Here is a 115343-nt window from a genome sequence, read left to right as displayed (position 1 = left end):
GTTTCGACAAATTCAAGCAAAAGCCTCATGCACTCTTCATAGGATGAAGTTGTAGAAAAAAGATAGGTGGTATTTGTATAGTTCGTATATGCATTAGAAGAAGCTCCAAGTTCGGCATATTTATCAAAGACATTTCCATAAGGCATCTCGAACATTTTATGTTCAAGGAAATGCGCTATTCCTTCAGGCACTTTTAAACTCTCTCCCGTCCTCGGAACTACGAATTCATTGTCTATTGAACCGTATTTTGTAGAATAAACGGCATATACTTTATTGAAATTCTTCTTAGGAATAACGTAAGCTTTAAGTCCGTTGTCAAATTCCCTAGACAGAAGGTTCTCTCCTATATAATTCATAACTCTCACCCCGACTACTTTTTGTTTAGAAAATATATGGTATCTAGCTTTACCTTTTGAGCCACCTTCACCACATCTTCTTTCGTGACATTCCGGATTTTTTCAATGATTTCCTGTATCGACTCTTCCACGCTGTTTATGATGCCATCCAGGTAAAGGCTTATAATCATGGCCGGGCTATCCTCTGCCTCTTTATAAGAGTTAATGATGGACTTCTTAGAGCTTTCAAACTCATAATCGGAAATACGCCCTTCTTTTATATCATTCAATTGCTCTTTTATTATTTCTATAGTCTTTTCGAGCTTGTCAAAATCAATGCCGCAGCTTGCCAACATTAAGCCCTTGCTTTTTTCCAGACGCGAAAAAGCATAATAAGCCAGACTTTCCTTCTCCCTTACATTTTGAAACAGCTTAGAATGCGGGCCTCCGCCGAAGATGCTGTTAAATACCACCAAAGCGTAAAAATCTTCATCGCCGTACCGCGTGCCGGTTCTAAAACCTAAGGAAAGCTTGCCCTGATTCACCTCTTGCTTTTCTTCCACAAATTTTTCCCTTTCAACTTCTTTTACTACAACGGTACTAGCAATTTTCTCTTCCTGGCGCTCGTTTGAAAAAAGGCTGTTTAACTTCTCATAAATTTGCTCTTCATTCACCTCTCCCAGAACGAAGATATCCATCGGCCTGCTTTTTATGACCATTTTATAAAAATCGTAAAGGTCTTCGCTTTTTATTTCCGGCAAATCCGAAACACTGCCGTACTTGTACACGCTGAAGGGCTCCCCCTTGCACATTTCTTGAAAGCATCTTTCTATGGCGTAGTTAAATTTGTCATTAAATAAAGCCTCAATGTTCCGCTTTAAGACATCTTTCTCCTGTTCCACGAAATCCTTTTTAAAGGCGGTTCCTTCGGTCAGCGGATTTAAGATAACATCCTTAAAGAGTGCAAGACCTTCATCTAAAATTTTATCCTCAGAAGCGGTGTACTTGGGATTTGCCATTTCAATGAAAAATTGAATTATTTGCCTTTCACCTTTTTTTATTATATCAGCTCCGAAATCGGCACCGTAAAGTTCTTCAAGGCAAACGCTGATATGCCTTGAACTTGGAAATTTATGGCTGCCTCGTTTCAATACAAAAGGTAACAGAGCGGTTCTCGTGGCCGTGCTCTTATCCAAATTCTGGTGTATAAAAGCACAAACTGTTATGGTTTTAAATTTGTCGATAGAATGGATATAAAGATTTATTCCATTGTCTAAAGTTTTGCGTTTAAAGAGTCTGTCCAAACTCCCTACCTCCTCCAGTAAAATAAACTTACTTCCTTTTATTTCTCTTTTTATTAAAAAAATCCTCTTACGCATTACAATTCAGGACCTACTTTTAGTTTATGCCATATATTGATATGAATTAGTTGATTGAAAAAAAGGTTTGAAAAAAATCTAGGTTTATAGTATAATAATTGTCGTCGGGACGTAGCGCAGTTTGGTAGCGCGTTCGGTTCGGGTCCGAAAGGTCGTGGGTTCAAGTCCCGCCGTCCCGACCATTTTCATTTTGCGCAATAACTACAGAAAAAAAGGTAAGCAACAAAACCAGGTTGCTTACCTTTTTTGTCTTTATCGCTTATGTTTATTCAAACAGCTACTTCGATAGTATAGAACTGGCAGCCGATTTTATGGCATTCAAAGTCATACCCATAAACCCTCTGTATCTAGTAAAGATATCCTCCAGGGCATCAACCACCTGGTCAATATCCTCTTTCGTCACAATAAGCGGCGGCTCCAACCTTATAACATTGGGATTATTAAGGGTGTATGCAGTGATTATCCTGTGCTTATTGAGCAGCTCTCCAGCCACCAGTGCTCCCGTGAATTCTTCATACAGCTTATTTATAACTCCGCCCGTTATCCTGTTTATGAATCCCTTTACCGGAGGCTCGAACTCGATACCTATCATAAGCCCCCTTCCGCGAACTTCCTTTATTATGCCAAACTTTTCCTTAAGGCCTTTCAATCTGTTTAGGAAATAGTCTCCCAGTTCTGCAGCTCTTTCGGCCAGTCTTTTTTCTTTTATGGCATTGATGGAGGCTATACCCGCAGCACACGCTAAAGTGTTTCCGCCAAAAGTCGATGTATGCAGAAGACATCTTTCCATCCCGGAATAAGCTCTTTCCCAAACTTCATCGGTGGCGATGAATGCTCCAATAGGCATCACTCCGCCCCCTAACGATTTTGCAACGCACATTATATCCGGTGCCACATCTTCTTGTTCGCACGCAAACATGCTTCCCGTCCTGCCTAAACCTGTTTGTATTTCATCGACTACCAGCAAGGCTCCATATTTTGTACAAAGGTCTCTTGCCCCTTTTAAATATCCCTTCGGAGGCACAATAATCCCTGCTTCCCCTTGTATCGGCTCCACTATGAACGCGGCCACGTTACCTCCTTTTAATTTTGCTTCAAGCGCATCCAAATCTCCGAACGGTATGGTCTCAAATTCCGGCACCAGGGGCAAGAAGGGGCCCTTGTATTTATCCCGTCCGGTAGCCGATAACGCACCAAAAGTCTTTCCGTGAAAAGCGCCATCGCAAGAAATTATCTTTTGACATCGCGTAGCCGCCCTTGCCGTTTTTAAAGCACCTTCTACGGCCTCGGCTCCGCTGTTGCAAAAAAAGCTGTGTTTTAGATTTCCGGGTGTTACTTTTGAAAGATTGTGGGCCAAGGCTGCCGCATACGGATTTATAGTCGCCTGTAGTAAATTGGGCTTTTGGCTCACCTTTTTTATAGCCTCCAACACTTCAGGTGGATTATGTCCCAAATTCAGCGCTCCGTAAGCCCCTAAAAAATCGAGGTATTTCTGACCTTCGGCGTCCCAAACATAACAACCCTCCGCCTTCACGTAAATCCTATCAAAATTTAAAAGCCCCATCATCATCGCAAGTCCGGGATTTACGTACTCGGAGTAAATTTTCTTTATATCAGCCCGGCTCAAGTTTTCCACATCATCGATGGTTAAAAGCGCCATATAAAATCACACCTCACAAAGTAATTCTTAGAGTCAATTATATAAAACCTGAAAAAATAAGTCAAAAAATAAAAATGCTGCAAAAGCAGCATTTAAAAGAACACCTATTCAGCTTTAACGGATGCTCTGTGATAAGCCAAAATGAGCTTATCAAGCCGCAAGCTCAAAGCGTAGACTTCGCTAGCTAAAAGGTTTTTTTTCTCCAGCTTTTCGTTAAGCTCCCTTTTTAGCCTTACAATCTCCTGGTTGAGTTTAGTCAATGCAGCTGCCATGATAATTTCCCCTCTGTATCGATTTACTAGGCCATTTTATCATAGTTCAACGGCATTATCAACGACCGTATTTTCTGATTATATCCGCATTTTTTTCATCAGTTATATTTTACTTCCATTTTTTATCTCTTCTTACATGTATCACCATATTTTGCGATTTAGTATTATTGAAATTGCTGGAATATTGTCGCTTTTTGCAATTTATCAGCATAGCAATCTGTTTTTTTCACTTTGCATTCCAGCCTTTACAGCAAGGTAAAGCGCGTACTCGATTCTTTTTTTCTGCAAACTGCAGGATATTTTATTGGGTAAATTTAAATCCCCGTTCATCTCATAATTGTTGGCGCTGCAGCCACCGCTGCAGAAAAACTTGGCCCAGCACGATACGCAATCAGGTTTTGCAAGGACGTGGGTATCCTTTAGCTTTTTTATAACATCCTCATCAAGAGTTTTTTCAAAAACGTCCCCTAGAACAAACTCCCTCTTGCCTATGAACTGGTGACACGGGTATATCTCTCCGTCCGGAGTAACTGCGAGGTATTCCCTGCCGGCACCGCACGCCGAAAGCCTCTTTTGCAGGCATGGACCTTTATAAATGTCTATATTGAAGTGATAAAATCTAAACGGATTTTCCCCCGTCGTCTTTCTTTTGACGTATTCTCTTGCAATTTCATCGTACTGTCGGTAAACGGTTTCCAAATCTCCTTCATCGATCAGAAAATCCCCTTCTTTTCCAACAACCGGCTCGACGGAAATCTCCTCAAAACCGAGGTCTGCAATATGAATGACATCTTTTGCGAAGTCCAGGTTGTACTTTGTGAATGTACCCCTGACGTAGTAATCCTTGCCGTCCCTTTTTCTCAAGGCCACCAGTTTTTTTATATTCGAAACAACCCTGTCGTAGCTTCCCGAGCCGTCGGCCCGCACCCGCATCCTGTCGTTTACCATCTTTCTCCCGTCCAAACTCATCACTATATTGTCCATGTTTTTATGCAAATAATCCATTATTTCATCGTCGAGCAAAAGACAATTGGTGGTAACCGTAAAATGGAATTTTTTGTTATATTTGTCTTCCAAACTTCTCGCGTAGGAAACCACATATTTTATGGTATCAAAAGCCATCAAAGGTTCTCCGCCAAAAAAATCCACCTCCAAATTTTTTAGTCCCCCCGAACGTTGTAAAAGGAAGTCTATAGCATTTTTTGCCACCTCTTCGCTCATCACCTGCCGCGCACCATCGTAATGTCCTTTCGATGCAAAACAATACCTGCACCTCAAATTGCAATCGTGAGCCACGTTGAGGCAAAGAGCTTTTACGTATTTTTTTTCGTTTAAAAGTTCTACGGCCGGATCAAGGTTCGCTCCGGAAAAAAGGAGGCCCTGAGCTTTTAACATGTCCAGTTCTTCTATGGCCTCTTCGATTTCCGATTCCGCATATTTCTCCCTTAATTTAGCGATGACATCCTCCGGGGAAAGTTCTTCGTAAAATTTAAGTACATCGTATACCAGGTCGTCTACTTCGAACACGGAACCGCTGTTTACGTCGAGCACCATTTTCGTTCCCCATATCTCGAACGCATGGACCATTGGCCTTACCAACACTATACCTCTCCCTTCAGAAATTTATTTTATGACGACTTGACAAAGGGAAAAAACCGTTGTATATAATCTCTTGTGAACTCGTGTAAATGTTGCTATACAGGAGGTGCTACCAATGCCACTTTACGAATACAGGTGTGAAAGGTGCGGCGATTTTGAACTGGAACAGGCTATAACTGAATCCCCATTAGAAAAATGCCCGACCTGCGGAAATCCGGTTAAGCGTCTGATTAGCCGAAACGTGGGTCTGGTTTTTAAAGGATCGGGCTTCCATATAACCGATTACGTCCGAAAGGGTTCTGGTGAAACTTCATCGGAAAGCAAGTCTTCCGGTGAATCTTCGGAAAAAAAGCTGAGTAAAACTTAAAAACTCAAGGCTCAACGCCTTGAGTTTTTAAGTTTTATTAGAGGACGAGTAGGTCTGTAAGCCGAGTTCTGTCGAGGATGGTCATCTATCTTGGGTGACAGTTGCCTGACACCTCTAGCGACCACACCCGGGAGCGCGGCGGGCCACCGCATATGCTCCCCTATTTGGTCTTGCTCCAGGTGGGGTTTACATAGCCGGCCAGTCGCCTGACCGCTGGTGAGCTCTTACCTCACCTTTCCACCCTTACCCGGTAAAAGCTTTTACCGGGCGGTATATTTCTGTTGCACTTTCCTTGAGGTCGCCCTCACTGGGTGTTACCCAGCACCCTGCCCTGTGGAGCTCGGACTTTCCTCGGGCACAAACCCGCGACCATCCGACCTACTCATCACCTTTTTGCCGGAAGGACATTATAACATGACTTCGTTTAAATGTCAATAACCTCTTCCTCGCCGAGGGCCATGTCAATGCCTTCGTTGGCGAGCTCGTCAGCCCTTTTATTGTATTCTCTCCTCACGTGATTTATGCTGAAACTCCTGAACTCTTTCATCAACTGGGTCACCTGGGAATAAAGGCGCTTTATCCCTTCATTTTTAATCTGGTACTGTCCGTTTATTTGCTTTACCATGAGCTCGCTGTCGGAAAATACTTCGACTTCTTCGCAGCCCATCTCGAGCGCCTCTTTCAGGGCAGTTATAAGAGCCGTGTACTCAGCTATGTTGTTCGTTGTTTGCCCGATGTAGTCGCTCATTTCTTTAACCACGTTACCGTTTTCATCCAACATCACTATGCCAATCCCTGCATCTCCAGGATTTCCCCGGGAAGCTCCGTCTACGTATACTTTTAACCTCTCCATAATACCTCCTGTTATTTAATTACTTATATTTATATGTATTTTACCGCAAATCTCACGATATACTATGCACCTATGGGCACTCACCCCCTGAAAGCATTGACATAAGATTATTGGCGGTTCTTTTTTTATTTTATCAATTTCGGTTATATTTTTCAATCTCTAGGGATTGTATTGTTTTTATATTTTTCTGATTTGAAGATGATTTCCAGCTTTTTATTATTTAAACTATTTTTATTGGGTCGCCTTCATCATAAACCTCTACAGAAACGTCACTTTCCAGCTCCGCCAGTTCCTTCTTTAAATACTCGACCAGGAAATTTAATATTATCTTTTCCGTAGAGTAATGCCCAGCATCTATCAAGGCTATACCGGAAGCTTTCGCTTCCTCAGCTTCGTGGTACTTTATATCTCCCGTTATGTAAGCATCGGCCCCCGCAAAAACTGCTTTCGATATAAGACTTCCTCCTGCTCCGCCGCATAAGGCAATTTTAGAAACCTTCCTATCGGACTCCCCTACCACCCGCAAATACTTTACTTCTAGCTTTTGTTTGACAATACGGCAGAGTTCCCCTAAGGTCACGGGAGTTTTTAGGTAGCCTATTCGGCCTAATCCAAAAGCGCATCCTTCATTTTCCACAGGATAAATATCGTAAGCAACTTCTTCGTACGGGTGGACTTTCAACATTGCATTTAATATTTTTTTGACCCGGGATGCGGGAGCAATGGTCTCGACCCTGACTTCTTCCACTCTTTCCAACTCGCCTTGCCGCCCCAAAAAAGGATTCGAACCCTCTAGAGGCTTGAAAGTCCCAATACCCGAAATATTGAAACTGCAATGGCTGTAATTCCCTATATGTCCGGCACCAGCATCACCCATAGAATCCCTTACCACTTCCTCGTATCCTTTAGGAACGTATACCACAATCTTTTTTAACGGTTCCTCGAAGGTCTTTTCCAGCACCTCTACCTTTTCAAGTCCTAATTTTTGCGCCAAAAGGTCGTTAATCCCTCCTTTTGCCACATCCAGATTCGTATGGGCAGAATAAATCGCTATATCATGCTTTATTGCCTCTATAATCATTTTCCCTACTGGTAAATCCTGCCTTACGGAATTCAAAGGTTTGAAAATGAAAGGATGGTGTGAAATAATCAGGTCCACGCCGCTTGAGGCGGCGTATTCTACCACCCCGGGCGTAACTGTAAGTACAACGAGTATCTTTTTTACTTTCGCCGAGCTTGCTCCCACCATCAAACCTACGTTGTCCCATTCTAAAGAAAGCTTTTTGGGAGCGAACTTTTCTATCAAATTAATCACAGTCTGAATGCTGATCATTCTTCCAACACCCCTTTTAACAATTCCATCTCCCTAAGCATGGATTTTCTTGCCTTTTTGGCATGCTCGCTGTTTTGACCTTCCAGTTCCCTCAATTTAATAAAAAGTCGATTGAGGCGCGCTTCGATATATTCAAGTACTTCCGGAGTTCGCTTTTGTTTCAATACGGGACCCAGTATTACATCCTCTTCGCTGAAAAAGCAGGAAGTCCCCTTTTTTACCACAATTATTTCGAAGTACCTTCCCTTGTTGCATACCACGCGTTCTTCCGTTATTTCAAAACAATTCTCAAAAAGGACCTTCCTCAATCTGTGCGCATTTTTCATGGGCTGAAGTATAATTGCGCAAAGAGAATTCACGATGTCGGGAGATTTCTCCAATATGCTCCATATAGTTTCACCCCCTAATCCGGCTATAATTGCTACGTCAACCTCTCCTGGCTTTAAAGGTTCAAAGCCATCCCCCAGCCGGACATCTATAAAATCGGAAAGACCTGCCTTCTTAACATTTTCTCTGGCCCTCATCCAAGGCCCGTATCTTGCCTCGACCGCAATAACCCTTTGAGCAATACCGTTTTTGACCAGATATACGGGCAAAAGCGCATGGTCGGTTCCAACATCCGAAACACAACTGCCCCGGGGCACCAATCCGGCTATTTCCAGCAATCTCTCGCTCAACTTCATTTTTTTCACCTTTAAGAGCAAATAGTAGAAAAAAGCGGGATTACCCCGCTTTTACTCAAGGAAGTCCTTTAATTTTTTGCTTCTGCTCGGATGGCGCAGCTTTCTCAAAGCTTTGGCTTCAATCTGCCGTATCCTCTCGCGAGTAACGCCGAAAACCTGCCCCACTTCTTCGAGGGTTCTGGGCTTTCCATCGTCGAGTCCGAACCTCAGCCGCAGTACCTTTTCTTCCCGCGGAGTCAAGGTTTCCAGGACATCTTCCAATTGTTCTCGTAACAGCCTGTAAGCCGCGGCATCAGCCGGTGCCTGGGCTTCTTCGTCGGGGATAAAGTCACCAAGATGGCTGTCTTCCTCTTCTCCTATAGGCGTTTCGAGGGACACGGGCTCCTGGGCTATCTTCATTATCTCCCTCACCTTTTCGACAGGCATTTCCATTTCTTCGGCAATTTCCTCCGGCGTCGGGTCCCTACCGAGTTCCTGCAGGAGCTGGCGCGATACCCTTATCAGCTTATTAATCGTCTCCACCATGTGAACCGGAATTCTAATTGTTCTTGCCTGATCTGCAATGGCTCGGGTTATGGCTTGTCTGATCCACCAAGTCGCATACGTGCTGAATTTATATCCTTTGCGGTAGTCGAACTTTTCCACGGCTTTTATTAGGCCCAGGTTTCCTTCCTGAATGAGGTCCAAAAAAAGCATGCCCCTTCCGACGTATCTTTTTGCAATGCTGACAACAAGCCTTAGGTTTGCTTCTGCAAGACGCCTCTTGGCTTCCTTGTCGCCCTTTTCTATGCGTTTTGCCAGCTCAATCTCTTCTTCCGGCGTGAGGAGCGGTATTTTGCCGATTTCCTTTAAATACATCCTGACAGGGTCATCTAGAGCCACACCTTCGGGAACAGACAGGTCCAGCTCTTCCGGGGGAATATCTTCAAGCAAAGATTCCGGTATATCATCGTTATCGTTTATAATCTCGATTCCCATTTCCTCGAAGGATTCATATATCTTATCTATTTGATCGGCATCTAGGTCTTCAAAATCTGCCAAGGTGTCCATTATTTCCTTGTAAGTCAACGTCCCCGTCTTTTTACCTTTTTCAATGAGTTCCTTTACAGCTTTCATCTTGTCGACCTTTTTACTCTGCTTCGCCTTCTTTTCTTTTTGTTGTTCTCTATCATGTTCATTTGCCTGATCCTTTTCCTCTTCGACCTTAACCTTTTCGGTTTCCTTTTCCGTTGCCATCATATTCCCCCCTTCCCAGTAAGGTATGACTTAAGTTGTTCTATTTCGTGCTTTAATTTGTGATAGGTTGAAAGAAGGTTAAGAGCTTTTTTTATTTCTCCCACCTTCTCCGCCCGTTGGATTTCACTCCTTATCTTCTTTATCGCTAATTTTAAGTAATTTTCCTTTACCCGGCTTATTAACTCGTCTACCATCTCTCCATCCTGCTTTTCGTTCGCCATTAGTATGTTGGCCAGTTCTGCCGCAGCGTCAGGATCATCTTTCAACTTCACGGCCACATCTTTAGGCGTTACAGATTCGTTTTTCTGAGCCATTTCGAACACCACGGCGGCAATTTTTCTGTGCCTCACATCTATGAAATTGTAAGCCGACAATCTCTCCATAACCTTCTCCCTTACTTCATCATCCTCTATCATCATTTTTAAAAGATTTCTTTCTACTCTGTAAAAACCCGAGATAAATTTTATTTTTGTCAATTCTTTATTATTATCCCTTAATTGGCTGTTTTTATACTTTGAGCCAATGTTTGGCATAATCGATTGGGTCCTTGTTTTATTAACTTCCTCATAAAGTACACTCTTAGGGATATTTAACTCTCCGGAAATCTTTTGAACATAAAGCTCCCTTTCCACACCGTCTTCTATTTCCGCCAAAATTAATACGGCCCTCTTTATAAATTTTAGTTTTCCTTCCTGAGATTTTAAGTCAAGGCCCTTTTTTGCCGAATTGAGCCTGTAATCAATAAAATTCTGCGCTGACTTGACCAACTCTTCGAAAGCCTCTTTCCCTCTTGCTTTTATGAACTCGTCGGGATCCTTGCCTTCGGGTAGGTCTATCACTTTTACCCGCAATCCCTCTTTCACGAGAACTCCGACACCCCTCAGCGTTGCAGCCTGGCCCGCTGCATCGGAGTCGTAAGCAATAGCGACCTCATCGGTATATCGTTTCAAAGTTTTTGCCTGCTGTTCTGTGAGCGACGTTCCAAGGGACGCCACCGCCTGCGTAAATCCATGCTGGTGCAGCATTATGCAGTCCATATATCCCTCTACCAAAATGATAGGCGATTGTCCTCTATTTATCATGGGTAATCCGTAAAGATGTTCTCTCTTGTTAAAAGCAGGTGTCTCAGGCGAATTAAGGTATTTCGGTTCCCCTTTATCCAAGATTCGCCCCCCGAAACCCACTACACTTCCCGTTATATCTTTAATAGGGAAAATAATCCTGTCTCTAAATCTATCGTAAAAGCCCCTCCCGGAACTTTTCGGAATTACCAATCCGGCTTTTAAAAGCGCGTCCTCTCCTATTCCCTTCGAGCGCATGAAATTTATAAGCCCATCCCATGCCGGTAAAGCATAACCCAAATTGAACCTTTCTACAGTCTCCGCAAGAATCCCTCGACTTGACAGGTAATGCCTTGCCCTTTCCGCTTCCGTTGTCTTCAGGAGGTTGTAATGGTAGTATTCGGCAGCCATTTTGTTTATCTCTAAAATTTCCCTCTTTAATTTGAAGGCTTTCGATACCTTTCCTAAAATTTCCTCTTCTGGCAGCTTTATTCCCACCCTTTCTGACAGCCACCTCAAAGCCTCCGGAAAGGTCCAATTTTCTTTTTTCATCAGAAATGTAAAAACATTACCTCCCACTCCACATCCAAAACAGTAAAAAAGCTGTTTCTTTGGACTTACATTAAACGAAGGCGTCTTTTCTGAATGAAAAGGGCACAGCCCCACGTAATTTTCGCCGCGTTTTTTAAGTGAAACATAATTCGATACTATTTCGACAATATCTGCCCTATCTTGAACTTCTTTTATAATTTCTTCGGGATAGAGGCCCATCGTGCCCACCTGCCTAATTCAAAAAAAATCTCCCCCTGTCTTTTTTAAAACAGCGCAATCCGGGGTGGAACCTATTAAAAAGCCGTTTTATAGAAAAAATAATAGGAGCTTGACTTTTTGCATAAAGATTATTCTACATCAATAGGAGATATTCCTTCTTTTCAACCAAAATTAATTTTTCCTATTTATTTGCTCGCATTTATGGGCCAGGATGATGGCACAAAAATCTCCCTGAACTTATGAACGGCGAAACTGTCGGTCATACCCGCAATGTAATCGCAAACTCCTCGTTCAATCCCCTCTTTTTTACCAATTGCGACGAACTCTTCCGGCATTGATTCGACATTTTTTGAGAAGTACTCGAAAAGCAACTCCAGCATTTTTTGAGCCTTTATTTCCTGGGATTTGGCACTGGACCCTACATATACCCTTTCAAAAAGAAAGCTCCTCAATTCCACTGTCGCCTCGTAAACTTCCTTGCTCATTTTGATAAAAGGTTTCTCATAACTTTCTTTAATTATATCCTTTATCATCGTATCTATGCGCAAGGCATGACTCTTCCCGAGAATATCTATCGGCTCTCTGGGCAAGTCGGTTTCTCTGAGTATCCCCGCCCTTATCGCATCATCAATATCGTGATTTATATAGGCTATCCAATCGGCTATTTTTACCACCTGTCCTTCCAGCGTCGCAGGATTTCCCCGGCTGTTGTGATTTCTTATGCCGTCCCTCACCTCCCAGGTCAGATTCAGTCCGCTTCCGCGCTCAAGAACATCAACCACCCTCAGACTCTGTTCTTCGTGCCTGAAGCCGTCTTTCATTAGCCTGTTTAACACGTATTCCCCCGAATGCCCGAAAGGGGTATGGCCCAGGTCATGCCCCAAAGCAATTGCCTCGGTCAAATCTTCGTTCAATCGCAGTGCCCTCGATATAGTTCTGGCTATCTGGGCAACCTCCAGAGTATGGGTTAATCTGGTTCTATAATGATCTCCTTCTGGGGATATGAAAACCTGGGTCTTGTGTTTCATTCGCCTGAAAGCCTTGGAATGGAGAATCCTGTCCCTATCCCTCTGGAACTCGGTTCTGACGCTGCATTTTTCCTCCGGTACCAGTCTCCCCCTGCTTTTGCTGCTCAGCGTTGCGTAAGGAGAAAGCGTTTTAATTTCCTGTTCTTCGGTTATCTCTCTTATATTCATAAAGACACCTCCGTTCTAATTCAAAAATAAACCTTTTCACACACTATTTTATAAAAAAAAAAGGAGCTATAAAGCCCCTCATAAGAGTTTCATTTTTTCTTGAGCACCGCGTGAGCCGCCGCCAGCCTTGCTATCGGAACCCTATAAGGTGAACAGCTCACATAATCCAAACCTATCTCGTGACAGAATTCTATGGAATTAGGCTCCCCTCCGTGTTCTCCGCATATTCCCACCGCAAGGTTTTCCTTTACTTTTCTCCCCAGCTCCACTGCTGTCTTCATAAGGGTTCCAACCCCTTTCCGGTCAAGGACGATAAAGGGGTCTTCCTGCAGGATTTTCTGGTTTATATACTGAGGAAGGAATTTGGCTTCCGCATCGTCTCGGCTGAAACCGTAAGTTGTTTGAGTCAGGTCGTTGGTTCCGAAGGAGAAAAAGTCGGCGTATTCGGCTATTTCATCGGCGGTAATGCAAGCCCTCGGTATTTCTATCATGGTCCCTATACTGTACTCTACCTTTACTCCCTCTTCGTCCATTACTTTAGAAGCTACGTTTTCCACAAGCTCTCTCAACTGCTTTAATTCATTGGCATTGCTAACCAACGGTATTTCAACTTCGGGTATAACCCTGACGCCTTTTTTGGCCAGATTGCACGCCGCCTGGAAAATCGCCCGAACCTGCATTTCGTAAATTTCCGGATATAAAATCCCCAGCCGGCAACCCCTCAAGCCCAGCATGGGATTGAATTCCCTGAGCGCTTTTACCTTTTTCAACATTTCCTGCTTTTCCTTAAGGCCATCCATATCGCCCTTAGCCTTCAACTGTGCAATTTCATCGACAAGTTCTTCGGCATCCGGCAAAAACTCATGAAGTGGCGGATCCAAAAGCCTTATCGTCACCGGCAAATCGTGCATAGCTTCGAGGATGCCTTCAAAATCCTGCCGCTGGAAAACGAGAAGTTTTTCTAATGCTCTTTCCCTTTCTTCTCTAGTCGTTGCCATAATCATTTGCTGAACAATGGGCAGGCGATCCTGTCCCATAAACATATGCTCGGTTCTGCAAAGGCCGATGCCTTCAGCACCGAAATCCCGTGCGAGCTTTGCATCTTGCGGCGTATCGGCATTAGCCCTAACGGAAAGCCTTCTTATTTCATCGGCCCACTTCAAGAGTTCTCTGAATTCTTCCGAAAGCACGGGGTCAATCATGGGGACCTCTCCGAGCATAACCTTGCCCGTAGAACCGTCTATAGAAATTATATCACCCTTCCGTACAACCAGCTCGCCCACCCTGAATTCCTCGTTTTTGTAATCTATCGAAAGCGCCTCGCAACCGCATACGCACGGCTTACCCATGCCGCGCGCAACCACCGCCGCATGGCTGGTCATGCCTCCGCGGCTTGTCAACACTCCCTGAGCCATGACTATACCGTGGATGTCGTCGGGAGTGGTCTCCGTTCTGACCAGAATCACCTTGTGGCCCTGCTGTCCTAAAGTTTCGGCTTCGTCGGGAGAAAAGACAACCTGACCTGACGCTGCTCCCGGAGAGGCGGGCAGCCCTTTTGCTATCACTTCCACTTTAGCGTTGGGATCTATCCGCCTGTGTAAAAGCGAAGTCACATGCTCGGGCGATACCCTGAGTACGGCTTCTTCTTTGGAAATGAGCCCCTCTTTTACCATGTCCACGGCAATTTTTACCGCCGCCTCTGCCGTTCTCTTGCCGCTGCGGGTTTGAAGAAGGTAGAGTTTGCCTTTTTCCACGGTGAACTCAATATCCTGCATATCCCTGTAGTGCCTTTCGAGGAGGCTGCAAACATCTTCCAACTGCCTGTAAACATCGGGCATGATGCTTCTTAGTTCTTTTATATTTTTAGGCGTCCTAATCCCCGCCACCACATCTTCTCCTTGTGCGTTCAGCAAAAACTCCCCGTAAATTTCTCTTTCCCCGGTGGAAGGATTTCTGGTAAAAGCCACGCCGGTCCCCGAATCTTCACCCATGTTTCCGAAAACCATTGCCTGGACGTTAACTGCAGTACCTAGGTCGTCCGGTATTTTGTTTATTTTCCTGTAAACAATGGCCCGCTGGTTGTTCCAGGAACGAAACACCGCTTCAACGGCCATCACGAGCTGCTCTTTCGGGTCCTGGGGAAATTGGCGGCCTGTATGTTTTACTACCAAATTCTTGTATGATTCCAAGACCTCTTGCCAGTCTTCGGCCGTAAGGTCGGTATCGCAATTGACTCCCTTCTTATTCTTGACAAAACTTATAATTCCCTCGAATCGTTCATGTTCTACATTAAGAACCACATCGGCGAACATCTGTATGAATCTCCGATAACAGTCGTAGGCAAAGCGCCTGTCACCGGTTGAACGGGCGAGTCCCTCCACTGTGGCATCGTTCAGTCCCAGATTGAGTATGGTATCCATCATACCCGGCATCGAAACCGGCGCCCCCGACCTGACCGAAACCAAAAGGGGATTGTCGGGACTTCCGAACTTCTTGCCGGTCGTTTCTTCCAGGCTCTCAAGAGCCTCAAAAACCTGCCCGATGACCTCTCCGGGAATTTTTCCTCCTTCCTGGTAGTATCTCGCACATGCCTCAGTCGTAACGGTAAAACCCGGCGGTACAGGCAGGCCGATGTGCATCATTTCAGCAAGATTGGCTCCCTTCCCACCCAGCAGATTTTTCATAGAAGCCCTGCCTTCATTGAATTTATATACATACTTGGTCATCGGTTTTCCCCTCTCCTTATTATCTCGAGTATTCTAGCCGCCACTTCTTCCACCGCCTTGTTGGAAACATCTATCCTGTGGCAGCCTATTTTTTTCATTATTTCGTCGGCATGCTCTAATTCTTCCAATATCCTCTCCATACTCGCATAGGTGGCATCGCTGCTTAACCCCAGAGCTTTCAGCCTTTCCTGCCGGATCTTGTAGAGTATTTCGGGTTGTATGGTAAGACCCACGACGTTTTTGGGGTCGAGCTGAAACAATTCTTCGGGAGGAGATACTTCCGGAACGAGCGGGAGATTGGCTACTTTAAGCCTTTTGTGGGCGAGGTACATGGAAAGCGGCGTCTTTGAAGTCCTGGAAACTCCGATGAGCACCACATCGGCTTTCGCAAGCCCCCTCGGGTCCTTCCCATCGTCGTACTTTACCGCAAATTCTATCGCTTCTATCTTCTCGAAATAGTCCTCGTCTACCCTTCTTACCAGACCCGGTTCTAGCTTCGGCTTGATATTGGTTATCCTGGAAACTATATCTATCATCGGCCCCATTATGTCCAAAATCGGTATGTTGTTGGCTTCGGCAAGCTCCAACAATTTTTTTCTAATTTCCGGTAGCACCATAGTGCATACTATTGCGCTATTTTTATATTTTTTTGCTTCCTCCACTACTTCCACCACATCTTCTTCCTCGGTTACATAAGGGTACCTTCTGATTTCCACATGACCGGAATTGAATTGCACGGTGGCGGCTTTTGCTACTAATTCCGCCGTTTCTCCAATAGAATCAGATACGGCAAAAATAACTGGTCCTTCCACCTTAACTATTTTGAATCCCCCCTTTTTATTATTATTATTCTTTGCCTAGCTCTACGAAAAGCTTAGCAATGGTCGTCTTTGTGATTTTTCCTACGACTTCGTACTTTTGCTTTCCGTCTACTTCCATTGGCCTTATCACCGGCAGAGCATCCACCTGATGTTCGACGATTTTTCTCGCTGCATCATAGGCGCTTTCATCCAACGTCACAGTAACCAAATTCGGCATCCTCGTCATTACCACGCTCACGGGTACCTGCTTTATGTCTGCATTCCCAATGGCTATCTTCAAAAGGTCTTTCCGCGAGACAACGCCGCAGAGGCTTCCATCTTCTTGCACTACAAAAAGGGTCCCCACGTCCTCCAAAAAAAGTGTTACTATTGCATCATATACCGAAGTCTCTTCTCTTATTACAACCGGTACGGCTTTTATCTCGCTGACCTTTATACTTCTTATTTTTTGCGAAATAATTCCCTTCGGATTCTTGCCTGCATAAAAATACCCCACTCTTGGCCTTGCCTCAAGTATTCCGGCCATCGTAAGTATTGAAAGGTCTGGCCTCAACGCTGCCCTTGTAATATTGAGCTTTGCTGCGATTTCCTCGCTTGTAATAGGCTCGTGTTTTTTTACGATATCAACTATTAACATTTGTCTTGGTGTTAATTCTATTTGTCCTCCCTCCCTTCCAAGACACATCAAAAAGTATCTCATATTAGGTAATGTCAATAATATAGTATATCACATTTGACTTAAAAAGTATATATTATTTTATTTATTAAAAGGGCTTAAGAGTAGGGGAGTCACAACCGCCTCTATAAACGCGGCTATCAAAAGAATGGGAATTAAGATGCCAAAAGCTAGAATACTTTCTTTTAAATTTTTCTTTAATATTCTGAGTCTGATTTCTCCCTTTGAAAACAAAAGCTCCGCCCCGGTCTTTAATCCGAAAGCGGCACCCGTCAAAATAGCAGGGAGTTCCAAAATCCCGTGGGGCAGCATTCCGGCTAGGAAAAAATAAAGCGACTGGCCGTTATAAAAGTTCAAAGCTAGTACTACTCCTACTACAAATCCATTGAAAATCAAAGCAAAAAATGGGACTATCCCAAAAGCAATTCCTCCAAAAATCATGACAAAAAGCGCTCTTGCGTTATTTTGGAAAATATACCGTGCTATAGAAAGCTTGCTTTCCTTCTCCATCTTAGCGCTAATCTCAAGAAGATTTCCTAGTAACTTATTCAAGTTCCCCAAAATAAACGCCGGATTTTGCCAGAATGTCATCCATCCCAAAAAACATCCCACTAAAAAAACTAGCAATGCTAAAACGCCATAAACAGCCCTTTCTCTAAACGAATCCAAAACGGCTTTCAAAATATATCCACCTCTATTTTTAAAATTGTTTTCACAACATAGATATCTCCTCCAAAAAGCACAATGTTCTAGGCTTTCTCTCTAACTGGTGCAAAACGAAATCTAAAATTGCCTCTTTTAATTCATTTTTTATGTCTTCACTCAATTTCAGTTCTATCAACTCCTCAAATCTTTTTTTTAATATTTGTCTCATCACCGACAGGGCTTCTTTGGATATTTTAATTGCCTTGTTGTCCTTACTTTTGCACTTTTCGCAGAGGGTTCCACCTAATATCGAGCTGAACCAAACCTTCTCCAATCCCTTTCCACCGCAATTCACACAACAAAATATCTGAGGTTTAAACCCCTGTAGAGCCATCAACTTCAGCTCAAAGGTTCTTGCCATAATCTTCAGGTCTTCCCATACCTCAAGCAAAAACAGCGTCTTTAGAAAAAACCTAAAAACTTCTTCACTTTTTTCGCACTCCCGCGTGGAGATTCGAAGAAGCTCCGCGAAATAAGCTCCGTACGCCATCCTGTCCAAATCTTCCCTTATTTTAAAAAAGGATTCCTTAAGCTCACACTGGCTTACGGAATCCAAATTTTTCCCTTCAACCAGAAGAAACTTGCTATAGGAAAAAAGTTGCGTGCCGGCCATCAGGGGACTTCTGGGTTGCCGAACCCCTCTTGCCACCGCATGTATCTTACCCCTTTCCGGAGAAAAAAGGGTCAATATCCTGTCAGCTTCTCTAAAATCTCTATAGCCAACCACGATGGCTTCTGTTGTATATACACCCATTCTCGCTACCTCTCCTTTAGTTAAGGTCCAATTTTGTTTTCGCCTGGATAGGCATTATTTGAATCCAGGTATTCCCCGGATTTAACCTTAATTCTACGCCGTTTTCTGTGGTGTACTTAGTCTTTGCAAAGCGGGAATTTTTTTCCCAATTTATATAGGTACAATTTCCATCGCTTATGTAATATCCTTTACCAGAACCCATCGTTTTTATCGCAAGTCTGCCTTCCGAATCAAATACGCGGGTATCCATAAATTGTATAATTACATTTCTAACAGCAATGGGTTCGTTAGTTTTCCGGTCGACATGAGGTTTATCGTTTATGTACCTTATATACGCCTGTTTTTTTTCATCGTATACGTACTTCACCTTGTAATTTCTGGAATAATCAAGCTCAAATTCCTTGAGAGAGCCGGGAGTGCTATTTTCTTCGCCTATAAAATCCCACCCGTTCAGTTTAACTGTTCTGAGGTATCCGCGCTTTTGGGCGGTCTTCATAATATTATGGGAGCTGGTATATGCGTTGTGCGGGGGTCTGCGGGTTTTGTCCCTCCAGAAGGTAACATTGTCGTATATACCATCTATATTATCAATTTTGTCGTACTTTTTCAGGTCGGAATAAGCTTGGGGACTTCCCCCGTAATGGACGTAAATAGCCTCATATTCCATAGCAAAATCTATAAAATAAGGGCGCGCACTCCTGACCGGCCCTATCTCCTCGGCGTTACTTCCAAAGTAAACAGCGAGAAATCTGGTAATGCCGCCTTCTGTTAATATTTCGTATACTACATCGGCTTTATCTAAGCCTGATTGAGGTCTTGCATTTTTTTCGTTTTCTACCATAACCGCGAAGGGCCTTATGTATTCTTCCCCCATAACCATCGGAAGGCCCGTTAACGGATTTTTTAAAATAGGCTCTGTCACTACCGGCCGGGTTATTTGCTCTTCTTTTCTTTTATCTTTTTCTTCCTCCACAGTGGTCCTTATGCAACCTGGAAGCAAAAGAATAAAAAAAAACAATATCAAGGCTATAATTTTCCTATTCATGTTTAAATGCCCCCATCTTTGTATCAGTATTGGCTAACGCCCGAAAATCAGACTTTGAATCCCTATAAGTAGATCATAAAGCTTATCAGAAAATACCATATAACCTACTACAAGTGCATTTAAAGCCGCAATCAGCACCGCTCCAGCTGCCACATTTTTCGCTATTCTAGCCATGGGGTGGAACCTATCCGTTATCATGTCGACGGCAGTCTCCACAGCCGTGTTTATCATCTCCGCAATTATGACCAGAGTTGCAGCAAAAGCCACAGCAACTATTTCTATTTTCTCGAGGTTGAGATACTTGCTCAAAACCATTACTAGTAAAGCTGCCAAAAAGTGGATTCTCATGTTTCTCTGGGTTTTAAGGGAATAAATAACCCCCGAAATGGCATATATGAAACTCTCGAAAAGGGTCCTGCTCTTTTTCATAGTCCGGACTCCTCACGGGAAAGCCCTAAAGCTCTAAGAATTCTTTCCTCCTTTTCCCTCATTACTTTCCTTTGTTCATCATTTTCATGGTCATAACCTAAGAGGTGCAATGTACCATGTACAAGCAGGTAAACAACCTCTCTTTTAAAAGAGTGGCCATAAATATTTGCCTGTTCTTCTGCCTTTTCGAGAGAAACCACGATATCGCCTAGCAAATGTTCTATTTCCTCGTATCCACCAATAAAACTTTCATCGCCAAGGGAAAAGGACAATACGTCTGTCGGTTCATCTTTCCCCCTGTAAATCTTATTTAATTGGCGAATGTAAGCATTGTCGACCAAAGCTACGCTAACTTCCGCTTTGGGATCTGCCTTTTCCAAATCCAGCGTTAGCTCAACTGCTTTTTTTATCAATTCCTGTAATTCTTGATCAACTTTTATTTTATCCTGCATGTCGTTTATGGTTACTTGGTCCAAATTCAACCCTTCCTTTCTAGTTCTTGCAATTTTTCTGGATACTCTATCCTAGTATGGAAAATCCCAGTTAGAACTCTGGAAAAAGCTGCGGCAATTTTATCGAGGTCCTTCAACGTCAGGTTGCTTTCGTCCAACTGACCATCGGCTAGTTTCTCTTTAATTATCTGCCTTATAAGTCCATCTATTTTCCCAGGGGTCGGTTTCGTCATGGAACGCACTGCAGCTTCAGCCGAGTCTGCCAACATTACGATGGCAACTTCTTTTGTTTGCGGCTTGGGACCATCGTAGCGAAAGCTTCTCTCCTCTATTTTTTTTTCTTCGTGACTTTCCATGGCTTTTTTATAAAAATAAGTTAATAGCGAAGTACCGTGGTGTTGAGCTATAAAATTCTGAATGACCGGCGGCAATTTATGCTGCCGCGCTATTTCAAGGCCATCTTTAACGTGAGAAGTGATTATGAGCGCGCTCAGCGTCGGATTCAATTTGTCGTGAGGATTGTCTGAAGTTAGCTGATTTTCTATGAAAAAATAAGGTCTTTTTAACTTGCCAATATCGTGATAACTTGCTCCAACCCGCGCCAATAGGGCATCGCCCCCAACAGCTTCTGCAGCAGCCTCTGCGAGGTTCCCAACTATAATGGAATGGTGATAGGTCCCTGGAGCTTCAAGCAGCAGACGGCGAAGAAGAGGTTGGTTGGGGTTGGAAAGTTCCAGAAGCCTTACAGACGTTGTTATGCCAAAAGAATTTTCCAGAAAAGGAAGTAAACCTATGGTTAAGATTGAAGACAAAAACCCGTTCGCTATTCCCCAAAAACTTTGCCTCGCTATGTCCAGGAGCGCATTATTGTTCAGAAATCCAAATCCGAATATTATGAGAAAATTAACAAATCCTACCAATCCACCGGCTTTGGTCAAATCGCCCCGCTGCAATACCTTCCTTGTAAAATACGTCCCTATAAGACCTCCCACCAAGGCGACTAAGGCGCTTGAAAAGTCATTCCCTAGAATCACACCAACGGCAACCGACATCACGAAACTTGCCGTCACTGCTATATGTGGATTAATAAGTATGGATATCAACATACTCCCTGCGGATATTGGCACCAGAAAATTAGATATTGTCTTGAAAACTGTTGATATGAAAAGGGTCGTTACCACAATTATAGCTAGCAATCCTAGGTACGGCAAGTTGTCGAACACATCTTTATGATAAAAGTATATCTCAACGGCCATGATAAACTCAAGAATTAATACAAGTATGGCGACTCCAAAGGCCATTTTAAAGTATGAGGAATTGTCCTGAGAAAGAAGCCCTAATTCTTTCAAAAGTTCTAGCTGGTCTTGCGTTACCGGTTTTCCTTTTTCTACAAGTACCTGTCCTTTCGTAATTTTCACCGGCACAACAGCTTCCATAGCCGCTTTCTGTTCCCGCTCCGTTGCTTCTTCGTCAAAAATCATGTTGGGCTTTATTACAGAAAAAGCAACGTCTTCCCCAGTGCTCTTTACAGGTTCGGAAAGGCTTGTTTTTTTGAATTCTTCTATTATCAGCGCTTTTGCCCTGTCAATGGATTCTTCCTTAATCCCGTCATTCATTACAGTCTCAATAACCGCTTTTGTAACGGTCTCTAGCTCCCTAAGTTCAGAATCGCTTAAATTTAGCATTACCGAATAGGTTTCATCGGAAAAACTGTTAGGTATAACCGACTTTAGTGTCTTTATCTTGTTTGATTCGTCAATTTCTTTGGCCCTTACATCTCTTACCCTAGCAAATATCTCCGCAACTTTCTCTTTTACTTCCTTCGTCACATTTTGGTCTAACGTGTACTTTTTCGGCACAGAGTTGGCTGCAGCCACTTGAAGCTTTCGAGTCGCAATAGTGTCAATGGCATCCTTGTGTGCTACTATATCTTCCTGAACTATGTCGCCCACTTTCAGGTCGTATTTTTTCGGGAACGTATTTACAAGCATTAGAACAACCATTGCCAAAAAAAATGCGACTCCCACCATCGATCTTTGGAAGGCGCAGTTAGAAAGCAATTTATTATTCTGTTTTATCGTCCTTATTCTAGACCAGCCGCGTCTCAAATCAACCGACACAGAACCAGCCCCTCATTGAGTTTTTCGACTTTCTTCATACCTTTCGTAAGCCTTAATTATCTTCTGTACCACTTCGTGTCGCACCACATCTTTGTCGGTAAGGTAAATGAATTCTATCCCTTCAATGCCCTTTAGTACAAGCTGAACTTCTTCCAGGCCCGAATATACTCCCTTCGGAAGATCAACCTGGGTTACATCGCCCGTAATCACCGCCTTAGAGCCGAAACCAAGGCGAGTAAGGAACATTTTCATCTGCTCGGATGTAGTATTTTGTGCCTCGTCCAAAATTATAAAAGAGTCGTCCAATGTCCTCCCTCTCATGTATGCCAAGGGTGCTACTTCTATGATTCCCTTTTCCATATACCGCTGGAAAGTTTCCACCCCAAGAATGTCGTAAAGGGCATCGTAAAGCGGCCGTAAATAAGGATTCACTTTTTCTTGGAGGTCTCCCGGCAGAAATCCCAATTTCTCACCAGCTTCTACCGCTGGCCGCGTAAGAATTATGCGGCTAACTTCTCTTTCCTTCAAAGCTGTAACCGCTAGCGCCATGGCTAGATAAGTCTTACCTGTACCTGCCGGACCGATACAAAATACTATATCGTTTCTCTTCACTGCCATGACGTACAGTTTTTGACCAATAGTTTTAGGCTTTATCGGTTTTCCCCTGTGATTTAAACATATTACATCATCGAAAAGATCGGTAATCTTTTCCTCCTGCCCTTCCTTCACAAGTCTTGAAAAGTATCTGATGTCGGACGAGGTCAAAGAATTTCCTCCCTTTAAAACTTTAATCAACTGTAATAAAAGTTTCTCCACTGACCCAACATTTTCTTTTTCGCCCAATATAAGAATTTCTCCATTTCTCTGTATTATTCGCACATCAAATTCTTTTTCAATGAATTTAATATTTTCATCCCTACTTCCGAAAAGCTCAGCAACAGCCTTTATATTATCCACGTAAACCTTGGCCTCGGCCAGATTTTTACCCAATAAACCATCCTCCTTTATTTATTCGATCTTTTTTTCAATTCCAATGTCCTCGATAACTTCCAGGATCAATGTCCCGACAACCACCTGTTTTTCCATATCAAGAGTGAATTCCACTTTTTTTTGAACTATCTGAACTTCCCCAGAAAGTATTTTAAGCTTTTCTGTTAATCTCCTATTAGCCTCCTGAGACGCCCCCTCCACTCCAAGAAACTGCTTTTCCTCCTTTACTTCTCTGTAAAGGATAAGATTTAAGCTCACACTGTCGAACATCGAAAAAATTATGCTTCTCGAATCCAACTCTTCCTCTTCGTAACTTGAAAAGTTCACCTTTCCCAGTTGAATATACAGTTCTTTATTACCAAACCTTATTTTATATGCTCTTTTCACTCTACCAGTGTATTTTTTTACAGTTTCTACTAAAGGCACTTCCACCGATTCCGTGTACCACACCCTGGCTTTCACAATGCCCTTTGCCCTCACAAGTAGCTTCTTTTCCCCACTTTCCTCTCTTGCTAGGGATACTCTGCCAGATATGAGTACATCTCCTTTGCTTACAGTATCTCCCGGCTTTACCACAGCCTCTCCTCTCAAAGGGAGCACTTCCTCGATTATACCGTCCTTTGCAGCTACGATGTGGCAAGGATCATCTTCTTTCAAATCGGGTGGCATTTTTCTTTCTACCACTTCCACTATTACCCTGCTACCTTTTATTTCTATCTCCGCCCAAGAAATGTTCTTATAGTTAAGGAGTATTTTATCAAGAAAATATTGTTTGTCAAGGTCATGTTTAAATATACCGGGCTTCAGCCCCCACTGTTCTAAATCCTTCAAAATCGAATTTTTCAGCTCTTCACTTTGAGTATTTACCTCCACCTTCCATACTATAGAGGAAAGCAGGTAAATTGCAGCAATAAAAAATACTACCCCAAGCAATAATACTTTTCGCCTTCTTAACCTGCTTAAAGCAAAATATAGTCCCCTTTTTTGCATTATATAAATCCTGCACTTAGTTTTTCGCGCAAAAAAATGGAGTTTAAAAAACCCGCGGACGCTGACCTTCGCCAAAAGTGTATTTTCTTCAATACGCCTTATGTCCCAAAGATAAACGCCACTGAAGGCTGCTTGATTTATCAGCCTTTCCGCGTACTGCCCTACTATTTTTATAATAACATATCCCCGCAAACAATTCCATAATTTTATGAAAAGCACCTTTTACCCCCCGAGGTCATTCATCAAACTCTATATCTTTAACTCTTCCCTCTATAAAAATTTCATCCGCCAACACATATTTTATAAAGAGCTCTTCTCCTTTTATTACAAGAAGCCCAATGGAAGTATTTACTGTAACTTTTTCTGGACCGTATTCGACAATTCCTTTGTGACTTTCTATCAATACACCAACCTTTCCGGTAACCGTAACCCTAGGAAGGTCAAGAACTACATCCTTTGGAAGGTCGAGGGCTTCTATAAACTTTGACTTCAGTTCTTCCCTTTGACTCCTTTTCATAATGCATCCTTCTCAACAATAATTTCTTTTTAAAAATTTATTCCTAAAAGATACGTTTAATTACAAATCGAAGCCCGCACAAAAAACAAATAACCCGGCTTTTGCCGGGCTATTGGCTTTGAAGTAGCTTCTTTGCTATGGCATTTACTGTCTTGCCGTCTGCCCTCCCTTTTACCTGCGGAAGAACCGCTCTCATGACCATCCCTAAATCCTTCAAATCTTTGGCTCCAATCTCAGATATAGTCTTTTTAATTATTTCTTCTAACTCTCCCTCGGTAAGCTGCAGGGGGAGGTATTCTTGTAAAATCTCTATCTCTCTTTGCAGCTCAACGGCCTTATCGCCGCGCCCTAATCGTTCATATTCCTCTTTGGCATCTTTTCGCTTTTTCACTTCTCTTGAAATGACCTCGATTACCTCATCATCGTTCAATTCGTGCATGACAGCTTTTTCCTCGTTTATTATGGCAGCCTTTGCCATCCTAATAACTGACAGCCGTTCTTTTTTGCCTTCTTTCAAGGCTTTCTTTAAATCTTCATTCAGTTTTGCCTTAATAGACAATGGAATTAACCTCCTTGAAACCTTACCGATGCTTTCTCTTGCGCGCCGCTTCAGACTTTTTCTTTCTCCTTACGCTGGGCTTTTCGTAATGCTCTCTTTTTCTCAATTCAGAGAGAACACCGGCCTTTTGGCACATTCGCTTGAACCTTTTTATGGCGTTGTCTATAGATTCGTTTTCCCCAACGCGTATTTCTGGCATCCTTTACTCCCTCCCCCCACAGAAGAAATTATTTGAATTTGTGTTTTCGGCAGTATTAGCCTGGAGGCCAGGTCATAAACCTACCGCCCAGCAAGTGGAAATGAAGGTGATGTACCGTTTGCCCTCCATCGTCTCCCGTGTTTACTACCAACCTGAAACCTTTTTTATCTATGTTATTCTCCCTAGCGAGACTTTGCGCTACCTTTACTATCTTCTTTACTAAGTCGCCGTTATTTTCATCCACTTCCATTATAGAACTCAGGTGGTTTTTGGGAATAATAAGGAGATGGATGGGCGCTTGAGGATTTATATCCTTGAAAGCTATTACATCCTCGTCCTCGTAAACCACCGAAGCTGGTATCTCCTTTTTTGCTATTTTGCAGAAAACACACTCCACCGTCCCACCTCCTTTTTCGGCTTTATATAAAGTTTAATGGAATTATTCCACATTCGACCTTAATTTTCCTTCTCCAACTCAATTTTTTTTAATATTTCCTAGGGCAAATTCGTCCCTATTTTCTATTAACTCAACTTCAAGAATCTTGTTCCTCAATTCTTCTTCGGAACGCACCCCTACTTTAATATAATTGCCAGTGTGGCCGAAGTATAGGTCATCGTCCTTTTCTTCAAACAGCACATAAATAACTTTGCCTAGAAACTTTTCTCTAAACTTTCTTTCAAGCTCTTTACTTAAATTGATAAGTTCTCGGCTTCGTTTTTCTTTCAATTCGGAAGGTACCTGATCGGGCATTTTCGCAGCGGGAGTCCCAACCCTCGGTGAAAACTTAAATACATGGAGCCGGCTGAATCCTATCTTTTCTATAAATTCACGCGTATCTTTGAAATCCTCATCCGTCTCTCCGGGAAAACCTACTATCACATCGGTAGTAATAGCCACATCGGGCATGATCTTTTTTATGAATTGAATCCTCTCCTCAAATTCCGATACAGTGTAGCGCCTATTCATCAGCTTCAATATTTTGTCGCTGCCGCTCTGTAGGGGGATATGGAAATGATGACAGAAATTTTCCAAAGCCGCTAATTTTTTTATGAAATCATCGCTCAATTCCATCGCCTCAATTGAACTCAGGCGAATCCTCTTTATACCTTCTATTTTCGAAAGTTTTTCTATAACGTCGTAAAGTGAAGGTCCGTTTTTAAAATCCGCTCCGTAAAGCCCCAGGTGTATTCCCGTGAGAACAATCTCCTTAAATCCATCTTTTGCTAAGTTTTCAGCTTCTTTCAAAATACCCGCAACTGGCCTGCTGCGAACCGGTCCGCGCACATAGGGTATTATGCAGTAGGAGCAGAACATATTGCATCCTTCCTGGATTTTTAAAAAGGCCCGGGTGCGCTGCCTATAACCTTTAAAGGCTATTTCCTCAAAAGTCCTCACCTTCATTATATCTTGAACATCGATAATTTTCGCATCACTTTTTTTTGCCCGCTCCACGAGGTCCACTATCTTGTGCCGGTCTTTCGTGCCCACCACCACGTCAACACCGGGTATTTGCAAAATTTCGTCCGCATTCATTTGAGAGTAACACCCTACTACAGCAACCGTTGCCTGGGGGTTTCTTCGGGTAGCCTGTCTTATCATCTGCCTCGACTTTCGCGCTCCCTCATTAGTGACAGTGCAGGTATTGATGATGTACACATCAGCTATTTCATCGAAATCAACCAGTTCATAGCCTCTTTCTTTAAACAACTCGGCCATGGCATCAGATTCGTATTGGTTGACCTTGCATCCTAAAGTGTAAAAAGCTACTTTGGGCATGATTATATATTCAACCACCCTCCCCAAAATCCCCAAATTCATACATCAACACGGTACTCACCGCAAATCCCGCCGTTTCTGTCCTTAAAATCCGCCTGCCAAGGCTGACCGTGATCGCCCCAATTTCTTTTGCCTTTATTATTTCCTCTTCGGAAAAACCCCCTTCCGGTCCAATGAAAACGGCAATCTCCTCTATCTTTTTCGAAATGGAAGATAAAAAAGGTTTTAAAAAAGTCCTTCGCTCTTCTTCCCAGAGCATCAGGATCAAAGGGTACTTTTTTAAAGTCTTAATACATTCGTCGAATTCAATCGGCTTATGCACTTTAGGCAGATCCAATCTTCTACACTGTTTTGCAGCTTCCTTTGTTATTTTATTCCATCTTTTAGTTCTATCTTTTATCTTGTCCCCACCTATTTCTACTACTGTTCGCTCGGTTATGACTGGAACGAATTCAGAAACTCCTAGTTCGGTATTTTTCTGCAGGATAAAATCGAACTTTTGTCCTTTCGGAATGCCTTGGAACAACGTTATCCGAGGACTTTTGATTTCAAAATTATTTTTTTCAATTATTTTTACTTTTATTATTCTACCACCAAACCCAACCTCGACTATTTGAGCTTCGTATACTTCGTCCTTGCCATTTGAGATTCGCAAATTATCGCCTTTCCCCATTCTCAGGACATTTGCTATATGGTGAGCATCCTCTCCTATAATCTCTATCATGTCATTTAAATTTGCACTTCCCTGAACAAAAAAAATATGCATTGTCTTCCACCTACTTTTTCACCTTTCGACACAATCGGGAAACGAGCGTTATCCAATCACCCTTTTCCATTTGCTCAATCACATCAAAGCCTGCTTTTTCTAAGGCTCTACATACGTAAAATTTTTTATCCTTAATTATTCCAGAGCAAATAAAAAAGCCTCCATTCTTTAGATTTGCAGTTGCATCAACGGCTATCTCCACTATCACGTCAGCTATTATATTGGCAACTATTATGTCGGCCTTAAAGTTCATACCCTTTAATCCATCGCCCCTTACTACTTCTACCTGCCTTACACCGTTTCTCTCCACATTCTCCCTTGCCACTTTTAAAGCAACCTGATCTTTATCTATTGCGAGAACCTTGGCCGCTCCTAGTTTTGCGGCCGCTATTGAAAGTATCCCGGAACCGCAGCCCACATCTATCACAGTTTGGCCTTCTTTGACATATCTTTCCAAAAACTCCAGGCACATGGCGGTTGTTTCATGGGTCCCCGTACCGAAAGCCATTCCAGGGTCTAGCTCTATTATCACTTCTCCGACTTTCGGATCATAATCAAGCCACGAAGGCTTTACGACCAACCTTTTCCCGATCCGCAATATCTGGTAATAGACCTTCCAGGCGTTGGCCCAATCACTCTCTTCTACAAAGGACACCTCCATCTCGCCGCTTCCCAGGTCTAACCCGAACCTGGGAAGCTCAGCAATTCTCTTTCCAATTTCCTGCAAAAGTTCGTTCACTTGCTCGGATTCAGGGAGGTACCCTGTCACAATAGCCTTCTCGAAGTCAATGCCTTCAGGAATTTCCACGTAATCCCATGGATCTTCGCGGTTCAGCAAATCTTTAGGGTCTTCGATGACTACTCCGGCAGCCCCTGCCTCGTAAAAGATATTGGCTATTGCTTCTATAGCTTCGGTCGAAGTTTTTACTTTAATCTCCAACCATTTCATTTTTTTCCTCCTGCATCACACGCCAAAGGCGTCTCTCATTTTATCAAAAAAGCCTTTGTGCGGTTGCTTTATATCTTCACCGCTAATTTCGGCAAACTTTCTCAATAATTCCTTTTGCTTTTCACTTAATTTTTTTGGTATCACTACGTTTACCTCCACGTGCAAGTCACCGCGCCCGTAACCTCTGAGATGAGGCATTCCCTTGCCTTTTATCCTAAATCTAGTTCCTGGCTGGGTCCCTTCTGGTATTTTTAATTTTACCTTTCCACCGTCGAGGGTAGGAACTTCTATTTCCGCACCTAGAGCGGCTTGCACAAATGAAATCGGAGCTTCATAAATAAGGTTGTCGCCTTGCCGTATAAAAAACCTGTGGGGTTTTACGTGAATAATAACATACAAGTCACCGGAAGGACCTCCTCTTTCTCCTAGCTCACCTTCGCCTGCCAGTCGCAATTTCGCACCTGTATCCACTCCTGGCGGAATTTTCACTTTTATTTTTCGCAAAACCCTTACATTCCCAGCCCCGTGGCATTCTGGACATGGTTCTTCTATAACAATACCACTACCATGGCATCTTGTGCAAGTGGTTATGCTAATATATCTGCCAAAAGGCGTGTTTTGCACCTGTTTCACCTGCCCGCTTCCACCACAAACGGGACAGGTTTTAGCACCAGTTCCCGGCTTCGCACCTGTTCCACCACACCTCGAACACGATTCCATCCGGTAAAGCTCAATCTCCTTTTCCGCACCTAAAAAAGCTTCTTCCAAAGTTATTTCAAGGTCGTACCTTATATCGGCTCCGCGAACGGGCCCTTTTTTCCGAGAGGTTGAAAAACCTCCGAAAAAGCTATCGAAAATATCTCCGAAGATATCCCTTCCAAAATCGAAATCCCCAAAATCGCCAAAGCCCCCTCCGCCGAAATCCCCTTGAGTGGCATTCGGATCAATACCTGCATGGCCAAATTTATCGTACATAGCTCTCTTTTGTGGGTCACTCAATACTTGATAAGCCTCATTTATCTCCTTGAACTTCTCAGCAGCATCAGGGCTTTTGTTGACGTCTGGATGGTACTGCCGGGCCAGTTTCCTGTAAGCTTTTTTTATTTCTTCTTCTGTAGCATTTTTCCCAACTCCAAGGATTTCATAATAATCTTTCTTGCTCAATTTTACTCACTCCAATAAAAGTCAGCCCGTAAGGGCTGACTTTTTATTTTTGCTCTCTTTTATCTTCGTCGTTGACAAATTTATAGTCGGCATCCACCACTTTCTCATCCTTCGCGCCGGCGGTGTTATTTCCAGCTTGATAATTGTAAGCTCCGCCAGGGTTGCCTCCGGTTCCCTGCGTACCCTGCGAATTATAGAGCCTCGCAGATATATCGTAGAAGGCTTTTGTGAGGTCGTCAGTGGCTTTTTTAATTTTTTCCACATCGTCACTTTCTATGGCCTTCCTGACGTTTTCGATTTCCTTTCTCACCTTTTCGGCTTCTTCCGGATTTATCTTATCCTTCAATTCGTTCAACATCTTCTCCGACTGATAGATGAGAGAATCTGCATGATTTTTCGCCTCGACCTTTTCTTTTCTCTTTCTGTCTTCTTCGGCATATTTTTCCGCATCTCTTATCATTCTCTGGATTTCCTCTTCCGTTAAGTTCGTGGAGGAAGTAATAGTAATCTTTTGCTCTTTTCCGGTTCCTAAATCTTTCGCAGACACGTGGACTATGCCGTTGACATCAATGTCAAATTTTACCTCAATACGCGGCACACCCCTCGGAGCCGGCGGTATACCTGTGAGCTGGAACCTACCTAAAGTCACATTATCAGCAGCCATTGGCCTTTCTCCCTGTAGTACGTGGATATCTACTGTCGTCTGGTTATCCGCAGCAGTAGTAAATATCTGGCTTCTTGAAACAGGAATAGTCGTGTTCCTCTCAATGATCTTAGTAAAGACTCCTCCTAAGGTCTCTATACCGAGGGAAAGGGGCGTTACGTCAAGAAGAACTACATCTTTGACTTCACCTGCCAACACGCCGGCCTGAATGGCAGCTCCCATAGCCACCACTTCATCGGGATTCACACCCTTGTGCGGCTCTTTACCCAAAAATCTCCTTATTGCTTCCTGAACCGCGGGTATGCGCGTAGAACCACCAACCAGTATTACCTTGTCTATATCTTCCGGCCTCAATCCGGCGTCTTTCAAAGCCTGTTCAGTAGGGCCTAAAGTGGCTTCTACCAGATCCCTCGTAAGTTCCTCGAATTTGGCCCTCGTCAGGGTCATTTCTATGTGCTTTGGCCCGCTGGCATCAGCCGTAATGAAAGGAAGGCTTATGGTGGTTTCTAACATACTAGAAAGTTCTATCTTAGCCTTCTCAGCCGCTTCTTTTAGCCTTTGCAAGGCCATGCGGTCTTTTCTGAGGTCAATTCCGTGTTCTTTCATGAATTCTTCGGCGATATAATCTATTATCCTCTGGTCGAAGTCGTCTCCTCCCAGTCTGTTGTTGCCGCTAGTAGCCTTCACTTCGAATACCCCATCGCCAAGCTCAAGGATGGAGACGTCAAACGTGCCTCCGCCCAAGTCAAAAACCAGTATGGTTTGATCGTTTCCCTTGTCAAGCCCATAAGCTAAAGCTGCTGCTGTCGGTTCGTTTATTATTCTAAGCACCTCAAGTCCTGCTATTCTTCCTGCATCCTTTGTTGCCTGACGCTGGCTGTCAGTAAAATAGGCCGGCACGGTTATGACCGCTTGAGTAATCTTTTCTCCCAAATACGCTTCAGCGTCCTGTTTTATTTTTTGCAAAATCATGGCCGAGATTTCCTGTGGGGTGTAAAGCTTGCCGTCTATGTTTACTTTGTAGTCAGTTCCCATGTGTCTTTTTATCGAAATCACAGTCCTTTCGGGATTAAGTATGGCCTGTCTTTTGGCCATCTGTCCTACCAGACGCTGACCATCCTTTGTAAAAGCAACGACGGATGGCGTAAGTCTCGAGCCCTCCGCATTGGGTATTATAACTGGCTGACCGCCCTCAATGTATGCGGCCACCGAGTTAGTCGTTCCAAGGTCTATACCAATAATCCTGCCCATAATGATATCACCTCCGTTATTTTTTTGCTACTTTGACAAGGCTCGGTCTTATAACTTTTGAATGGTAAGTATATCCTTTTCTCAGGACCTCCACTATAGTATCGCTTTCGTATTCGTCAGTTTCCACTGTCATAATTGCTTCGTGCAACTGAGGGTCGAAAGGCTTTCCTTCGGCCTCTATTTCCTCCACGCCGTATTTAGCTAATATGCTTTTAATCTGGTTGTATATTAGCTTTATCCCTTCGTAAATTGCACTGTCCTTATCTTCGATCGAATTAATAGCTCTCTCCAAATTATCCAAAACGGGAATGATGTCCTTTATAAGCTGCTCTCCGGCGTAAAGTTGTATTCGCTCCATTTCTTTCTGGGTTCTTTTTTTGAAGTTATCATAGTCGGCCAATGCTCTGAGCCAAAGTTCCTTGTACTTGGCCGCCTCATTTTCTTTTTCTTCCAAGGCTTTTTTTAGTTCCTCTACTTCAAAAGATCCTTCTTTAACTGAAATCGAATCTGCGCCGTTTTGGAGTTCCTGACTACCATATTCATCCTTCTGTTCATTTTTTTGGTCAATGTTCTTTTCGTCTTCTTTCTCCATCAATTTAGATCACCTCGCATCAGAAGTCCATCTCACCCATACTGGCTCCCGATTCAGGGGTCCCCCTTGATGCGTGTCCTTCATCCCGCTTTTTGATAATGGTATCAATCCTCAAAATAGCCTGAGCAATTTCTCCAGCGGCTTTAATCGCATGGATTTTTACGAGAGCTGGATCGTACACCCCTAATTCCGTCATGTCAGCAAGCTCGCCAGTATCGCAATTGACGCCTATTGCATCACTGCCCTTTTCAGATTGGGTGTATATAACCTCTTCCAATTTTTCCAATGGGTTAAACCCCGCATTGTATACTATCTGTGAAAGGGGGCGTTTTAAAGCTGCTATAACACAGTCTATGCCGTAGGAAGCCATTCCTTTTATTTTTTCTCTTTCTCTCTCCAGTTCCCGAGCTACTGCCACCTCAACAGCTCCACCGCCCGGGACCACCCCACCTTTTACTGCCGCCTGTAATGATGAGGCTGCATCCTTTGCGATTCTCTCTCTCTCGCCAACAATTTCTGCGGTGGCAGCACCTACCAGTATGGTAGCCATAGGTTTGCCTTCTCCGCCTTCGATCCTCAAGTGCCCCAGCTTCTCGTCTTCGTAAGCTTTTTTAGCACGCCCTATGTAACATTTTATTTCGTCAATGGATTTTTTCAACCCCGCCTTCTTCATTATCCTGGCTCCTGTATGCTCTGCGACCCTTTCCAGGTCTTTGGCGGATACCCTCTCCAGCGCGATTACACCGGCATCGGTGAGTATTTCTTCCGCTTCCTGTGATATGCCTTTGCCCACCAAAACCAGGTTGACTTTGAGTTCTATCAACTTTTTAAGGTTTTCCCTGAATTCTTCCTGAAGGGCCAAATACTTAGCAAAGCCGGATTCAGTGCTTAGCGCTCCTTCTTCTATCTGCTCAGGCCCTAGCGCATCATCTATCACCAACACCCTTACATCCTCAACTTCCCCGGGCATTTGCTTGTTTGCCTTTTCTTTATCTACAATCACACCGAGAAAAACTTCATTTTCTGCTCCTTCGCGCGCCATTACTATATCCCTTAACTTGAAATTCTTTTCCTTCAGCTTTTCCTCTCCGATTAGCTTTGCAGCTTGTGTCACTAACTGAGCGATGTCTTCATGTTCCCTCCCCGCTATATAAGCAATATCCTTTAACACCGGGTCATCTATACCTTTTACAGGAACAGATTTTGCAATTAGTATCTCCTGGGCTTTCTTCGTCCCGTGCTTTATCCCTTCAATTACTTTGGCCACCGGCACTCCTCTTAAAATTTGGTTTACACCTTCAGAGACCATTGCTCCTGCCATTATGGTGGTAGTCGTAGTTCCGTCCCCTACTTCCTCCTGCTGGGCCTTGGCAATATTTATAAGCATCTTGGCCGCTGGATGATTTATATCCATCAGTTTTAATATGGTCACACCATCATTAGTAACAGTGACTTCCCCAAACCTGTCCACCAGCATGATGTCCAGCCCTTTTGGACCTATGGTCCCTTCTACCGCTGAAGCCACAGCCCTAATTGCATTGGCATTCGTTAAAAAAGCCGCAAATTTTTCGTCTAATTCCTGCCCGTTGTTATTTTTAAAGTTCAATATGATTACCTCCTGTCTTTATATCAAAGTTGAAAGCGTTTCGTTCAGATAATCAGTGACTTTGTTGAGGATGGATATAACTTTGGAATAATCCATCCTTGTGGGACCTATAACTCCAAAAATTCCCAGGTTCTTCCCTCCGGCTGTTAAGTGGGTGGTGATTATGCTGAATTCCTGAAGTTCCTTCCAAGGGTTTTCGTTTCCTATGCTTATCGTTATCTGATTGGGTTTTGATGTATATTTTAGTACTCTTATCATAAAATCTTCCTCTTCAATCAACGAAAGGAAATTTCTCGCCTTTTCCACATCTTTGAATTCTGGAAAATCTAGCATCCTAGAACTTCCGCTCGCAAATACTTTGCCGTTTTTTTTAGCTTCCTCTAATCTTTCTATTAGCGCTCGCACGAAGGCATCTAGCGCCATCTCGTGCTCTCTCATCTCGCGCTTTATCCTCTCCATATAGTCTGGCGTGATTTCATCCACTGTCTTTTCCACAAGGTAGTCGTTGAACAAGTTAGAGATTCGTATAAGGTCCGAATCCGCCAAGTTTTCCGGAAGTTCTACAATTTGATGTACAACGGCACTGTAATTAGTGACTATAATTAAAAGCCCCTTTTCTTTACTTAGCCTCAGGATCTCCACATGTTTTAGTCTACTTTCGTGAAGCTGTGGACCTACTATGATCGAGGTATAATTTGTAAGGTTAGATATAACTCGGCTGGCCTCTTCTATTAAGTCCTCTAGTTCCTTTACTCGCTTTTTAAATAACTGCCTTATTACTTGAAGCTCCTTTTCTGCAAGCTCTACTACAGGCATGAGGAAATCCACGTAAAACCTGTAACCTTTATCTGAAGGAATCCGCCCCGCCGACGTATATGGCTGGGCAAGATAACCCAGCTCTTCCAGGTCCGCCATTTCGTTCCGGATAGTAGCTGGACTTATCCCCATCCTATATTTCCGGGCGATAGTCCTCGACCCCACGGGCTCCGCTGTGGCAATGTAATCCACCACTATAGCCCTCAGGATCTTTATTTTCCTATCGTCCAACATGTGTAAAGCACCTCTTTAAATTAGCACTCTCTTATCGAGAGTGCTAAAATCCTATCTTAATAAATATCACTTCGCCCTTTCTTTGTCAAGAGAGCCGAAAAACCGCACTGAAATCACCTGCTTCTTCTATGAGTGAAAGCATATCTTCCAAAGGCAATGAAGCTTTAAAAACGACTCAGGTTCCCTTAAATTGGATAGAAAAAGGACATCTCGGCAAAGTGCAGTGCTTGCATTTTAATTTTATCGTTTTTTCCGCCGTACAGGCTATCACCGGCTACCGGATGTCCTAAATGACTCATAAGAACTCTTATCTTATGTGTTCGGCCAGTTAAGGGTTTTACTTCCAGCACCGTGTAGCCCTTCAGTCGCCTCAAAACATTAAAGTGGGTTACGGCTTTTTTGCCGCTCTCCGATACCCATCTTTCGATTAAACTTTCCTCTTTCCGCTCGATTTTTTCCTCTACAACCCCCACTCTTCTTTCACCGAACCCTCCACAATGGCAACGTATATTTTTCTATGCGGCCGTGACTTGGAGAAAACCGTGCATGTATAGGAAGGCTTAATCTTTGACTCTTCGGATAAATCCACTTCCACGATGTCACCGGATGTTACCTTCGCGCTCGCAAAAATCTTTTCGCCGTTGAGAAATATTTTCCCTTTCCTTTTCAATCTCCGCAATACCCTACCGGAAAAGCCCTTGGCTTTGAGAAATTCTCCTATCGTCAATCCTTCTTGCACTTCATCCACAATAAATTTCATGGAATTCCCCTCTTAAATCTACGGTAAAAATTCCACAAAAACTTCATTAGCAAGATCAAGACCCTTTTTGGTTAGTTTCACGTATTCTTTGCCGTTGACGATAAGCCCTTTTTCCTCTAGTTTCTCTAGCACTTCACCGTAGACCAAATCCATGTCTTTTCTGAATCGCTCATAAAACTTGGCTTTATCAACACCTTTTATGAGCCTCAATCCCAATATGACAAATTCAGCCTGCTGTTCCGGTTCGGAAATCCTTTCCCGGCTTTCCACTGCTTCGCCTTTGGCCTTTACTTTCTCAATGTAATCCTTTAAGCCGTATGCATTGTAGAAACGAACCCCGTCCATAAACGAATGGGCTCCGGCCCCTAGCCCCAAATATTCACCGTAAGTCCAATAAACCAAATTATGCTTACACTCCCTTCCTGACTTCGCAAAATTGGAGATTTCGTAATGCGAATATCCTCCTTCTTCCAGTATACTCCGTGCCGCATGGTACATCATCCTTTCTTCGTCCTCGGAAGGAAGAAAAAGCAATCCTTTTTCTTTCAATTCGTAAAACTTTGTACCTTCTTCGACACTGAGGCTATAGCAGGATACGTGCTCCGGTGACAAGTCCAGTAGCTTTCTCAGGGAATTCAGGAAATCTTCCACCCTTTGCTGCGGCAGTCCAAAAATTAGATCCACATTGATGTTGTTAAATCCGGCTTCTCTCGCCATGAAAAAATTTTTTAAGAAGCCCTCCGCGTTATGAATCCTGCCGATTACCTTCAAAAGTTCCTCGTTAAAGGACTGCAATCCTAAACTAAGCCGATTAACCCCACCTTCCCTCAGGACCTCAAGCTTCTCCTTTGTAACCGTCTCCGGATTGGCCTCAACGGTAAATTCCAGGTCGGAGCTCAAATTAAAGGCCCTGTGTATCGCATCGATAATAGACGATAATTCTTTTTCGTTTAAAACCGTGGGGGTCCCGCCGCCGATGTATATACTGCTTATTTTTCTTTCAATATTCGAATAAAAAGAAATTTCCCTTTTCAGGGAATCAAGGTATGAAGGTACGTATTCCAGTTCGGTGTAGGAGTTAAAATCGCAGTAAGCACATCTTTTAATACAAAAAGGGATGTGGATATAAAGCGCAAGAGTATCCATGATACCTACCCCATCTTTAACACCGACATGAAAGCTTCCTGCGGAACTTCTACCTTTCCGAGCTGCCGCATCCTCTTTTTGCCTTCCCTTTGCTTTTCCAAGAGTTTCTTTTTTCTCGTGACATCCCCGCCGTAGCACTTGGCTAGCACGTTTTTCCTTAGGGCCTTTATGGTTTCCCTCGCAATTATGCGCCCTCCTATAGCCGCCTGGATGGGTATCTCAAAAAGGTGCCTTGGGATTACTTCCTTCAATTTTTCAACCAACTGTCTTGCTCTTGTGTACGCTTTTTCTTTATGGACTATAAAGGAAAGCGCATCGACCAATTCGCCGTTTATCAAAATATCCACCTTGCAAAGGTCCGACTTTCTGTAACCGATAACCTCGTAATCCAAAGAAGCATAACCTTTTGTTCGGGATTTCAGTTGATTGAAGAAATCGTAAATTATCTCCGAAAGGGGCATATCGTAGCGCAGAAGAACCCTTTTTTCGCTCAAGTACTGCATGTCCTTAAAATTCCCACGCTTTTCCTGACAGAGTTCCATCACCGCTCCGACGTATTCAGTGGGGAGCATTATAGAAGCTTCCACGTAAGGCTCCTCGATGTGCTCTATTTTCGACGGCTCCGGAAAATTGGTCGGGTTGTCTACCATTACTTCCTCGCCGTTAGTCTTTTTTATTTTGTATACGACGCTCGGCGCCGTCGTTATGAGGTTTATACCGTATTCCCTTTCAAGTCGTTCCTGAACGATTTCCATGTGGAGTAATCCCAAAAACCCGCAGCGAAAGCCGAAACCCAGCGCCGCAGAAGTTTCGGGTTCAAAAAACAGCGAAGCATCGTTAAGCTGCAGTTTTTCCAAAGCTTCTCTCAATTTTTCGTAATCCTCGCCGTCGGCCGGATAAACGCCGCAAAAAACCATAGGAACGGCTTTTTTATAGCCGGGGAGCGGTTGTTTTGCCGGATTGTCCGCGTCGGTAATAGTATCCCCGACCCTGGTGTCCTTCACGTTCTTTATGCCCGCCACGACATATCCCACTTCACCCGCCCTGAGACTGTCGGTGCTCACCATCTCAGGACTAAATATGCCAACTTCCGTCACTTCAAATATTTTGCCCGTTGACATCATTTTTATCTTCCGTCCCGGTTCAATTTTCCCCTCTACAATACGGACGAATGCTATGGCTCCTTTGTAGGAATCGTAAAGGGAATCGAAAATGAGCGCCCTCAAAGGTTCTGCTTCCGAACCCTTAGGCGCCGGTATTTTCTTTACAATTGCCTCGAGCACCTCTTTGATTCCAATCCCTTCTTTTGCCGAAATAAGCAGGGCATCGTCGGCAGGAAGGCCGATTACCTCTTCAATTTCCCGCCTTACCCTTTCCGGCTCGGCACTAGGTAGATCAATTTTGTTTATAACTGGAACTATCTCCAGGTCATGTTCGAGTGCAAGATACGTGTTGGCCAAAGTCTGCGCCTCTATACCTTGGGAAGCATCAATGACGAGCAGCGCCCCTTCGCAGGCGGCAAGGCTCCTTGAAACTTCGTAATTGAAATCCACGTGTCCAGGGGTATCTATAAGGTTCAAAAGATATTCATATTCGTCTTCGGCCCTGTATACCATCCTTACCGCCTTGGCCTTTATGGTGATGCCGCGTTCCCTTTCCAAATCCATCATATCAAGCACTTGCTCTTTTATTTCTCTTTCCGGAATTGTCCCAGTATATTCGAGTAACCTGTCTGCTAGGGTGGATTTCCCGTGATCTATATGTGCAATTATGCAAAAATTCCTAATCCTTTCCTGCGGTATTTTCATCGAGGTTCCCCCTCAAAATTGCAAAAAATTTGCCGATAGAAATAATTATACATACTACAATTTTAATTATCAAGAAAAAATCTAAAATGGGGGATTTTAAAAGGACTAAAAAGCTGTACCATTGTAGGGATACTTATGTCAAATCCTGCAATGCGCATGCTTGCTTTCTTTCTGTCAGCGTAGAATTCTCCCAGTTCCCATGTCATTTTTAACGAATACCTACGGCCGAGTATGATAAAATGATACTGCCTCTCTGGCAATACTTTCATATCAAAGGTCTGAGGGCCCACATCAAGGGCCATCATATAATTTATGCCCCGCTCGGCAGCACGCAATCCAAGGCAAAGAACCACAGTAAATATTAAAAAAAGGGCAATGAGGTCTTCGATGTAAATATCCATCGCATCTACAGGCTCCTTGTTGTATTCTTACCAATTATTTTTATCAGGCTGAGCTTTTTTATTCTCCCTACGGTTTGTTCAAATCTTTAAGGACCTCCGACAAGGCTTTCGCCAGCACCCGCGCCGATTCCATGGATTCTTCCATGGTGTTGCCGTGACTTCCTATTTCCACCAAAAGGGCTTTTTTAGAAACGTGCTGGTTAAATCGTTCCTGCCTGAGATCAATTTCTCTTGTTATACCTGGATAAAGTTCTTCCAATTTTTTTTGTAGCAAAAGGGCAAACTTATAATTCTCTTTCCAGTGAGGATGGGGAAAAGTCTTGTCGGTGCCCACTACAAACATTATTCTAGAATAGTACTTATTCTCGATTTTTACAGTAGTCATTTCTCTTGCCTTCTGCGGATCAGAAACCGGCGCGTCCCTGTGAATATCTAGCACCACCTGGATGGACGGATTCTCCTTCAAAACCTTTTCCAAAGTCTTCAGGGAATTTGAATAGGAATACATGTACGTTGGCACGTCATGCACCGTTTTGTCGTGCAAAACCGTTACGCCCAGTTTATTCAACTCAGAGGACAGCACTTCGCCCACCCGGACCACGGTGAATCTGAGGTCGTTAGTATGAAACGCCTGATCCCGCGGTTGATAATTATACGCCGTGGACGGCATGTAGGATTCGGTAGTGTGAGTGTGGTAAATCAGCACGATGGGTTTCCCGGCTGCCGGTGTTATCCTTTCAATTTCTATATCTTCTTCCTCTGGAGGTGCAGGTGGAGGGCCTTCGGGGGGGTTATGTTCATTTTCAACTGTTTCGGACGGTAGTTCAATTCCCGGCGTTGTGGCTGGTTCAATTTCCATAACGTCCATGAGAGGTATCTGCAAAGCTAGATAGTTTTTCGGTTCAAATACATCAAAATTCATTTTATACTGGGGAAATTTAAAAAGAGCTTCTTTAAAACCAAAAAAGAACTCTTTCGGTTGTGGCATTGAGGCTCGTGCAGCAGGAATTGTCAACAAAAATATTTTTTGGAAAAACATAGAATCAAGGTTATCTACTATCTCTAACCCTTTCCTTTTTTCCATGCTTCCTATAACAGTTACAGATTTTTTGATAAACGCAAAACCGGAAGTGGCAGCAAGCAAAAGAAAAAAGGTAATTACGCATAATATCATCTTCCTTATCTTTATTATCCTGACTTTTAGCAAATTTATCCCCTCCGGTTAAGCATATTCACTTAAAATAAAAAAAATGAGGTTTTTTTGACCTCATTGCAAAAATGTGCTGACCTCTTCGTAGGATATGCCAGGATGTAGGGCAAGATTTAGACCTCCAGACAATGTCCTAGAAGTATTTTCAATGAGCGAATCTATTTCCTTTGGAGTTACCACCAGTTCGCCTACAAAAGGATAGAGGACCTCTCTTATCAACTGGTATTTTTCACCTATATTAAGGGTTTTCAACATTTTGTAAAATTCCGAACCTGGCTTGGCCTGACGCTCAAATTCTGAAATCATCATATCCAATGCATCGCTTGCCACCGTAGCTGCATCAACTACTGTCGGAACTCCTATAGCTACAACCGGCACTCCTATGCTTTCCCTGCTGATCCCCATTCGCCTATTGCCTACCCCTGAGCCCGGCTGGATGCCAGAATTGGAAATCTGAATGGTCGTACTTATTCTTTCAATACTTCTTGCAGCCAAAGCATCTATGACTATAACGAAGTCCGGTTTTATCCTTTCCACCACGCCTTTTATTATCTCTCCAGTTTCTATCCCAGTTATGCCCAGAACTCCCGGAGCCAAGGCACAAACTGGCCTTATGCCTTTTTTTGTATTAAATTTTTCCGGCATGAACTCTAACAAGTGCTTGGTAACCAGCAACTTTTCAACCACCTTGGGTCCGAGCGAGTCTGGAGTGACGTTCCAGTTGCCCAAGCCTATCACAAGTACAATGGAATCCACCGGCAAATTTATCATGACCTTTAATTCTTCTGCCAATTTTTTGCTCACTTCTTCAGTCAATTCCGGATCTTTTTCCCTGAGCCGGGGCACCTCTAGGGTGACGTAATAACCTTTAGGTTTTCCTAAAGCCTTTTCTCCTTCTTCATTTTCTATTCTTACTCTACTTATTGTAATATCCCTTGATTTTTCCGTTTCTACAACGACACCCGGGATTTCCTCCTTTCCGGTCATCTCCCGGGCTTCTATAGCCAGGTCAGTTCTTATGTTTATATTCCATCCCCCCTACCTCAGTTCGGTGGGCACGAAGGCGTCTACTATCCCTATAACAAGCGATGCTAAAAGCGCACCCCACCACGTGACCCTCATCGCCGGCACTAGAAACTGGGCAAAGTAAATAACAACAGCAGCTGTTATAAAGCCTACGATTCCTCGATTTTGAGGAGAAATCTTTTCTCCCAGCAAACTTTCAACGATAAAGCCCAGTATGGCTATAACAATGGCCGCGATCAAGGCTCCTGTAAAACCTGCTACCTGAAATCCCGGTATCAAAAAACTAACCAGCATCAAAACTAAAGCCGACACGATAAACCTGATTATCATTCCTACCATGTCTTTCCCCTCCATATTTTTTAGATTGCTCTTTTATAGCATTCCTCCAGATTTTCATAATATACAGTTGCATTTTAATGGACGAAATGATAAAATAGGTTTAGTGTTTTTAAGGGGGTGAGAAGCGTGCCAAATACAGCATCTGCAAAAAAGAAACTGCGCCAGGCTAAAAAGAGGACGCTCCGCAATAGACTCGTCAAAGCCAAAGTAAAGGCAGCCATTAAAAAATTCAATGAAGCTCTGCAATCCCAAAATGTCGAAAATATTAAGACCGCCCTCATAGGTGCCGTAAAAGCTCTTGACAAAGCAGCAGCAAAAGGCGTTATCCATAAAAATTCGGCAGCCCGTAAAAAATCCAGGTTATACAAAAAGCTAAAACAGCTCAGCATTGCTGTTTAATTAAACGCGTAAGCTTAGGCCTTACGCGTTTTTATTTAAAAATTATTTTTTCACCACCCTTGATATTCTCAAAATCAATTCCTCAAGTCCCCTTTTTTCTTCTATTCGGCCTCTTTTCAGATCCAGATCGAACTTTTGGCAAAGCGACAATATTTCCTTAATCTGCTGAACCTTAAAATTTTTTGCCTGCAATATCATCTTTTTTAAGGCGTAAGGATGGAGATTTAAATCTTTCTGCAGCTCGTTAAAGGTCTTCCCTTCATTTACTTTTACTGCAAAAAGGTTCATAAAGTACTTTGATATCATGTAGAGTATGACCACCGATTTTTCTCCTGCATACATGAGGTCGTTTAAGATATTAACAGCATGGGAAACTTTTCCCTCCGCTATTGAATCTATTAACCCGAAAATATTTGCCTCCGTAGACCCGGACATAATAAGTTCCAGGTCCTTTTTGTCGATCTTGCTTTTTTCAAGGACGTAGGCAGCAGCCTTTTTTATTTCCTCATCTACGTGGTAAAGGTCAAAGGTAAACTGCGCCATGAAAAAAGCAGCAGAAGGTTCCATGGGTTTTCCGTACTTTAAAGAACGGGACTCAATCCAGCGAACCTTATCTTTAAAACTCAAAGGAGCAAATTCCTTAACAAATCCTTTTTGCTGAATGACCTTGACTATTTTTTTCCTCCGGTCGACTTTTTCGGCAGAAAAAATAAGGCACAGGTATGGGGGAATATTTTCTAGAAATTCTATAAAGCGGTTTTCCGAACTTTCACTCTTTGAAGTAATTTTTCTTCCTTCTTCGAGAAATACGGCATTCAAAACCGCCACAACCCTCTTTTCGGAAAGCATCGGCACTACCCTCGATATATTTATAATCTCATCGTAAGTGATTTCTTCCCCATCAAGCCTTTGAAAATCCATCGCCTCATACGCTTCAGGAACATATTTATTTTTTATCTTTTCGATAGCTTCCATAATGAGTAATTTTTCCTGACCGTAAAACAAGTAAAGTTCGCCCATCCCTGATTCCTCTTTTTTTGAGAAATAATTTCGCAATATATTTTAGCATCTTTCTATACGGTTTAAAAGCCTGTACTCTCTATTGAGTGAACGCTTGAGCGCTCAAAAAACTTTTTTGCCGCTTTAAGAGCACGACCAAGGTACTCTTCTGGAGATTCTCGGCGTATTTTTTCTATATCGCCATCCCACGGCGCAAAACATTCCAGCGTAAGCGGTCCGCTGAAACCTGCCATATTCAGACCAAGTCTTAAGTCTTCCCAATTGATTCTGCCTTCACCCGGCACCAGGTGCTGGTCTTCCTTCCCCTCATTATCGTGGAGGTGTAGCGCCAAAAGCCGGCCGGCGTACTTTTTAAGCATTGAAAACCCACCGGATACTAAAAAATCATGACCGCTGTCATAACAAAATCCAAGATACTCTGAGTATATATTGCAAAAAACGTATTCAAGGTAATCGGGCCTTTCCACATTTTCAAGCGCGAGTCTTATCCCAAGCCGGGAAGCTTCGTCCAAAAGCCTTAAGAGTCTTTGAATTCCGGTGTTTCCTGCAGGAAATTGTGGTAAATGTCCTTCCGAAGGATGAATGACTAGAATGGGTATCTCGCAAAGAGCACAAGTCCTTATGCAATCTAAAAGCACATTTTCATAAGCTTCTCCGTTTATTCCATCGTCCCAAAGATAATTGGCATATTGGTAAGGTGCATGGGCATTGGCTATTTCAAGTCCATACTTACGTGCTATATCCGGATGCTTTGTCTTTTCTCCATCGATGTCGTAAAATTCATCGCCCCACCACAGCATTACGCAATCAAAACCTGCCTCAGATATGAGTCGAAGCCGAATATCTATGGGGATTTCGTACCCGAACCACGCAAATATGCCGTATTGCACCATGCTATCTCCTCACTTTATATCTTTTAAACTGCTTTTTGCTTGTAAAAATTTCAACGCTACTTCCCTTGATTTTAAAGCTTATTGCCCCGTGAACGTCTGTTCTAAAAACTTTGATTTTATTTTCTTCTAAAAGTTCCAAAACTCTGGATGATGGATGTCCGAAACTATTATTTTCCCCGACTGAAATTACCGCAATTTTAGGGGCTACTTTTTTTAAAAATTCTTCAGAAGTTGAAGTAGCACTCCCATGGTGAGCAATTTTTAGCACGTCTGATCTTATATCGCACTCGTCAATCAAATCCTTTTCTCCTTCAAAACCCAAGTCTCCAGTAAAAAGAAAACTCAGTCCTTTATACATCATTTTTAGAACTACCGAATTGTCGTTATCGTCATCAAAAAGGTGACGCTTTGCCGGGTTTAAAACATAAAACGCCGCTTCACCTATTCGGAAAGCATCTCCCCTTGAAACCATGAATATCGGTATTTTCCTTCTCTTCGCGATCTCCACCATCTTCTGGTAAATCTCCGAACCATCTGCATGGCCGACAATTATAACTTCTATATCCATTTCTTCAATTATAGATATTAATCCTCCTGCGTGATCCGAATCAAAGTGGGTAAAAACTACCGCATCCAGTTTTCGAACCCCTTTATTATAAAGATAAGGCAAAACCACGTCCTTCCCTATATCAAAACTGCCCTTATAGTAAAGGGGCATTCCTCCTCCGTCAATAAGCATTGTTTTGCCATCTTCCGTTTTTATGAAAATGCAGTCTCCCTGGCCGACGTCCAAAAAAGTCACTTCAAATCCTGAACTTGTCGAAATCAAACTTGCCAATACAATTAACAAGCAGAGACCTACCGCAACATATTTATACCTTTTTTTAATCCTTAAAGCTTCCACCGGTGCAAAAACTGCGTAAAGCACAGTAAAATAGGCCAAACCTGCAAGAGGTCCCAAAGAAGGGACCGAAAAAGCGGCATAAGGCAGCTTTGATGCAAAAGTCGTTATCCGATCTATCAAAAATATCATTACTCCGGTAACTTTTACAATCGGCACAGCGAGGAAGGGTATAAAATTTACAAGGCCTCCTAAAAATCCCCCAATGAGTGCTGCTCCGGCCAGTGGCACTATAATGAAGTTCAGTAAAAAACCTGCCAGGGATATTTTGTGAAAATAATACATAAGGAATGGGAAAAGCAGCAATTGTGCTGATACTAGGACCGCCAGGGAGTCGCGGAAAAAGGCAGGAACTTTATAAAAAAATCGCTGTACGGGCTTAAAAAATAGCACTATACCAGCAGTAGCAGCAAAAGAAAGCTGAAAGCTGGCTGAGAAAAGATTAAAGCTGTTTATCAAAAGTAATAAAAAACCTGCAAAGCTCAGGCTATTTAGCGGATCGCTTTTTCTTCCAATCAGCCTTCCAAGCATCACTACTTCCAGCATTATGGCAGCCCTCAAAACCGGTGGCGCCATTCCTGCCATCAGCGAATAAAAAAGGACTGCTAAGCTGCCAGCAATAAAACTTGCAGTCCGGGAAAGCTTAAAAAAATTCAGTATCCATCCCGCACCAGCGTAGATTATGCCGACATTATATCCCGAAGCCGTTAAAATATGTAAGACCCCTCCGTTACCGAAAGCTTCCAAAACATCGTCCGGAATATCCCCCTTAAGCCCCAGCACTATCCCTGAAAGCAGGGATGCCAGCCTATTTGGAAGCACCCGACGATATAAGTTTTGTATCCTTTCCCTGAAATTTAATGCGGATTCTACCAGCAGGTTTACGTTACCCTTGCCCAAATACTTCATTTCCCGGGAAAACATGGTCGCTGTTATGCCTTTTTGCGAAAGGTATGCCATGTAGTTGAACCCGCCGGGATTATCGTAATTTCGGGGCAGCCTGAGGTTCCCGGAAAATTCCGCCACATCGCCGTAATTCAGCAGCTTTATTGAATCTTTACGAGGAATTGTAACTCTAATTTTGCCTGGAGCTTTAACGTATCTTTCGTCTTGCAAAACATGTAACGTCCTTACTTCATAAGTTACTTTTGTATCTTCTACTTCCGGCGGCGTTACCACAGTGCCTATTATGGTCCTATAGCTTCCCGCATAGTCTGCAATGGTGCCTTCCATCCTGGCAGAGTAGAAAATATGGTATAAAGCCCCTAGAGCAAATATTATAATTCCAAGGAGAACTGATTTCCGTAAGTCTCTTACAACAAAATAAAGACTAAATCCGGATATAAGCAAGATTATAAAAGGCCATAAAGTTCTTATGTATTCTCCAGCAGCAATTCCCGATGCAAAAAATAAAAAGGCAAATAAAAAGGGGCGGTACATAGATTGCCATAGCTAGTCATCTAAACTGTCCAAAACAGCCAATGTTTAGACGGCTGGGGTATTTTTTATTGCCGCCTTTCAAATTCGTCCCACCCCAGCAGGCGGTATTTGAGACGACGACAGATTATTTCCGGAGGAACAACATAATGAAAATCATCTTTTGCGGTGCCGCAAAAATCGTTACAGGTCATGCTAGAGATGCGGATCTTCAAGGATTGATAAATTGGGTAAAAAATGGTGCTCACAAGATAATTATATAACGCCCGGGGAAGCAGAAAACTGCAAAAATTTTAAAAGGGAATTAGAAAAAATATCCAAACGTAAAATAAGCATTCCAGACCTTTTTCAAGAAATAGAAATATAAGGCTTAAATCATAGCAGAATCCTTTTTATAGTGCCTGCTCTGCCCCTTCCCTTGCCCCACTTTTCTTCCCAGCGAAACAATGATTGACTCAATGCAACCTCTGCACTTTGTCGCATCCTCATTTATGCAAATCTTGCCCGGATACAGCTCATACTTGAGTTTGTACTCAAGGCTGTTGACGTTTGGCATTACAATATTCGCACCACTTTTTAGCCCTTTTTGTCTCCCATAGGGGTCCAAGGTACCAAGTGCAGTTGTCGCCGGTATATTAGAATCCGGAATCAAAAGCCTCAAAATAGCAATGCTCTTGAGTGTCAAATCAACTGAACCCTCTTTTGCATCTTTTAATGGAGTTTGTGGATGAGGAATGAAAGGCCCAATACCTATCATATCTGCATCCAATTCCTTTACTAGAATTATGTCCTGGACCAAGTCGTCCAACGTCTGTTCTGGAAGGCCTATCAAGAAACCCGTCCCAAGTTCAAATCCAAGGCTTTTTATCCATTTAAGGCAGTCTATCCTTTTTTCAAAGCTCATGCCCGGATGATACTTTCTATATAGCTTTTTATTTGAAGTTTCAAACCTCATCAAAAACCTGTCCGCCCCTGCATCTTTAAACGCCTTGTACTCATCGTACGACCTTTCACCAATCGAAAGTGTTATAGCAACGTCAGCTACCATTTTTATCTTTTTAATTATTGAGCACAACATGTCTTTTGTGTAATACATGTCCTCGCCAGACTGCAGCACCACAGTGTGATACCCCATTTGGTATGCTCTTTTTGCAACTTCTACTATTTCATCTTCCTGCATTCTGTACCTCTGAGCATTCTGGTTGCTTCGCCTCAGTCCACAGTAAAAACAATCGTTTTTGCAATAACTCGAAAATTCTATAAGTCCTCTCAAAAAAACCTCGTCCCCAACACGCTCCTTCCTTACCCTATCTGCCGTTTCTAAAAGAAGATCTCTATCCTCGCCTTCTGCCATCAGCAAAAGTTTTATCTCATCCTTTACGAGATTTCTTTCATGATATGCCTTTTCTAAAATTTCTTTTACTTTCATTTCTAAACTCTCCTACACAATTGCTATTGACTATTTTTTATAAAATTGTGTTCATTTTCAAACGGATGCACTCAGGGTGTACTCTGTTTCAGTTTATTTCCACTTCTATCTTTACTTACTATTATGGTAACATACAACGAAATGATTGTAAATACAAAGGCAAAGCGTTTCGCGTATCCCATCAATAGATTGACTGAATAGAATATAAAAAAACAACTTTTTCGGAGGCGGTAAAATGGGACCAGGAACTACCGTCGCTGTTTCAGCCCACGGATATGGGGACGAAGAAGCTTTTGACTACCGCGCCCACAAAACGGGCCATCTTGTTATAAAGCCGAAGAACGGTAAGGAATTTTTGGCAATGCTTTCCGGCGTCTCCGCGACCTTTGGAGCCATCAGTCTTATAAAAGTGTTCGCCCATTCCTATCCGCGGGGAATAATAATGACCAACTGGAGTGGCTTTTATGACGAACCAGGACCCAAAGATACTGCCATGGCCGCTTACGTAATCGATCTTGAGGAACTAATCAAAAAAGGTAAGATAAAATTTTCCCCAAATCCCCGCTGGATGCTTTTCGGCTGCAACTTAGCTGGTCGTTTTTCAGAAAAACTTTCACTTGCAGTTTCAGGTACAGTCATAGCCCCACGAGGCGACAGCTTTCCGCAAATTGCGGGGAACCGTGAAACCGGGGTATTTATCTCCGTATACCGGTGGGAGGTCTTCGTAAAAGGCAAATACGCCTATAGCCTCGGCAAAAAGCTGCGGGCTTGGTGATAAATAAAACTAGTGAAAAACTTTCGGTCTGGATAGCGCCATCTTTTTCTATTATAATAGATTCTGTAGCATTTTTTCTTACTTTTAGAGTGGGGAGGAGTGCGATGTTTTTTTTCGGTATTTTCGGAATTCAGGATAAGGAAAAACACGTAAGAGATTTCGACGCAACGGTATGTCCGTCTTGCGGCAGGCTTTCACGGGCCGAACTAATAGAAGTGTTCACTTATTTCCACTTTTTCTTTATTCCCATTTTCCAGTGGAACAGGAGGTACTTTGTGAAATTCCGGTGCTGTCCAGCAATTTTTTCGGTGAATAAGGAATACGCCGAAGAACTAAAAAGAGGGGCCGACCTTGATGTTTCAAGGCTCCACAAAGTATTCGGCCACGGAAGCTACTGTCCGGAATGTGGAAGTTACGTCGACCCCTCATTCAATTTTTGTCCTTATTGCGGAAGAAGGATAAGTTAGCAGCTCAGACTGTCCACGAGGTCCTTCATCGTATAGTACCCTGGCGCCTTTTCCACTATAAACTTGGCGGCCTTAAGCGCACCGGCTGCCAAAACTTTTCTTGAAGTTACCAGATGACTAATTTCGATAGTTTCATCCTCGCCCCCAAAAATCACTCGGTGTTCTCCCACCAGGTTTCCGGCCCTGATGGAATGAATGCCTATTTCGTTTTTATCCCTCTTTTTCCTCTTGTCTACCCTGCTGTAGACGAATTCAGCCCCACTTCTAACTTCCTGTATGGCCTCAGCCAGCATAATGGCCGTTCCGCTGGGAGCGTCTATCTTTTGATTGTGATGTCTTTCAACTATCTCCACGTCGAAATCGGATAAGACCCTGGCCAGCTTTTGAGAAAGCATTACCATGAGAAATACCCCCAGCGACATATTTTGCGAATAAAATACCGGTATTGTCTTAGCAGCATCCTGAAGCTTTAGCCTATGACTTTCTACTAAGCCTGTGGTCCCCATCACCAGCGGAATGCGGCGCGCCAGTGCATAACTCAATAAATTGTCAAAGGCCTGGGGATTGGAAAAATCCACTATTACGTCGGCTTTTTCATCTATTTTGAATATGCTGTCGTAAATGGGAAAATCACCCCTTTCCCCGACAACGTCGACACCCGCAATTATTTCCACGTCTTCCTGGGATTTTACTAATTCCGCTATGGTTTTTCCCATTTTCCCCCGTGCCCCGTTTAAAATAATTTTTATCATAAAAAGTCCCCCTTAATTTTATGGTTGTAAAATACATCAGTTAATTTATATTCTACCGCCGTTTTTAAAGTTCCTGCACAAAGATAAAAAAGCCTTCCTTACTGAAAGGAAAGCTTTTTAGAGTCTCTTATTTATTTTATCATATAATAAAAAGATTCGAGTTCTTCGCTGTCAGCTCGCGGAAGCTTTACCTTTAACTCCTGAATAACCTCGTCATCAACCTGGATAAATTTGTCTCCCAATAGGCGAGCGCATATATTGATGCTTGCCAGGGAATTTTTATGGTGGGTCACAAAGTCCAATATTTCCTCTATCTGCTTCTGCCGTTCGTCCACCCAAATGCACCTCCATTATTATTGTGAGCCCGAAAACCTCTATTTATTCCCTGAGCGACACATCGCCGCTCAAAACCCTTTCCACCGTGCCCTCATTGGTTTTAACCAACAACGCGCCATTACCGTCCACATCCAAGGCCAATCCTTCTAGTTCGTAATTCCTGCCGATTATCCTAACTCGCTTACCAAGGTTGCAGGAAAGCTGCCTCCATTCCTCCAGTACCTTTCCAAATTCGCCGTCCTCTAGGCATCTGTAGACTACCTCAAATTGCGAAAGAAATTCGGTTAAAATTTTCAATCGGTCCACATTCTTTCCGGAGGCAAGCTTCAAGGACGTAGCCGTCTCTATAATTTCTTTCGGAAAATTCGTGTTATTCACATTGATTCCTATTCCAGTTACCACAAAATTGATACTGTCCATGTCGGCGCTCATTTCCGTCAAAATCCCAGCCACTTTCTTGCCCTTCACCAGAAGGTCGTTCGGCCATTTTATCCGGCAATCTATTCCGGTGACTTTTCTTATCGCCTTTGCCGCCGCGACCGCACAGGTCATGGTAATCCTCGGGGCTTGATAAGGCTCCAGGGAAGGCCTTAGAATTATCGACAACCATATTCCTTTCCGGGGCGGTGATACCCATCTCCTTCCCAATCTCCCTTTTCCTCCCGTTTGCTCTTCCGCAATCACCAGCGTCCCGTGGGGTGCGCCATTCTGAGCTAACTTTTTTGCTTCATCGTTGGTAGAACCTATCGAAGGGTAATGGTAAATTTTGCGGGCCAGGAATTCGAGGCGGCTATTTTGTATAATTTCCTCCGGCAAAAGCAAATCCGGCGACCTCTTCAGGCAATATCCCACCCTCGGCACCGAATCTATTTCATATCCGAGCTTTCTTAAATGGTTTACCTGCTTCCATACTGCGGTGCGGCTGACACCGAATTTTTCGCTTATTTCCTCACCGGAAACATAACTGCCCTTTTTCGAAAGAAATATCAACAAAAGTTCATTTAAAGAACCGTCTCTCATCATAGTTTAAATCCACCTTTTACAAAACCATTTTAAGCTACTTATAGTTTAATTTACCTGCTCATTTGTGTCAATGTCAAAAAGCCTGCCGGAGTTTAATCCGGCAGGCTCCTGATTTTGAATCTTATTTTTCGATAACCATATCGCCGGTTACTGGTACACCCTTTAAAGTGTCCTTCACGGGACATCTTTCCTGTACGAGTTCATAAAGTTTTTTTACGTTTTCCTCTGGGGAATCGGAAACTATGTGCATTTTATAACGTATCTCGGAAAAACCTTTCCTTACATTCGGGTTTTTCCCAAGGAAACCATCTGGGTCGAGGTCCCCTTCAAGGTCCACGGAAAATCCTTTTAGCTCCACGCCGCACATAGGAGCAAATGCGCTGGCTACTATCGCCATGCAACCTCCCAAAGAGCAAAGCAGCATTTCCACAGGATTCATGGCGGTGTCGGTCCCACCTAGCCCTTTGGGTTCGTCAACGGTGACTTTGAATCCCCTTGCGGTCCCTTCGGCTACCATACCTCCCTTCCACTCAGTTTTGGCTTTGAAAGTCACCTTTGCCATAATAATACCCTCCCAGTTTAAATTTTATTACTGTTCGCCCATTGCATCGTCCACATAATACTTAGGCTTTGATTTTTCGTTGCCTAAGTAGTGGAGATTGGCGTAAATATTCACCGTGTGCGCGTTTTTGTTGTGCTGTATTCTGACGTCGCCAGGGATTCCATCATCCTGGTGGTAATTGAGGTACTGCTTTAACACGTCGTAGGCGTCTTTATCGTTCAAATTATCATATATACTCAGATACACATCCTCCGGAATTTCGAGGATGATGTGGCAAAGCCCGTCTTTTACCGCCCGCGTTTCCTTTATAGAGTTTAGCATGAACACCACCGCTTATTCTTTTTCCTTTTTCTCCGGGTTTTTTACGGTCAAATTGTTAGGAGGCGTCTTCATAGGGTTTTCAATTTCGAATTCCCGGGAAAGCTCGTATTTTTCCGGTCTTTCGTCATCGAAAAGCTCGCCTTTAAACCTCCTTCTATCCAACGGCAGCACCAGCTTTCCTTTCGATTCTTCCCTTTTTTTCCGAACACTTCCCATTCACACTTTCCTCCCCTTTTTTTGTCTTCAATCTTAGTATCTTCAATTGCAACGGTCGATATTTATGAATCAATTAAAAAAGCCCCCTTCAAGGGGCTTTTTTCAATTCCTCTTCCAGGTATTTTATGAACTCACCGCTCACGTCCATCACCGTAATGTCTATATCCTTTACATCACCGAGAACTTCCTTATAAACTCTTGCCACATCCTTTTTGGGGACGCCTCCGACGCCTGTAGCCAGCGCCGGCAGAACCATGGATTTAACTTTCATTTCCCGGGCTTTCTCGAGGAGCGACTGAAGGCATTTCCTTACTATCTCTACGCTGGACGGCTCCGCCGGCCTCTTCATGGTTACTGCATGAAAGATGTACTTGGCTTTCAATCCGCCGGCGGTGGTAACGTAAACGTCTCCCGGCCGGGGGTCGAGCTGGCTGCAGACCCTTATGGCTTCGTCTTCAATCACTTTCCCGCCGGCTTTCTTTATTGCCAGGGCTACGCCACCGCCCATAGGTCCGATGCCGTTTGCCGCATTTACTATAACACCGGCCTCGGCCTTCGTTATGTCTCCCATAACAAGCTTCACTTTATCACCCCTTCGACCTAACATTTTGCAAGTTCGGACAGCTCTTCCAGTTTCTTTTTCCAGTAATCCCTCTTAGCTTTCAATTCCCCTATTAACTTCAGGTCGTGCTCGATGCAAAGTCCTTCCTGGACCCTGTTTTCGGCAAAATGAATGGCCTCATCAAAAGTTTCAAGAGCTCTTTTAAATAAATCTTCGGCATAACAAGCTCTCTCCCTTTCGTGAGGCCAGTTGGATTTTTTTGAATCCCTTATGATGGCTTTTAACACATCGAAGAACTTTTCCCCCTCCGTGTAAAGATTTATGGAAAAATCAAGATGTTTAATCATTTTAAAACCTCCCGGCCGCTTTTATTTTATAATTTCCACAAAACTTTTAAAATTCCTCCTCAATTTTAAAATATATTTTTACAGGACCGCACCCAGGCCGGAGAGGGCCAAAATTAAAAGCCACATTTTTCCATCAAGCGGCACGGTGTGGAAGATAACCTGAAGCGACGGAACGTAGACAACTCCCAAAAGCATTGCCGCCGAAATTATTACAGCCATTGTGAGAAAAAGATTCGAGAACGGATTTTTCCCCAATAAAGTGGCGTTTTCTTCCCTGCATTCAAAGGCAAATATGAGCTGGGACATCACTAGGGTGGAAAAAGCCACCGTTCTTGAGAAGCCTATCCCGGAGCCGCCGAAATACCAGGATATCAGGTAGGAAGCCATGGTAGCAAGGCTTATAAGAAACCCCCTGTAAAATATTTTCCGTCCCATACCGCCGGAAAAAATACCTTCCTGTCTTTTTCGGGGTTTGCGGTTCATCACATCCCTGTCGGGCGGGTCCGCTCCCAACGCAATGGCTGGCAGGCCGTCAGTTATAAGGTTCATCCACAGTACTTGTATAGGCAAAAGCGGCAGCGGCATCCCCAGGAGCGACGACCACACCATCGTCAGCACTTCTCCGGTATTGCAGGAGAGCAAGTAACGTATGAATTTTCGGATATTGTCGTAAATGATGCGTCCTTCTTCCACGGCGGATACGATACTTGCAAAATTGTCATCCAGCAATATCATCGCCGAAGCTTCCTTCGTCACATCGGTGCCTGTTTTGCCCATTGAAATACCTATATCCGCTTCCTTTACTGCAGGAGCGTCGTTCACTCCATCACCGGTCATGGCAACAACGTGGCCCTTCTTTTTTAGCGATCGAACTATTCTCAACTTGTGTTTGGGAGTCACTCGGGCGTACACTGAAATATCATCTATACATTTTAAAAACTCGGATTCGGACATTTCGTCAAGCTCTTGTCCAGTTATTATTCTTCCACCTTTGCTTATAATATTCAGATCTTTTGCCACAGCCCAGGCGGTAGCCCGGTGATCACCCGTTATCATTACAGGCTTTATCCCCGCGGCAAAGCATCTTTCGACTGCTGAAGCCGCTTCAGGTCGCGGAGGATCAATCATTCCCACCAAGCCTAGAAAAATCAAACCTGTCTCGATATTTTCGTTTAAGTCCCGAGTGCTGGTTAATTTCTTGTAAGCAAACGCCAGGACCCTCAAGGCTTCCCTTCCCATATCCTCGTTTATCTGGGATATTTTTCTCTTTTCTGATAAAGTCATCTTTTTAATATTTCCATTTTCTTCTATATCATCGCAAAGTTCCAAAATTACGTCCGGAGCTCCTTTTGTGAACAGGAATAGCTCCCCCTTTTGGTTTTTCACCACCACAGACATTCGCTTTCGTTCCGAATCGAAAGGAATTTCTCTTATCCTTTTGTAAGTCCTTTCAACGTCATTTTTAAGTATTCCTGCCTTTGCAGCCGCAACCAAAAGGGCAACTTCCGTAGGGTCTCCGGCGGGCACCATCTCCTTTGGCCTTCCAAAGCCAAAAATTCCGGACTTTTGCTCACCAAGTTCAGCGTTATTGCATGAAACTGAAATCCTGAGCAGTTTTTCCATTGAAGGAGAAGTCTTTTTAAGCAGCCGGCCATCGTTTGTTATTAAGTCCCCTTCCATACTGTAGCCGCTTCCTGTTATCGTCACCGTTTCGCCATCCACATAGATTTTCCTCACGGTCATCCTGTTTTCCGTAAGGGTGCCGGTTTTATCGCTGCAAATAACTGTAGCACACCCCAGGGTTTCTACGGCCGTAAGTTTTCTCACCATCACATTCTTTTTCACCATCCGCTGAACTCCCATGGCGAGCACCATCGTGACCACGGCAGGCAATCCTTCGGGTATTGCTGCTACGGCAAGGCTTACTCCAAAAAGGAACATCTGGTAAATCTGCTCGCCCCTTAGAACCCCCAACATCGCGACCATAAAGCATATAAAAAGGCAAAGGACGAGGAGTTGCTTGCCCAAGTCATCAAGCCGCCTTTGAAGTGGGGTTTGCTCTTCCCCGACGCCCTCCACCATTCCGGCAATTTTGCCCATTTCTGTATTCATTCCTGTTTGCGTTACCACCATCTTACCCCTGCCGCTTACCACCATGGTCCCCATGAATACCAAATTTGAACGGTGGATTTTCAACGTTTCCAGTTCACTGATTTCTGCGCTTTTTTCAACCGGTACTGATTCTCCCGTAAGCATGGATTCGTCAACTTTGAGATTTTCAACTTCAAAAAGTTCCCCGTCGGCCGGTACTTTATCGCCGGTCTCCAATATCACCACATCGCCCGGCACTACTTCTTTAGCCGGGATTACCTGTATCTTCCCATCGCGCACTACCCGGGCTACGGGAGCCGCCATTTCTTTCAAAGCCTCTAGAGCTCTTTCAGTGCGGTATTCCTGTATGAACCCCATAAAACCGTTTAATACGATAATTGCTGTGATGGCCGCAGCATCGGCCATCTCACCCAAAAAATACGATATTATTGTTGCCCCTAAAAGTACCAGGGTGATGGTGCTCTTAAACTGGTTGATGAAAAGGATTGCGGGTGATTTTTTCCGACTTTCATGGATCACGTTTTCTCCGAAGAGTTTTTTCTTTAAAGGTATCTCTCTGCTTGACAAACCTCTTTTTAGATCTTTGTTCCACAATGCCGTCATTTTTTCCCCTCCAAGCTATGAATCCTTTTTAAATTTATTCAGACATCTTTAAGGTTATGTCATCCTTTACTTAAACAATAGTTTTGCTATATGCGCTGACGCCAGCAGGCCCGCAAAATCCGCTATAATACCAACCGGGATAGCATACCTCGTCTTTTTTATGCCTACCGAACCAAAATAGATAGCGATTATGTAAAAGGTGGTATCGGTAGAACCCATCAGCGTAGAGGCCAGCCTTCCCATGTACGAATCTGGACCGTGGGTGTCAAAAATTTCTATCATCATGCTGAGTGCCGCCGGTCCCGACAGGGTTCTCACTACAGACAAGAAGAGGGCTTCAGCCGGAATCTCCAAAAGTCGAATGACAGGATTCAAAACTTGCACCATTAAATCTACAGCTCCCGACTCCCTGAAGATGCTGACGGCAACGTAAATCCCCAAAAGATATGGAACAAGCTTTACGGCAAGCTGCAAACCTTCCTGGGCTCCTCGTGTAAACGCTTCAAATACCCTGACGTTATTTATCAAACCGTGTAAAAAGACCGCCGCCATCACGACGGGAATTATCCAGGAAGAAATTGAAATTTGCTCCGCCAAATTCCATTACCTCCTTTCGATTTTCCGGTAAAGGAGCCTGAAAGCGCAGTCGGCAATAACTGCAACCATAGTAGAACAGGTGGTTGCAAAGAGAATGGCTCCCAGCACTTCCGATGGATTTTTAGAACCTGCCGCAGCCCTTAGAGCTATTATCGTCGCAGGTACCAGCGTCACGCTGGATGTATTTATGGCAAGGAAGGTACACATGGCCTCCGTTGCGGTATCGGGATTGGGATTTAGGGTTTGCAGTTCTTTCATAGCTTTAAGTCCGAAGGGTGTCGCCGCGTTGCCGAACCCCAGCATGTTGGCGCTCAAGTTCATCAATATGCTCCCCATGGCCGGGTGACCTTTGGGTATGGAGGGGAAAAGCCACCTGAATAAAGGCGCGATAAACCTGCTGATACTATCAATAAGCCCTGATTCTTCCGCCACTTTTGCTATCCCAAGCCAAAAACCCACGACTCCCACTAGACTTATAGCCCTCTCAATGGCGGTTTTTGCAGCTTCCAGTGCAGCGGGAGTTATTGAATCCAGCTTTCCGTTCCAAGCGGCAGCTAAAATCCCTCCCAGTATCAAAAAAGCAAAAATCCAGTTCACTTGAATCCCCCTTCTTCAATCGTGGATTACGACCATAGTTCCTTCCGGGATGTTTTCGTAAAACCACTTGGCGTCTTCATCTTTGAGCCTCACGCAGCCGTGGCTTGCGGGTATGCCGAGTTTTTCATATTCCTCCTTTATGACGTTCCGGTCTTTGTCCCTGGGCATAGAATGAAAAAGGTAATTATCCTTTATCCTGACCCAGTAAAAAGCCCCCTGCCCGAACCTTTCCGAAAAAAACCACACTCCCCTGTCCTTTACAGTAAAATACCCCAGAGGCGTTTCGGTGTCGGACCCGGGCCTTCCTCCGGATGCCAGCATGGTCTTTACGATTTTCTTGCCCCTGTATACCACCACTTTCTGCAGGGGTTTTAAGCTAACTTCCACCCACAGACTGTCCCCGATGGACTTTGCGGTAAATTTGAAACGGTAGGGCGCCGATTTTTGTCCGTACACCGATGTACCCTCCACCAAAGCCTCGTAAGTTTCTCCCGGGAGAAAAACCGAATGGGGCTTAAATTCGGCTGTTTTCCCGCGGCAAATAACATCCCCGCTCATCCGGCTCACCTTAATTAAAACTTCCCGCATTTCCTGGTCAAAGTCGACCTTTAAAACTGTGTAGGGCATAACATCTGCCCTACCGTTTTCGGGATAGGTAGATATCACCTTTGGAACTGGGGCAACCTCAAACCACCTGGAATAACCCGAAAAGATGCTTTCGCCGCTTTCAAATTTTACAAAGTATTTATCCCCGGGCCATAGCGGCTCGCGAGGGACGAGAAGCCAACGGCTTTCGTCCTTGAACAATTTGCCCGTCGCCGTGAGAATGTAGGAGGGTCTTAAATCAAAATCGAAGTCGGCTCGTAAGTATTTTGAAATTTCCTCTTCCTTTACCGGAGTGCTAAAGCTCAAAACCACGGGCCCCGAGCTTGCAACAGGCGATGAAACCTCAACCGGAAAAGGCCGTATTTTCACTCTGTAATAGACCCTCACGCCCTTTAAAAGACCCGGCACCGCGGTTTTTAAAGGTTTTATGCGAAGTATTGTTTTTAAACCTTTAGGGAGGCCCTTTTCAAGAGCGTAGATTTCCAAAGTCTTATCGTCCAACCAGCGAAGGGTTTTTACAAAATCCATCCCCGGCCTTTCAGACTCAAGGCGGATTTTATCTGCCGCATCCCGTTCTATTACCGGGATATAAAAGTTAACCCTTATCCGCACAAGACCTGTGTCATTTAGCTGCTCTATTACTACATTGTTGAAACTGGACACCGCAACCCATGCTGCAATAACCAAAAGAATAATTAAAAGCAAGTACCTGCACCTCACAGGTCCACCCCCTTTAACTATTTCTATGACTTAGATTAAACAATTTTGACCAAAAAAAGAAAAAATGGATGTCATTTAAGACATCCATCAATACACTCACAGTTAACACAAATTTTTATATGTCCCTCAGCGCAAAGCTTCTTGCGGCCATATAGAGCATAAAGACCATGTAAGTCGCCGCATAAAAAAGCATTAAAAGACTCGGTTCGGCACCGCCTCCTAAAAGGTTATTTCGCAAAAAGTAAATGCCGTTTGAAGAAAACAACACGGAATTCATTTTCCTGTAAATGGCATCGGTGGGCATCAAAAGGCTTGCAATTATCCCCGCGTTTATGAGCCCAGTAGCGCTGCGGCCTCCCAAAGATATCAAATAGCCTATCTGTTCCACCCATCCTCCGATGAGCGCAAAGCCGTAAAGCATCACCGCCATGATGCCCGCGCCGAGCGTCGACATGCGGGCGCTGCCCCAAAGACATACCGAAAGGAGTATTAGGGGCATCCACAAAAATAAAAGGGCACCGTTAAAAACCTGAGAAAAACTAAAAACCACTCTTGCCCCTAGAGCCTTGTTCAAAAAAATAATGCCAAAAAATAAAAAGAGGGAGTAAAGGGAAACCATAAGCCCTATGCCGAAAAATTTCCCCAGCACCACTTCATAGCGTTTTATCGGTTTTACCAAAACCGCCTGCATCACGCCGCTTTCTACGTCCGCCGAAAGAGCCCCCGCCGAGGAAATTACCACCAGAAAAGCAACTATAAGGGAGGCAAAGTAAAGCCCTACAGTAATAAATTCGGAAAAAATCGGAAGTGCCAAGGTGTTAACTCTAGGCAGTGCCTCGTAAGCTTCTTTAATCCCGAAACCATAGAGGGTCAAATACGTAAGCGTCAAAAGCAGCACGAAAAACAAAGCCTTTTTATGGAACATCTCCTTAAAGGTGTACTTTATCACCGTTATCAATAGCTTTCCCTCCCCTCACCAGATTTACAAAAAGCTCCTCCAAAGAAACGCCTTCCATTTTTAATTCGTAAAGGGGGGTCTCTGACTGCACTATGACCTTTGCTATCAGGGGTATGTCATCCCTTTTGGCCACTTTTATCGTGAGTATATCCTCCTGGAGCTTGACTTGTAGTGCAATCTTTTTCAACTCTTCTATTAGGCCCTCGGCGGGACTTCCTATTTTCACCGTCAACGCGGAATTTTCAAAGAGTAAATCTTTAAGGTCCCCGCAGGCTATTATTCTGCCCCTGTTGATTACCGCTACCCGGTCGCAGACCATTTCCACTTCGCTCAGAAGATGGCTGTTTAGGAAGACGGTTTTGCCTTTCTTTTTCAGGTCCCTTATTATCTCGCGCACTTCTATCCTGCCGACGGGGTCTAAAGCCGAAGTGGGCTCATCTAAGAAAACCAACGCCGGGTCGGCCAAAAGGGCCACTGCCAGTCCGAGCCTCTGCTGCATCCCCTTGCTGTAGCCTGCCACCTTCTTTTTCTCATGCCCGGAAAGTCCAACAAGTTCCAAAAGCTCCGAAATCCTTTCGGCAGGCCTTGGTATTTTGTAAAGCTCCGCATGGAAGCGCATGACTTCTAATCCTGTCATCCAGTCGTGGTACCTGAAATTTTCCGGCAGGTATCCGATTTTGCCCATTGCCCTGATGTCCCCCAGGGGCCTTCCAAGCACGCGGGCACTCCCGCCGGTGGGGCGCAAGAGCCCCACCAGAGTTTTTACGAGAGTACTTTTACCGGCACCGTTGGGGCCTAAAAACCCGAAGACCTCGCCCTCTTTCACACTGAGATTAATGTCGACGCATCCGCCCTTTCCGTCGTACTGTTTTGTAAGGTTGAAAGTTTCTATTACCATGTCTTCACCTCAAAGATTCGGCTATTTTAAGCATTTCTTCCAGCGGGAGGCTTCCATCGAGGGCAAATATCGTCTGATTGTCCGTCCATAATATTGCGTAATTAAAGGTGTTATCCCCCCATCTATTTTTCACCAGGAGGGCCGGCTTTCCTTTTACTGTTATATCTTCGACTTTGGAATGCTCCGCATCGACGGGGATGGGTATGGTGGCCTGCCAGTTTTCGATTCCGGAAAGCTGCTGCCTTATGTTTTCCGGCAAAAGCGGAAGCTCTAGCATCGCTTCCCTTACGGCGTTTAAATCCACGCCCTCGGGAACCTGGATTTCGGGAGCTCCCACCTGGGTTATGGCGAAGGATTTAAAATTCGCCCTTTCCTCCTCACTTACAAAAGTCTGCCTCACCGTTCCGGTTGTCCTTATCACGAAAGTCTTTCCATCCATTTCTTCTGGAAGAGTCTTTTCCCCACCAAAGGCCATAATAAGCCTGTTTATGCCCTCCACGTCGGGCGTAATTTCAATCTTTTGGGGTTTTTCCACCCCGACGAAGGCAAGCTTATATCCGTCTAGTTCGCCAAATGGCCTAAAATCGAAGTCCACTTTTTCCGCAGCCGATTCAACTTCTTCGGGCTTTATCTCTTCAAAGCCGCCTCCGATGGACCTGAACTTTCCGAATTGCTCCAGGTCTATCTCTTTTATGCCGCCTTCGTTCAGCCTTTGCCTTATCTTCTCTATGTCTCCCGGCGTGATTTTTACCGCCTCGATCCTGGACATCCTGAATACGCCAAGAAAGTCCGCCATCGCATCCCTTACAGGAGAAACCAGCACGGCCGAAAATACGAGCAGCACTCCTGCAAAAGCTGCGACGGCCTTCCCATACTTTTTAATCATATTTTCCGCTCCCTTCCTAATCATAAAGTATTTGTACCGCTTTTTCAGAAATTCCATCGAGGGATTGAAATCTATCGCCAGCTTTTCTTTCGCAAATTCATCTAAATCCTTCAACTCATCCAGCGCATTTTTGCACTTTGCACAAGTATCCAGGTGGGTTTTTACCATTTCCTTTTCACTTTCGTCGAGTTCCCCGTCCAGATACGCCTGCAGTATCCCATCATCATAGCACACGGCTCACACCTCCTCTTTGAAATATTCTTTAAATTTACGGCGGGCCCGGGCTACCAGCGTACCTATGGATGTTTTGTTGACTCCGAGAACTTCTGCAATCTCTTCGTAACTGTAGCCCGAATGCTTCATGATGAGTATCATCCTATCCCTTTCGTCCATCTTTGCGAGCACCTGGCGCACGTAAATCTGTTCCTCCCGAAGGTGAAAGATTTCCGAATCCCTTTTCGAAAGCCAAAATTTAATCTCCCGCTTTTTCCTGTTGTCTTCTCCCCTGAGGTAGTTGTAGGCCAAATTTTTTGCCACCCGGAAGAGCCATGCCCCTGTGCTTCCCTCCTTTCCGGGGGGATTTTGATAAAATTTTAAAAAAACTTCCTGGGCCAGGTCTTCGGCAAGAAAAGGGTCGTTGAGCATATAGAAAAGTTGCCGGTATACCTTTACGTAGTAATTCGCGTATACCTCGCTGTACTCCAGAAAGCCCACCCCCTTTGATTCTTTCCATACATAAAGACACAGCAAAAGGGCAAAACGTGACAAAAAAACGCGGAAAAACCCGCGTATTTTTTGTCATGCTAAAAATCCATTTTCCTCAAGCCTTCCGACGCTTTTTCCTTCCTCCTCGACGATATAAATCTTTTCTGCCCCTTTATAGTAAATGGGGTCGATATTTACGGTGACTTCATCGCCGACTTTTGCTTTTACTCCGGTAAGGTCCACGGCGGTAAGCTGCATCCCTATCCTTCCCAGTACCTTAAGGGGCCTTCCATTTATAAAAACCACGGGCTGCGGTCTAAAAAAGTCCTTTACGTCATGATAAATGTTTTTAATCAAACCGGAAACGGAGTAGGTGTAATTTCGCCTCTGCACTTTCAAGCCCTCGTAGTACCCCACCGGGATAATCCCCACCAGCATATCTTTGGGCGCCCTATAAGTCCTTCCGTAGCCTATATACGAACCCCGCACAAGATGCCTTATCTCAAATATTCTTACCTTCACGCAAGAAGCCTTTTCAAGTTCAACAGATTTGTTTTTGAACATTGTGACGCCGAAAAGCGCTCCTCCCACCCGAACCATGTCCATCCTGGCTTCGGGGAAATCCATGGCCGCAACGGAGCTTGCGGCGTGGCGCAGAGTCACGTTTATTCCGGCTTTTTTTAAGTTTTCAATCACTTTTTCGAAACAAGAAAGCTGCCTTAAGGTATAGTCGCTTTTTCTCGCAAATGCATCCGAAAAATGGGTGTAGGCCCCTTCATATACCAGATTGGTGTAATTTTTTAATTTAACCAGTATCTCGTCCAAATTCTCCAAGCCGAAGCCAAAACGCCCCATACCTGTGTCGAATTTAAGGTGGACCCTGCACAAAGTCCCTTTTCCAAAAGCTGCTTTATTTAAAAGCTCCGCGCTGTCAAGGTTATAGACTGTAGGGGTTATGTCGTATTCCATGAACTTCTCGCAGTCCTCCCGGCAGATAGGTGCCGTAAAGCAGAGTATCCTGCCTCTGACACCAGCCCTCCTTAATTCAATCGCTTCTTTTAGAAATTCGACTCCGAACCACTCCGCCCCAGCCTGCTGCAGGGTAAGCGCTACCTCCTCCAGTCCATGCCCGTAGGCGTCCCCTTTAACGACCGCCATAACAGGCACTTTTACTTCCTGCCTTATCTTGTCGTAATTCCTCTTTATAGCGCTCAAGTTAACTTCCATATATCTTTTTTGAGCATCAAGCAAAGAAAGACCCTCCAACCAATTTATCCGTCGCCTAAAATTTCATCTTTGCTTTTTTAAAAACCAGGGTGAGTTTTCTGCGTAAATCCCTGAAAACCGGCACCCCTTTTTGAAATATCGTGTACCATAATGGACTGAATACGAGGTCGTATTCTCCTACAAATTCCGTAAATTCTCCGCTGAATCCCTTTTTAAACCTGTAAAGCCCGTAAAGTGGGTTTTCGGGATTTAAATCACCCGACACCCCCCGAAAGTCGTAAAGGGTGCACCCTCTTTCCTTGGCCAGCTTTATCATTTCCCACTGCAAGAGGTAATTGGGCATGACGTTTCGGTGCTCGTTGCTGCTCGCGCCGTAAAGGTACCAGCACTTTTGTCCGAAGAAAAGACAGATGATTCCCGCTATCACCTTCCCGTCGTATTCGGCGAGAGCAAGCTCCATAAATCCCTTAGGCTTTAGGCAGTCGTACATCCTTTCAAAGTACTCTAGGCTCCTTACCACGAAGCCGTCCCTGATTCCGGTGATTTCCATAATCCTGTGGAATTCCTTGAGGTCCTCCCGGTTTCCGAGCCTCACCCTCACCCCTTTTTTTTGAGCCAGCCTTATGTTGTACCTGGTCTTATGGTGAAATCTCGCCAAAAGCTCGTCCAACGATGGAGTGATATCGAGACGGAATACGAACCTGGGCTGAATTGCTTCAAAATTAAGAGCTTCCAGGTTTTGGATGAACCCCAGCTTTTTTAAATTATTTACCGCTTCCCGGTCTTTTATACTTATATCGGGATCAATTTTAAGCATTAACGCGCCGTGTTTTTTCGCAAGTTTCTTAACGTTTTCCACAAGAAATCTCAACGTCTCAAAATCGCATACGTCGCAAACGGGCCCTCTGGGTGAATATATCATATATTTTCCGACCAGCGGAAGCGGCCTTAAGAGCAGCAACATCGAAGCCGTTATCCTGCCTTCATCTTCCACCATTACGTGCATCGACCGCCAGTTTTCCTCCTTTACCTGAGCCCATTCCAGACTTTGCAGGATGTGTCCTTTCGGGTGACTCTGTATAAATTCAGTGTATTGATTTTTATCGCCATTGACAATAAATTTCATCTATATAGCTCCTTTGAAATTTATACTTTAGTGTCCAATTGGAGTCTATTTATAATTATCCTGCATATAATGACAAGCGTCAATGATAAATTAAGGCAAGCACAAAACTAAAACCCGGCCTTTGATAGCCGGGTTTTCGATTAACGTGAGGGGTAAATTTCTTCGCCATCAATTTTTACCAGTTCTTTAAAAGCACCGAGCAGTAACTTTGTAACAACGCCTGGCTTACCATCTCCTATTTTCCTTCCATCTACTTTAACTACTGGAATCACTTCTGCTGCAGTACCAGTCAAGAAGCATTCATCGGCTGTATAAAGCTCATACCGTGTGAACAATTTTTCCTCGACCTTAATATTATTTTTCTGCGCCAGCTCGATTATTGCATTCCTCGTGATCCCTATAAGAATCCCTGCATAGGTCGGCGGAGTAATGAGCACGCCATCTTTCACTATGAATATATTGTCCCCAGTACACTCGGCCACGTAATCCAGTGTGTTCAGCATCACGGCCTCCATTACCCCGGCCTGGTTAGCCTCGATTTTTGCCATTATATTGTTCAAGTAATTGAGGCTTTTCATCTGGGGATTTACCCCTTCGGGTACATTTCTTCGCGTTGCCGCGGTGATAATTTCAAGACCTTCTTCATACATCTTTTCGGGATAAAGCACGATTTTGTCGGCTATGCACACTATGGTGGGCTCGTGGCATTTCCTGGGGTCGAGCCCGAGGTCTCCTATTCCCCTTGATACTACTAACCTGATATACGCATCTCTCAGCCCATTTTGCCTCAGTGTCTCTTTCACTACTTCCTTCATTTCTTCCTTCGAAATGGGTATGTCAAGCATTATTGCCCTTGCACCGCTGTATAACCTGTCAATATGCTGTTTTAGGCGGAATACCCTGCCATCATAGGCTCTGATGCCTTCGAAAACACCATCTCCATACAAAAATCCATGGTCGAATACAGAAATTTTTGCCTCCTCTTTAGGATAAAATTTGCCGTTGATATATACTTTGATGTCCATTACTCAAACCCCCTTTATTATATAAATTATAAAATAAAAAATTACCCCCTCATCCCCAGACCTATATTTCCAGGGACGAGGGGGTTTTCCTCGCGGTACCACCCTGATTTGCCCAAAACTCAACGCGGGCCTTCTTTACTTTAACGCTAATAGCGGCTCCGGACTACTCCATTCGCCCGGGCTGTTCGGGAACGACGGGGATAAACAGCTCGGTGCCGGCTTTCACCTAACCCGGCTCTCTTTTACCGCTGCCGATTTACCCCTTTTCCGTCATCACATTTTTCTTTATTAGGCTTTGTAAAAAAACAGCGGCTTTACTCAAAGTGCCGCTTTGTTTCATTTTTAAATTTTAATTTGATATGTATTTTAACACCTAATTTTTTATTTTGTCAAGAGGTGGATGAAAATTTTGTAACTCTCGCCCCACCTACTTTACATCAGCTACACCTTTATAGACCAAACCTCTTTGACAATCTATTGTAACTTGGTCACCCGTTGATAGTTTTTCTGTTGCTCCTTCTGCCCCTACAATTACCGGAATGCCCAGTTCTATTCCGGCTATAGCCGCATGCGATGTTAGTCCGCCTTCCTCTGCTATAATGGCCAATGCCCTCCTTATTACTGGCATGTAATCCTTATCGGTAGAAGTTACAACCAAAATGCAGCCGTCGGGCATGGCTTCGGCTTCTCTAAGAGTCCGTGCAACATGTACAGTCCCATAAATCGATTTATTCCCTATTCCTGTGCCTTTTAAAACCACATCTCCCACCACTTGAACTCGTATAAGATTGGTGGTTCCGCTTACGTAAAGGGGAACACCGGCAGTTATCACCACTAAATCGCCCTTTTTAATGAGGCCGGATTCCAATGCTCCGTTCACCGCTTCTCTAAACATCTCGTCAGTGGAAGTCGTTTCCTTTACCCTGATCGGAAAAACACCCCATACTATCTGAAGAGTTCTGGTTACCTTTTCTCTTGGCGTCACAGCTATAATAGGAGCTGAAGGCCTGAACTTGGCCACCATTCGTGCTGTATATCCCGACTTTGTGGATGTTATTACTGCACTTGCTCCTAGGTCTTTTGCTATCGTATACGTGGCGTGGCTTATTGCATCGGTCACCGTCTTTATACTCGTCTGCCTTTTTACGGCTGTTGCATCCAGCGAAACACTTTCTTCCACTTTTTGAGCAATCCTTGCCATAACTTTAACGGCCTCTACTGGAAAATCCCCTGCAGCTGTTTCCCCAGAAAGCATAATGGCATCTGTTCCATCCATTATAGCGTTAGCTACATCCGTAGCTTCAGCTCGCGTAGGCCTGGGATTTTTTATCATCGACTCTAGCATCTGAGTGGCTGTTATCACCGGTTTTCCGGCCCTATTGCACTTTTCTATGATTATTTTCTGTACCAACGGGACTTCCTCGACAGGAATTTCTACTCCAAGATCTCCCCTTGCCACCATTATTCCATCGGCAACTTTTATTATCTCGTCTAGGTTTTGAACCCCTTCCTGGTTTTCAATCTTGGCTATTATTTGTATGTCATTTCCACCGTTTTCCTCTAGAATCTTTCTTATTGCCAGGACATCTGAAGCCTTTCTTATAAAAGAGGCTGCTATTAAATCAATTTCCATCTTTATACCGAAAAGGATGTCTTCCACATCTTTAGGAGTAACAGCAGGAAGGGGTATTGATTTGCCAGGCAGGTTAACGCCTTTTTTGGAACTCAGCTCACCGCCGTTTAAAACCGTGCACTGGATTTCAGCATCCGAAACTCTCTTTACCTCTAATTCTATAAGTCCATCGGCAAGCAGAATCCTGTCACCCGCATTTACTAACTTCGTAATTTCTTTTAGATTTACGAAAACCCTTTTTTCGTTCCCTTCTACTGGATATGTCACTAAAGTAAACTCCTGGCCTTTTTCCAAAAATACCTTCCCGCTGGCGAAAGTTCCAAGGCGAATTTCCGGTCCCTTGGTATCCAGCATTATGGCAACAGAAGCATTCAATTCCCTCGCAGCTTCACGAATTGCCGCAATTCTCGCCCCGTGCTCCTCATGGGTGCCGTGGGAAAAATTAAGCCGTGCAACATTCATTCCTGCCTTTATCAGCTCTTTTATTATTTCCTTTTTCTCACTGGCAGGGCCGATTGTACAAACTATTTTTGTTCTGCGCATAAATTCAACACCTTCCCCAGCTTATATAGCTAATACGCTCGCCAGGTTGTAAAGTTCCTCGTTCAATGGCTTTTGGGCGGAAAATATTTTCTCCAGGTCCGTGACTATAAGTTCCCCTTTTACCCAACCTATCATTTTGTTGCTAACACCATTTAACAAAAGTTCCACCGCTTTTCCGCCCATCTGGCTGGCGAGTATTCTGTCGAAAGCCGTCGGAGTACCTCCCCTTTGAAGGTGCCCCAGTACTATAACCCGCGTTTCAAGCCCGATTACTTCCTTAATTTTTTGGCCAATCTCAAAAGCATTTCCTGCGCCTTCGGCTAAAATTATTATACTGTGGAGCTTGCCGCGCTTGTAACCGCTCATTATCTTGTCACAAACATTTTTTATCGTATAGGGCTTCTCCGGGACAAGGATAGTTTCAGCTCCACATGCTACTCCGGAATAGAGGGCGATGTGCCCCGATTCCCTCCCCATAACTTCTATAATGAAGGTTCTTTCGTGGGATGTAGCCGTATCCCTTATCTTGTTGACGGCTTCAACCACTGTATTGACGGCAGTATCGAAACCTATCGAATAATCCGTAAACGGAATATCGTTGTCGATCGTGCCCGGAATGCCTATTGTTGGTATTCCTCTGTTTGCAAGTTCCGCCGCACCTCTGAAAGACCCATCTCCGCCAATCACCACGAGCCCTTCAATTCCGAGTTGCTTTATATTATTTACAGCTTTTTCCATACCTTCTTTTGTCTTAAATTCTTCCGAGCGGGCGGTCCTCAAAATAGTGCCTCCCCGGTGGATTATATCTCCGACAGACCCTAAGCTCATTTCTATGAAGTCGCCGGCCAAAAGTCCTGCGTAACCCTTTCTGATGCCATAAACTTCCACGCCATTATATATGGCGCTTCTGACAACCGCCCTAATAGCAGCGTTCATTCCCGGCGCATCTCCGCCACTTGTCAGAACTCCTATCCTCTTCACATTATTCTCCCCTTCTTACAGATTTTTTTCCAAAATCATTTTTTGAGCTTCTTCCGCCTCAGATTCCGGCACTAGGATTTCTATATAACATCCCCGCCTTTTGCTCTTCATTATCTCCTTCGTTTTCACCAAAAATCCTTCTTCTTTCAAAGCGTTGACCACTTTATCCGCATTTTCTTTGTCGGTAGCCATGTACACTACAGTCCACATCTCCGGGGCCTCCTTTTATTGTTTTATTATTCTCAAGCCTCAAATCGCCTTTTCTATAAAAAGGCAGTTTTGAGGTCCAATGATACTGCATATTTTTTTGGAAAATTCCTCAGAATAATTCACATAGTAGCTTTTGTCAACCAAAATCGCTTTCAGACTATTTACAATATAAATTGTAACAGGGATATTCCCCGGATGCAAAAGGAAAAACTCCTTCAAGCTTTCTATTTTTTCATCTATTTTTCCATTATACTCACTCAACGAAATGACAAGTACTCCCTCTTTTCTCTTCTCTAAAGGCTCAATTTCTTCTGCAATCACTTTCGGCGTCTCTTCTTCCTTTAAATCCACCCTTCCTCGAATCAATATTTTGCTATCCTGCTTTAGTTCATCGGTAAACCTTTCGTATACGCTCGGAAATGCAATAATCTCAATCGACCCTGTCAAATCTTCTAGTGTAATGAAGGCCATGAGTTTTTCATCTTTCGTATATTTTATTTTTATATCAGTAATCATACCGCCGACTATGACCTGCGAATTGTCTTCGATATCGATCTCATCCCCTTTAAGATCACTGCTTTTCAATGTGGTTTTCCTGTTCAAGAGGTCTTCGAACTCCCTAAGGGGATGCCCGCTTATGTAAAGACCCAAAACTTCTTTTTCCATCGCGAGCATCTCATTTTGAGGATACTCCGGAATATCGGGTAATTCATCTCTTATCGCTTCTCCATCGTCAATCATCTCAAAAAGCGAAAGTTGGCCTTTCATCGCTTGTCTTTGATTTTTCTGCACCCGGCTTAAAACATCATCGAAAGCTCTTAAAAGCTGAGAACGCCTGACACCCAACGAATCAAAAGCTCCGCTTTTGATAAGGCTTTCTACAGCTTTTTTATTTATTTCAGCAGGACCCATTTTTTCACAAAAATCGCTGAATGAAACAAATCTTCCTTTCTCTTCCCTGCACTTTATTATGGCCCTTGCCATGTTTTCTCCTACATTTTTTACAGCGGTCAACCCGAACCGGATTTTACCATCCTTTGCTGTAAAAAACTCAAAACTTTCATTGATATCAGGGGGAAGAACTTCGATTCCTAAGAGTCTACATTCTTCGATGTAATGAGCTACCTTGTCGGTGTTGTGCCTAACACTTGTGAGCAAAGCCGCCATAAATTCCACTGGAAAATGGGCCTTTAAATATGCGGTCTGGTATGCAACCATTGCATAGGCAGCAGCGTGGGATTTGTTAAAACCATACCCTGCAAAATACGAAATCTCTTCGAATATCTTTTTGGCAGTTTCTTCGTCTATGCCGTTGGCGATGCATCCCTTTATGAAGGAGCTACGCTGCGCCTCCATAACTTCCTGCTGCTTTTTACCCATGGCTTTCCTCAAGATATCGGCTTGGGCCAGGCTGAAACCTGCAAGCTCCTGGGCTATTTTCATAACCTGCTCTTGGTACAAAATTATTCCGTAAGTTTCTCTCAAGATGGGCTCCAATTTGGGATGAAGGTATTTTATATTTTCCGGGTTGTTCTTGTTTTTTATAAATTCGTCGGCAGCGCCGCTTCCTAAAGGGCCGGGCCTGTAAAGTCCTATGACCGCTATTATGTCTTCAAAACGCTCAGGTTTCAACTCCTTTAAGAGGTTCCGCATACCGGTGCTTTCAAGCTGAAAAACGCCTGTTGTCTCACCTCTGCCCAGCATCTCATAAACTTTTTTATCGTTTAACGGAATTCTTTCAAGGTCTACTATGATCCCCCGTGCTCTTTTTACTAGTTCCTGCGTATCTTGTATCACTGTAAGCGTCCTTAATCCGAGAAAGTCCATTTTCAAAAGGCCTAGTTCCTCAAGAGCAGTCATGGTGAATTGGGTGGATACTGTAGAATCCCCCACCTTGTGTAGCGGAACAAGTTCAACCAGAGGTCGGCTTGAAATTACTACGCCCGCTGCGTGGGTAGAAGCGTGTCTGGGAAAACCTTCCAAAGCTTTTGCTGTGTCTAAAAGTTTTCTCATCCTCTCGTTTTCGTTGTAAAGCCTTTTAAGTTCAGGATTTAATGTCAATGCTTTTTCAATCGTCATACCCGGCTCCATAGGAACCATTTTGGCCACAGAATCCACTTCGCTATAAGGATAACCGAGAACCCTGCCCACGTCTCTAATGGCCGCCCGTGCCGCCATAGTTCCGAAGGTCCCAATTTGTGCGACTCTTTCGGCACCGTATTTTTCGACTACGTAATCAATGACCTCTTGACGTCTTTCGTAACAAAAATCCACGTCTATATCTGGCATCGTCACCCTTTCCGGATTGAGAAACCGCTCAAAGAGCAGGTTGTACTTAAGCGGGTCCACATTGGTTATGTATAGGCAGTAGGCCACCAGACTTCCGGCGGCAGAACCCCGGCCTGGTCCTACCATTATGCCGTTTTTTCTAGCGAAATTCACAAAATCCCACACTATTAAAAAATAGCTGGAATAACCCATTCTTTTTATTACATCCAGCTCGTAGTCGAGTCTATTCCTAAGTTCAGGAGTAACCATTCCATATCTCTTTTTGAGACCGTCGTAGCAGAGTTTTTCTAGATAAGAGTCTTCTGTAAAACCTTCGGGGACATCAAAGCGGGGCAAGTGTGCCTGTCCGAATTCGAGTTCCACATTGCACCTTTTCGCAATCCTCACGGTGTTATCCACCGCTTCCTTTAGGTGCGGGAAAAGCCCCCTTATCTCTTCTTCTGACTTCAGGTAAAACTCTGAGGAATTAAATTTTAACCTGTCTTCATCCCTTATGGTTTTTCCGGTTTGTATGCACAGCATGGCATCGTGAAACTGCTCGTCCGACTTCATGATGTAATGGACATCGTTTGTCACAACAAGCGGGATGCCGGTTTCTTCGCTCAACTTTATAAGCCCGGAATTTACCAATTTCTGCTCTTTTAATCCGTGGTCTTGAACTTCTAGAAAAAAATTACCCTCTCCGAAGATATTTTGAAATTCCAAAGCTGCATTTTTCGCTTTTTCATATTCTCCGTTTAGAATATATTGAGGTATCTCCCCAGCAACACACCCGCTCAAGGCGATGAGGCCTTTGCTGTGTTTTCTTAAAAGTTCTCTATCTACGCGGGGTTTGTAATAATATCCTTCAAGAAAACCCATAGATACTAATTTAACTAAATTTTGGTACCCATTTTTGTTTTCCGCAAGAAGCACCAAATGATACTGGTCATCATCTATACCAGGCTTCCTGTCGTTAATAGTTCTCTTTGCCGTGTAAACTTCACAACCAATTATAGGTTTTATACCCATCGATTTCATTGTCTTATAAAAATCTATTACTCCGTACATCACGCCGTGATCCGTAATGGCCATTGCATCCATCCTAAGTTCTTTTGCCCTCTGCGCCAATTTCGCTATGTCACATGCACCATCGAGCAGGCTGAAATTCGTATGAACGTGCAGGTGGACAAAGCCGGCCATTAAAGTCACCTACCTGCCTAAAACTTTAACCGACATTATCGCTTTTGCAATCAAATCTCCGCCGCCAATAAGACTTATCTCTACCTTCCCGGACCTTCTTCCTATTTCGATAATATCTGCCTTTATTTCTATCTCTTCATCCAACTGTACCGAACCTGAAAAGTAAACCGTAAAGCTGTCGGGGATAACCTCTGGCCGCTTTTTGCTTCTAAATGCATTGATGCCAGCGTTGACCATGGCGTTAATCAGAGAACTGTGACTTGGGACTCCATAAGGGCTCAACATAACTGGTCCTGTCTTGCCCTGAAGTCGCACTCCACTTTCGGTTTTAAATACATTGAAGTGGTCCATAATCAGGCTATCCACCGTTTCTGCAATCTGCGGCTGAAGGCTCAAACTGCGAAAAGCCTTTATGGTGTCCTGGCGGCTTATAACTCCTATAAGCTTTTTATCCTCTACTACGGGGATGAGCTCGATTCCTTCCCAGACCATGAGATGGGCTGCATGTGCTACCGGTGTTTCAGGACCCACCGTTATGGGGTCTTTCGTCATCGCTTCCCTTATCGATACTTCATCTTTTAAATCAGCCACATCGTTGGTCGTAACTATGCCTATTACCTCGTTCTCACCGTTAATAACAGGAAACCTGCTGTGGCGGGTAGCTCTTACCAATTTTTTCCAATCGCCTACTGTTGCCTTTTCATCGAGATAATAAGGGTCTTCAACCATAACGTCCCTTACCCTTACCACATCCTTCCTCAACAGCCTGGTAAAGATGGCCCTGTTTATTATGGTGGCCACCGTAAAAGTATCGTAAGGCGATGTGATGAGCGGCATCCCCTTTTCATCTGCCAGTCTCACCACATCTTCTTCGGCTTTAAATCCACCGGTAATGAGAACCGCAGCCCCCATAGTCAGCGAAAGGAGCTGAGCTTCCTTTCTATTACCTACAATTAACAAATCTCCCGGCTCGATGTACTGTCGCATTTCATTCACTTCCATAGCCCCTATGAGAAACTTTTTAAGAGGCTTATGAAGGCCTGAAGTTCCTCCAATTACGCTGCCGTCTACTATATTGACCACTTCGGCATACGTCAGTTTCTCTATATTTTCTTCATCAGTCTGCTCTATTCGTATAGTTCCTATCCTCGGTATAGTTGAGACAAGACCTTTAAGCTGAGCATCTTTTATGGCTCGGTATGCAGTGCCCTCACTGACATTTAGTTCTTGTGCAAGCTGCCTCACCGATATTTTCGAGCCTACTTTTAGGTTTTTGATATATTTTATTATCTTATCGTGTTTTGTCATAAATATTCCCCCGCCGGAGGTTTTTATTAAGCCCCGGCCATTAAAAATTATTCTTCACCGAATCTGCTCTCTACAAGCTCGACCAAGGCCTCTACCGCATCCTTTTCATCTTCACCCTGAGCCAAAATAGTAATAGTTGTCCCCTGACTTACTGCCAGCGACATCACGCCCATTATGCTCTTAGCATTCACTTTTTTGCCTTCTTTTTCAACAAAAATCTCCGATTTAAATTTATTGGCAGTTTGAACAAACATAGCTGCAGGCCTTGCGTGTAAGCCTGTCTTATTTTTTACAACTATCGTTTTTTCGTACATTATAATTCTTCCTCCTTTTTGGATTTGATTTTTTCTGCAAATTCCTCTAATTTTTTCAGGCGATGGTTTACCCCCGATTTGCCTAAAGGCGGCGTCATCAACTGTCCTAGTTCCTTAAGGCTTAAATCAGGGTGTTTTACCCTGAGCTCAGCTATTTGCTTGAGCCCAAAAGGTAGATGTTCATAAACCCCACTTTTTTTTAAATAATTTATCATTTCAATTTGGCGGATGGCTGCATCCACAGTTTTATTCAGGTTTGCGGTTTCGCAGTTGACGAGGCGGTTTACGCTGTTTCGCATCTCTTTTAAAACCCTGATGTCTTCAAATTTCAGCAAGCTTTCGCTAGCACCTATCAATCCCAGCAGGTCCCGGATATCATCGCCATTTTTAAGATATACCACAAAAGCATCTTTTCGCGCCGCTACCCGGGCATTTAATCCAAAACTATTTATAAGTTTTGCAAGGGACTCGGCCTGGACCCTGCTCACGGCTACGAATTCTAAATGATATGGTCCCTTAGGGTCGCTGATTGACCCGCTACCCAAAAAAGCACCCCGCAAGTATGCTTTTTTGCAGCACCGTTTTCTTATGAGCTCTGATTTAATATTGTCCTTTATATAGAACCTTTCCTTTTTAAAAAGTATACCAATTTTTTCTAAAAAGTCACCCATATCAGATGAGCTGGCAGTCACTTCGTACAAATTATGCTTTTTCATTTTTTCCTTTAAAACCACTATTTCCACTTCGGCCTCGATGAACTTTTTTAAAAGCTGTATAAACCTTCTCGCTGTAGAGGCGCTCTCCGTAGTTATCTTTATATTGATAGTTCTACCGCCACCAGTTATCTGAATACTGCCGCTCATCCTAACAATTGCGGCAAGTTCCGCTAGCTCGCAATCCCTTTCCGCCGAAATTCGTGAAAGTTCATCCTTCACTTCCGACGAAAATGACAACACCGCCACCCGCCTCACGATATAATGCTTTGTTCTTTATTTTATTATATCTATTATTACTTTGGCAAGCTTTATCGGATCGTGCCTTACCACGTCCGCAAAACCTAATAATTCCCCGTAAATCACCTTGCAGCCCAATTCCTTAATATTTTCTTCATCGCATGTCACGGGGCAAGCTCCGTCTGCCAAGTATCTCAAAAGTATGTGTTCCGGAATTTTTTCGGCATTAACGACTACATATTCTATCAAATTGTTCCCTGCGTGCTCAATAATAGTTTTTACGTGGTCGAAGGCAGTATATCCATCAGTTTCCCCGGGTTGCGTCATCACGTTGACCACAAAAATTTTTTTCGCTCTAGAACTCCTAACAGCATTAGCCAGATCTTTAATGAGAAGGTTCGGCAGTATACTTGTATAAAGGCTCCCGGGGCCTATGATGACCGCATCTGCCCTCTCTATCGCCTCCAAGGCCTCTGGTAGCGGTTTTGCATCCTCTGGAATAATTCGTATTCTTTTAATCTTTCGCCTTATCTTAGGGATCTTCGATTCACCCTTTATTACTGTGCCGTCTTCAAATTCGGCTGCAAGTATTACGTCGCTGATAGTAGAAGGCAAAACCTGCCCACTTACCGCCAGCACCTTGCTTGATTCCTTTATCGCCAGCTCAAAATCCCCAAGTATTTCCGTCATCGCCGCCAAAAACAAATTGCCGAAGCTGTGCCCTTTAAGCGAACCCGCATTGAATCGGTACTGGAAAAGTTTTTCCATCAGGGGTTCCGTATTCGCTAAAGCCAAAAGGCAGTTTCTTATATCACCAGGCGGCAACATCTTCAGTTCATCCCTCAAAATCCCAGAACTACCTCCATCGTCGGCAACCGTTACTATTGCAGTAATGTTTTTGGTGTACCGTTTTAATCCCCTGAGCAGATTGGGAAGGCCTGTTCCACCCCCTATTGCAACTACATTATAGTTCATTACGCTCCCCCCTCGCTACCGCTCTCATCTCTGTGTTCTACTATTACTTTATGACCTTCTTTTCTCAAAAGACTTGAAAGTTCATTGACTATGGCCACAGACCTGTGCCTTCCACCGGTACATCCTACGGCAATCACGAGCTGAGATTTCCCTTCCCGGATATAGCACGGGATGAGAAACTTTAAAAGGTCGGTAAGTTTTTCCAGAAACTTTTGGCTCTCGGGACAGTTTATTACAAACTCCCTTACCCTGGGATCATTTCCGGAAAGCATCCTGAGTTCATCCACGTAGAACGGATTTGGTAAAAACCTCACGTCAAAAACCAGGTCTGCGTCCAGGGGCAAGCCTTGTTTAAACCCGAAAGAAACCAGGTTAATCAAAAGACCCGTTTCCTTTTCTGTCTCGATAAATCTTCTCACTATCTCTTCCTTAAGCTGGGCAGGAGTCTTAAATGACGTGTCGATGATTATGTTTGATGTGGCTTTAAGTGGCTCAAGTTTTTTCCTTTCTAGATTAATCCCCTCAATTATCCTTCTTTCAGGCGCCAGTGGGTGACGGCGGCGGCTTTCCTTGTAGCGTTTTATCAAAACTTCGTCGGAAGCATCGAGGAATAAAATCTCATACGAATAGCCAATGTTTTTTAAGCTTTTTAAACTCTCGAAAAGATGGTCGAAAAAATCGCCCCCTCTTATGTCTATGACAAGCGCTATTTTGTTTTTTCTCGTCTGACGACACAGCTCGGCAAATTTTGGTATTAGCGCAGGAGGCAGGTTATCTACGCAAAAATATCCATGGTCCTCAAATATCCGAAGGGCCAGAGTTCTGCCAGCTCCTGAAAGTCCCGTTATAATTATAAATCTCGCGTCTTCCTCCATAAAATCTCCTCCCAATTTGCATTTGCGTTAATTATATCTTCCTCGGTAAGTCCCCCCTTAATGGCAATTTCTATTCCTCTTTCCATTTCCCCTACCTTTTCAGGAGAATGGGCATCGCTGCCGATGACAAACTTAACGCCATAGCTTTTTGCAATCCTCACGTATCCTTGTGTCATATACCCGTGACCAGCGTTTATTTCCATAGCGGTACCGCAGGATGCTGCGGCATCAGCTAGAGCAGCCGTATCTATCGGAACGTGAAGTCCAGGGTGGGTAATTATATGCACTCTGTAATTTTTTAGAACATTTATCAAAGCCCGGGTATTCTGCTCTATCACCTTCGACTTCAATTTAATTATCCTTTTGGCAGCAAAATTTTCAAAAAAAATATGGCAGAAGTCCTTTAAAGACCTACACCACACCATCGGATGAAGTCCAACCATAACGTAATCCAGCTCGTTCAGCAATTTTTCGGGCAGGTCAAGTTTTCCGTCGACGCTTATTACGTTGGCTTCGCAACCAAAAAGTATTTTGATATTTGTGTACTTACCTCGTAAGTCTTCTATTTCCTTTTTCATTTTTTTAAAATCGTCAAGGGTAGGGCCGATGCCTATATTGGCAGGACCATGTTCGGATATTCCTATGGCCTTCAGACCTTTTTTTATCGCCGCTTTTACGTTGTCCTCTATACTTCCGCATCCGTGGCTGTAACGAGTATGAGTATGAAAATCGGCCAATATTCTCATCGACTTTTCCTCCTTTGAAATAGTATAATATAATTTGTAATCGCCTTCAATTTAAGTTTTTGCAAAGTTGTGGGAGATGATTTTATGAAGGTGATACTTTTTGATTTAGACGGCACCCTCCTGCCATTGGACACCGAAGAATTCATAGAAAATTACGTGAAAATGCTCTCGTGGGAAATGAAAACATTGATACCTCAAGACCTTTTCGTAAAGAAGCTTTGGGAATCCACCTATGCGATGATTAACAACACGGACCCTGGGAAGACCAACAAGGAGGTCTTCTGGGAGAATTTTTTCGAAGGCATTGAATGCGAAAGGGAATTGATCCTCACCAAAATAGGAGATTTCTACAAGAATAGATTTCCAGAACTTAAAAAAGTAATGAAACCGAATCCCATATCCTCCTTTATTCTTAAGGAAGCAGAAAGTATTGGCTTAGAGCTGGTAATAGCCACTAACCCCATCTTCCCCGAAATAGCCATTCGCGAAAGGCTTCGCTGGATAAATGCCGAAAACTTCAGCTTTAAACTCATCACTACTTATGAAAACATGCATTTTACTAAACCCCGGCTGGAATATTATGAAGAGATTTTAAGCATAATAGGCAAAGCTCCAGAAGAATGCCTGATGGTGGGAAACGATGTGGAAGAAGATTTAATAGCATCCAAGTTGGGCATAAAAACCTTCCTGGTAATTGATTACATGATAAATAGAAATGGCATAGAACCGAAGCCGGATTATGCCGGCTCGATAGAAGACCTTTTTTACTTTATAAAAAATATGGGGGGTAACCACATTGAACGTATACGATGCTGCCCACGAACTTGCAAGAGCTCTTTCCCGCTCTCAGGAATACCTAGAACTTAAAGCGGCAACCGAAGAACTTAAAAAAGACTCTAAGGCCGAAGAAATGCTAAGGGAACTCAGGACAAAGCATCTCGAAGTTGAGGCCTTAAAACTTTCAGGCAAGCCTACTGAAGAGGCAGAAAGGCAACTTCAAAACCTTTACGACATAGTTTCGCACCATTCGCTGATAAAGAAATATCTCGAGGCAGAGCAGAGGTTTTTCATCCTAATGTCCGACATCCAGAAAATTATCGCTAAAGCTGTGGAGCTCGATTTAGACAGGGGGTAAAAAATTGGCCAAAGTAATTTTGACCACTCATCGAAAAAAGCGAATAGAAAAAGGACATCCCTGGGTTTTCAAAACAGAGATAGAAAAAATCGAGGGAAATTACAGCCCTGGCGACCTAGTGGAAGTATACGACTTTAAAGGTAAATTTCTGGGCAGGGGCTACATAAATCCCCTGTCGCAAATAACCGTGAGAATTTTGACGAGGAACAAAGATGAGGAGATCGACAGAAATTTTTTCAAAAAAAGGATAGAGGACGCCTTCGAATACCGGCAAAAATTGGGATTTAACGGGAGTTTCAGGCTGGTTTATGGGGAAGCTGATTTCCTGCCGGCCCTCATAGTCGACAAATTCGAAGACGTATTCGTAATTCAAACACTGGCTCTGGGTATAGAACAGTTCAAAGACGTCATCGTGGATATCCTCCGGGAGATGTTCCAACCTCGCGGAATTTATGAGAGAAACGACGTTCCTGTCCGTGAATTGGAGGGGCTGCCTCTCACTAAAGGATGCCTTTTTGGAAACGTCCCGGAAAAAATCCTCATAGAAGAAAACGGCCTAAAACTTTACGTCGACGTCATAAACGGCCAGAAAACCGGCTACTTTTTCGACCAAAAGGAGAACCGCCTCGCCATAGGGCCCTTCGTAAAAGGCGCCGAAGTTCTGGAGTGTTTCTGTTACACCGGTTCTTTCGCTTTATCCGCCGCCCGTTTCGGTGCTAAAAAAGTCATCGCCTTTGATTCATCCAGGGAAGCCATTGAACTTGCCAGGGAAAACGCCGCCTTGAACGGCTTTGAAGGCATCATAGAATTTCACGAAGGGAACGCTTTTGACGTTTTGAGGCACTTTTACAAGAGCGGAAAAAAGTTCGACGTAGTCATATTGGACCCCCCTGCTTTTGCCAAAAATAAACAAGCCTTAGAAGGCGCTATAAGAGGGTACAAGGAAATAAATTTACGAGCTCTAAAAATTTTAAAACCCGGAGGATTTCTAATCACCTCATCATGTTCCCACCATGTGGATGAAGACCTGTTCTGGGAAATAATAGAGTCATCTGCCTGGGATGCGCACGTTACCCTCAGGGTTATAGAAACCCGAACTCAGGCAAAAGACCATCCTATTCTTGCTGCCTCAAATGAAACTAGGTACCTGAAATTTTTCATGCTCCAGGTAATTAAATGACCCCTGCCTTGGAGGCAGGGGTTTTGTTTTACAATCTCAAAATTAGCCTAGCCGTGCTGAAATATACAAGAAGCCCTATTACATCGAGGAGCGTCGTTACGAAAGGCCCCGAAGTCACTGCAGGGTCGCGTCCGAGTCTATTCCACATCAAAGGTATGAAAGTGCCTAAAAAAGCCGCTATGGTTAGATTCATCGCCATGGATAGCCCGATTACGAGCCCCAAAGCGGGAGCACCCTGCCACAAATATGCTATGGCAGCCACAATCGCACCGTTAATCAGCCCCAATATTGCCCCCACGCCACTTTCCCTTATAACATTTTTCCATATCAAAAGAGGCTCAATTTGTCCTATAGCAAGACCTCTTACTACTATTGCAGCCGATTGGGTGCCCACGTTACCCCCCATATCCATCAAGAGCGGAATGAAAAACGACAATGCTACCACTGCCTGCAGTGTTTCTGAAAAATTTTTTATAACGTTTCCTGATACAATTTCCCCGAAAAGTGCAACCAATATCCATGGCAACCTCCTGCGGGCCCTAAAAAGCGGCGAAGTTTTTTCCGGAGCTATTTCTTCCGATGCCCCCGCCATTTTGAGAATATCCTCGGTAGCCTCTTCCTGGGCTGCATCCATCACATCATCGAAAGTTACAATGCCTAAAAGAACGTTATTCTCATCCACCACCGGCAAGGCCAAAAACCCGTACTTAGCCATAAGTCTTATTACTTCTTCCTGGTCTTGAGTTGCGAAAACCTTTTTTACATCGGTATACATAATTTCCGAAAGAGGTATATCTGGTTCGGAAAGCACTAGGTCCCTAAGCGAGAGAACTCCAAGTAATTTGCCGCCGTCATCCACGACATAGACGTAATATATCATTTCAGCATCCGGAGCGATTTCTGCCAATTTGTCCAACGCTTCCTTTGCCTTCATATCTTTCGGAAAAGCTATGAACTCGGTGGTCATTCTGCCGCCGGCAGTGTTTTCATCGTATAAAAGCAGGGACCTTATCTCGTTTTGTTCCTGCTGGTGCATAATATGCAAAAATTTCTGTCGAGCGCTTTCTGGCAGCATCCCCAGATAATCGGCCAAATCATCGGTTGACATCTCTTTCAGCAAAAGAGCAGCTTCTTCCGGTGCTATGTGAGTTAAAATGAAAGTTACTTTTTCGGGCTCTAGTTCTTCCAGTACATCCCTGGCGGTTCCGAATTCCAATTTTTTGAAAAGCTCAAGACATTCCTGGGACTCGAGGTCGGAAAATAGCTCGGCTATGTCGACGGGGTGGCTATCTTTTAAAATTTCCACTACTTTTATAAAATTGCCTTCTCTTAAAAGCTGTTTGATTTCGTTTGAATTCAAACTGGTGCCCATTGTTAAAACCTCCCGAATGCCACCGTTTTTTTAATCCCCAGGAACGTCACCGTAAGGGCGAAATAGATAAGTAATGCAGTAACATCGATAATGGTGGTGATAAACGGCCCTGAAGCCACGGCAGGGTCAACTTTTATTTTGTAAAAAATAAGCGGAATCAACACACCTATAAATGCGGAAAACATTATTGCTATGCTCATAGAAGCACCAACAACCAAGCTAAGGTTAATATCTTTTTGCCATAAAGCTGCTACAGTAGCTATTATCGCTCCGCATGAAACTCCCACGAACATGCCGCCAAAGGTTTCGCCAACTAAAAATTTCATCACGTTTTTTATTGAAATCTCCCCTGTAGCAAGCCCCCTTACGGATAATGCCAGGGACTGGGTTCCTACGTTTCCGGCTGTAGCCATTAACACAGGAATAAAGAAAGCAACTGCCATCACCTTTTCAAGGACTGTCGAATATCCATCTATAACGACCCCTGAGATTAAGTCCCCCAAAAGGCAGACCACCAGCCACGGGAGCCGCTTTTTTACAGCTCCTAAAATATTGGTGGTAAGGAGTATCTCGTCTTCAGGCGTTATTCCGGCAAGTTTATGGATATCTTCTGTGGTTTCTTCTTCAAGTACATCCATAGCGTCGTCTACCGTAACTATTCCCAGGATGTGATTTTCTTCATCCACAACCGGTATAGCCAAAAGTGAATATTTAGAAATAAGCTGGGCAACCTTTTCCTGATCTTCGTCCACCCTGACCGAGACCACTTTTTTATGCATAATTTCAGAAATCCTCTTATTTCTCGGAGCGGCTATGAGTTCCCTTAGGGACAAAACTCCAAGAAGGTGCTTTTCTTTATCCACAACGTAAAGGTAGTATATGGTTTCAGCTTCTTTTCCAAACTTCCTTACATCTTCGATAGCTTCTTCCACTGTTTTGTCGGCGTATAGGTAAACATAGTCGGTGGTCATTATGCCGCCGGCAGAATCTTGAGCTAGTTTTATGAGGGATTTTAACTCCTGTTGATGCTCCTGTGGCAATTTTGCCATCAATTTCTCAACTTTTTCATCGGGCAGTTTCTGGAGCAGGTCTATTATTTCGTCCACCGACATATTTTCTAAAATTTTCACGAGATGCATTTCGGGAATCGATTCAATGTAAGGAATTCTCTCTTCGGGCTCGAGCTCTTCGAGCACTTCGGTGGCTTTTTCTAGGTCCATCAGTTCAAAAAAAACCTTTTTATTTTCGTCTTTTACTTCTTCCAAAATCTCCGCTATGTCTGCAGGATGCAATCTAGACAGTATTCTTTTTATTTCGTCGGTTTTTCTAGACAGGATTAACTGTTTTAAAAGAGCGACCTCCCTTTCATTTTTCATCCGCTTCCCTCCCCGAAAAACTCGGGGCTACATCCTGCCGCCGGAGAGCGGCAAGATGGCCCCGGCAAATTTTAAATTGTTTCGCTTATTACTAGGACCGGCGTCCACCTTGCCGCTCCCCCCTTTTAATAAAAAATTCCCTTCCTAATGCGAAGGGTAAAAGTTCACACCGACTCGCATCCGCACTTACATTATATTCTACCGATTTTATATGTCAAGAGCAAACCAAAAGAGAGGTTGAAAAACAACCTCTCTTTTTACTGGAGCTGCTGGCTGATTTGCTGCTGCTGTTGCTGAATCTGTTGTAATTGCTGATTTAATTGTCCTAATTGCTGCTGGTTCTGCTGCCCAAAGGCTTGGTTTGGCTGAGCATTAAGCTGTTGATTCAACTGCTGGAGTTGCTTATTAAACTGGTCTAAAAGCTGGTTCATCTGGTAAAAGACCTGGTTTGCGTGAATGCTCTGCTGAGCCTGATTCAGGGCGTTTATCGCCTGCTGTATGGCCTGGCTAACCTGATTGTCGGTCTGCTGCTGCTGAGTTTGGGCCTGGTTTTTTAATTGATTGAGCAATTGCTGAAATTGATTGGCTGTCTGCTGTCCGGCCAACTGTTGTTGCTGTTGCTGATACTGCTGGAACTGAGATTGCCTTACCCTTTCCGCTATCTCATTAGAAAATTCTACATCTTTTTTCCTTTCTTGAATCGTCGCTTCCAGGTCCTTTTTTTCAGCCATAATTATCCCCCTTTATTGTTTTTCTCTTTTTTAATATACCCGGGGGAATTTGATTTAAACAAAAAAAATATGGTTATTGCAGAATATTATCGAGCGAATTGCTGAACTGACTGAGAACCCGGTTTTTTATAACGTTTTCCTGGGCAGCGCTTAACGTCGATAGAACCTGCTGAATGGTCTGTTGAATCGACATTACGGGATTTACATACGCCTCTTGATGTGCACTGGATGATTGATAAAAGCCATTTTTTAGTTGATTTTCTATGTTTTTTAAATTAAGGACCAGTTCTTGGACTGAAGAATTAAAGTTTTCTACCCGCCTTTCAAAAGTACTTATAAACTGGTCAAAAGCGTTTTCTACTTCAGCAATTTTCTCCAGTATGTTTATTCTATGCTGCCCCGCCTGTTTTTGCAGCAACTTTGTGTTGGACCCGGCCAGCCACTTTGAAAGCAGGCTCTGGTTTTGTTCAAGACCCGTTTCCAGATCCTTAAGACTGGTTTCCACGTAACTTTTTACCTGTTTAAGACTATCCTGGATATTTTTTAAATTTCTAACATCATTTGTTAAGTTCGATTTAATCTGGTTGCTAAGAGATTCCAGTTTCTGATTGCTTTCTAAAAAAGCTTCAACCATTCCCTGGATTGAATTCAAAAAAATTCACCTCCTGCACTCTATCAGTAAATATTTTTACCAGGCAGGAGGTCTTTTCTTCATCCATATTTTTCTATTACTTTTTTATTTTAAATTCGTCGTTTACCTTATCCTGAAGGTATACCCCTGTGTAATCATCGGGGTCTGCAGCTTCGTAAATTTTCCGGGCTTCTTCCACACATTCTTTACAAGCTCCGGGAGGGATTACAACTGCGAGGATAAAATACCCGAGGTCGCATTTTGACTTTATCAAAGTATACCCCGAACATGACCTGCAAACCTTTATAGTCTCTTCTTGATTTTCCATTATTCCTATGGTGTCGTAATATATCCTTTTGTTCCTACGGACAAAGTCCTTTCCATCGAACATCTTTCTTGCAATTTCTTCCTTGCGAAGCCACCGCCCGTATATATCGTCACACAGGCGCTTTATGTAATCGGAAATCCACGCCGGCTGTCTCATTTTATCCGGCTCATAGTCGGGTTCCTTCACATGCGAATAGTCAAGGCCGGCCAAAGCCAAAATTATGCCCAGATTCACGCAAGGCAGCGCCCCTTCTATGGAATACCCTCCCTCCAAAACCGCTATGTCGGGGTCTAAAAGTTCGGTCAGTTTAGCATAACCCTGCGCTGTAAAATTCATACTGGTTATGGGGTCTGTATAATGGTTGTCCTGACCGGCCGAATTGACTACGAGGTCGGGTTTGTATTCTTCTATTATAGGCATTACCAGGTTTTCAATAACATAAAGAAAACCCTCTTCACCGGTTTGGGGGGGAAGGGGTATATTCAAAGTATATCCATAAGCGCCGGGTCCTCCTAATTCGTCCGGGAAACCAGTTCCGGGATAAAGCGTTCTTCCATCCTGATGTAGTGAAATAAAAAGTGTATTTCTATCATTCCAGTAGATGTCCTGGGTGCCATCTCCATGGTGGCAATCGGTGTCGACTATGACCACCTTTTTTGGTCCAAAGTATTGCCTTATGTGTTCTAGCATTACCGCTTCGTTGTTTATTATGCAAAACCCACGGTCGCCGTATACCACTCTATGGGCATGATGTCCCGGTGGCCTGACCATGGCAAAAGCTTTTTCGACCTTTCCTTCCAACAGCGCCCTTGCCGCTTGTATGGCCCCACCTGCCGAAATCAAGTGGGATTTGGTCACCACCGACTCTACATCCGGCACGCAAAAATGCACCCTTTTGATATCTTCCTCTTTTGCCAACACTGGATTAAAAAACTCAATGCCTTCTATATCCTCCAAGCCTTCTTCGCTGACTTGATCCAAGGTATAAAGCAGCCTTTCTTCTCTTTCAGGATGGGTTGGGCTTATGGCCCAATCAAAAGCCGGGAAAAAAACCAACCCCAGCTTGTTTCTTGCCTTAAGCATCATTAACCCTCCCAATTTATTTTAAGTAAGGTTGGTTACGCTGGGCTTTATCTGAGCTTTGACCCTTATGTTCCTGCCGACGGTATAAAATCCCCTCACCATGTTAAAGCATGACTCCTCTACTATTTCCGCCTCCGCCTCTTCGGAAAGCGGCGCCAGCGTTGACGCCCTTTCCTTTATCAATTCCATCGCTTGCTTTCGGGCTTTCTCCAAATTGAATTCCTTGCCTATTTTTTCCCTTATTCCGAGTTCCGGTACAGTTAGATACCCCTTCCCTGTATCAGCAAATAAGGTAATTTCTGCCGTCACCCTGCTCAAAGCGGCACCGATGGCATTAGCCACTTCGAAGTTTTCAGGAACAACACACGGAATTTTTAACTTCCGTTCCAGCACCAGAGACAGAGCCTTAGCAGGCCCACCGATTATGACGGCTTTTTTCGGAGATATCTTTTCCCCGTACAAAAGCTCCCGAATGGTGTAAACCGGCTTGTTGTTTATATCTTCTAATAGCTTTTCCACCTTTTCCCTAATTATATCTCCCATTCTTTCAAGAATTAATCTCGCTGTTTCTTCCGGAGAAATCCCCATAATATCTCCTAACTCTTTCATGGCAAGATAAGCTTTTTCTTTTGTACCGGCATTTAAAAGTCCCATCAATATCATTGCATCAGTGGGTGTAGGCACCGGTCCCCCTAAAGTTTTAGGCGGTCCTTCCCTTCGGGGGCCTATAGCCAGTTTGCCCCGTTCGAACCTAACAGCACTATCCCCGCCTATTGCAACCGAGTGAGAGTAAATAGCCCTCACAACGGTAGGATAATTCCCTATCCTGATCCCCTTCGGCTCGAGTAAGGGAACCCCTCCTGCAAAAAAAGAAATATCTGTCGTAGTACCACCTATATCCAAAATAACCGCATCATCGTTGATACTGGAAAGCCCCCAGCATCCCATTACACTGGCAGAAGGACCTGACAGAATGGTATACACCGGGAAAGAAACTGCTTTTTTAAGATTCATCGTCCCACCATCAGCCTTGAGCACATTTACTGAAGCTTTTATCCTTCTTTCTTCAAAAGCTTTCTCTATGGCTGAAGAGAAATAACTAAAGCGTTCATACACGGCCGCATTAAGATAAGTAGTGTAAACTCTTCTCGGGAAATTCAATTTTCCGGAAAGGGCATGTCCCATTACGACAGGAAAGAAATCTACTCCTAGTAATTCTTTTACCTTTAACTCGTGGATGGGATTCCGGACGGAAAATTTTGTCGCAATTCCGATGGCTGAAATTCCCTTCTCTTTAAACCGAACAGCAGCCTCTCTGACTATGTTCTCATTAAAAGGCTTAATTTCCTGGCCGCGATGATCTATGTAGCCATCGAGAAATACGTTTTCTTCACCGCACGCTAAAAATGAAGCATCTAAGCCGGGGCCGCTTTCCAATATCATGCCTACGGGTGATGTCTTCCCCTCAAGGACTGCATTAGTGCATAAAGTGGTACTTAAATTAACCCGCTCAATCTCACAGGGACCTTCGTTTTTCAAAAGTTCATCAACCGCCCGACAAATACCTTCAATCATTGAAATTGAGGCATAGGGCACCTTTGATTTTTTTATTATCTTCCCGTTGCCTAAAAGTACAGCGTCGATGTGAGTGCCCCCGACATCGATGCCTATTATCACTTCTCCTCCCTCCTAACCTTCTCCTACCACCTTTATTTCGGGTTCGAGCAAAATACCAAATTCCTCTTTGACTTTGTTTTGAATGATTTGTATTAGATTAAGCACGTCTTGGGCAGTGGCATTGCCGGTATTCACTATAAACCCGGCGTGAAGCTCAGAAACCTTCGCATCTCCAATTTTATAACCCTTTAACCCAGCCTTTTCAATCAAAAAACCGGCATAATTCCCAAGCGGTCTTTTGAAGGTGCTGCCGGCGCTGGGCATATTCAAAGGTTGCTTCATTTTCCTTTTTTTGGCAAATTCATCCATCTTTCTTTTTATTTCTTCATAAATACCGGGATCTAACTCAAGCTTTGCTTCAAGGACTATTTTTCCCCCGGTTTGCAGTTTGCACCACCGGTAAGAAAACTCCAGCTCTTCATTTTTCATGGAACATATCTCTCCATTAAAATCCATTACCATAACTTCTTTCACCACTTTTGCCATTTCTCCATCGTAAGCTCCTGCATTCATTATTATCGCGCCCCCTAAAGTTCCTGGAATACCGCTCGCGAACTCCAAGCCTGTTAGGCTGTTTTCTAAGGCTGATTTAGCGACCGCCGATAAAAGAACGCCGGCTTTTGCCTTTATTGTCCTTCCCTCTACAGTAATATCGTTAAAATTTTGGGCAATCTTAATTACAACTCCTCTTATCCCCTTGTCCCGCACCAGCAGGTTCGTGCCATTTCCCATTACAAAAATTGGAATTTTTCTTGGGCTGCAGTAATTTACTACCTTCTTTATTTCGTCTACGTTTTTAGGTAACACCATCACGTCCGCGGGTCCGCCTATCCGAAATGAGGTATGATATCTCATTGGCTCGTCTATTTTCACCCTATCGGAAGTTATTAATTTACAAAGGTCTTTGTAGATGGAATATTTCTCCACAACTATCTCCCTTTCGCTCGAATTTCATTCGAATATCCTTCGGATTTTTCTTTGTTTCTTTTAAGTCACCTTCCTACCATAAATTATACATTAATTCTCCTTGCTAATTAACAAAACTAAAAAAATTTATCTCTAAATTTTAAAAGAATAAGCTTCCAATAGGTTTTCACCATATAAAATTACAAAAGTATGTGGGACAAAATCTGCGAAAAAAATAAAGCCTCCATTTAGAGCAAATCCGCTCATATCCACATGGATAACCGTTACTATGGTATAACCACCATGTTCTATCGGGCAAACCCCCATAAAAAAGTTTTCGCTCATCACTTTCAACATGAAATCACCCCGTAGTAAAGTTAAAAATTTTATTCCACTATTTAGAATTTCCATTGATAGGAAAAAATTGCACAAAAAAATGGGTAAAAGGTCTCAGAGGCATAGCTTTGCCCTGACACCTTTTACCCTATCTATATTAACTCGCAAGTAAAATTATACACCTACTGGTCAACAGTCTTTGTCAATTTTCGGAATTCCTCGATTATATTCCTTGTCAAATTTCCGGGAACGCCGTCTCCTATTATCTTTCCATCGACTTTTACTACAGGCATTACCTCTGTCATGGTGCCCGTAATAAACACCTCGTCTGCGTCGAGTAATTGGTCTAAAGAGAAGGTCTCTTCCCTTAGCTCTAAATCCAATTTTTCTGCAATTTCGAGCACAACTCCTCTTGTGATCCCGTGCAAGATGAAATTGTTTGCCGGATGGGTAAGGAGCTTATTGCTTTTTACAATAAAAACGTTGCTGCTCGAAGCTTCAGTTACTATACCTCCCCTGTGAAATATGGCTTCAAAGGCACCAGCTCTCTTGGCCTTTTCTTTTGCAATGCAGTTCGGAATGAGCTGAACGGTCTTTACATTACAGCGCATCCACCGCTCATCGGGGACAGTAATGGCGCTCACGCCGTTTTCATAGTACTCTTCCGGCTGGGGGTTGGCTTCGCGCGCTATAACCACCCAAGTGCATGAAGTTTTCTCCGGGAAATTGTGCTGGCGCGGTGCCGCACCGCGGGTGACCTGGATGTAAACCGAAGCATCCTTGAACTCTCCATCCGCCACCGCCTTTTTGCAAACTTCTTTCAAATCTTCGATGTCAAAATCGAACTTTAAGTATATCTCCTGGGCGCCTTTCTTCAGTCTTTCTAAGTGCCTATCTAGATAAAAGAACCTGCCTTCGTAAACCCTTACGACTTCATAAAGACCATCGCCGAATTGAAATCCCCTGTCCTCCACCGATACTTTTGCATCACTGTAGTCCACTCTCTTTCCGTTCAAATAAACAACAGTCATCACAAAAACCCCCCAAATTAAATTTTTGCTCCGGGCTCCCGCCTTACCGCCGGCATTTCCCTTCCCTTCGACTTTAAATAGGATATTACCTTTTCTACCGATGTATTGAGTATGTTTTCTTCAGGAAGGCCGGCTTCCTCTATTACCTTCAGGGCCTTTTCAAAATTGCCCACGTCAAAACATATATGAGCATCGCTTCCCACCACAATCTTCGCTCCGAGTTTTGCCGCCTTTTTTGCTATCAGCAGGCAGTTTTCCTCGCTGCCGCGTCTACTTACTGTAAAAGAACTATTGTTGATTTCAATGTGCACGCCGTATTCTATAGCAGCTTCAATAACTTTATCTATATCAATTGGGAATTCGGGATTCCCTGGATGCACAAGCACATCTACATAAGGATTCTTCATGGCATTTATGGCCGCCCGGGTGTTTTCTTCAACTGTACCACCGGGGTAACAATAAGTGTGAAAGCCGGCAAGCACTATGTCCAGATTCCTCAAATAATTTTCCTGCAGGTCTAATGTCCCGTCGTAATCTAAAATATTGGCCTCTACTCCGCGAAGGATGAGGACCCCCTCAATTTGTCTGGGCAATACTTTCAGGTTGCCGAAATGATAAGGATGTGGGCCTCCTGGCATTGAAGGCCCGTGATCCGTTATGGCTATCATTTTGAGACCCTTAGCCGCAGCCGCTTTAGCATTTTCGAGGACTGTACTATAAGCATGGCCGCTTGCCACCGTATGACAGTGAGTATCTACTTCCAGTTTCAACAAAATCACTCGCCTTCCTACTAGTCTTTCATGCGGCTTTTCAGGGTGTTTATAAAATCAATTTCAGTCGGGTCTTTTTCATTTAACACAGCAAGATAGGCGCTCACATAGTCACCGAATATAACGTGGTACATAATTCTCTCCAATCTGGTTTCACCAAGCGGCCATACTTCACTTATGCCCGAGACCATTTCTCTTATAAGAGCCGAGGTAATTTCAATCCTCTTTTTGACGCGTTCGTTTTCCTCGGGCGACCTCAAAATAACAACTTCCATCATTTTAAGGAGTCTAGGCTCTCCTTCGAAGCCCATTATCTCGTTGTGATTGAGCTCGGGGAAAAAATTGAAGAATGCAGGATGCTTGCCGTTTTCATTCATCTGCCCCTTCCAGCGCACCGCCAAGGCGTCTGTTAATCCTTGGGAGCCGTATATTACCGGAATTTTTCCGTATAGCCTTCTCGCAAGGGCCTTAGCCGGGTTTTTATCTTCAGGAATTTGGGGCTCCAAATCCTGTCTAACTTTCTTCATAAGTTCGATTGCACCCGGAATCTGTTTTGTACAATTACGTATGATTCCCGCTTCTTCCAAAAGCACCAAAAGCGGCATGAAAGAATATCCTATTGCAGCTCGCGGAGGCATCCCGGCTGGTATAGTAATCACCGGCACTTCATCGGCCATTGCCTTATTTTTTAGCTCTCCTCCCGTTGTTATGGCCACAATCTTGGCTTTTTTCTCCTTTGCTTCATTGTAGGCCGCAAGGGTTTCCTCAGTATTCCCTGAATAACTGGATGCTATTACTAATGTCCTCTCATCCACATAAGAAGGCAAGTGATAGTCTCTGTTCACTACGATGGGAATATAGCATGAATCTTGGGCCATCATCCGGGTGAGGTCTCCGCCTATAGCCGAGCCTCCCATACCGCTTATGACCACATTTACGATATTGTGAAACTTCAAGCCCTTTACTGCACTTTCTGCAATATCTACAGCCTCTTCGCATTGTTCCGCAAGCTTGTAAATGAGGTCGAACATCCCTATTTTGTCAAGCTGCTTTAATCTTTCTCGTTCATCCAACATTTACTATACCTCCTTCGTATTGTTATTTTCCTCTTCCTCCTGGATCTTGTCCATTATTTTTTGGGCAAAAATCAGCGCCGCATTATAGCCCATAGCTTTTAATCTACGGTCCATCGCCGCAACTTCTATAATAGCGGCAAGATTTCTTCCAGGTCTTATCGGAATAGTCTTTTTCGGAATAAAAGATTCCAAGATTGTTATCATTTCTTCTTCAAGGCCAAGCCGGTCTTTTTCTTTATATTTTTCCCACTCGACCATTTCAATTACCATATCTATTCTCATGTCATTTCTCACAGCCCCTGCACCGAATATTGTCTTCACATCTATGATGCCAAGTCCCCTCACTTCAAGGTAATGGCGAACCACTTCGGGAGCCGAACCTATCAACACATTTTTGGCTACCTGCTTTATTTCAACTACATCGTCGGCCACTAAACGGTGACCTCTTTTTATGAGTTCTACCGCAGTCTCGCTCTTTCCTATCCCGCTTTCGCCGACTAACAGAACCCCTACACCGTAAACGTCCATTAAAACCCCATGAACAGTGGTTCTTGGAGCCAATTCGCTCTCAAGGAAGTCAGTTAATCGGCTTATAAACCTGGTAGTGGCTTCCGGGGTCCTCAGCACCCACCTGCCGTACTTTTTCGCGAACTTCAAGAATTCCTTGGAAGGCTCAAGATTCCTCGTAATTATAACGCACGGAATTGGGTATGAGAAAAGTTTTTCCAGGCGCTCTACTCTCACTTCAGGTTGCAAGCTTTTCAAAAAAGTTATTTCAGACATTCCGAGTATCTGGACCCTTTCATAGGCAAAATAATCAAAAAACCCAGCGAGCTCAAGGCCTGGCCGGTTAAGGTCGCTGACGGAAATTTCCGGCAGACTTTTTGATTTTACCAGCACCTCTAGGTTAAATTTCGCTATGACCTGCTTTAAATTTAACCCCTTCAAAATTTACACCCCGTAAAATTAATTCTACAAAAAAGAGTTAATTCCTCCCTTATGGAAATACTAGTTAGTAGAAAACTTTTACCGCGGAGGTGTGACCATGCCAAATCTAAAGTGTAACGTCACCAGTTGCAAATACAACAGAAACTTAGAGTGCTGCGCAGAAAACGTTATGGTCAATGCCATAAGGCCTAACTGTACTTCTAAAGAAGGTACCTATTGCGATGCTTATGCCAGAAAAGACTCCGCTGAAAGCGGAAGCTGCGTTAACAACAATAGCAGATTTTGCTGGGATTAACCGGTTGAAGCTAGGGGATCATCATCCCCTGGCTTTTTTGGTCCTTGCTATGAACCGCTATAATTTGTTAAAATAACATCACCCGACATATTCTACTATAAAAAATTCTACTACAAAGCGAAAGGAAAAGATAGCAATGAAAAAAAACAAAATCGCTTCCATTTTATATCTTTTGCTCATAATAATCACTGCTATACTTATTGCTGGTTGCTCGGCGGAGGTTAATCTCGAACAGGAAAACAAAGATGTCTTTCCCGGAACACTCAAGGTTTGCTTTTTGGACGTGGGCCAGGCAGATAGCATATTTATCATCCTTCCCGGCGGCAGCACCATGTTGGTAGATGCCGGAAACAACGACGATTCGAAAACGATAATCGAATACATAAAAAATGAAGGTATAAAGAAAATAGATGCCGTCGTCGTCACCCATCCTCATGAAGACCATATAGGTTCCATGGACGAAGTGATACGCGTTTTCGATATAGGAAAGGTCTACATGCCAAGGGTCACAACCACCACCAGGTCTTTCGAAAATTTTCTAAATGCAGTATCCCAAAAGAAACTTAAGATAACCCCGTTAAAAGGCGGAACGAACATACCATTAGAAGAAGATGTCGACATTAAAGTACTCGCTCCCAACAGCACCCGCTACGATGATTTGAACAACTACAGTGCGGTGCTTAAAATAACTTATAAAAATATTTCCTTCCTTTTAACCGGTGATGCCGAAAAGCTCTCTGAGGAAGAAATGCTGAAAGCAGGCTACGACCTAAAGGCAGACGTCCTAAAAGTAGGACACCACGGCAGCAGTTCAAGCACATCCGTAGAATTCTTAAAGGCGGTGTCTCCTAAGTTCGCTGTAATAAGTTACGGAAAAAATAACGATTACGGCCACCCCCACAGAGAAACACTACAAAAACTAAAAGAACATGGAATTAAAATTTACTCGACTGCCGAAAACGGACATATTGTAATGGAAAGCAACGGAACGAGTTTAAAGGTTATCACCATAAAATAGGCTATACATGGCAATAACTGACGTAATTAACTGTTTATCGAAAGAAGAATTCTTAAAGTGGAAATAATATTGCAATTAGAGGCAAAAGTAAGGGGAGGATAAATAATGCCGAAAAAAGGCATACTTGACCGGTTCGAAGGGGACTTTGCGGTTATCGAAACTTTTGATGGAATGACGATGAATATAAAAAAACGATTCCTTCCCGAAAACGCTCGGGAAGGCGATGTAATAGATCTAGATGATCTATCTATAGATGAACCTTTAACAAGACAGCGTAAGGAAAAAATCCGAAAACTAGCCGAAAGGCTTTTCGAAGATTAGGCAAGGTTTTCCGGATTAAGGCCTTGTAACTCTTCCGGTACAAAGCGGCCATCCTTTCTTACCAGCACATCGTCAAACCATATCTCTCCGCCGCCGTACTCGGGCCTCTGGATGTACACCAGGTCCCAGTGAATGGCCGAGTCGTTGCCGTTGTCGCACTCCTTGTAAGCCTTTCCGGGAGTGAGGTGTATACTTCCCGATATTTTCTCATCGAAAAGCGTATCCTTCATGGGTTTTAATATGTAGGGGTTGACCCCGATGGCAAACTCGCCGATGTACCTCGCACCTTCATCGGTGTCCAAAATTTTGTTGAGCCTTTCTGTATCATTGGCGGTGGCCTTAACTATTTTGCCGTCCTTGAACTCAAACCTTATATTTTCGAAGGTATATCCCTGGTAGAGTGCCGGCGTATTATATGTTATGTAGCCGTTAACCGAATTTCTGACAGGTGCCGTGTAAATTTCGCCGTCGGGAATATTTTTTTTGCCGTCGCACTTTACCGCGTTGATGCCTTCTATGGAAAATTCTAATTCGGTGCCGGGGCCTGTTATCCTTACCTTTTTAGTCTTGTTCATGAGGTCCACCAAAGGGTCCATGGCCTTGGACATCTTTTGGTAATCAAGACAGCAAACTCTGAAGTAAAAATCTTCGAAGGCCTCCGTGCTGGTGTCAGCAAGCTGTGCCATAGATGCATTCGGATATCTTAAAACACACCACTTGGTATGGGAAACTCTTATTTCGGCATGAACGGGTTTAGTGTAAAACTGCATGAAAATCGCTTTCTTTTCCTCTGGCACATCGGAAAGTTCAGCCGCATTATCCCCGCCTCGGATTCCTATATAGGCATCCATGTCCTTCATCCTCTCCGCATCGTAGCGGGCCATCATGCTTGCAATTTCCTCGTTTAAGTTCATCATTATCTCCCGTTGAATATCCTGCATTCCCAGGGAAACGAAGGGCTTTGCCCCAGTTTTGTAAGCTTCCCGCACCAGTTCCTTTATAAGCGGCGCTTCTCCAGGCCCCCCTTCGATCAGTATCTTTTCACCTTCCTTCAGCTCCACCGAATAGTGAATAAGGATTTTGGCCAGTTTCTCAAGCCTAGGGTCTTTCACAATAATCCCTCCCATTTTTAAACAGAAATTATACTCCTTCTAAATCGAAATCCGGCACGTAACTTGGGGAATCGGCTCCCTCCTCTTGAGCAAATCCATTTTCAAGCCCCAATTCAAAAAAATATTCTATTACCTCTTCGTATTCCTCCTTAGGCAGCGGGCGATTTATTTCAGGAAATTCACCGGTCCTGAAACACGGCATGTACTGGCCCATGAGGCTTACGTATACGCCGGAAGGCAAATTAGATTTTATAAAACCGAGGACTTTTTTAGAATCTTCCTTTAATCCGGGCAATACCAGGTGCCTTATAATCAGTCCCTTTTTTATCATGCCCTTTTCATCAAAAACAGGCTCACCTACCTGGCGGTACATCTCCAATATAGCCTTTGTGGCGCACCTGAAATAGTCAGGTCCTTCTCCTCGACAGCCTTGCCGAACCATTCCTGACTTATCCTGTAATTCTGGCAAAAGACGCACTTCAAGTTGCAACCTGAAAAAAACACAGTCCCCGAACCTTTATGGCCGCTTATACACGGTTCTTCCCAGCGGTGGGCAAAGGCTTTTGCCACCACTATTTTATCAAGAGCACCGCAAAACCCCTTCTCACCTTTTAACCGGTTGACACCGCACCGTCTCGGGCAAATCCGGCAATTTTCGAGCAATTCTTTTGACTCCAACCCCCTCACCCCCGGTGGATTTCATACCACTTTGTTATTTTAACACGTATTCTTTAAAAATAAAACACCCTCTCATGCTATTGCTGTAAATATTTAAAATAATCTGGATATAAAAACACCCGGTAATACGGGGGTACCGGGGTATTACCGGGCATCAAAACATTTAATCATTTGCATATTACTTTTGTACTTCCGCGATTCCCCTTTTCAGGGCCTTCTCGTTTATCTCCATCATGTGTTTCCGGTGGGCGGGGAGGAAATAGTCTATGGACTTTATCACGGTTTCCGGTTTTACTATTCCCGTTTCGCCGATGAGAACCCCCAAGGCCACCATGTTGGCGACTCTCATGTTTCCAAGCTCATCGGCTATGCCGGTAGCATCGACTTTAATCACCTTTATATCGTCCCTTGCGGGCCTTTCGTCGATTAAGGCTTTATTTAAAATCACTATGCCCCCCGATTTCACCATCGGTGTGAATTTTTCCATGGAGGGCTTGTTCATCGCCACAAGCACATCGGGCGAAGATATGATTGGCGACGGAATCCTTTTGTCCGAAATCACCACCATGCAGTTTGCCGTTCCGCCCCTCATCTCCGGACCGTACGAAGGAATCCAGGAAACTTCTCGCCCCTCCAGCATCGCGCTGTGGGCCAAAATCTCGCCCATCAACATTATCCCCTGGCCGCCGAAACCTGCCATAATGATTTCCATCTTCATTTTTCTATCCCTCCTTCGGCTCTTTAAAAACGCCCGGCGGAAATACCTTTACCATTTCGTGCTTTATACAATCCACCGCATCTTTGGGCTTCATTCCCCAGTTGGTCGGGCAGGGGGATAAAATTTCCACTAAAGAAAATCCTTTTCCTGAAAGCTGCATTTCGAAGGCCTTTTTTATATAGCTTTTCGCCTTATTTATATTCTTGACATCCGTGAGCTCGGCCCTGGCCAAAAACGAAGGCCCCTCCAGGGTCGCCAGCATTTCGCACACCCTAATCGGGTATCCTGCCATTTGCGGATCTCGCCCGTAAGGGCTGGTTTCGGTTTTCTGCCCCACCAGCGTGGTGGGCGCCATTTGCCCGCCGGTCATTCCGTATATGGCATTGTTTACGAATATAACTGTTATATTCTCGCCCCTTGCGGCTGCGTGGACGATTTCCGCGGTTCCGATGGCTGCAAGGTCCCCATCGCCCTGATAGGTAAACACCACCCGGTCGGGTAGGGCCCTTTTAATTCCTGTAGCTACGGCCGGCGCCCTACCGTGAGCCGCCTGCTGCATATCGCAATCAAAGTAGTTATAAGCCAAAACGGCACACCCTACGGGAGCGACGCCTATGGTTTTGTCCTGGATGCCAAGTTCATCCATTACCTCAGCCACCAGCCGGTGTATAACACCGTGACCGCATCCGGGACAATAATGGGTTTTTACCGGCTGTAAGGATTTCGGCCTTTCAAAAACCACTTTCATCAGGAAAGCCCCCTCATTTTCTTTATTTCTTCAAATATCTCTTCGGCAGTCGGCACCATACCACCCGTTCTTCCGTAAAAGTACACCGGAGCGCGCCCTTCTACCGAGAGTTTCACATCTTCCACCATCTGCCCCAAAGACAGTTCCACAGTCAGGAATGCTTTGGCTTTTGGTAAAACTTCTTCGAAGGCCTTTTTGGGATACGGCCACAGCGTTATGGGCCTTATAAGCCCCACTTTTATGCCTTCTTCCCGAGCCATTTCCACAGCAGCATGGGCTATTCGGGCGCAGATACCGTAAGCTACCACGAAGTACTCGGCGTCATCGCCGTTTAATATTTCGTATCTTGCTTCTTTTGCTTCAATTTCCTGGTATTTTTTAAAAAGCTTTAAGTTGTGCTCTTCGAGCTTTACGGGGTCGAGGTAAAGGGAATTTATAACGTTGGCCTTTTGCCTTCCCATCTTGCCTGTGGTGGCCCAATCCTTCGGCGGAAGCTGCCTTGCAGGTCTTTCTTTAAACACCACCGGCTCCATCATCTGTCCTAAGATTCCATCGCCGAGGATGAGTACCGGGTTTCTATACATATCCGCCAGGTCAAAGGCATCGTACACCAGATCCACCAATTCCTGCACGGATGAAGGTGCAAGGACTATCGTCCTGTAATCACCGTGGCCTCCGCCGCGGGTTGCCTGGAAATAATCCGACTGAGCGGGCTGAATGTCGCCGAGGCCCGGCCCTCCCCTCATGATATTCACTATCACGCATGGCAGCTCGGCGCCGCAAAGATACGATATTCCCTCCTGCTTGAGGCTTATGCCGGGGCTGGAGGAAGATGTCATGACTCTAACCCCCGCTCCCGCGGCTCCGTACACCATGTTTATGGCCGCCACTTCGCTTTCGGCTTGCAGAAAAACCCCGCCCCTTTTCGGCATTTCCCTTGCGAGGTACGCAGGAAGTTCGCTCTGGGGCGTTATGGGATATCCGAAAAAGCACTTGCATCCCGCCCTAATGGCCGCTTCAGCCAGAGCTTCATTACCTTTCATAAGAACCTTTTCCAACTTACTTTCCCCCTTTTTCCTCGCGGTAAATCGTAAATACTACGTCAGGGCACACGGTGGCGCAAAAGCCGCAGGCTATACACCCTTCTTTCGCAGCAACAGGATGATAACCTAGAACGTTCACCGAATCATTGTCAAAAAAGAGCACCTTTTTGGGACAAACTTCGATGCAAAGGCCACAGCCCTTGCACCTGTCTTTATCTATGATAATCTTGCTCAATTTCATGCCTCCCATCTTCTAAAAGTTTTAAACGTACTCTTTCGGCCTTTCTTCGCCGGAAAGCACCCTTACGGCTCCTTCCGCAAGGGCTTTGAGTTCGTCCTCACCAGGGAAAACGTATACTGGCGCTATAAAGGATACCCTTTCTTTTATCCATTCCACCAGCATTTCGTCGTGGGCAAGCCCCCCGGTAAGGATGACGGCGTCAACTTTTCCGCAGAGTACCGCAGCACAGGCGCCTATTTCCCTGGCCACCTGATACGCCATGGCTTCGTACACTAGCTTTGCCTCCTCGATGCCTTCCTGTATCATCTTTTTTATTTCCCTCGCGTCGTTGGTCCCAAAATAGGCCACAAGTCCGCCCTTGCCCGCCAACATTTTCTTTATCTCATTTATGGTCAAATTCTTCGTGAGAACCAATTTTGCAAAATCCATCAACGGCAAACGGCCCGATCTCTCGGGTGAAAAAGGTCCTTCGCCGTCCAGGCCGTTGTTTACTTCTACTACTCGACCTCTTTTATGAGCTCCTACTGTAATGCCCCCACCTAAGTGGGCCACGATTAAATTCAGTTCATCGTACCTTTTCCCCATATTCCTTGCGACGCGCCTTGCCACGGCTTTCTGGTTCAAAGCGTGGAACACGCTGCGCCGCCTTATCTCGGGAATACCCGTAATTTTTGCAACAGGTTCCAATTCATCCACCACCACCGGGTCCACTATGAAGGCAGGTATTCCCAGTTCCCGGCCTATTTCGTGGGCCAAGATTCCTCCTAAATTGGAAGCATGCTCTCCGTACACACAATTTTTCAGGTCTTCTAGCATCCTTTGGTTTACGGCATACGTTCCTCCTTCTAAAGGCTTTAAAAGACCTCCGCGCCCTACTACGGCTTTGAGGTTACTCAGATTATAACTCCTGGATTTTATTACATCAAGGATTAACTTTTTCCTGAAAGGGTATTGAGCTACTATGCTATCGAACTTCGAAAGCTCTTCGGTCGAATGGGCGATTTTTTCTTCGAAAACGAGATCTTCGCCTTCAAACACGGCAATCTTGGTAGAGGTCGAACCGGGATTTATAGCCAGGATTCCCGAGGCCACCAGCGCTTTCCTCCATTCCTTGAAGATTTAGTTGATTTGATTAAATTTTTTCATGAATATCCTTTCGGCTATCATGTCAGCCGCCCTGGCAGTGGTAACCTTTTCTTTTTCTGCAAACTCGAAAACTTCCTTTAACCTCTTGGGGATTATCTTAAGCTTTTCGTTGACCAGTTCGCGGCTGTAAGTTTCCCCTGACACTTCGATGGAAACGTTGATTACCCCTCCGCCGTTTATCACGTAATCTGGGGCATAAAGGATTCCCCTTTGTGTTAGCCTTTGTGCAAAACTCTCGTCCTTCAGCTGGTTATTGGCGGCACCGGCCACTATTTTGCACTTTAGTCTATCCACCGTATTCTCGTTTATGACCGCCCCAAGGGCGCACGGAGCAAATATATCACATTCCACATCGAATATTTTGTCGGGCTCTACCGCATCAACCCCGTATTTTTCTTTTGCTGCGTTTATCCTGTCGGAGTATATGTCGGTGACCACCAGCTTTGCACCGGCTTGCGTCAAAAGTTTCACGAGTTCCATACCTACATGGCCAAGGCCTTGTACAGCCACAATTTTTCCTTTCAGGTCATCGCTGCCGTACACCCACTCGCAGCAAGCTTTGATGCCCAGGAAAACGCCAAAGGCTGTGATGGGCGATGGGTCTCCGCTCTTTCCATCAAGACCCGCGACGTAAGAGGTTTCCTGCACCACGTATTTCATGTCCTCCGGACAGGTTCCGACGTCTTCGGCGGTGATGTACTTGCCACCAAGACTGTTGACGAATTTTCCAAAGGCTCTGAAAAGCTTCTCTGACTTGTCCCTCCGCGGATCGCCTATTATTACCGATTTCCCGCCGCCAAGGGGCAGGTTCATCATTGCATTTTTATAGGTCATACCCCTTGAGAGCCGCAGGACATCCCTTATGGCGTCCTCCTCCGAGTCGTAGCTCCACATGCGGCATCCGCCCAGAGCAGGTCCTAAATTCGTATTGTGAACCGCAATTATGGCCTTGAGGCCCGACTCCGGATCGTTGCAGAAAACTACCTCCTCATGGCCCATTTCGCCAATCACTTTAAATATTTCCATTATTCTCCCTCCATTTAAATTTTATGAAAATTTATTTTGCTCTAATCAATAAGCGCGCTCAGCGCAATCGAGTAGGTCTTGCTCTCATCGGAATCGGCTCGGGAAGTCAGCACCACCGGAACTTCAGCCCCTACCACAACCCCCGCTACTTTGGCTTTGGCAAAATAAACCAGAGACTTATAAAGGATATTTCCGCTCACAAGTTCGGGTACCAGCAAAATGTCTGCATCACCGCCTACCGGAGAATCGATGCCCTTGTGAGCGCAGGCTTCTTTCGACACCGCATTGTCCAGGGCCAGCGGACCATCCACTACGGCGTCCAGCCGGTCCCTCTGGGCCATCTTGGACAAGATAGCCGCATCCATCGTCGAAGGAATGGACGGATTTACTATTTCCACCGCCGACAAAACAGCAACTTTTGGACGCTCTATACCCAAGCTTTGCGCCACTTTCAAGCTGTTTTTCATTATCTGGTATTTCTGCGGCAAATCCGGGGCGATGTTCATCGCAGCATCGGTAACAAGGATTAGCTTTTCCATATTGGGCACCTGAAAAACTGCAACGTGGCTCAACAGGCGGCCGCCTGTGAGGGATTTATCACCAGAGACGATGCCCTTTAGAAAATCTCTCGTCTGTATGAGTCCTTTCATTAATGCCTGAACCTCGCCTTTTTTGGCCATTTCAACCGCGAGCGTTACAGCCTTGAAAGAATCTTTTTCGTCAATAATCTCTAAATTTCGTCTTTCCATCCCGAGCCTATCCAATATCGGCTCTATTTTCTCCTTGTCTCCTATAAGCACACCATTTATCAATCCCAAATCGCTCGCCGCCTTGACTGCTTTTAATACATCTTCATCTTCGGCTTTTACGATTGCTATCGTCTTTGTATTTGCCCTGCTGGCAACCTCAAGCATTTCTTTTAGCGATTTCACCAGACCACCTCCGCAAATATATAAAAGGCAAAATTCGTGCCAATTTAAAAAAAAAGAAAGGCGGCATTTTCCGCCTTTTTCCGAGCCACAGAAGCTGCAAACTTTTGCACTTCATGCAAGGTATTACATGAAATACTTTGCATTACAGGGTCTATAGATCATATTTTTTAAGTTTGTAAAAGAGGTTTCTAACAGAAATTCCTAGTATCCTGGCAGCTTCATTCCTATTTCCACCCGTTTTTTCAAGGGCTTCCTTTATGGCTTCCTTTTCGGCTTCTTCAATTATTTCTTTAAGCGGCTTTGAAAATCCACCGCTGCCACTCGCAGAGGAATAATTTCGCTTTTGCTGGAAGTAAAATCGTGGAAGGTGTCTTTTTTCTATTACGCTTTCTCCAAATTCCATGTTGATTATGGCCCTGCTTATTACATTCTCCAGCTCTCTTATGTTTCCGGGCCAATCACACTCCATCAGTACATTGAGCGCTTCCTTATCTATAGCTTCAACAGCCCTGCCGTACTCCTGGTTGTACTTTCTTATAAAATGTTCGGCCAAAATGGGGATATCCGTTTTGCGCTCCCTGAGAGGAGGAATGTATATAGGCACCACGTTAAGCCTGTAATATAGGTCCTTTCTGAAGCGCCCCTCTTCCACAGCCTTCTCCAGGTTGATGTTGGTTGCGGCTATAACCCTGACGTCCACCGGAATGGGTTTGCTCTCTCCAACCCTTATGATTTCCTTTTCGTTCAGCACTCTAAGCAACATGGCTTGGTGGTTTAGGCCTATTTCCCCTATTTCGTCAAGGAATATGGTCCCACCGTTGGCTTCCTCGAAAAGCCCTTTCCTGCCGCCCCTTTTGGCACCGGTAAAAGCTCCATCCGCGTAGCCGAAAAGTTCGCTTCCCAAGAGGCTGTCGGTCAGAGCCGAGCAGTTCACCCGTATGAACTGGTTGTGCCTCCGTTCGCTGCTGTTGTGAATGGCGTGGGCGAAAAGTTCCTTTCCAGTTCCGCTTTCACCCCGCAAAAGTACCGTAGCATTGGTTTTCGCTGCATTCTTCGCCGCCTCTATGGCTTCCTTTATCGCCCTGCTTTCCCCTAATATGTCGTCAAAAGTGTACTTGGCTTCAAGATGCCTCATCCGCCGCTTTACGTACTCCAGCTCTTCAGTAAGCTTTTTTATCTCAGAAACATCGTGGATTACGGCCACGCTGCCTTTTAAACGGCCTTCAACAATTATGGGGGCGGCATGAACTATTACTTCTCTTTTGTTGGGCCCCACCTTCATCGGAACGCCCTTTATCGGCTTTCCGGTCTTCAAGACCTGGTAGTGCACGCTCTCGCCTTCGGCTATGTCGACGGTGGCAGGCTTTCCTATGACGTCTTCCTTCGTAAGGCCCACTATCCTGGTGTAAGCTTTATTTACAAGGATTCCCTTACCCTGAGCGTCCACCACCGATATGGCATCCTGAGTCGAATTTATAATGGCTTCCAGCAGGCCGTGAAGCTCTCGCAAATTTGTTACCTCTTCGGCCAGGTGTTTGACCTCCGTTATATCGCGGAAGACGGCAACCGCTCCGATTATCCTGCCCGAGCTGTCGAAAACCGGCATACGGTTAGTAACAATGGTAGTATCCTCCAGCTCCTGCAACTGGTTGAGTTCTGGGGTCCCCGTTCGAAGCACAACTGGAAGCCTGGTGTTGGGCACCACTTCTCTCACTTTTTCCCCAAGAGCTTTTTCCCCTTCTATCTTTAGAATTTTTTGTGCGGAACGATTTAGTATAATTATTCGTTCGTTGGGGTCTATCGCTATTATGCCGTCGTGGATGGAATTAACTATGGCTCCAAAAAGGTCCTTTGAAAACATAATATTCCACCTTTTTCTCAAAATTATGCATTCTCCGCCTGCAATTTTCAGCTTTCAATCCATTTTACAGCAATTAACATACCTTCTCTTATTTCCACCACGGCTTCGTCATCAAGGAAAACGTTGCTTATTCCCCTTGAGGTTCCCATAAGGAGGGTCTCATCCTGCAGAGGGTAATAAAGCCCTAATGTTTTTATCCCGGTCACTTTCGGCGTAACAGGTAAAAGGGATAGAATTTGTCCTTTTTGGCCCTTTATTTTTCTTTTGCCATCGACCAAAAACATCTCCCAATTTTTCCCCGCAAGCGTGAGCTCGAGTCCCCTTTTTTTAAAACTTACCATGAGAAGCACATTAGCCAGGCTGTGATCAGGCCTGTCTCCCAATCCCCCAAGCAGTACAGCTTCATCTGCACCTTCTTGCAATGCAACTTCCAAGGCCAGTTCCGTGTCGGTGAAATCTTTTTCTTTAGGAAAAGAAAGCTTATTTATCTTGTAATACTCTATTTTCTTTTTGTCCTCTTCCGATGTAGAATCCATGTCTCCGACAATCAAATGCGGGACAATTCCCATTTTAAAGGCATGGCGTATGCCGCTGTCGGCACAAATAATCAAACTCGCACCACTCAAATATTTTTCAACTCTGCTATAATCTCCTATACATCCTCCCGCGAAAATGACAGCCTTCATTACTGCCCTCCGAAAAAGTGTTCCTTATCATTATCATTATAGCACATTTTTTCAAATTCTTCCTGCCAATTTAACGCAATTAGGCCGCATTTTTGCGGCCTGTTCCAAAGTGCAATGCCTTGACCGGGCATGATTTAATGCATACACCGCATTTCAGACAGTCGGGGTCAAGGACCTTTCCGTCCTCCTTGAAAGAATGCACCGGAATTTCCATCGGGCAGAATCTAGCGCATTTGCCACAGGATATACATCTTTCAGAATCCAACGTAATGGGTTCTTTTACCCCTCTTTGCGCCAATACAGCAATGGTACCCATGGGACAAATCTTGCACCAACTGCGTGGCGAAAAGAAATACCCAAGTACAGTTCCAATAAAGGTGGTCATAACTACCATGGTATAGAAAACCGCACCTACTCCGGCTAATGTCTTTTCTGCCCGGAAAAGATTATAAGCCATAAAGGCCATTAGCGAAACAAAAACGGCCCAGCGAAACCAGGCTCTTTTAAGCAAAGGCGGAATTCGCCGGCCTTCTTTGCCCACCCTTGCTAATACCTGGTCGTAAAAGCTGCCCCTCGGACAGTACCTTCCGCACCATATCCTGCCTTTAAAAAATCCCGCTGCAATTGGGGATATCATGCATATTATGGCCAGCAATCCAAATGATTGATTTATCAGACCGAGAATTAAAAAAACTATAAACAATAGCCAGATCCATCTGTTAAAATTATTATTTATTTTCATTGCTACCCCTCCCTGAAGCATTTTATCGTATTCTATTAATTCATTTATTGTATCTTTTATACCCACTTTTAAGGCTGGCAATTTTTTATTATAATAATATATTTTTTCGCTGTCAATTATAATTTGCGAAATATTGTCCCCAAATACCACCAGTATTGTGATTGCAAGGGTGTAATGGTATAATTTATGACACGGGAGGTTTCCTAAATTGAAAAAAATAAAACTCCTGGCCGCATCTTTGTGCAATGAAATAAATATCAATCGCCTGTCTAGTCATTTTGGCATAAATAAAAAGCACCAGTGGGATGAGCCTCTAGTCCTTTCAGAAGAGCAATTAAAGGGCATTTTGCGAATGCCCGATGGAAAATCGGCATACATCTTTTCCTTTGGCTCGATAGTGTTTTTAGACTTCGAGCACCACGAAATCATGGACTTTTTGGACTATTTAAAGAAAGTAGAAAAAAACCTGTCCTCCATACCGTCCCTGGACTACACCGATGACTATACTGTAACGGTAAATCCTGGACAGGAGTTTCTGGTGAACAACGAAGGGACGGTACTGCCGGAAATTGGCGAGATGTATTTAGAGATAATAGCAACGGTTTTGGCGAAATCTGTAGCACTTTCTAGAATAGAGGACCAAATAGATGATCTGATGGACGCGGTCGAAGATATAATAAATTACCTCGAAACGGGCAAATTAAACATATCGGACGAAAAGCTCGCAAAATTGTCCGGTAAAATACTGAGCTTTAAATACAGCACCTTATCGTACATAATGCTTCTTGATAAACCCGAAATAACATGGGTAAACGAAGAAAGCGAAAACCTTTATCTCGAACTAGAGGAGCAGTTTGAATTGGAAGACCGGTATGAGAAAATTCGCCACAAGACGGAAACTCTGCTTGATATAACCGAAGTATTCACTAGCCTTGTCCATGCAAAAAGGGGAACTAGACTCGAATGGATGATAATATTTCTCATAGCCTTCGAGATAGTTTTATCAATACTGATGAGTTTTCTTGGACTACACTAAAGCTTCTAGGAGGTGGAATCCATGAAAAAACTAAATCCCCATATATTCCGGCAGTACGACATAAGGGGGGTCGTAGGCGAGGAAATCGATGAAGAAGTAGCTAAAACTTTGGGACTTGCCTTCGGCACCTTTGCCCTGAAAAACGGCGAAAATAAAGTGGTAGTGGGATGCGACAACAGGTCTTCGTCTCCTTCTTTGAAAAAGGCCCTCATAGAAGGGCTGCTTTCCACGGGGTGCGACGTGGTAGACCTGGGGACAGTGATAACTCCGGTATTTTACTTCTCCAGGATACATTACTGCATAAACCCTGGAGTTATGATAACCGCCAGCCACAATCCTCCCGAGTACAACGGATTTAAAGTGGCGTTCGGCCATGCAACGCTTTATGGCGACGACATCCAGAATATAAGGGCAATGATGGAAAAAGGGGAATTTGAAAGGGGGAAAGGTTCCCTTTCGCACATTGACCCCACCGAAGATTACATATCGACAATCTGCGAAAAAATAAAGCTCGCAAAACCCCTGCGGGTTGGAATAGATTGCGGCAACGGCACCGCTTCGCTTTTCGCAGAAAAGCTATTTAAACGGCTCGGCGTTGAAACATACCCGCTTTACTGTGAATCCGACCCATCCTTTCCCAATCACTTCCCCGACCCCGTAAAGCCCGAAAACCTGAAGGACCTCAAAGACCTGGTATTGAAGGAAAAACTGGATCTTGGAATAGGTTTCGACGGCGACGGCGACCGCATAGGGGTGGTGGATGATGCCGGAAACGTCATATACGGCGATATGCTGATGGTGCTTTTCTGGCGGGAAATACTCCCGAAGCACCCCGGTACCACAGCCATCGTGGAAGTAAAGTGTTCCCAGGCTCTGGTTGAAGAAATTGAAAAACTCGGAGGAAAACCGATGTTTTATAAAACTGGGCATTCCCTTATTAAGGCCAAGATGAAAGAAATAGGCGCCGTTTTTACCGGCGAGATGTCCGGCCACATGTTCTTCGCCGACGAATACTACGGTTTCGACGACGCCCTTTACGCTGCCGCCAGGTTATTGCGGATTCTCTCAAGAAGCGATAAAAAGCTTTCGGAACTTCTGTCCGATGTGCCAAAATATTACTCCACTCCAGAAATCCGCGTCCCATGCCCCGATGATGAAAAATTTTCTAAAGTAAAGGCGGTCCAAGAATACTTCAGGGGAAGATACCAGATGATTGACGTGGACGGCGCCCGCGTGCTCTTTCCAAACGGATGGGGCCTTGTCCGTGCTTCTAACACAGGACCGGAGCTTATAGTGCGGTGCGAGGCTAAGACCTCAGAAGACCTGGAAAAAATAAAAGAAGAAATGCAAAGAGCCTTGCATCCCCTCAAGGCATTTTAAAAAGCCGCTTCGTTTTAGAAGCGGCTTTTTTTAATATCGAAAGTTTATATAGCTCCACGTCAGGGGGTCGGGCACCGGTAATTCCAGATATCCCTTAAACCGCAGCAGCGGAATTATCGACTTGAAATTTACCATTCTGTGATGGAAGTGCTCGGGAAGGAAAAAGGAATTGAGGCTGCACAATTCTCCCCGTCCCACCATTCCAAAGTAACACATGTCGCACGTGGGAATAGTTTTTTTCCTGTTTAGCAGCATGAAAAACTCCATTTTATTGCCCTCTTTGTAATGGCCCGGGCAGGCCATCGTAAGATTCAGGGAAAAAAGCGTTATTCTGTCCTTACGCTCCTTTACGAAACAGTTGTCCACCATCTTCAATATTTTTTCCGCGACAGGGCTCTTTGTAAAGTCCAGTATTTTTCCGTCATACCGGAAATAATACATAAAAAGCCCACCCCTCCAAAAAATAGGGTGGGCTCTTTTTTTAAAAAATATGCAAACTCAAGTTAAAAGCCCAGTTTCTCTTTCAGATATTCTTTGACGCGGTCTATTTCTATCCTGTCCTGAATCATCGTGTCCCTGTCCCTCACGGTCACTTTGTGGTCTTCGAGGCTTTCAAAATCAACGGTTATGGCGTACGGCGTCCCTATCTCGTCCTGACGGCGGTAACGCTTGCCTATGCTGCCCGTATTGTCATATTCAACTACGTAGTCCTTTTTGAGGTCCTGGTAAATCTTCCTTGCCAGTTCCTCCAGCGGCTCTTTTTTAAAGAGCGGAAATACGGCACATTTAACGGGAGCCAGAAGGGGATGTAGGCCCAGCACTACTCTTTTTTCACCTTCCACTTCTTCTTCCCTGTAAGCATCGCACAGTATTGCCAGCATGGCTCTATCTACGCCGAGTGAAGGTTCTATTACATAAGGTACTATGTGCCTGTTTTCTTCCTGGTCGAAATACGTAAGCCCTTTCCCTGAATATTCTATGTGCCTTGAAAGGTCGTAATCTGTCCTATTGGCGATTCCCCACAGTTCCCCCCATCCGAAGGGGAAATTGTACTCCAGGTCCGTTGTCGCTTTAGAATAATGGGAGAGTTCGTCCGGCGAGTGGTCACGGAGTCTCAGGTTTTCCTTTTTAACACCCAGTTCCAAAAAGAAATCCATCGCAAACTGCCTCCAGTGTTCGAACCACTTCCCGTCTTCGCCGGGCTTTACGAAATACTCCAGTTCCATCTGTTCGAACTCACGAGTCCTGAAGATGAAGTTCCCCGGTGTTATCTCATTCCTGAAAGCCTTACCCATCTGCGCGATTCCAAAGGGGAGTTTTACCCGGCTGGTATCGAGCACATTCTTGAAATTCACGAATATACCCTGAGCGGTTTCGGGTCTTAAGTACACAACCGAACTGGAATCTTCCGTTACTCCCTGGTGGGTCTTGAACATCAAATTGAACTTCCGAGCATCAGTCCAGTTTACCTTACCGCATACAGGACATTTTATATTGTTTGAATGGATTATTTCTGTAAGCTCCTGAACGCTTTTTCCTTCGACGCGCATCCCCAATGATTCTTCTATAAGGTGGTCAGCCCTGAACCTCGACTTGCACTCCTTGCAGTCCACCAACGCATCGTTAAATCCTGCCACATGCCCCGAAGCTTCCCAGACCCGGGGATGCATCAAAATGGCGCTGTCAAGGCCCACCACGTCGTCCCTGTCATAGACGACCTTTTTCCACCATATCCTTTTTATGTTCTGCTTCAGCTCCACCCCCAGCGGCCCGTAATCCCAAGTATTTGCAAGCCCGCCGTATATTTCGGACCCCTGGAACACAAAACCTCTCCTCTTACACAGGGATACTATCTTGTTCATCTGCTTTTCGCCGCTTTCTGTCATGCTATCTCTCCTTTCCACGTAATATATTGTTGAAAAATTAAAAACCCCTAGACGAGAGTCTAGGGGTCCTTTTTGCGGACGGTCCCACCCTAGTTGCAGGCCTTCGCCTGCCACTTTAGAAAATTTTATGTAGTTTTACACCCAACTTTTCCCTCCGTCGCCACGTGCCTTCTATGCCGTGGAGCTCGCACCGTCCTCCACTCGCTGTCGGCAGGGAGAAGACACTTACCGGAGGTCGGCCTTTGAATTCTAATATTCTCCTGAAGTTATGGAAAGCGGTTTAGATCTATTATAACACAAGCTTTTTTTCTATACAAGCTTATAAAATCCGCCTAAATACAATCTGCATCGACTCTACGGAAACATCCATAGGGCATCCAAAGCACGAAAATTAGCAAATCATTACTTTCTGTCAAAATAGATATTTTTCCCGCTGGCGGAAAGCGGTATTCCTATTACAACTTCTCCTTCGATGAGGCCTAATGTCCTCGCCGCAACGCCTATGCGGTACATAATGCGGTTGTCTACATTCAATATGCTTGCCGTTTTTACCGCCGAGCCGACGGCAATTCCAAGGTCTATCAGTTTCCAGGCGCAAAGGGGGCCTTTAAATTCCGGGCCTTCTTTCGGTTCTGGAAGTTCTGAGCACGCGGGATATCCGCAGGCTCCGCAGTTTAATCCCATGGGTTTTGCATCGCTTATGGATATCAGCATTACCGCATCGGATTCCTCCACGTTCTTTCCATCCCTGTCAAAATTTATTTTCCCCGTTTTTTCACCATAAGCGCGCATTTCCGATGCGATTTTTTTTAATCCTTCTCCTTCCACAATTCTTATCTTGATGTTGTCCTTTCCACCAGCTTTGGGCGCCGTCCTGGCCGATATGGCCATAAGTTGGGCAGCCATTAATACCGCATCTTTCATAAATCTCACCTCCAAAAAATTTTTATACTTTATACTTTATATACACTCTATAATCTTAACCTGCTCCTCTCTGTCTTTTGACATTTTAAACGAAATACGGTCAAGGCGCCTTCTTATTTCATCTATTTCGCTAGGATCAAAACTCCTACCCAAAAGTTTCTTTTTATCTCGGGCAACCTCCAAAGCTTCCCGGGCCGCCGATGCCGCCTTTTCATAATCCTTCATCCTGTGTTCATAGAGCTTAGAAAGTTCTATCAATGCGAACTGACGATTTATACCCTCTTTTGCCATTTGTATCCAGAGTTTTTCAGCTTCACGCCATCGGCCCATCTTTTTATAAAGAAGCGAAAGCTGCCTGTAAGCCTTATCTCTTACCGGTTGGGCGCTTAAGGCCAGGGTGTAACATCTAATGCTTTCCTCCAGCATACCCATGTCTTCGTACAACCTGCCGAGGCAGTAAAAATCCTGCCCGGAGCAGACACCCGAGTTAAAAGGGTCTTTCAGAACCTGAGCTATTTTCGCCAGGAGACTTACCATCGAGAGAATATCAAGCTGGTTGTGGTAAAAGACGGGCTTTAAAGGAAAGGGGTTTTTGTCCCTCAAGTACTTAAAATATATTGAAGGAATCTCAAAGCCGGGCACATCGCCGCTTCTTTCCATGCGGAAAAGATTTTGCTCTAACGAAGACAAACTCAGGCTCTCCAGTCTTTCCCCGAATATTCGCCTCGCACCGTGAAAAAGGTCAAAATGGTTCATAAACTCTAAGGGATTTTCCATTCTGTTTATTAGAAAGCGGGTGGAAAGCAGCGGTACGTCGTAAGCCTTTCCGTTAAAACTCACAAGGCTTTCAAAATTGCTGAAAAGCTTTTTCAAACTGTAAAGTACGCCCGGTTCCCCGTCGAAGTCGTCCATAAAGTATTGCACCAATTTAAAAGAATTGCCTTCAAAATACCCGATCCCTATTAAAAAAGCGTAGGTGCCGGACCCTCCCGCAAGGCCTGTGGTCTCGGTATCAACAAAAACGGCCTTTCTTACGTCGAATTTAAAATCATCCCTTTTTTTAGCGGCAAGTTTTAGAGCTTCTCCGGAAATTTCCAAAACCGAAGAAAGCCTTACTCCAGCGTGGCAAAAATCCCCTTCGAAAACTTTTTCCACCGCCAGATGGTTTCCGTAAGGAGTTGCCACAATCTTCCCGCCCAGCAGCCGCGACACGCGATTTAATTCGTCGGTTCTTTCAAACTCAAAGGATGACTTATTACCCTGGCTCCCTTCCTTTATAAATCTCTGGAGCCTTTCAAATAAGTTCAATCGTCTAACACTCCCTGTATGAGCTTTAACGCAAAAGCCTTGCTCCCCGCGCCCACCTCTTCCAGAGGGCCCACGCAGGAAGGACAGCCGTCATCGCAGTCGCATTCAAGGATTACCTGCCGGGCAGCCTTTAAAAGCGAATCGTCCATTTGGTAAAGCCTTTCAGCAAAACCCACGCCCCCCGGATATGCATCGTAGATGTATATCGTCGGCTTTTGAGTAAAGGGAGACTTTACGTGGATAACGCCGCGTATATCCTTCGGGTCGCACAAAAGGTAAAGGGGAGCGATATTCACGAGCACGTTACAAAGCCCCGCAAGTCCTGCTTTCAAACCTTCCGGCGTCAGGTTCGGCAAATTCTCCGGCACGGTAAACCAGAAAGCCGTGGTGTGCATCTCTTCAGGCGGCAGGTGTATGGGACCCGAACCCACATTCTCGTGGGTGAAAAATTTGATCTTCTTAAACATCGTAGCCATGGACCTTACGAGGACCTCTCCGTAGTATTTCTCGCTTTCTTTTGTCCTGAGCCTTTCTTTTATAACATCCAAAACCTTTATTTCCACCGCCAGGTTGGCATCGGTGTAATAATCCACATCCACCTTCCTGACGTAAGCCTTTTTTTCCTCGTAATCCAGTTTCTCCACCTGGTATTGCTGGCCTCCGTGGATGTAAATCGCCTCCTCGTGGATGAGCATGGGGGCGCTGACTCTGTCCACCTCCCCTATGACCCTGGGCTCCCCGGTGATATCGACTATAACGAAGTTTTCGGTGGTGGCGCTCCTCAAGCTCACCTCTTCTGCCGGAAAAGCCTCCGCCATCCAGTGCCACCTTCCTCCCACATGGCGCAGGATTTTCTCATTTTCCAAAAAGGACAGTATCTCCTGTGTGGTTTCAACTCCGAATTTTTCGCCATCTTCAAACGGCAGTTCAAAGGCCGCGCATTTTATGTGGCTCACCAGTATATAAAGGTTATCCGGATTTATCAGGCCGCTTTCGGGCGGTGAATCGAAAAAATAGTCCGGGTGGTTTATTATATACTGGTCCAGGGGGCTGCTGGAGGCCACAAGGATTGACGCCGACACCGCCGAACGCCTGCCGGCCCTGCCGGCCTGCTGCCAAGTACTGGCTATTGAGCCCGGATAACCGACAATTACGCTGACATCTAGACCTCCTATGTCTATCCCGAGCTCCAGAGCGTTGGTGCTCACGACACCGAGAATTCTGCCATCTCTCAAACCCTTTTCAATCTCCCGCCTTTCCCTAGGCAGGTAACCACCCCTGTAGCCCCTTACGGCTTCAGACCCGTAAAGGGTGTTCCTCATCCCCTCTTTGAGGTACGTTAGCATGACTTCAACTGCCAGCCGGCTCCTTGAAAATACGATCGTCTTGATGCCGTTTTTCAAAAACTCCAATGCCAGGTCCTTTGCCTCGAGAAGGCTGCTTTTCCTTATGCCGAGCTGCCTATTGACCACGGGGGGATTGTAAAATATGATGTTTTTCTCTCCGGAAGGTGCCCCGTTTTTATCGATGAGAACCATCGACTTGCCCGTCAGTTTCTCTGCCAGCTCCCTGGGGTTCGATATTGTAGCCGAGCAGCATATGAAAACGGGATTCGAACCGTAAAACCTGCATATTCTGTGCAGGCGGCGGATTACGTTGGCGGTGTGGCTTCCGAACACTCCACGATATGTGTGCAATTCGTCTATGACAACGTACTTTAAATTTGAAAACAATTTAATCCATTTGGTATGGTGGGGAAGTATGCCGGTGTGCAGCATATCAGGGTTTGTTACGACTATATGACCGTCTTTTCGAATAGCCACTCTGGCAGAAGGCGGGGTATCGCCGTCGTATGTAAAGGTCTTTATATCTTCCCCCATCACTTCTATAATCTCCATAAGCTCTGCCACCTGATCCTGGGAAAGAGCTTTAGTGGGGAAAAGATATATGGCCCTGCTTTCTTTATCCCGCAATATGGTGCTAAGCACAGGCAGGTTGTAGCACAAAGTTTTGCCTGATGCGGTGGGAGTTACCACAACCACGCTGTTACCCTTTGAGACCTCTTCCAAAGCCCTAGCCTGATGGGAATACAGGCTGTGAATTCCTTTTTTGTCCAGGGCATAAATCAACCTCTTATCGAGGAAATCGGGAAAGGGTTCGTACTCCGGTGGTCTGGGAGGTATTACTTCCCACCTGGTTACACACTTTTGGAAACGATCGGAATTTTTAAATTTTGCAAGAAGCTGTTCTAGATTCATTTTGCAACCCTCTCCCAAAGGGAAATTTGCTTTCCAGAAAAGCCCGTACAGGGCTTTTACCTTGCTGCTCACCCAAACCTGGAACTTCCGGAGCTGCCGCAGGTTCCGGATGAGCTAATACTTCCGCTGCCTTTGGCCGTACCAAAAGCAGACATCTCCCGGCGGGTATCGCTGCTTTTGCAGGTAGGACACTCAATCGGATTGTCCCTCTCTTCAAATTTTCTCAAAGCTTCAAATTTATAACCGCAACTATTGCAACGGTATTCGTAAATGGGCACGCTACATCCTCCTCCCTTTATTGTTTTTATATCACATCATATAAATATTTTACAATAAACCGCTAAAAATAAAATTAGAAAATCTTAATTCGGGAGTGAAAAAAAATGGTAAGCAAGATGCAACTTCACGCAGTAGGAGAAGCCTGTCCTGGTTATACTTACACAGGCGGTGATGATCTTGTATCTTTAGAGGAAGGAAAAGAACCGGCAAGTTGCGAAAATTGCATCCACTGGGTTCACGGAAGATGCACAATTGATATGTTTGATAAGGTGCTATCCAGCTTAGACCAAACGTAAAGGGTGGGCCTCATGTCATTGAAAAAGAGACTTTTTTCTCAACGGAAAACCTTCGCCTTTTCCGAAACGGGTTCCAACATATTTAAGCCCGGCGGAAGGCCCGCTCCTCGGGAGATAAAGTCCCAAAAAGCCCAGCTTGAAAGCAATCAACCCGGTATTCGGAAAGACGTAAAATTAAAAATGGAAAAAAAGCAAAAGTGAAATTTAAACTGATATGCTCCCCTTTTCTTCGGAGGGGAGCATATCAGCAAGAAGCAATTTCTTTTTTATTCAATCAATTTTTTATAACTCTCGCTGTCCAACAATTCTTCGACCTCTGAGGGATCGCTCAATTTTACTTTAATCATCCAGCCTTTTTCATAAGGTGACTCATTAACTAACTCGGGACTGTCCGACAGTTCCTCGTTTACCTCTATTACTTCTCCGCTTACCGGTGCATAAAGATCCGACGCGGTCTTCCCAGACTCTACGGTACCAAAAATATTATCCTTTTCAACATTATCGCCAACTTCGGGGAGGTCTACGAACAGCACCTCTCCCAGCTTTTCCTGGGCATAGTCGGTAATTCCTACTATAGCTATTTCACCTTCTATCTTAGCCCATGTGTGTTCTTTATGATATTTTATATTAGAAGGCAAATTCATTATAATACCTCCTAAAAACTTTTTTAACTATTCTAGTTTGTGTATTGACATGCCGTGCACATCGTGCAGGGCTTCCATGACCGCCTCGCTGAAAGTCGGGTGCGAGTGGATAATTCTACCCAATTCTTCTGCGGTTATCCCGCAGCTTATCGCAGGAACTAGCTCGTGCACCAGGTCCGTGGCGTTCGGACCCATAATGGCTGCCCCTAGAATTTTATCCGTGCCCTCGTCGGCGATTATCTTGGCAAAGCCGGTTATCTTACCCGCCGCCTGGGCCCTTCCTAACCCTCTAAAGTAGAACTTGCCTATCTTTACCTTGAATCCGGCTTTCCTGGCTTCTTCTTCGGTCATCCCGACCGCCCCTATTTCGGGGTCGGTAAATACTCCCCGGGGCACCGCTTTGTAGTCCATGCGGCTCTCTTTTCCCATTATGTTTTCC

At 44.3% G+C, this 115343-nt stretch carries 120 protein-coding genes, 1 tRNA gene, 1 other RNA gene and 2 pseudogenes (1 of these 124 running past the window's edge); 16 read left to right on the top strand and 108 right to left on the bottom strand.

The features are described 5' to 3' along the window. Positions 1–356: the 5' end (the start) of an EF-P 5-aminopentanol modification-associated protein YfmH gene (yfmH, locus tag BUB66_RS00615; RefSeq protein ID WP_073253143.1), read on the bottom strand. It extends 913 nt beyond the left edge of the window; only the first 356 of its 1269 coding nucleotides appear in the window; the start codon lies at positions 354–356; its stop codon lies off the left edge, out of view. Positions 357–370: 14 nt separating this feature from the next. After that, positions 371–1639 (bottom strand): EF-P 5-aminopentanol modification-associated protein YfmF, encoded by a 1269-nt coding sequence (gene yfmF, locus BUB66_RS00610; RefSeq protein ID WP_073253141.1) that lies wholly within the window; start codon positions 1637–1639, stop codon positions 371–373. Positions 1640–1819: 180 nt separating this feature from the next. Between yfmF and BUB66_RS00605 the strand changes: the two genes are divergently transcribed. Beyond that, a tRNA-Pro gene (locus tag BUB66_RS00605) sits at positions 1820–1896 on the top strand. 95 nt (positions 1897–1991) lie between these two features. Here BUB66_RS00605 and BUB66_RS00600 read toward each other — a convergent pair. The 3 genes from BUB66_RS00600 to scfB all read right to left on the bottom strand — a co-directional run bounded on the left by BUB66_RS00600 (position 1992) and on the right by scfB (position 5233). Next, on the bottom strand, positions 1992–3374 hold the full coding sequence (locus tag BUB66_RS00600) for an aspartate aminotransferase family protein (RefSeq protein WP_073253139.1): 1383 nt from the start codon (positions 3372–3374) through the stop codon (positions 1992–1994). A gap of 104 nt (positions 3375–3478) precedes the next feature. Next, positions 3479–3646: an aspartyl-phosphate phosphatase Spo0E family protein gene (locus BUB66_RS00595; protein ID WP_084098497.1), complete on the bottom strand. Its 168-nt coding sequence runs from the start codon at positions 3644–3646 to the stop codon at positions 3479–3481. 204 nt (positions 3647–3850) lie between these two features. Beyond that, positions 3851–5233 carry a thioether cross-link-forming SCIFF peptide maturase gene (gene scfB, locus BUB66_RS00590; protein ID WP_073253617.1) on the bottom strand — a complete coding sequence of 461 codons (1383 nt, stop codon included), beginning with the start codon at positions 5231–5233 and terminating at the stop codon, positions 3851–3853. Positions 5234–5360: 127 nt separating this feature from the next. Here scfB and BUB66_RS00585 point away from each other — a divergent pair, with 127 nt between their 5' ends. Further along, positions 5361–5612, top strand: a complete 252-nt coding sequence (locus BUB66_RS00585; RefSeq protein ID WP_073253137.1) for an FmdB family zinc ribbon protein — start codon at positions 5361–5363, stop codon at positions 5610–5612. A gap of 41 nt (positions 5613–5653) precedes the next feature. Here the strand turns inward: BUB66_RS00585 and rnpB are convergent. The 38 genes from rnpB to BUB66_RS00395 form a co-directional block, all read right to left on the bottom strand. Beyond that, an RNA gene (gene rnpB, locus BUB66_RS00580) (RNase P RNA component class A) lies at positions 5654–5997 on the bottom strand. 39 nt (positions 5998–6036) lie between these two features. Then, positions 6037–6465, bottom strand: a complete 429-nt coding sequence (locus tag BUB66_RS00575; protein ID WP_073253135.1) for a ribonuclease HI family protein — start codon at positions 6463–6465, stop codon at positions 6037–6039. A 220-nt stretch (positions 6466–6685) separates the two neighbouring features. Beyond that, on the bottom strand, positions 6686–7798 hold the full coding sequence (locus BUB66_RS00570; RefSeq protein ID WP_073253133.1) for a Nif3-like dinuclear metal center hexameric protein: 1113 nt from the start codon (positions 7796–7798) through the stop codon (positions 6686–6688). Continuing rightward, on the bottom strand, positions 7795–8481 hold the full coding sequence (locus BUB66_RS00565) for a tRNA (adenine(22)-N(1))-methyltransferase (RefSeq protein WP_073253132.1): 687 nt from the start codon (positions 8479–8481) through the stop codon (positions 7795–7797). Before BUB66_RS00565 ends, BUB66_RS00570 begins: the two co-directional genes overlap by 4 nt. A 51-nt stretch (positions 8482–8532) precedes the next feature. After that, entirely contained in the window at positions 8533–9597 is a 1065-nt protein-coding gene (gene rpoD, locus BUB66_RS00560; protein ID WP_198409326.1) for an RNA polymerase sigma factor RpoD, read from the bottom strand. Positions 9598–9716: 119 nt separating this feature from the next. Further along, positions 9717–11549 carry a DNA primase gene (gene dnaG, locus BUB66_RS00555; protein WP_073253128.1) on the bottom strand — a complete coding sequence of 611 codons (1833 nt, stop codon included), beginning with the start codon at positions 11547–11549 and terminating at the stop codon, positions 9717–9719. Between the two features lie 185 nt (positions 11550–11734). Further along, positions 11735–12745: a deoxyguanosinetriphosphate triphosphohydrolase gene (locus tag BUB66_RS00550; RefSeq protein WP_073253126.1), complete on the bottom strand. Its 1011-nt coding sequence runs from the start codon at positions 12743–12745 to the stop codon at positions 11735–11737. A gap of 89 nt (positions 12746–12834) precedes the next feature. After that, positions 12835–15471 (bottom strand): pyruvate, phosphate dikinase, encoded by a 2637-nt coding sequence (gene ppdK / locus BUB66_RS00545; RefSeq protein WP_073253124.1) that lies wholly within the window; start codon positions 15469–15471, stop codon positions 12835–12837. Next, a complete protein-coding gene (locus BUB66_RS00540; RefSeq protein WP_244269691.1) occupies positions 15468–16283 on the bottom strand; it encodes a pyruvate, water dikinase regulatory protein in 816 nt (271 codons plus the stop codon). The genes ppdK and BUB66_RS00540 overlap by 4 nt, the downstream gene beginning before the upstream one ends. A gap of 34 nt (positions 16284–16317) precedes the next feature. Further along, positions 16318–16977: a transcriptional regulator CcpN gene (gene ccpN / locus BUB66_RS00535; protein ID WP_073253119.1), complete on the bottom strand. Its 660-nt coding sequence runs from the start codon at positions 16975–16977 to the stop codon at positions 16318–16320. Between the two features lie 72 nt (positions 16978–17049). After that, the gene (locus BUB66_RS00530; RefSeq protein WP_073253116.1) at positions 17050–17649 is read right to left on the bottom strand and encodes a stage II sporulation protein M; all 600 of its coding nucleotides are present in this window, start codon (positions 17647–17649) and stop codon (positions 17050–17052) included. Between the two features lie 31 nt (positions 17650–17680). Continuing rightward, the gene (gene recO / locus BUB66_RS00525) at positions 17681–18427 is read right to left on the bottom strand and encodes a DNA repair protein RecO (RefSeq protein ID WP_073253113.1); all 747 of its coding nucleotides are present in this window, start codon (positions 18425–18427) and stop codon (positions 17681–17683) included. Positions 18428–18443: 16 nt separating this feature from the next. Beyond that, entirely contained in the window at positions 18444–19472 is a 1029-nt protein-coding gene (locus tag BUB66_RS00520) for a DUF3048 domain-containing protein (RefSeq protein ID WP_073253110.1), read from the bottom strand. A 33-nt stretch (positions 19473–19505) separates the two neighbouring features. After that, a complete protein-coding gene (locus BUB66_RS00515) occupies positions 19506–19901 on the bottom strand; it encodes a diacylglycerol kinase (protein ID WP_073253107.1) in 396 nt (131 codons plus the stop codon). Beyond that, the gene (gene ybeY, locus BUB66_RS00510) at positions 19898–20353 is read right to left on the bottom strand and encodes an rRNA maturation RNase YbeY (protein ID WP_073253615.1); all 456 of its coding nucleotides are present in this window, start codon (positions 20351–20353) and stop codon (positions 19898–19900) included. Before ybeY ends, BUB66_RS00515 begins: the two co-directional genes overlap by 4 nt. A 26-nt stretch (positions 20354–20379) precedes the next feature. After that, positions 20380–22473 (bottom strand): HD family phosphohydrolase, encoded by a 2094-nt coding sequence (locus tag BUB66_RS00505; protein ID WP_073253104.1) that lies wholly within the window; start codon positions 22471–22473, stop codon positions 20380–20382. A 12-nt stretch (positions 22474–22485) separates the two neighbouring features. Next, on the bottom strand, positions 22486–23463 hold the full coding sequence (locus tag BUB66_RS00500; protein ID WP_188092859.1) for a PhoH family protein: 978 nt from the start codon (positions 23461–23463) through the stop codon (positions 22486–22488). Between the two features lie 18 nt (positions 23464–23481). Next, the gene (gene yqfD, locus BUB66_RS00495; RefSeq protein WP_073253101.1) at positions 23482–24672 is read right to left on the bottom strand and encodes a sporulation protein YqfD; all 1191 of its coding nucleotides are present in this window, start codon (positions 24670–24672) and stop codon (positions 23482–23484) included. Positions 24673–24688: 16 nt separating this feature from the next. Continuing rightward, positions 24689–24970 carry a sporulation protein YqfC gene (gene yqfC, locus BUB66_RS00490; RefSeq protein WP_073253099.1) on the bottom strand — a complete coding sequence of 94 codons (282 nt, stop codon included), beginning with the start codon at positions 24968–24970 and terminating at the stop codon, positions 24689–24691. A 109-nt stretch (positions 24971–25079) separates the two neighbouring features. Continuing rightward, the gene (locus BUB66_RS00485; protein WP_073253097.1) at positions 25080–25529 is read right to left on the bottom strand and encodes a GatB/YqeY domain-containing protein; all 450 of its coding nucleotides are present in this window, start codon (positions 25527–25529) and stop codon (positions 25080–25082) included. Between the two features lie 22 nt (positions 25530–25551). Continuing rightward, a complete protein-coding gene (gene rpsU, locus BUB66_RS00480) occupies positions 25552–25728 on the bottom strand; it encodes a 30S ribosomal protein S21 (RefSeq protein ID WP_073253094.1) in 177 nt (58 codons plus the stop codon). Between the two features lie 55 nt (positions 25729–25783). Then, complete coding sequence (locus tag BUB66_RS00475) at positions 25784–26125, bottom strand: histidine triad nucleotide-binding protein (RefSeq protein WP_073253092.1); 342 nt, start codon at positions 26123–26125, stop codon at positions 25784–25786. Between the two features lie 78 nt (positions 26126–26203). Continuing rightward, on the bottom strand, positions 26204–27547 hold the full coding sequence (mtaB, locus tag BUB66_RS00470; RefSeq protein ID WP_244269689.1) for a tRNA (N(6)-L-threonylcarbamoyladenosine(37)-C(2))-methylthiotransferase MtaB: 1344 nt from the start codon (positions 27545–27547) through the stop codon (positions 26204–26206). Continuing rightward, complete coding sequence (locus tag BUB66_RS00465) at positions 27516–28271, bottom strand: 16S rRNA (uracil(1498)-N(3))-methyltransferase (RefSeq protein ID WP_073253089.1); 756 nt, start codon at positions 28269–28271, stop codon at positions 27516–27518. Before BUB66_RS00465 ends, mtaB begins: the two co-directional genes overlap by 32 nt. Before the next feature lie 10 nt (positions 28272–28281). After that, positions 28282–29220 (bottom strand): 50S ribosomal protein L11 methyltransferase, encoded by a 939-nt coding sequence (gene prmA, locus BUB66_RS00460; protein WP_073253087.1) that lies wholly within the window; start codon positions 29218–29220, stop codon positions 28282–28284. Positions 29221–29235: 15 nt separating this feature from the next. Then, on the bottom strand, positions 29236–30384 hold the full coding sequence (gene dnaJ / locus BUB66_RS00455; protein ID WP_073253084.1) for a molecular chaperone DnaJ: 1149 nt from the start codon (positions 30382–30384) through the stop codon (positions 29236–29238). 43 nt (positions 30385–30427) lie between these two features. Next, on the bottom strand, positions 30428–32299 hold the full coding sequence (gene dnaK, locus BUB66_RS00450) for a molecular chaperone DnaK (RefSeq protein ID WP_073253081.1): 1872 nt from the start codon (positions 32297–32299) through the stop codon (positions 30428–30430). Between the two features lie 16 nt (positions 32300–32315). Further along, positions 32316–32891 carry a nucleotide exchange factor GrpE gene (gene grpE, locus BUB66_RS00445; RefSeq protein WP_073253078.1) on the bottom strand — a complete coding sequence of 192 codons (576 nt, stop codon included), beginning with the start codon at positions 32889–32891 and terminating at the stop codon, positions 32316–32318. A gap of 19 nt (positions 32892–32910) precedes the next feature. Further along, complete coding sequence (locus BUB66_RS00440; RefSeq protein ID WP_073253075.1) at positions 32911–34497, bottom strand: TCP-1/cpn60 chaperonin family protein; 1587 nt, start codon at positions 34495–34497, stop codon at positions 32911–32913. Positions 34498–34515: 18 nt separating this feature from the next. After that, positions 34516–35547, bottom strand: a complete 1032-nt coding sequence (gene hrcA / locus BUB66_RS00435) for a heat-inducible transcriptional repressor HrcA (RefSeq protein WP_073253072.1) — start codon at positions 35545–35547, stop codon at positions 34516–34518. Positions 35548–35732: 185 nt separating this feature from the next. Beyond that, positions 35733–36020, bottom strand: a complete 288-nt coding sequence (locus tag BUB66_RS00430) for a pseudouridine synthase (RefSeq protein ID WP_073253068.1) — start codon at positions 36018–36020, stop codon at positions 35733–35735. After that, on the bottom strand, positions 36008–36307 hold the full coding sequence (locus BUB66_RS00425) for an Hsp15 family protein (RefSeq protein ID WP_073253065.1): 300 nt from the start codon (positions 36305–36307) through the stop codon (positions 36008–36010). The genes BUB66_RS00430 and BUB66_RS00425 overlap by 13 nt, the downstream gene beginning before the upstream one ends. 18 nt (positions 36308–36325) lie before the next feature. Further along, positions 36326–37453 (bottom strand): radical SAM family heme chaperone HemW, encoded by a 1128-nt coding sequence (gene hemW, locus BUB66_RS00420; protein ID WP_073253061.1) that lies wholly within the window; start codon positions 37451–37453, stop codon positions 36326–36328. A gap of 5 nt (positions 37454–37458) precedes the next feature. Then, positions 37459–39261, bottom strand: coding sequence for a translation elongation factor 4 (gene lepA, locus BUB66_RS00415; protein WP_073253056.1), 1803 nt, complete (start codon positions 39259–39261; stop codon positions 37459–37461). 62 nt (positions 39262–39323) lie between these two features. After that, positions 39324–39662, bottom strand: a complete 339-nt coding sequence (locus BUB66_RS00410; RefSeq protein WP_073253051.1) for a hypothetical protein — start codon at positions 39660–39662, stop codon at positions 39324–39326. 67 nt (positions 39663–39729) lie between these two features. Then, a complete protein-coding gene (spoIIP, locus tag BUB66_RS00405; protein WP_073253046.1) occupies positions 39730–40869 on the bottom strand; it encodes a stage II sporulation protein P in 1140 nt (379 codons plus the stop codon). Positions 40870–40929: 60 nt separating this feature from the next. Further along, positions 40930–41898 (bottom strand): GPR endopeptidase, encoded by a 969-nt coding sequence (gene gpr, locus BUB66_RS00400; RefSeq protein ID WP_425291859.1) that lies wholly within the window; start codon positions 41896–41898, stop codon positions 40930–40932. A 12-nt stretch (positions 41899–41910) separates the two neighbouring features. Continuing rightward, the gene (locus BUB66_RS00395; protein WP_066351372.1) at positions 41911–42237 is read right to left on the bottom strand and encodes a phage holin family protein; all 327 of its coding nucleotides are present in this window, start codon (positions 42235–42237) and stop codon (positions 41911–41913) included. Positions 42238–42363: 126 nt separating this feature from the next. On the opposite strand from BUB66_RS00395, the gene rpsT reads away from it, so the two are divergent. Continuing rightward, complete coding sequence (gene rpsT / locus BUB66_RS00390) at positions 42364–42636, top strand: 30S ribosomal protein S20 (protein WP_073253039.1); 273 nt, start codon at positions 42364–42366, stop codon at positions 42634–42636. A gap of 42 nt (positions 42637–42678) precedes the next feature. Here the strand turns inward: rpsT and holA are convergent, their stop codons facing one another. The 3 genes from holA to BUB66_RS00375 form a co-directional block, all read right to left on the bottom strand. Beyond that, positions 42679–43656: a DNA polymerase III subunit delta gene (gene holA / locus BUB66_RS00385; RefSeq protein WP_073253036.1), complete on the bottom strand. Its 978-nt coding sequence runs from the start codon at positions 43654–43656 to the stop codon at positions 42679–42681. A 62-nt stretch (positions 43657–43718) separates the two neighbouring features. After that, complete coding sequence (locus BUB66_RS00380; RefSeq protein ID WP_073253033.1) at positions 43719–44549, bottom strand: sugar phosphate isomerase/epimerase family protein; 831 nt, start codon at positions 44547–44549, stop codon at positions 43719–43721. A gap of 1 nt (position 44550) precedes the next feature. Then, positions 44551–46890 carry a DNA internalization-related competence protein ComEC/Rec2 gene (locus BUB66_RS00375; RefSeq protein ID WP_073253030.1) on the bottom strand — a complete coding sequence of 780 codons (2340 nt, stop codon included), beginning with the start codon at positions 46888–46890 and terminating at the stop codon, positions 44551–44553. Positions 46891–46958: 68 nt separating this feature from the next. Between BUB66_RS00375 and BUB66_RS11965 the strand changes: the two genes are divergently transcribed. Then, positions 46959–47150 (top strand): hypothetical protein, encoded by a 192-nt coding sequence (locus tag BUB66_RS11965; RefSeq protein ID WP_159431483.1) that lies wholly within the window; start codon positions 46959–46961, stop codon positions 47148–47150. A 107-nt stretch (positions 47151–47257) separates the two neighbouring features. Here BUB66_RS11965 and hydE read toward each other — a convergent pair whose 3' ends face one another. Continuing rightward, a complete protein-coding gene (hydE, locus tag BUB66_RS00370; protein ID WP_073253027.1) occupies positions 47258–48316 on the bottom strand; it encodes a [FeFe] hydrogenase H-cluster radical SAM maturase HydE in 1059 nt (352 codons plus the stop codon). Positions 48317–48551: 235 nt separating this feature from the next. Here hydE and BUB66_RS00365 point away from each other — a divergent pair, with 235 nt between their 5' ends. Further along, a complete protein-coding gene (locus tag BUB66_RS00365; RefSeq protein WP_073253025.1) occupies positions 48552–49091 on the top strand; it encodes a hypothetical protein in 540 nt (179 codons plus the stop codon). A gap of 104 nt (positions 49092–49195) precedes the next feature. Further along, entirely contained in the window at positions 49196–49558 is a 363-nt protein-coding gene (locus BUB66_RS00360) for a zinc ribbon domain-containing protein (RefSeq protein ID WP_073253022.1), read from the top strand. Here the strand turns inward: BUB66_RS00360 and dapB are convergent. The 29 genes from dapB to BUB66_RS00215 all read right to left on the bottom strand — a co-directional run bounded on the left by dapB (position 49555) and on the right by BUB66_RS00215 (position 77746). After that, positions 49555–50310 carry a 4-hydroxy-tetrahydrodipicolinate reductase gene (dapB, locus tag BUB66_RS00355; RefSeq protein ID WP_073253019.1) on the bottom strand — a complete coding sequence of 252 codons (756 nt, stop codon included), beginning with the start codon at positions 50308–50310 and terminating at the stop codon, positions 49555–49557. The two genes, BUB66_RS00360 and dapB, sit on opposite strands and share 4 nt — an antisense overlap. Positions 50311–50441: 131 nt before the next feature. Then, positions 50442–50645: a hypothetical protein gene (locus BUB66_RS00350; protein WP_066351212.1), complete on the bottom strand. Its 204-nt coding sequence runs from the start codon at positions 50643–50645 to the stop codon at positions 50442–50444. 43 nt (positions 50646–50688) lie between these two features. After that, positions 50689–51669 (bottom strand): biotin--[acetyl-CoA-carboxylase] ligase, encoded by a 981-nt coding sequence (locus BUB66_RS00345; protein WP_143156165.1) that lies wholly within the window; start codon positions 51667–51669, stop codon positions 50689–50691. 121 nt (positions 51670–51790) lie between these two features. After that, positions 51791–52231, bottom strand: a complete 441-nt coding sequence (locus BUB66_RS00340) for an OsmC family protein (protein ID WP_073253017.1) — start codon at positions 52229–52231, stop codon at positions 51791–51793. A gap of 27 nt (positions 52232–52258) precedes the next feature. After that, positions 52259–52552 carry a hypothetical protein gene (locus tag BUB66_RS00335; RefSeq protein WP_073253014.1) on the bottom strand — a complete coding sequence of 98 codons (294 nt, stop codon included), beginning with the start codon at positions 52550–52552 and terminating at the stop codon, positions 52259–52261. A gap of 12 nt (positions 52553–52564) precedes the next feature. Then, positions 52565–52768 carry a hypothetical protein gene (locus BUB66_RS00330; protein ID WP_073253011.1) on the bottom strand — a complete coding sequence of 68 codons (204 nt, stop codon included), beginning with the start codon at positions 52766–52768 and terminating at the stop codon, positions 52565–52567. Positions 52769–52856: 88 nt separating this feature from the next. Then, positions 52857–53375, bottom strand: coding sequence for a macro domain-containing protein (locus tag BUB66_RS00325; RefSeq protein WP_073253008.1), 519 nt, complete (start codon positions 53373–53375; stop codon positions 52857–52859). Beyond that, entirely contained in the window at positions 53369–53677 is a 309-nt protein-coding gene (locus BUB66_RS00320) for a hypothetical protein (protein WP_073253005.1), read from the bottom strand. The genes BUB66_RS00325 and BUB66_RS00320 overlap by 7 nt, the downstream gene beginning before the upstream one ends. 78 nt (positions 53678–53755) lie before the next feature. Beyond that, complete coding sequence (locus BUB66_RS00315) at positions 53756–56392, bottom strand: cation-translocating P-type ATPase (RefSeq protein WP_073253001.1); 2637 nt, start codon at positions 56390–56392, stop codon at positions 53756–53758. 66 nt (positions 56393–56458) lie between these two features. Next, positions 56459–56989, bottom strand: coding sequence for a spore maturation protein (locus tag BUB66_RS00310; protein WP_084098485.1), 531 nt, complete (start codon positions 56987–56989; stop codon positions 56459–56461). A gap of 6 nt (positions 56990–56995) precedes the next feature. Next, entirely contained in the window at positions 56996–57586 is a 591-nt protein-coding gene (locus BUB66_RS00305) for a nucleoside recognition domain-containing protein (RefSeq protein WP_073252998.1), read from the bottom strand. A 15-nt stretch (positions 57587–57601) separates the two neighbouring features. Then, positions 57602–58912 carry a L,D-transpeptidase family protein gene (locus BUB66_RS00300; protein ID WP_073252995.1) on the bottom strand — a complete coding sequence of 437 codons (1311 nt, stop codon included), beginning with the start codon at positions 58910–58912 and terminating at the stop codon, positions 57602–57604. 115 nt (positions 58913–59027) lie between these two features. Continuing rightward, positions 59028–59870 carry an ABC transporter permease gene (locus BUB66_RS00295; protein WP_073252992.1) on the bottom strand — a complete coding sequence of 281 codons (843 nt, stop codon included), beginning with the start codon at positions 59868–59870 and terminating at the stop codon, positions 59028–59030. Next, positions 59842–60768, bottom strand: a complete 927-nt coding sequence (locus tag BUB66_RS00290; RefSeq protein WP_073252989.1) for an ABC transporter ATP-binding protein — start codon at positions 60766–60768, stop codon at positions 59842–59844. The genes BUB66_RS00295 and BUB66_RS00290 overlap by 29 nt, the downstream gene beginning before the upstream one ends. A gap of 4 nt (positions 60769–60772) precedes the next feature. Next, on the bottom strand, positions 60773–61888 hold the full coding sequence (locus BUB66_RS00285) for a zf-HC2 domain-containing protein (protein WP_073252985.1): 1116 nt from the start codon (positions 61886–61888) through the stop codon (positions 60773–60775). Between the two features lie 3 nt (positions 61889–61891). Then, a complete protein-coding gene (locus BUB66_RS00280; protein WP_073252982.1) occupies positions 61892–62368 on the bottom strand; it encodes an RNA polymerase sigma factor SigX in 477 nt (158 codons plus the stop codon). 84 nt (positions 62369–62452) lie between these two features. Further along, positions 62453–63610: an alanine racemase gene (gene alr / locus BUB66_RS00275; RefSeq protein WP_244269688.1), complete on the bottom strand. Its 1158-nt coding sequence runs from the start codon at positions 63608–63610 to the stop codon at positions 62453–62455. Positions 63611–63641: 31 nt separating this feature from the next. Then, complete coding sequence (locus BUB66_RS00270; protein WP_073252979.1) at positions 63642–64712, bottom strand: lipid II:glycine glycyltransferase FemX; 1071 nt, start codon at positions 64710–64712, stop codon at positions 63642–63644. Positions 64713–64852: 140 nt separating this feature from the next. Next, complete coding sequence (ilvE, locus tag BUB66_RS00265) at positions 64853–65737, bottom strand: branched-chain-amino-acid transaminase (protein ID WP_073252976.1); 885 nt, start codon at positions 65735–65737, stop codon at positions 64853–64855. A 427-nt stretch (positions 65738–66164) separates the two neighbouring features. Beyond that, a complete protein-coding gene (gene pyk / locus BUB66_RS00260; RefSeq protein WP_073252974.1) occupies positions 66165–67913 on the bottom strand; it encodes a pyruvate kinase in 1749 nt (582 codons plus the stop codon). Positions 67914–67934: 21 nt separating this feature from the next. Then, the gene (gene pfkA / locus BUB66_RS00255) at positions 67935–68894 is read right to left on the bottom strand and encodes a 6-phosphofructokinase (protein ID WP_073252971.1); all 960 of its coding nucleotides are present in this window, start codon (positions 68892–68894) and stop codon (positions 67935–67937) included. Positions 68895–68909: 15 nt separating this feature from the next. Next, entirely contained in the window at positions 68910–69104 is a 195-nt protein-coding gene (locus BUB66_RS00250) for a hypothetical protein (RefSeq protein WP_073252968.1), read from the bottom strand. Positions 69105–69143: 39 nt separating this feature from the next. Then, positions 69144–72575, bottom strand: a complete 3432-nt coding sequence (locus tag BUB66_RS00245) for a DNA polymerase III subunit alpha (protein WP_073252965.1) — start codon at positions 72573–72575, stop codon at positions 69144–69146. Positions 72576–72584: 9 nt separating this feature from the next. Further along, the gene (locus BUB66_RS00240) at positions 72585–73883 is read right to left on the bottom strand and encodes a DRTGG domain-containing protein (RefSeq protein WP_073252962.1); all 1299 of its coding nucleotides are present in this window, start codon (positions 73881–73883) and stop codon (positions 72585–72587) included. Positions 73884–73930: 47 nt separating this feature from the next. After that, on the bottom strand, positions 73931–74197 hold the full coding sequence (locus BUB66_RS00235) for an HPr family phosphocarrier protein (protein WP_073252960.1): 267 nt from the start codon (positions 74195–74197) through the stop codon (positions 73931–73933). After that, positions 74197–75159, bottom strand: a complete 963-nt coding sequence (gene whiA, locus BUB66_RS00230; protein WP_244269687.1) for a DNA-binding protein WhiA — start codon at positions 75157–75159, stop codon at positions 74197–74199. Before whiA ends, BUB66_RS00235 begins: the two co-directional genes overlap by 1 nt. Before the next feature lie 27 nt (positions 75160–75186). Continuing rightward, on the bottom strand, positions 75187–76125 hold the full coding sequence (locus BUB66_RS00225; protein ID WP_073252955.1) for a gluconeogenesis factor YvcK family protein: 939 nt from the start codon (positions 76123–76125) through the stop codon (positions 75187–75189). Next, positions 76125–77000 (bottom strand): RNase adapter RapZ, encoded by an 876-nt coding sequence (gene rapZ / locus BUB66_RS00220; protein WP_073252953.1) that lies wholly within the window; start codon positions 76998–77000, stop codon positions 76125–76127. Before rapZ ends, BUB66_RS00225 begins: the two co-directional genes overlap by 1 nt. After that, positions 76976–77746, bottom strand: a complete 771-nt coding sequence (locus BUB66_RS00215; RefSeq protein WP_073252950.1) for a PHP domain-containing protein — start codon at positions 77744–77746, stop codon at positions 76976–76978. Before BUB66_RS00215 ends, rapZ begins: the two co-directional genes overlap by 25 nt. A gap of 84 nt (positions 77747–77830) precedes the next feature. On the opposite strand from BUB66_RS00215, the gene BUB66_RS00210 reads away from it, so the two are divergent. From BUB66_RS00210 to BUB66_RS00200, 3 genes are read left to right on the top strand one after another with little or no spacing between them, the layout of a single operon-like run. Continuing rightward, entirely contained in the window at positions 77831–78613 is a 783-nt protein-coding gene (locus tag BUB66_RS00210) for an HAD family hydrolase (protein ID WP_073252947.1), read from the top strand. Further along, a complete protein-coding gene (locus tag BUB66_RS00205) occupies positions 78543–78881 on the top strand; it encodes a YlbF family regulator (protein ID WP_073252945.1) in 339 nt (112 codons plus the stop codon). Before BUB66_RS00210 ends, BUB66_RS00205 begins: the two co-directional genes overlap by 71 nt. 4 nt (positions 78882–78885) lie before the next feature. Then, entirely contained in the window at positions 78886–80061 is a 1176-nt protein-coding gene (locus BUB66_RS00200; RefSeq protein ID WP_073252942.1) for a class I SAM-dependent rRNA methyltransferase, read from the top strand. Positions 80062–80089: 28 nt separating this feature from the next. On the opposite strand, the gene mgtE (BUB66_RS00195) is transcribed toward BUB66_RS00200, so the two are convergent. The 12 genes from mgtE (BUB66_RS00195) to hprK form a co-directional block, all read right to left on the bottom strand. Then, complete coding sequence (gene mgtE, locus BUB66_RS00195; protein ID WP_143156164.1) at positions 80090–81433, bottom strand: magnesium transporter; 1344 nt, start codon at positions 81431–81433, stop codon at positions 80090–80092. Positions 81434–81435: 2 nt separating this feature from the next. Next, positions 81436–82809, bottom strand: a complete 1374-nt coding sequence (gene mgtE / locus BUB66_RS00190; RefSeq protein ID WP_073252939.1) for a magnesium transporter — start codon at positions 82807–82809, stop codon at positions 81436–81438. Between the two features lie 257 nt (positions 82810–83066). Further along, positions 83067–83540 (bottom strand): hypothetical protein, encoded by a 474-nt coding sequence (locus BUB66_RS00185; RefSeq protein WP_073252937.1) that lies wholly within the window; start codon positions 83538–83540, stop codon positions 83067–83069. Positions 83541–83613: 73 nt separating this feature from the next. Beyond that, the gene (locus tag BUB66_RS00180) at positions 83614–84192 is read right to left on the bottom strand and encodes a hypothetical protein (protein ID WP_073252935.1); all 579 of its coding nucleotides are present in this window, start codon (positions 84190–84192) and stop codon (positions 83614–83616) included. A 76-nt stretch (positions 84193–84268) separates the two neighbouring features. Continuing rightward, entirely contained in the window at positions 84269–85582 is a 1314-nt protein-coding gene (locus tag BUB66_RS00175) for a histone deacetylase family protein (RefSeq protein WP_073252933.1), read from the bottom strand. Positions 85583–85603: 21 nt separating this feature from the next. Next, positions 85604–87259, bottom strand: a complete 1656-nt coding sequence (locus tag BUB66_RS00170; protein WP_073252931.1) for a hydantoinase/oxoprolinase family protein — start codon at positions 87257–87259, stop codon at positions 85604–85606. Positions 87260–87271: 12 nt separating this feature from the next. Then, positions 87272–88186, bottom strand: a complete 915-nt coding sequence (gene murB / locus BUB66_RS00165; RefSeq protein WP_073252929.1) for a UDP-N-acetylmuramate dehydrogenase — start codon at positions 88184–88186, stop codon at positions 87272–87274. A gap of 132 nt (positions 88187–88318) precedes the next feature. Continuing rightward, positions 88319–88522 (bottom strand): hypothetical protein, encoded by a 204-nt coding sequence (locus BUB66_RS00160; protein WP_073252927.1) that lies wholly within the window; start codon positions 88520–88522, stop codon positions 88319–88321. Between the two features lie 161 nt (positions 88523–88683). Further along, positions 88684–89532 (bottom strand): D-amino-acid transaminase, encoded by an 849-nt coding sequence (gene dat / locus BUB66_RS00155; RefSeq protein WP_073252924.1) that lies wholly within the window; start codon positions 89530–89532, stop codon positions 88684–88686. A gap of 17 nt (positions 89533–89549) precedes the next feature. Further along, on the bottom strand, positions 89550–90302 hold the full coding sequence (locus BUB66_RS00150) for a phosphatase (protein WP_073253594.1): 753 nt from the start codon (positions 90300–90302) through the stop codon (positions 89550–89552). Positions 90303–90322: 20 nt separating this feature from the next. Further along, positions 90323–91378 (bottom strand): bifunctional phosphoglucose/phosphomannose isomerase, encoded by a 1056-nt coding sequence (locus BUB66_RS00145; RefSeq protein WP_073252922.1) that lies wholly within the window; start codon positions 91376–91378, stop codon positions 90323–90325. Between the two features lie 3 nt (positions 91379–91381). Then, positions 91382–92326 carry an HPr(Ser) kinase/phosphatase gene (hprK, locus tag BUB66_RS00140; protein ID WP_073252919.1) on the bottom strand — a complete coding sequence of 315 codons (945 nt, stop codon included), beginning with the start codon at positions 92324–92326 and terminating at the stop codon, positions 91382–91384. Positions 92327–92423: 97 nt separating this feature from the next. Here hprK and BUB66_RS00135 point away from each other — a divergent pair, with 97 nt between their 5' ends. The 3 genes from BUB66_RS00135 to BUB66_RS00125 all read left to right on the top strand — a co-directional run bounded on the left by BUB66_RS00135 (position 92424) and on the right by BUB66_RS00125 (position 93960). After that, on the top strand, positions 92424–92621 hold the full coding sequence (locus tag BUB66_RS00135; protein ID WP_073252917.1) for a DUF1540 domain-containing protein: 198 nt from the start codon (positions 92424–92426) through the stop codon (positions 92619–92621). Between the two features lie 136 nt (positions 92622–92757). Beyond that, a complete protein-coding gene (locus BUB66_RS00130) occupies positions 92758–93639 on the top strand; it encodes a ComEC/Rec2 family competence protein (protein ID WP_073252913.1) in 882 nt (293 codons plus the stop codon). 105 nt (positions 93640–93744) lie between these two features. Continuing rightward, positions 93745–93960: a DUF3006 domain-containing protein gene (locus tag BUB66_RS00125; protein ID WP_073252910.1), complete on the top strand. Its 216-nt coding sequence runs from the start codon at positions 93745–93747 to the stop codon at positions 93958–93960. Here BUB66_RS00125 and BUB66_RS00120 read toward each other — a convergent pair. From BUB66_RS00120 to BUB66_RS00065, 12 genes and pseudogenes are all read right to left on the bottom strand, one after another. Next, complete coding sequence (locus BUB66_RS00120; RefSeq protein ID WP_073252907.1) at positions 93957–95072, bottom strand: aminopeptidase; 1116 nt, start codon at positions 95070–95072, stop codon at positions 93957–93959. The genes BUB66_RS00125 and BUB66_RS00120 overlap by 4 nt on opposite strands. Before the next feature lie 28 nt (positions 95073–95100). After that, positions 95101–95750: pseudogene (locus BUB66_RS12700) on the bottom strand (radical SAM protein). A 178-nt stretch (positions 95751–95928) separates the two neighbouring features. Beyond that, the gene (locus tag BUB66_RS00110; RefSeq protein WP_073252904.1) at positions 95929–96468 is read right to left on the bottom strand and encodes a 2-oxoacid:ferredoxin oxidoreductase subunit gamma family protein; all 540 of its coding nucleotides are present in this window, start codon (positions 96466–96468) and stop codon (positions 95929–95931) included. 4 nt (positions 96469–96472) lie between these two features. Continuing rightward, positions 96473–97216, bottom strand: coding sequence for a thiamine pyrophosphate-dependent enzyme (locus BUB66_RS00105; protein WP_073252901.1), 744 nt, complete (start codon positions 97214–97216; stop codon positions 96473–96475). Continuing rightward, positions 97216–98274, bottom strand: a complete 1059-nt coding sequence (locus tag BUB66_RS00100) for a 3-methyl-2-oxobutanoate dehydrogenase subunit VorB (RefSeq protein WP_073252898.1) — start codon at positions 98272–98274, stop codon at positions 97216–97218. The genes BUB66_RS00105 and BUB66_RS00100 overlap by 1 nt, the downstream gene beginning before the upstream one ends. A 1-nt stretch (position 98275) precedes the next feature. Next, positions 98276–98500: a 4Fe-4S dicluster domain-containing protein gene (locus BUB66_RS00095; protein WP_237406731.1), complete on the bottom strand. Its 225-nt coding sequence runs from the start codon at positions 98498–98500 to the stop codon at positions 98276–98278. 21 nt (positions 98501–98521) lie between these two features. Next, complete coding sequence (gene buk, locus BUB66_RS00090; protein WP_073252892.1) at positions 98522–99595, bottom strand: butyrate kinase; 1074 nt, start codon at positions 99593–99595, stop codon at positions 98522–98524. 24 nt (positions 99596–99619) lie between these two features. Next, a complete protein-coding gene (locus BUB66_RS00085; RefSeq protein ID WP_073252889.1) occupies positions 99620–100672 on the bottom strand; it encodes a Glu/Leu/Phe/Val family dehydrogenase in 1053 nt (350 codons plus the stop codon). Positions 100673–100713: 41 nt separating this feature from the next. Continuing rightward, entirely contained in the window at positions 100714–101604 is an 891-nt protein-coding gene (locus BUB66_RS00080; protein ID WP_198409318.1) for a bifunctional enoyl-CoA hydratase/phosphate acetyltransferase, read from the bottom strand. A gap of 151 nt (positions 101605–101755) precedes the next feature. Beyond that, on the bottom strand, positions 101756–103465 hold the full coding sequence (locus BUB66_RS00075) for a sigma-54 interaction domain-containing protein (RefSeq protein ID WP_073252886.1): 1710 nt from the start codon (positions 103463–103465) through the stop codon (positions 101756–101758). Positions 103466–103512: 47 nt separating this feature from the next. Continuing rightward, entirely contained in the window at positions 103513–104151 is a 639-nt protein-coding gene (locus BUB66_RS00070; RefSeq protein WP_073252883.1) for a thiamine diphosphokinase, read from the bottom strand. Between the two features lie 79 nt (positions 104152–104230). Beyond that, a complete protein-coding gene (locus BUB66_RS00065) occupies positions 104231–104959 on the bottom strand; it encodes a 4Fe-4S binding protein (RefSeq protein WP_143156162.1) in 729 nt (242 codons plus the stop codon). Positions 104960–105101: 142 nt separating this feature from the next. Between BUB66_RS00065 and BUB66_RS00060 the strand changes: the two genes are divergently transcribed. Beyond that, positions 105102–105929, top strand: a complete 828-nt coding sequence (locus BUB66_RS00060; RefSeq protein ID WP_073252880.1) for an RMD1 family protein — start codon at positions 105102–105104, stop codon at positions 105927–105929. Between the two features lie 21 nt (positions 105930–105950). After that, on the top strand, positions 105951–107309 hold the full coding sequence (locus tag BUB66_RS00055; protein WP_073252877.1) for a phosphomannomutase/phosphoglucomutase: 1359 nt from the start codon (positions 105951–105953) through the stop codon (positions 107307–107309). 30 nt (positions 107310–107339) lie between these two features. Here BUB66_RS00055 and BUB66_RS00050 read toward each other — a convergent pair whose 3' ends face one another. The 6 genes from BUB66_RS00050 to BUB66_RS00025 form a co-directional block, all read right to left on the bottom strand. Then, positions 107340–107750, bottom strand: a complete 411-nt coding sequence (locus BUB66_RS00050; RefSeq protein WP_073252874.1) for a hypothetical protein — start codon at positions 107748–107750, stop codon at positions 107340–107342. Between the two features lie 62 nt (positions 107751–107812). Then, entirely contained in the window at positions 107813–109195 is a 1383-nt protein-coding gene (locus BUB66_RS00045) for a glycine--tRNA ligase (RefSeq protein WP_073252871.1), read from the bottom strand. Positions 109196–109597: 402 nt separating this feature from the next. Further along, positions 109598–110119 carry a ferredoxin domain-containing protein gene (locus BUB66_RS00040; protein ID WP_073252868.1) on the bottom strand — a complete coding sequence of 174 codons (522 nt, stop codon included), beginning with the start codon at positions 110117–110119 and terminating at the stop codon, positions 109598–109600. A 36-nt stretch (positions 110120–110155) separates the two neighbouring features. Then, entirely contained in the window at positions 110156–111427 is a 1272-nt protein-coding gene (locus tag BUB66_RS00035) for a ribonuclease H-like domain-containing protein (protein ID WP_073252866.1), read from the bottom strand. Beyond that, on the bottom strand, positions 111424–113685 hold the full coding sequence (locus tag BUB66_RS00030; protein WP_073253586.1) for a DEAD/DEAH box helicase: 2262 nt from the start codon (positions 113683–113685) through the stop codon (positions 111424–111426). Before BUB66_RS00030 ends, BUB66_RS00035 begins: the two co-directional genes overlap by 4 nt. A 68-nt stretch (positions 113686–113753) precedes the next feature. Next, on the bottom strand, positions 113754–113963 hold the full coding sequence (locus BUB66_RS00025; protein WP_073252863.1) for an FmdB family zinc ribbon protein: 210 nt from the start codon (positions 113961–113963) through the stop codon (positions 113754–113756). 105 nt (positions 113964–114068) lie between these two features. On the opposite strand from BUB66_RS00025, the gene BUB66_RS00020 reads away from it, so the two are divergent. Together BUB66_RS00020 and BUB66_RS00015 are read left to right on the top strand one after the other, a co-directional pair. Then, positions 114069–114260, top strand: a complete 192-nt coding sequence (locus BUB66_RS00020) for a hypothetical protein (protein WP_073252861.1) — start codon at positions 114069–114071, stop codon at positions 114258–114260. 18 nt (positions 114261–114278) lie between these two features. Next, positions 114279–114461: a hypothetical protein gene (locus BUB66_RS00015; protein WP_206744205.1), complete on the top strand. Its 183-nt coding sequence runs from the start codon at positions 114279–114281 to the stop codon at positions 114459–114461. 65 nt (positions 114462–114526) lie between these two features. Here BUB66_RS00015 and gcvH read toward each other — a convergent pair whose 3' ends face one another. Together gcvH and BUB66_RS00005 are read right to left on the bottom strand one after the other, a co-directional pair. Then, the gene (gcvH, locus tag BUB66_RS00010; RefSeq protein ID WP_073252855.1) at positions 114527–114904 is read right to left on the bottom strand and encodes a glycine cleavage system protein GcvH; all 378 of its coding nucleotides are present in this window, start codon (positions 114902–114904) and stop codon (positions 114527–114529) included. A gap of 27 nt (positions 114905–114931) precedes the next feature. Beyond that, a pseudogene (locus BUB66_RS00005) lies at positions 114932–115343 on the bottom strand (dihydrolipoyl dehydrogenase); the annotation flags it as partial.

The organism is Caldanaerovirga acetigignens, assembly GCF_900142995.1.
GTDB classification, from domain to species: domain Bacteria; phylum Bacillota; class Thermosediminibacteria; order Thermosediminibacterales; family Thermosediminibacteraceae; genus Fervidicola; species Fervidicola acetigignens.
The sequence above is the reverse complement of the archived record's forward strand: the minus strand, read 5'-3'. Positions and strand labels throughout refer to the sequence as shown.

Coding starts and splice junctions, on each gene's coding strand:
- BUB66_RS00600 (WP_073253139.1), bottom strand. CDS start 3,374: ATGGCGCTTTTAACCATCGATGATGTGGAAAACTTGAGCCGGGCTGAT.
- BUB66_RS00595 (WP_084098497.1), bottom strand. CDS start 3,646: ATGGCAGCTGCATTGACTAAACTCAACCAGGAGATTGTAAGGCTAAAA.
- scfB (WP_073253617.1), bottom strand. CDS start 5,233: ATGGTCCATGCGTTCGAGATATGGGGAACGAAAATGGTGCTCGACGTA.
- BUB66_RS00585 (WP_073253137.1), top strand. CDS start 5,361: ATGCCACTTTACGAATACAGGTGTGAAAGGTGCGGCGATTTTGAACTG.
- BUB66_RS00575 (WP_073253135.1), bottom strand. CDS start 6,465: ATGGAGAGGTTAAAAGTATACGTAGACGGAGCTTCCCGGGGAAATCCT.
- BUB66_RS00570 (WP_073253133.1), bottom strand. CDS start 7,798: ATGATCAGCATTCAGACTGTGATTAATTTGATAGAAAAGTTCGCTCCC.
- BUB66_RS00565 (WP_073253132.1), bottom strand. CDS start 8,481: ATGAAGTTGAGCGAGAGATTGCTGGAAATAGCCGGATTGGTGCCCCGG.
- rpoD (WP_198409326.1), bottom strand. CDS start 9,597: ATGAAAGCTGTAAAGGAACTCATTGAAAAAGGTAAAAAGACGGGGACG.
- dnaG (WP_073253128.1), bottom strand. CDS start 11,549: ATGGGCCTCTATCCCGAAGAAATTATAAAAGAAGTTCAAGATAGGGCA.
- BUB66_RS00550 (WP_073253126.1), bottom strand. CDS start 12,745: ATGAATATAAGAGAGATAACCGAAGAACAGGAAATTAAAACGCTTTCT.
- ppdK (WP_073253124.1), bottom strand. CDS start 15,471: ATGACCAAGTATGTATATAAATTCAATGAAGGCAGGGCTTCTATGAAA.
- ccpN (WP_073253119.1), bottom strand. CDS start 16,977: ATGTGTCTTGGAAGGGAGGGAGGACAAATAGAATTAACACCAAGACAA.
- recO (WP_073253113.1), bottom strand. CDS start 18,427: ATGGGTGTATATACAACAGAAGCCATCGTGGTTGGCTATAGAGATTTT.
- BUB66_RS00520 (WP_073253110.1), bottom strand. CDS start 19,472: ATGAATAGGAAAATTATAGCCTTGATATTGTTTTTTTTTATTCTTTTG.
- BUB66_RS00515 (WP_073253107.1), bottom strand. CDS start 19,901: ATGAAAAAGAGCAGGACCCTTTTCGAGAGTTTCATATATGCCATTTCG.
- ybeY (WP_073253615.1), bottom strand. CDS start 20,353: ATGCAGGATAAAATAAAAGTTGATCAAGAATTACAGGAATTGATAAAA.
- yqfC (WP_073253099.1), bottom strand. CDS start 24,970: ATGAAAAGGAGTCAAAGGGAAGAACTGAAGTCAAAGTTTATAGAAGCC.
- rpsU (WP_073253094.1), bottom strand. CDS start 25,728: ATGCCAGAAATACGCGTTGGGGAAAACGAATCTATAGACAACGCCATA.
- mtaB (WP_244269689.1), bottom strand. CDS start 27,547: ATGAATTTGGGGATTTTGGGGAGGGTGGTTGAATATATAATCATGCCC.
- BUB66_RS00465 (WP_073253089.1), bottom strand. CDS start 28,271: ATGCATATTTTTTTTGTTCAGGGAAGTGCAAATTTAAATGACATGATA.
- prmA (WP_073253087.1), bottom strand. CDS start 29,220: ATGAAATGGTTGGAGATTAAAGTAAAAACTTCGACCGAAGCTATAGAA.
- dnaK (WP_073253081.1), bottom strand. CDS start 32,299: ATGGGCAGGATTATTGGTATAGACCTTGGAACGACTAACTCGGTGGCC.
- grpE (WP_073253078.1), bottom strand. CDS start 32,891: ATGGAGAAAGAAGACGAAAAGAACATTGACCAAAAAAATGAACAGAAG.
- hrcA (WP_073253072.1), bottom strand. CDS start 35,547: ATGTTGGACGATAGGAAAATAAAGATCCTGAGGGCTATAGTGGTGGAT.
- BUB66_RS00425 (WP_073253065.1), bottom strand. CDS start 36,307: ATGAAATTTATTGTGGATGAAGTGCAAGAAGGATTGACGATAGGAGAA.
- hemW (WP_073253061.1), bottom strand. CDS start 37,453: ATGGATACTCTTGCGCTTTATATCCACATCCCTTTTTGTATTAAAAGA.
- lepA (WP_073253056.1), bottom strand. CDS start 39,261: ATGAAAATACCGCAGGAAAGGATTAGGAATTTTTGCATAATTGCACAT.
- BUB66_RS00410 (WP_073253051.1), bottom strand. CDS start 39,662: ATGGATATTTACATCGAAGACCTCATTGCCCTTTTTTTAATATTTACT.
- BUB66_RS00395 (WP_066351372.1), bottom strand. CDS start 42,237: ATGGTAGGAATGATAATCAGGTTTATCGTGTCGGCTTTAGTTTTGATG.
- holA (WP_073253036.1), bottom strand. CDS start 43,656: ATGGGCGAACTTTACTTGTTTTACGGTCAGGAAAAATTACTCATTATG.
- BUB66_RS00380 (WP_073253033.1), bottom strand. CDS start 44,549: ATGGTGCAATACGGCATATTTGCGTGGTTCGGGTACGAAATCCCCATA.
- BUB66_RS00375 (WP_073253030.1), bottom strand. CDS start 46,890: ATGTACCGCCCCTTTTTATTTGCCTTTTTATTTTTTGCATCGGGAATT.
- hydE (WP_073253027.1), bottom strand. CDS start 48,316: ATGAAAGTAAAAGAAATTTTAGAAAAGGCATATCATGAAAGAAATCTC.
- BUB66_RS00365 (WP_073253025.1), top strand. CDS start 48,552: ATGGGACCAGGAACTACCGTCGCTGTTTCAGCCCACGGATATGGGGAC.
- BUB66_RS00360 (WP_073253022.1), top strand. CDS start 49,196: ATGTTTTTTTTCGGTATTTTCGGAATTCAGGATAAGGAAAAACACGTA.
- dapB (WP_073253019.1), bottom strand. CDS start 50,310: ATGATAAAAATTATTTTAAACGGGGCACGGGGGAAAATGGGAAAAACC.
- BUB66_RS00345 (WP_143156165.1), bottom strand. CDS start 51,669: ATGATGAGAGACGGTTCTTTAAATGAACTTTTGTTGATATTTCTTTCG.
- BUB66_RS00340 (WP_073253017.1), bottom strand. CDS start 52,231: ATGGCAAAGGTGACTTTCAAAGCCAAAACTGAGTGGAAGGGAGGTATG.
- BUB66_RS00335 (WP_073253014.1), bottom strand. CDS start 52,552: ATGCTAAACTCTATAAAGGAAACGCGGGCGGTAAAAGACGGGCTTTGC.
- BUB66_RS00330 (WP_073253011.1), bottom strand. CDS start 52,768: ATGGGAAGTGTTCGGAAAAAAAGGGAAGAATCGAAAGGAAAGCTGGTG.
- BUB66_RS00325 (WP_073253008.1), bottom strand. CDS start 53,375: ATGTTAGGTCGAAGGGGTGATAAAGTGAAGCTTGTTATGGGAGACATA.
- BUB66_RS00320 (WP_073253005.1), bottom strand. CDS start 53,677: ATGATTAAACATCTTGATTTTTCCATAAATCTTTACACGGAGGGGGAA.
- BUB66_RS00315 (WP_073253001.1), bottom strand. CDS start 56,392: ATGACGGCATTGTGGAACAAAGATCTAAAAAGAGGTTTGTCAAGCAGA.
- BUB66_RS00290 (WP_073252989.1), bottom strand. CDS start 60,768: ATGGTAATAGAAACTTTCAACCTTACAAAACAGTACGACGGAAAGGGC.
- BUB66_RS00270 (WP_073252979.1), bottom strand. CDS start 64,712: ATGAAATTTATTGTCAATGGCGATAAAAATCAATACACTGAATTTATA.
- ilvE (WP_073252976.1), bottom strand. CDS start 65,737: ATGGACATCAAAGTATATATCAACGGCAAATTTTATCCTAAAGAGGAG.
- pyk (WP_073252974.1), bottom strand. CDS start 67,913: ATGCGCAGAACAAAAATAGTTTGTACAATCGGCCCTGCCAGTGAGAAA.
- BUB66_RS00250 (WP_073252968.1), bottom strand. CDS start 69,104: ATGTGGACTGTAGTGTACATGGCTACCGACAAAGAAAATGCGGATAAA.
- BUB66_RS00245 (WP_073252965.1), bottom strand. CDS start 72,575: ATGGCCGGCTTTGTCCACCTGCACGTTCATACGAATTTCAGCCTGCTC.
- BUB66_RS00240 (WP_073252962.1), bottom strand. CDS start 73,883: ATGACAAAACACGATAAGATAATAAAATATATCAAAAACCTAAAAGTA.
- BUB66_RS00235 (WP_073252960.1), bottom strand. CDS start 74,197: ATGTACGAAAAAACGATAGTTGTAAAAAATAAGACAGGCTTACACGCA.
- BUB66_RS00225 (WP_073252955.1), bottom strand. CDS start 76,125: ATGAACTATAATGTAGTTGCAATAGGGGGTGGAACAGGCCTTCCCAAT.
- rapZ (WP_073252953.1), bottom strand. CDS start 77,000: ATGGAGGAAGACGCGAGATTTATAATTATAACGGGACTTTCAGGAGCT.
- BUB66_RS00215 (WP_073252950.1), bottom strand. CDS start 77,746: ATGAGAATATTGGCCGATTTTCATACTCATACTCGTTACAGCCACGGA.
- BUB66_RS00210 (WP_073252947.1), top strand. CDS start 77,831: ATGAAGGTGATACTTTTTGATTTAGACGGCACCCTCCTGCCATTGGAC.
- mgtE (WP_143156164.1), bottom strand. CDS start 81,433: ATGGGCACCAGTTTGAATTCAAACGAAATCAAACAGCTTTTAAGAGAA.
- mgtE (WP_073252939.1), bottom strand. CDS start 82,809: ATGAAAAATGAAAGGGAGGTCGCTCTTTTAAAACAGTTAATCCTGTCT.
- BUB66_RS00185 (WP_073252937.1), bottom strand. CDS start 83,540: ATGGCTGAAAAAAAGGACCTGGAAGCGACGATTCAAGAAAGGAAAAAA.
- BUB66_RS00175 (WP_073252933.1), bottom strand. CDS start 85,582: ATGCTTAAGGCAAGAAACAAGCTGGGGTTGGTTTTTTTCCCGGCTTTT.
- BUB66_RS00160 (WP_073252927.1), bottom strand. CDS start 88,522: ATGTTGAAAGTGATGAGCGAAAACTTTTTTATGGGGGTTTGCCCGATA.
- dat (WP_073252924.1), bottom strand. CDS start 89,532: ATGACTGTTGTTTATTTGAACGGAAAGAGAGTGGACTACAGTGATGCA.
- BUB66_RS00145 (WP_073252922.1), bottom strand. CDS start 91,378: ATGTTGGATGAACGAGAAAGATTAAAGCAGCTTGACAAAATAGGGATG.
- BUB66_RS00135 (WP_073252917.1), top strand. CDS start 92,424: ATGCCAAATCTAAAGTGTAACGTCACCAGTTGCAAATACAACAGAAAC.
- BUB66_RS00130 (WP_073252913.1), top strand. CDS start 92,758: ATGAAAAAAAACAAAATCGCTTCCATTTTATATCTTTTGCTCATAATA.
- BUB66_RS00125 (WP_073252910.1), top strand. CDS start 93,745: ATGCCGAAAAAAGGCATACTTGACCGGTTCGAAGGGGACTTTGCGGTT.
- BUB66_RS00110 (WP_073252904.1), bottom strand. CDS start 96,468: ATGAAGATGGAAATCATTATGGCAGGTTTCGGCGGCCAGGGGATAATG.
- BUB66_RS00105 (WP_073252901.1), bottom strand. CDS start 97,216: ATGAAAGTGGTTTTTGAAAGGCCGAAATCCTTACAGCCGGTAAAAACC.
- BUB66_RS00095 (WP_237406731.1), bottom strand. CDS start 98,500: ATGAAATTGAGCAAGATTATCATAGATAAAGACAGGTGCAAGGGCTGT.
- BUB66_RS00085 (WP_073252889.1), bottom strand. CDS start 100,672: ATGGAAATATTTAAAGTGATTGGCGAAATGGGCCATGAGGAGGTAGTT.
- BUB66_RS00075 (WP_073252886.1), bottom strand. CDS start 103,465: ATGTTTTCAAAGGACCTTTTTGGAGCCATAGTTAATTCCATCCACGAC.
- BUB66_RS00070 (WP_073252883.1), bottom strand. CDS start 104,151: ATGAAGGCTGTCATTTTCGCGGGAGGATGTATAGGAGATTATAGCAGA.
- BUB66_RS00055 (WP_073252877.1), top strand. CDS start 105,951: ATGAAAAAACTAAATCCCCATATATTCCGGCAGTACGACATAAGGGGG.
- BUB66_RS00050 (WP_073252874.1), bottom strand. CDS start 107,750: ATGTATTATTTCCGGTATGACGGAAAAATACTGGACTTTACAAAGAGC.
- BUB66_RS00045 (WP_073252871.1), bottom strand. CDS start 109,195: ATGACAGAAAGCGGCGAAAAGCAGATGAACAAGATAGTATCCCTGTGT.
- BUB66_RS00040 (WP_073252868.1), bottom strand. CDS start 110,119: ATGAAAGATGCGGTATTAATGGCTGCCCAACTTATGGCCATATCGGCC.
- BUB66_RS00030 (WP_073253586.1), bottom strand. CDS start 113,685: ATGAATCTAGAACAGCTTCTTGCAAAATTTAAAAATTCCGATCGTTTC.
- BUB66_RS00020 (WP_073252861.1), top strand. CDS start 114,069: ATGGTAAGCAAGATGCAACTTCACGCAGTAGGAGAAGCCTGTCCTGGT.
- gcvH (WP_073252855.1), bottom strand. CDS start 114,904: ATGAATTTGCCTTCTAATATAAAATATCATAAAGAACACACATGGGCT.